Here is a 109,367-nt window from a genome sequence, read left to right as displayed (position 1 = left end):
TCCGGCGGGATCTTCTCGTCGAGTTTCTCGGCGACGAGCGCGCAGATCTCCCCGTCCTGTTTGGTGTCGTAGATGGGGTCCATCACCCCGCTGTCCATCTGCAGGAAGGGGTTCTCCGGGCCGACGGTGATGTCGGGGTAGTCGCACTCCAGCCACGACGGCACCGGCAACACGATGTCGGCGTGCCGGGCGGAGTACGTCATGTGCATGTCCGAGACGATGAACAGTTCGTTGCCGGTGTCGGGGTGTTTGACGAAGTTCTCGACGACGTGCTCCTGGTGTTTCGTCTGGTTCAGGAGGTTGCAGTTCATCGTCCACAGCACCGCCGGCCGCGACATCGTGTAGGAGTCGGCGTCCTCGGGCATCACCGGTTCGTCGGCGTCGCCCTGCGGCACGAGGTCGAGTTCGCGGTCGAAGTCGCCGCGGACGTCGTGGGGGTCGAGCGTCTCCCCGCCGAAGAACGCGAACGCGTACCCCGGGTACATCCCGTGGGCGGCGTTGCCGTCGGGGTTGACGTACGCCGGGTAGCCGTCGAGCAGTTCGATCTTGTACTGCCCGGAGTAGTTGTAGTAGCCGGCGCCGCGCTTGCCGATGTTGCCCAGCATCGACTGGACGAAGAAGACGGTGCGCTGGAGGGCGTCGTTGGAGTGGAACCAGTGGTTTATCCCTTCGCCGGTGAACCACTGCCCCTTCTCGGCGGCGGCGAACTCCCGAGCCGTCTTCCGAAGCGCGTCCGCCGGGATCGTGGTGATGTCCTCGACGGTCTCGGGGTCGTAGCTGTCCATGATGTTGTCGCGCTGTCGCGCGAAGTCCGAGCGGACCGCGACCGTCGAGCCGTCCGCGAGCGTCACCTCGCGGTCGACGTCGATGCGGGCCTCGTCGGGCGTCTCGGTGCCCACCTCCTCGCGGGTGACCGCGCGCAACTGCCCGTCGCCGTCGACGACGACGAAGTCGCCCCAGTCGTCGCCGCCGCCGTGGTGGGCGAGTCCCGCCTCGCCCTCGGTGCCCCCCCTCGGGCGGCTCGTGGTCGTCGAACACCTCGTGGGCGCGGAGGTACTTCCCGGTGTCCTCGCGGACGAGCAACGGCAGGCTGGTGAACTGCCGCATGAAGTCGGGGTCGTACAGCCCTCCTCGATGATGACGTACGCCATGCCCAGCGCGAACGCCGCGTCGCTCCCGGGGCGAACCGGGAGCCAGCGGTCGCACTTCTGGACCGTCGGCGAGTAGTCGGGGTAGACGCCGACCATCTGCCCGCCGCGCTCGCGGGTCTCCTGGAGCCAGTGGTTGTCCGCGAGCTTGTTGTGAATGAGGTTCTTCCCCTGCATGATGGTGTAGTCGGCATCACGCCAGGCGGAGGCGTCCGAGTCAGACGTCTGATACCCCGTCGTGATGACGTGGCCCGGCGGCAGGTCGGCGTACCAGTCGTACTCGGTCCACTCACACCCGCCGAAGATCGAGGCGAGACGGCGACCGGCGCCGTGGCGGGTGATCAGGCCGTCGGCCTTGATGGCGTTGAACACGTGGAAGCGCTTCTCGTCGTCCAGGTTCGCCATCTTCTCGGCGATGAGGTCGATGGCTTCCTCCCAGGAGACGCGCTCGAACTCGTCCTCGCCGCGACCCTCCGGGCTGGGGTCCTCGGGGTCCCACCCCTTGCGGACCATCGGGTACTTGATCCGGCTGGGCTCGAAGGTGCGCCGGTGGAGGGTCAGCCCCTTCATGCATCCGCGTGGGTTCCAGTGGCGGCTGACGTTCGCCTCCTCGTAGCCGCCGGGCGACCCCGGGCCGGGACTCCCCTCCTCCTCGTGGTAGATCTGTTCGGCGCGGATCGGCACGCCGTTTTTCATGTAGAAGTTCAGCGCACACGACTGCGTGCAGTTGGGGTGACAGACCGTCCAGTCGACCTCGTCGTACGCGTAGATGTCGTGGTACACCTGCTCCCAGTCGCGGTTCGGGTACGACTTGAGCGGGTTCTCGACCGCCGTGACGGGGTCGACCGTCTGTGTCGCCCCCCAGGTACTGCTGGCGAGGCCCGCGACGGTCCCCGCGCCGGCGGCCTTGATGAAGTCGCGTCGCGAGACGGTCACGGGACACCACCCCCACCACACGGGTCGCGCGAACGCAATGGTCGCGACTGCATACCCGACCGGAACGGCTGAATCCGGTTCAACGGATCAGGGATTCTCAGCGGGCAGGACGCCCGTCGAATATATTCACACGCGGATAAAAACGAGTCGCGCCGCTCGCCCGCCGGGCGTGTCGACGGCTCTCAGAACTCGTCGATCACCGGGATGCCCTCGGTCTCGAAGTGCGTCATCGCCTCGAGTTTGTCGTTCACGTCGTCCAGCGTCACCGTCTCGCTGACGACGGCGCTGGGGTCGAGTTTGCCGCGCGACACCATCCGGAAGATCTCGTCGTACCGCGTCGGCGGCAGGCCCAGCGAGCCGACGAACTCGATCTCTTTCATCGTCATCACGTCCGTCGGGAGTTCGACCATGCCGCGCTCCTCGGCGGTGGTGAGGCCGATCTGGACGTGGGTGCCGCGCGTCCCGAGGCTGAGCACGGAGTTGCGGCACGTCTCGGCGATGCCGAGCGCGTCGACGGAGACGTGACAGCCGCCGCCCGCGAGCGCCTGCACCGCCGCGGGCACGTCGTCGGCGTCGGCGGCGTTGACCGTCTCGGCGGCGCCCAACTGCTCGGCCCGCTCCAGTTTCGCGTCGTCGAGGTCGACCGCGACCACGTTCGCGCCGAGCGCGTCGGCGATGTGCACCGCCGACAGCCCGACCCCGCCGACGCCGTGGACGGCGACCCAGTCGCCGGCCGCGACGGGGGCGCGGTGGGCCAGCCCGTGGAACGCCGTCATGAACCGGCAGCCGAGGCCGGCCATGTCGACGGAGCTGACGCCGTCGGGGAGGTGGACGAGGTTGTGGTCGGCCGCGGGTACGTGCACCTGCTCGGCGAACGCGCCGGGGACCGGCTCGACGAACCCCAGCGGCATCGGGTTCTCGCAGGTGTTCCCGTGGCCGGTGCGACACTGCATGCACGTCCCGTCCCCGAGGTTGAACGGGATCGCGACGTGGTCCCCCTCAGCGAAGTTCGTCACGTCGTCGCCGACGGCCAGCACGTGCCCCGCCGGCTCGTGGCCGAGGATCTGTCCCGGCTGTGGCTGGATCCCCAGCCAGTCCCAGTCGCCCTGCCAGCCGTGCCAGTCCGAGCGACAGATGCCGCACGCCTCCACTCCGACGACGACGCCCTTCGGGTCGGGCGTGAGGTCGTCGACCTCGGTGATGTCGAGCGGTTCGCCGTGTGCACGCAGGACTGCTGCTCGCATGACACTTGTCGGTTGTCAACGTATGACATAACAGTTCCTCCGGCTCCAGCCCCGCCGGGACGGTCCGGGCGGCGGCGGCTCGGCTAACCCGAGTTAAGCCGCTTAATCCGGCTCAGCGGCGTCGGCCACTCTTTACCCGCCCGCCCGCAGCGTCGGCTGGAATGAACGCACCCCGACTGCTCGCGGCCGGGCTGGTCGTCCTGCTAGGTGCCGGCGGCGTCGTCGCCGCCGGAACGGGACCGGCCGTGCCCGGACACGCCGACGCGACCGTGTCGACAGCCGCGGACGCCGCGGCCGCGTCCGACGTGGACGCCTCCGCGACGTACGACGACGACACCGTGACGGTGGCGCTCGCCGCCGACGGCGAGCCGCTGGAGAACGTGACCGTCTCCGTCGACGGCGAGCGCGTCGGGACGACCGACGCCGGCGGCACCGTCTCGGTCGAACGCGGCGACTGGGAGACCGCGGACGTCGACGAGATCGAGATCGAGTTCGAGGGCCACGGCGTCGAGGGCGAACTCGAGTACGAGCACGAGGACGGGTCCCTCGTGCTCGTCGAGGAGACGTACGAGTACGACCACGACGCGGACGACGGGGACGAAGACGAGGAGGAACGGGAAGCGGACGACGACGAGGACGACGAGGGTGACGAAGCCGAGGAGGAACGGGAAGCGGACGACGACGAGGACGACGAGGGTGACGAAGCCGAGGAGGGATCGGACGACTGATGCCGCCCGCTCGACCCTCGGCGAGTCGACGGACTCCTCGCTTTCGGACGATTCGACGCTGGCGGGCCGACGTTCTCCGGTTTGATAATTTATACCGGAGAATTATGTATCGCTGGCTGCGAGAGATGACAATGACCGTACCGGTTCCGTGGGGGACACGATGAGCGACGGGGGCCCCGCCACCGTGCTGTTGGTGGACGACGAGGAGCCGCTGGTCCGCCTGTACGAGAACTACCTCGAGGAGCGCTACCGTGTCGTGACGGCGACGAGCGGCGAGGCGGCGCTCTCGGTCGCCGACGAAAGCGTCGACGTCGCCCTCCTCGACCGGCGGATGCCGGGGATGCACGGACGGGAGGTACTCCGGGGCCTCCGGGAGGCCGACGTCGACTGTCGGGTGGCGATGCTCACCGCCGTCGAGCCCACCGCGGCCATCGTCGACATGCCGTTCGACGACTACTGTATCAAACCGGTCGACCAGGCCGAGCTGGAAGCCCTCGTGGAGCTGCTGCTCGAACGCGCGACGTACGACGAACAGAGCCAGCGGTTCTTCGCGTTGGCCTCGAAGAAGGCGACCTTGGAGGTCGCCGGCGAACGATCCACCCCCGAGTACGAGGAGCTGTGTGCGGAACTGGCGGAGGTCCGCCGCGAGATCGACGCGACGCTCGACGCGGTCGGCGCCGAGGCGGCGTTCACCGACCTCGCCTGACCGCGCGCCGACGCTCCCTCCCGCCGGTCGGAGCGTCCGCCCCGACCGTTACACAGAAAGAGTTGATACGACTCGTGTCGTTCTGGTCACATGGACGAGTCACCCGAGTTCTTCCTCCCCGAGTCTGCCGACGGCGAGCGCGTCGTGGCCGCGGCCCGCACCGGCCTCGGTGACGACCTCCGGAGCGTCGTGGCGTTCACGCCCGGGTCGTTCGAGGTGTTGTACACGCGCGCGGACCTGTACGACCCCGAGGTCGACGTCGACGCGGTCAAGCGACCGCTCGTCGAGTTGGAGCGCGTCGGCTTCGCCGAGGCGCCCGTCCGCACCTCGCTGTCGGTCGGCGAGCCGAGCACCGACATCGGCCCGTACGGCTTCACCGTGCGGTTCCACGACCACGGCTTCGTCGTGCGCGTGATCGAGGGCGACCGCGGCGTGTTGCTCACGACCGACACGATGGACTCGCGGGCGTTCCGGGAGGCGGCGACGGCGATCCGCACGGTGCTCCGCCCGGAGTGAGTCCAGACCGTCGGCGCCGGACGACGCGACACGCGGCGGGCATCGTCACCCGCCCGTCGCCGAGGCGACCCTCCGCGCGGCCGTATCGGTCCGTGTCCACGGCCGTCCCGGCCGATACGCCGCACCGACGACCGGGCTCCGCCCGTGTGAGGGTGCCGTCCCGCCCGTCACTCGTGGCCGTCACCCGCGTTCGAGCGCACCGAGGCGGTCGCGGGCGACCGCGTGGCGCGAGGGCGCGAGCACCAGCCGGCCGGCGCCCGCGGAGACCCGCTCCAGCAGCCACCGGACGGTGCGCCGCGCCAGCGGACCGCCGTCCGCGAGCGCGACGGCGCAGTGCCACGCCCAGTCGCGCCCCTCCGCGAGCGTGAGGTACGCCGCGCGCTCGTCGAGACGCCCGCCGGCGGCGTCCATCTCCGCGATCCCGGGCGCGTAGCGCCGCGCGAGCAACGCCTGTTCCACGTCGACCAACTCCGCCAGCACCGCGTTCACGGCGTCGTGGTCGGCCCTGCGCGCCGGCTTCGGGTCGACGCCGACGTCGACGAGCGCGAGCGCGAGGTCGTGGACGACGTGGGCGTTGATGCCGAGCAGCGCGTCCTGCGTGACGAGCGTGTCGCCGGCGAGCGCCGCGTCGAACGCGAGCCGCCACGCCCGCGGCACCCGGTCGCGCTCGCCGCGCTCGTACGCCGCCAGCGCCGTCCGGTAGCGGTTCGCGAACGCCGTCAGGTACGCGCCGACCCACTCGGGGTCGGCGAAGCGCTCCCGGTCAACTCGCGACGGACCCGGCTCGTCACGGCGCCGTACACGGTGAGGAACACCGCCCGCCGGTCGCCCGCGGCGAACAGCCGGCGCTCGGCGCGCGCGAGCCGGTACTCGGCGTCGTGGGGGTCGGCGTACGGGTCGGCCAACAGGTCGGCGAGGTCGACGCGCCCCGACCCGGCCCGCGGCGCGTCGCGTCCGAAGGAGGCGGCGGCCGCCTGGAGCGTCCGGCGGGTGAGCGGACGCGACGCGGCGTGCATGGCGTCCGGGGGCGGTCGGAGCACATAAAGGATGTCGCCGGGGACGACCGGATCCGCCGCGGGTCGCTCCGGGGTGTGGGCGTCGTCGACCCGCCGGAGCCGGTCGCTCGACCCGGGCGACCGGTCCGAGGAACGACAAGAACTATGTGGGCCGTTCCGCTCGGGGGGAACGATGGTCGATCCGACAATACTCCAGAGCGACGGATCAGGCGGGGCGGCGGCCGTGGTGTTGGTGATCCAGTTGGCGATCCTCGTTGCGTTCGTCGCCGGCTTGGCGAAGGTGTTCGCCAAGGCGGGCGAACCGGCGTGGGGGGCGATCGTCCCGATCTACAACACGTACCTGATGATCAAGATCGGCGGGAACCCGTGGTGGTACCTGCTGTTGCTGCTGATCCCGCTGGTGAACCTGCTCGTGCTGGCGAAGATCTCCGTCGACATCGCCGCGGCGTTCGGGAAAGGGCTCGGCTACGGCCTCGGGCTCTGGCTCCTCCAGCCGGTGTTCTACCCCCTCCTCGGCTTCGGCGACGCGTCGTACCGCGGTCCCGGGGTGTAGTCCGGCGACGACCGGGGGCCGGCGCCTACCCGTCGAGAGGCACGAACGGGAGCGTCGCCCGGTCGCCCGCCGCGTACGCCAGCGCGTCCGACTGGGCGACGCCGTCGGGCGTCACCGCGTCGATCACCCGCGGCGCGTCGTCGACCGCGTCGGGGTCGGCGCCGCCGAAGACGAACCCGCCGGCCGTCGGCTGCACCGCCCGCAGCGAGCCGAAGTCCTCCGAGCCGACGGCCGCGACCACCTCGAGGTCCGCGATCCGGGTGTCGCCGAAGGCGTCGCTCGGGAGGCTCAACGTCACGGTGCCGGCGTCGGTGTCGACGCTGTCGCGCACGGACACCGCCGCGCCGTCGTCGTTCGTGACCGCCGCGCCGGTCGCGTCGACGACGCTCTTCGTGAAGCCGCTCACCTCCAGCCGGTAGTGCCACGCGTCCGCGAACTCGACGCGGGCGCCGAGGTCGTCGAGGCTCGTCGTCGCGCCGCCGTCCTTGCTCGGGTCGCGCACCCAACAGACGAACAGCTGGGGCGAGAAGCCGCGCGAACTGCCGAAGGCGTTGTACAGCGTCTCCACCTCGAAGGTGAACTGCGCGACGCTGGGGGTGCGCGAGACCGCCACCGAGCGCAGGTCGAACGCGCCGTCCCTGAACGCCCCGTCCGTCGGGTACGTGTACCCGCCGGGGCCGTCGTCGTCGCCCGCGGGGTCGGCGATGTCGCGCACCGTCGCCGGCGGCTTCACCGTCACCGTCTCGCTCGCGAGCCGCTCCCCCTCGGGCGTGCGCACGACCACGTCGTACGTGCCGGGGTCGTCGAGGTCGAGCGCCAGCGTCCGCTCGTTCCCCGTCGAGTTCGGCGGGAACCGCACGTTCGCCGTGCGGACGAGGTCGCCGTCGACCAGCACCTCGACCGTGGTGCCGCCGACGTAGTCGCCGTCGTTCGACCCGGTGGCGGTGACGAACGGCTCCTGCACGAACACCTCGTCGGCGACCGAGACCGACACGTCCTGCTCGGGACGCTCGTAGCGGGGCAACTCGGCGATCTCGCGCCCCTCCGCGGGGCGGAAGCGGACCGCGGTCCCGCCGCTCCCGACCATCGACGCGAGCAGGGTGGTGCCGGGCGTGACGACCGCCTCGTCGACCCGCACGTCCGTGAGGTTCCCGTCGAACGCCGCGTCGACGCCGTCGGCGTAGATCTCGGCGACGTACTTCGGGCCGTTGGGCGCGGTGTCGCTCGCGCCGCCGTTCCCGTTGCCATTGCCGTTGCCGTTCCCGTTCCCGTTACCCCCGTTTCCGTCGCCCTCGCCGGCGTTCCCGCGGCCGCCGGCGCGGTCGTCGGCGGGGTGCAGGAAGCCGAGGTCGACGTCGAGCGCGCGCCCGCCCTCGTCGGTCATGACGCCGAGGAACCACTCGTCGTCCGACCGTCTGGCCGTCGCCATGTAGTCGCCGATCGCGGCGTCGACGACGCGCGTGTCGTCCCAGCCGGCGGCCGGGACGTCCTCGACGAAGTCGAACGCGGGGACGGTCGGCCCGCGGATCGGCGCCGTCTCCGGCTCGGGCATCTCGCCGGCCCCGTCGGTGACGGCGACGGCGTCGACGTTGACCCCGCCGGTGTCGCCCGCGGTCAGCGCGAGGCTCACCTCGTTGTCGCCGGCGTCGAGGTCGACCGCGACGGCGACGCTGTCCCACACGTCCCAGTACGTCGTCGGCTCGAACGCCACCTGCGTGTCGCCGGCGGGCGTCGACACGGTCGCCGTCCGCGGCCGGTCGGCGGGCACGGCGTTGTTCTCGGCGTCGCTCGCGTAGCGGACGTGCAGGGTGTACGTGCCGGCCGCGGGCACGTCCGTCACCGTCCACGACAGCGACGCGCCCGACTCGACGGTGTTCGGGTCGACCGGGACGTACCGCTCGCCCTGCGCGTTCGCCCACCGTGCCCGGCGGGTGAAGCCGTCCAGGTCACAGAACTCGGCCTGTTGGACCTCGCCGAGGCCCGACTCGGCCGGCTGCTCCGCGAGGTACGAACTCGGCAGGTCCGCGGCCATCTGGAGGCCGCTGAAGTACGTCGGGTACATCGCCAACTGCTTGGCGCGGGTGGTCTCGATGCCGCCGGAGCCGGAGTCCATGTCGAAGACGCCGGGGGTGAACTCGACGGGCCCGCCGAGCATCCGCGTGAACGGGAACGTGACGTGGTGCTCGGGCGTGATCTCGCCGAAGGAGTCGTACTCCTGCCCCTTCACGCCCTCGCGGGTCATGATGTTCGGGTACGTGCGCCGGCGCCCCGTCGGGTGGATCGGCTCGTGGATGTCCAGTTTCTGCTTGTTCGCGGCGGCCGACTCCGCGACGAGCGTCTGGTGGTTGACGAGCACCTGGTTGTGGTGGTTGAACCCCTCGCCCGCGAGGTTCCCGCTGTCGGCGACGTACCCCGTCTTGATCGCGTCGATGCCCAGCGACTCGTAGAAGTCGTGTGCCCCGGGCAACTGCGACTCGTAGTTGCGGAAGTCGCCGGCGGTCTCGTTGTGCATCACCATCTGCGTCGGCGGGTCGAGGCTGGCGCCGAACTCGGTCACCTCCTGCAGGTCGAAGTCGGGGTAGGAGGTGGTGAAGTCGAAGGCGCTCCCGTCGCCGGGGTAGCTCGCCCACCCTTCGTTCCACCCCTCGATGAGGACGCCCGGGATGCCGTGCTCGCTGGCGAACTCCATGTACTGCTTCGCGCGGCCGGTCTGGGCGCCGTGGTTCCCCGACTCGGTCCCGGTGAACTCCCAGTCGGCGCGCCCGGTGATCATCAGCCACCAGATGCCGACGAACGTCTCCGGTTCGATCCAGTCGACGCCCTCGGTGAACACGTCGGGGTCGTAGTCGTCGTTGAGGTTGACGATCAGGTTCGACTCGACGAGCGCCCCCGGCCGGTCGGCCACCTGGATCGTCCGCCACGGCGTGACGTGCGGCGCCGTGCCGGTCACCTTCGTCCCGTCCGGCAGCGGCGCGAGCGTCGACTCGAACGTCGTCGCCGGCGCGTCGGCGGTCGTGTCGGGCGTCAGCGCCAGCGACGCGTAGTCGGTGAGGTCCGCCTCGTGGACGCTCACGTACAGGTCGTCGCCGCCGCGCATCGTGATCGGCGTGTGGACGCCGTCGAACGCGCCGCCGCCGACCTCGTCGAGCCGCCCCGCCACCTCGCTGAGGGCGGTGCGCTCGTACTCCACCTCGAAGTTGTCGTAGTCGTTCGGGATCCACCACGACTCGTAGTCGTCGGCGAACGCGTACTCGGTGCGCTCGTTCGCCAGCGCGAACTGCCCGAAGCCGTCGCCGAGGACGACCCGGAGGCCGATCCCGTCGTCGAACGCGCGGACCGCGAGCGTCGCGTACCGCCCCGGCGCGGCGGTCTCCTCCAGCCCGATCCGCAGTTCCTCGTAGCGCTCGTCGATCTCGTCGTACCGGTCCCACACCGGCGTCCACGACTCGTCGACGGACGCCCGCGCGCTCCCCGTCACGCGCAGGCCGTCGCCGAACGACGGCTGGGTGGCGAAGTCGAACCCGAGCCCCGACTCCCCGACGACCGCCGTGCCGTCGCGCTCCAGCCGGTACGTCGCCGACCCGTCGCTCACGTCGACCGTCGCCGTCAGCGACCCGTCCGGCGAGCTCACCGTCTGGGTCGCGCTCGCGTCGCCGTCGTCGACGCGCGCGGCGGTCTCCCCGAGACCGGCCGCGAGAACGCCGCCGCCGCCAACAGTCCCCCGATCCCCCCGAGGACCGATCGTCGTCCGTACTGTCGTGAGGTGTGTTGTGATCTTTCACCCATCGTTCTGTACGGTGTCGTCGTGGCAGTTACAAAAAACTTGCCTGTACGTTCACCAAGGTTGCCCCGTGGCGACCACACCGTGCCGGAGGGTCCCGCTCGCGGCGCTCGGCGCCGATCGCACGACCGCGGGAACCGTCGCCGGGAGCCATACCGGTCGGGCGCGTCCGCGCGAGCATGTACGACCGGATCCTCGTCCCGACCGACGGGAGCGACGCCGTCGACCCGGCGGTCGACCGCGCGCTCGACCTCGCGGCGACGTACGACGCGACGCTGCACGCGCTGGCGGTCGTGGAGCCGATCTACACCGTCAACGAGGGCCTCGGATCGATCTTCGACACGCTGGAGTCGGACGCCCGGGCGGCCGTCGCGGCGGTCGCCGAGCGCGGCGAGGCGGCCGACGTCACGGTGGTCACGGCGACGCGAACCGGCGTCCCGCACGGCGAGATCCTCGACTACGCCGACGAGGAGGGGGTCGACCTGATCGTGATGGGGACCCACGGCCGCACCGGCTTGGACCGGTATCTGCTCGGGAGCGTCACCGAGAAGGTGGTCCGCCTGTCCGAGGTGCCGGTGTTGACGGTTCGCCGCGACCCGGACGGGGTCGCCGACGAGTGAGCGCCGAGGCGGCCGGCGCCGCGCCGGGCGCCGACGCCCGGGCCAGCAGTTATACCCCCGAAGCCTTGGTACCGAAAGTGACAGACAGAAGCGCCGAGGGGCTCGGCGACCGCCGGCCGCACTCGGTCCGGAGCGACCCCACAGCCGCGCCGACGGGGCGGCGCTGACCGTGTCCGGTCGGACCGTCTACTTCACCGGGCCCGGCGAGGTCGAGGTGCGCGAGACGACCCGTTCGGACCCCGGGGCGGGCGAGATCGCCGTCGAGGCGACGGTGTCGGCGATCAGCCCCGGCACGGAGCTGCTCCTCTACCGCGGGGAGATGAACCCCGAGACGGCGGCCGACGAGACGCTCCCGTCGCTCGACGGCTCGCTCACGTACCCGTTCCCGTACGGGTACGCGACCGTCGGCGAGGTGACCGCGGTCGGGCCCGGGGTGGACCCCGCGTGGTACGGCGAGACGGTGTTGGCGTTCCACCCGCACGCCAGCGACTTCGTCGTCGACGTCGACGCCGTGAGCCGCGTACCCGACGGCATCCCGCCCGAGCGGGCGGTGTTCCTCCCGAACGTCGAGACGGCGGTGACCCTGACGATGGACGGCGAGCCGGCGATCGGCGAGCGCGCCGTCGTGTTCGGTCAGGGCGTCGTCGGCCTGTTGACGACGGCGCTGCTGTCGACGTTCCCGCTCGAGCGTCTCGTCACGCTCGACTGCCACGGGAGCCGGCGCGAGGCCGCGACCGCGTTCGGCGCCGACCGCAGCGTGGCGCCCGACGACTGCGACCCCGCGGCGCTGTGCGCGCCGACCGGAACGGGGACGGGCTCCCCGAACGCGGGCGGCGACGGGGACGCGCCCGACCGCGCGGACCTGACGTACGAGCTGTCGGGCAACCCGGCCGCGCTGGACGACGCCATCGCCGCGACGGGGTACGGCGGCCGCGTCGTCGTCGGGTCGTGGTACGGCGCCAAGCCCGCCGCGCTGACGCTCGACGGTCGATTTCACCGGAGCCGGATCGAACTGCGCGCGAGTCAGGTCAGCACGCTCGCCCCCGAGCGCCGGGGGCGGTGGACGACCGAGCGCCGGCTCGCGACGGCGTGGCGGCGGCTCCGCGACGTCGACACCGAGCGCCTCGTCACCCACCGCCTCCCGGTGGCGGAGGCGCCCGAGGCGTACCGGCTGCTCGACGAGGAGCCGGAACGCGCGCTGCAGGTGCTGTTGACGTACTGAGTCGGCGTCCCCGCCGCGACTCCGCGGCGTCGCCGGCGGGTCACTCCTCGCGCTCGGGAGCCGTGTGGAACTCCACGCGAGCGCCGCCGCCGTCGGCGGTCGTGGCGCGGACGCGCCAGCCGTGCGCCTCGGCCACGTCGCGGACGATGGCCAGCCCCAGCCCGGTCGCCTCGGCGTCGGCGGTCGCGCCGTACTCGAACAGGCGGTCGGGGTCGGCGGCGTCGAAGCCGGGGCCGTCGTCGGCGACGTAGAACCCCGCCCGGTCGTCGAGCGCGCCGACGGTGATCGTCACCCCCTCGTCGGCGTGGGCGACGGCGTTGCCCAACAGGTTCTCGAAGATGGTCCGCAGGCGATCGAGGTCGGCCTCGACGGTGACGCGGTCCGGGCAGCGGAGCGCGGCGGCGGTGACCGCCTCGGCCTCGTACACCTCGCGGACGGCCGCGTCCACGGCCACCGGCTCGGTCGTCCCGGCGGCGGAGCCCTCCCGGACCATGTCGAGCAGGCTGTCGATGAGGCGGTCCATCCGCGACACCGCCCGCCGGGTCGCAGACAGGTGGGGCTCGTCGTCCGCGGCGCCGTCGACGTACTCCAGGTGGCCCGCGGCGATGGTGACGGGGTTGCGGAACTCGTGGGCGACGACGCCGGCGAAGCGGTCGAGGCGCTCGGACTTGCGTTCGAGTTGGCGCTCGCGCTCGGCGCGCTCCAGCGCCGCCTCGGTGTTCGCCGCCAGCACCTCCGCGAGCGCCACCGCCTCGTCGTCGATGGCGTCGGCCGCGAGCGTCCCCAAGGCGAGCACGCCGCGGTCGCCCAGCGGACACACGAGCATGCTGCCCTCGCCGGAGAGGTCGGCGGCCCGCTCCTCGGGGATCTCGCTCACGCGCCGGTACAGGCGGGACTCGCCGGCGTCGAGCGCCTCCCAGTGGACGCTCTCGCCGCGCCGGTACGGCGTCCGTTCGCCGGCGACGTCGACGACGGCGTCGGCGTAGGCGACGGGGACGAGCCGCGGCGGCCCGGACTCGTACAGCCGGATGCTGTTGAGGTCGAGCCCGAGGACGGCCTCGGCCGCCTCGGCGGCGACGCGGGCGACCGCCGTCGCCGACTCGGCGTTCATCATCCGCCGGGTCGCCGCGTGGAGGTGCCGGAGCGACGCCGCTCGGTCGCCGTCCCCCCCGACGGTGGGCCCGCGCAGCCGTCCCCGTGTGCCCTCCGACATGTAGTCGTTCGGCGCTGTGGAGTCGCGCGGTTTGAGAGTAACGATACCCGTCCTCGACGCGACACGTCGGCTGCGGGCCACGCGAGCGCGTGTGCGGCCGTCGCGGACCCCCCGCGGGTCGCTCCCGTCCGCCGGGTCCCCGCCGTCGAAAGCTTTGAACCCGGTCCCGCGTTACCGACGCACATCGTGGACCGACGGACGGTGGCCACCGCGGCGCTGGCCCTCCTCGCGGTGCTCGCCCTCGGCGTCGCCGCCGCCACCCTCGACTCGGCGACGACGACGACCAGCGGCGGCCTCGGGTCCGGCAGCACGTCGAACCAGGAGGGGCTCGGGAGCGACCAGCGCGGCGGCATCGGCTTCGGCGCCGACAGCGCCGGCGAGACGAACTTCGCCGTGAACGTCTGTGTCGAGTTCCTCACACTCCCGGCCGTTCAGGCGGTCCTCGTCGGCGTCGTGGGGGTGTTCCTCGCGTCGATGTACCGGACGACGGGCTCGTGGCTCATCAGCGGGCTGTTCGTGGTGTCGGCGCTGGCGCCGTTCGGGGTCCTGTACCTCGCGCTGATCTCGTGTGGGGCGACCCCGACGGAGACGGCGCTGTCGCTCGGGTCGAGCGCGGCGCCCAACGGGTCGGTGTTGTCGGCCGGCGGCGGCTCCGCCGGCGCCGACGGCGCCGACGAGGCGGTGTCGGCGCCGACGGCCATCGTCAGCCTCCTGCTGCTCGTCGCCATCGCCGGGAGCGTGCTCCTGCTGTTCGTCTCCACCGGCGACGACGAGGAGGAGCTGGCCGAGGCCGACCCGGAGCCGCCGGCGCCCGAGCGCCGGGCGGAGGTGGGCGCCCGCGCGGGCGCGGCCGCCGACCGGCTGGAGGCCGACGCCGACCTGGAGAACGAGGTGTACCGCGCGTGGCGCGAGATGACCGCCGCGCTCGCCGTCGACGCGCCCCGGTCGACGACGCCCGCGGAGTTCGCCGACGCCGCCGTCGAGGCGGGGATGGCCCGCGAGGACGTGACCGCCCTGACCGAGGCGTTCGAGGCGGTGCGGTACGGCGGCGAGCCGGCCACCCCCGAACGGGAGGCGGCCGCGGTCGCGGCGCTGCGGCGGATCGAGGAGGCGTACGGCGACGGCGCGGCCGCGCCGAGCGGGGACGCCTCGGGCGACGCCGCGGACCCGGCAGACGACGGGGGTGACGCCCGGTGAGGGCGTCGGCGGTCGTCGGCGTCGCGGCGGTGGCGTTCGGGCTGGTGGTCGTCGCCCAGCGCGGGCTCGCGGGCCTGTTCGACCTGACGTACGTGTTCGTCACCGGCGCGGGCGTGCTCGCGCTCGTGCAGGGGCTCCGCTACGCGAACGAGGCGCGGTCGGTCGACCGCCGCGCCGTCGAGACCGGCGACCCCGAGGAGCGCTACGCCGTGCCGGTCCCGGGCGACGACATCGACGCGCTGGTGTCGACGCGGGGGTTCGGCCGGGCGACGATCAAGCGCCGGCGGGAGTTCCGGGGCCGCCTGCACACGGTCGCCGTCGAGACGCTCCGCGCCCGCGGCGACTACGCCGAGGCGTCCGTCGAGGCGGCCGTCGACGAGGGGACGTGGACCGACGACCCCGTCGCGGCGTGGTTCGTCGGCGCGGACGTCCCCTCCCCCGGCCGCCCGCCTGCGGCGACTGCTCGGCTCCGACGTGGAGTTCCGCTTCGGCGTCGCCCGGACCGTCGACGCGCTCGTGGCCGCCCGCACCGGGGACGACCCGGCCGAGCCGGCGGTCGTCGAGTCGCGCTCGCTCCGCCTCGCCGACCGCGCGCGCCGGGTCGGCCGCCGTCGGCTCGGCGCCGCCCGCGACGCGCTCCGGGAGGTGCGCCGGTGAGCGACCGCGGGGGCCGTGAGGGCCCGCGGGCGACGAACGGGCGCAACCTCGTCGCCGCCGACCGGATCCGCGCGAAGGGCGTGCTCCCGACCGGGCGCTGGACCGGGATGGCGGCGCTCGCGCTGGTGCCCGTCGGGCTGGGCGTGCTGTTGCGCCACCCGCCGCTGGTGCTCGTGGGCGCGCTGGGCGTCGCGTTCGCCGCCTTCGCCCGCGGCGACACCGCGCCCGAGATCGACGTGGCGCTGGAGCGCGAGCTGTCGGACCCGACGCCGGACCCGGGCGACACGGTGACCGTGACCCTGCGCGTCCGCAACGAGGGCGACGGCGTCCTCCCCGACCTGCGGGTCGTCGACGGGGTGCCGGCGGCGCTGGCCGCGGAGGGGCCGGCCCGGCTCGGCACCGCCCTCCGGCCGGGGCGCACCGCGACCCTCCGGTACGAGGTGACGGCCGTGCGGGGCGCCCACGAGTGGGACCCCGTCCACGTGCTCGCGCGCAACCCCAGCGGCTCCCGCGAGCGCGACGCCCGTCTCGAGGCCACGGGCACGACGACGCTGCGGTGTACGCCGGAACTGGAGGCGTCGTCGTCGCTCCCGCTGCGCGGGCTCACGACCGTCTACTCGGGCCGGGTGCCGACCGACGTCGGCGGCTCGGGGCTGGAGTTCCACTCGACGCGGGAGTACCGCCACGGCGACCCCGCGAAGCGGGTGAACTGGGCGCGCTACGCCCGGACGGGCGAGCTCTCGACGCTGGAGTTCCGCGAGGAGCGCGCGGCGACGGTCGTCGTCTGCATCGACGCCCGCGAGGAGGCGTACCTCGCCCCCGACGCGGAGTCGGCCAACGCCGTCGAGCGGAGCGTCGAGGCGGCCTCGCAGGCGGTGCCGGCGCTGCTCGACAGCGGCGACCGCGTCGGCGTCGCCGCGTTCGGCCCGGGCGACTGCTGGCTCGACCCCGGCGTCGGCGACGACCACGCGGTCCGCGCCCGCGAACTGTTGGCGACCCACCCCGCGCTGGCGCCCACACCCGCCGGCGAGCGCTTCCTCCCGACGACGTGGGTGCGGCGCTTCCGGCGGTGGCTCCCCGCGGACGCGCAGGTGCTGTTCTGCACCCCGCTGCCGGACGACTACGCCGTCACGGTCGCGCGCCGGCTGGACGCGTACGGCCACGCGGTGACGGTGGTGTCCCCGGACCCGACCGCCGACGACACCCCGGGCCACCGGCTCTCGCGGGTCGAGCGGGCCAACCGCGTCTCCCGGCTCCGGTCGGCCGGGATCCGGGTGCTCGACTGGGGCGACGAGCCGCTGGCGACGGAACTGGAGCGCGCCTCCGCGCGGTGGTCGCGGTGACGGTCACCCGCGCGCCGCCGCGGCTGGGCGCCGCGCTCGCGTCGCTCGCGGCGGCGGTCGCCGCGGCCGCGGTCGGTGTCGTCTCCCCTCGGGCGGGGGTCGCGGCCGTCGGCCTGCTGCTCGTCGCCGTCGGCACGCTCGTCGGCTCGCGGCGCGCGCTCGGGGCGGGGAGCGTCGCGCTCGTCGGGGCGCTCCTCCTCGCGGGCGGCGTCGACGGCGCCGGCCCGGGGCCGCTGTTGCTGTGTGGGCTCGGCGCCGTGTTGTCGTGGGATCTGGGCGAACACGCCATCGGGCTCGGCGAACAGTTGGGCCGCGAGACGGACGTGCGCCGGAACCTCGCGACCCACACGGCCGCCTCGGGCGCCGTCGGCGCCGTCGGTGCCGCCGTCGCCTTCGGCGTGTACACGAGCGCCGCCGGCGGCCAGCCGGTCGTCGCGCTCGTGTTCCTGTTGATCGGGGCGACCGCGCTGGTCAGCGCGGTGCGGTAGCGCGGGCGCCGTCGGGCGGCGCGTCGCTCACTCGGCCGGCTCGGCCTCGACGTCCTGTACGGTGGGGACCTCGACGCGGTCGAGCACCGCGCCCAGCACGTCGGCCTTCGCCACGTCGTCCACCTTCGCGTCCGGCGTGAGCACGAGGCGGTGGGCGAGCACGGGCGCGGCGACGCGCTTCACGTCGTCCGGGGTGACGAACTCCCGGCCCGCCAGCGTCGCCGCCGAGCGGGTCGCCTCGAACAGCCGCTGGGTGCCGCGCGGGGAGACGCCGACCTCGACCCGGCGGTCCTGGCGCGTCGCGCGGGTGATCCGCGCCATGTAGTCCAGCAGGTCGTCGTGGACCCGCACCGACTCGGGCGCCTCGCGGGCGCCAACCACCCGCGACTCGTCGAGCACGGTCTCGACGGTGGGGTCCTGTTCGACCCGGCCGGCCCGCCGCCGGAGCAGCTCCACCTCGCCGTCCAGATCCGGGTACCCCATCGAGGTCTTCACCGAGAACCGGTCGAGCTGCGCCTCCGGCAGCGGGAAGTTGCCGGCCTGTTCGACGGGGTTCTGCGTCGCGATGAGGAAGAACGGGTCGGGGAGTTCGTACGTCGTGCCGTCCACCGTCACCTGCTCTTCCTCCATCGCCTCCAGCAGCGCCGCCTGCGTCTTCGGCGGCGCGCGGTTGATCTCGTCGGCGAGGACGACGTTCGCGAAGATCGGGCCCTGCGAGAACTCGAACTCGCCGGTGCCCTCGTCGTACACGGTCGTGCCGGTCACGTCGGAGGGGAGGAGGTCGGGGGTGAACTGCACGCGCGAGAACGACAGGCCCAGCGCCGTCGCCATCGAGCGGGCGGTGAGCGTCTTGCCGGTGCCGGGCACGTCCTCGATGAGCACGTGGCCCCGGGAGAGCAGGCCGAGGAGGATGTCCTCGAAGAAGGCGTCTTCGGCGACGATCGCGGCGCGGAGGGTGTCGAGCACGTCCGCACAGGCCGCGCTCGCGTCGGGAACGTCCATAGCGAAGGCCACACCCGACGCGGAATAAGTCTCCGGGTTCCCACACGGGATGGGTTCGCACACGGTCGCTCGAACCGAAACGGTTTACAGGCTCACCGCCGGACGTAGAGGTGAGCCGAGGTAGCCTAGCCTGGCCAAGGCGGCAGATTCGAAATCTGCTGTCCATTCGGACTCGGGAGTTCAAATCTCTCCCTCGGCGCTTTTCGGACGAACCAACCCGCGAGAGCCCTCCGTGTGGTGACCGTCCGCCCGACGCGACGAACCCGACGAGTCAGCTATCCACGGCCACGACCACTTCGACGACCGCTCGCCCCACCGTGTACGCCACGGCCGCGAGCGCGGTCGCCACCAACACGCCGCCGACCCCCGTGTACACGAACCCGACGAGCGAGAGGCGCTGGTCGCCGCCCCCGAGCGTGAACGGGAGGTTCCACGCGAACCCGAGCGCCGGCCCGAGCGCGCCGATCCAGCTGTCGATAAACCTCCAGCCGCGATACGAAAACACGCTAGCGGCCGCGACGATCACGCCCGCGCCCGTCCACACGACGGCGGACTGGACGGCCGTCGGGAGGCCGACGGCGAACACCCGGTGAGCGGTCAGCCCGCCGAACACGAAGAGGAACGCCACGAGAGACGAGAATCCGGCGGATCGCGTCTCTGGCCGGAACACGTCGGCCACTCGCCGGCGTCAGAAAAGTGTCTTGTGTCCGGGTCCGCCGGACGCTCGGCCGCCTACGCCGACGCGGCCGCCTCGATCAGCTCCTCGTAGTCGGGTTCGTTCGTCGGGTCGTCGGCGACCCAGTCGTACACGACCTGCCCGTCCGAGTCGATCACGAACGCCGCGCGGTTGGCGACGTCGTACAGCCCGAGGTCGGAGATGTCCATCGTGAGGCCGTACGCGTCGATGGCGTCGCCGGCCATGTCGCTGACGAGGTCGAACTCGAGACCGTACTCGTCGGCGAACGCCCCCAGCGAGAACGTCGAGTCGGCGCTCACGCCGAACAGCGTCGCTCCGGCGTCGGCGAAGCGGTCGTGGTGCTCCTGCAACGCGACCATCTCGTTGGAGCACGGCGGCGTGAACGCCCCCGGGAAGAAGGCGAGCACGACCGGGCCGGCGCCGAGGTGCTCGGCGAGGTCGAACGGCTCGTGGTCGCTGCCTCTGTACGTCGCGGTGAACGTCGGCGCGTCGTCGCCCGTGGCTACCATGACGGCCGGACGTTACAGCGGTTCGATAGTAAGGCCTCCCCGGTTGTGCACGCCGTGGGAACCCGACCGCGAAACCGTTATGCCGGGCGGGGCGGCCGCGGTCGGCGGCGGGCGGTCACTCCCCGCCGTCGGTGTACGCGCCGAGCGTCCCCGGCTCGCCGCCGCCGGTGCCGCGGAGCCGGCGACGGCGCTTGTCGTACGCGCCGTCCAGGTTCAGCAGTTGGCGCTGTCGCGAGACGAGGTACGCGTCGGCGTCGCTGCGGTCGGCGGGGTGGGCGGCGTGGATCCAGACGGGGCGGTCGGCGCCCGTCGACAGCCCCTCCGCCCACGCCTCCGCCGCCGAGCGGTCGCCGAACTCGCGGCGCACCCCCTCGTGGAGCACGGCGTGGCCGACCGCGGCGTTGGCCTTGCGCGCGGACGGCTTCACCTCGACGACGTAGCTCACGAGGGGTCGTACGGCCGCATCCGATAAATACTCCCGGAGATCCGGCGCCGCCGAACCGGGGTCGCCGCCTCGGTCGGCTACAACAGGTGCGAGAAGTTCCACAGCCCGATCAGCCCGAACCACGCCGCACAGCCGAGGTACACCGTCGCGCGCAGCCCCGGCGCGTACCACTCCGGCGTCTCCCCGCCGACGAGGCGGTCGATGAGGACGCCCGACTCGGCGAGCAGGCCCACGACGACCACGGTGATCGCGGTGAGCAGCGCCATCCCGCCGACCGGGCCGAGCCACGCCATCAGCGCCCGCGACAGCGGCACCGACTCCCGGACGGAGTCGGACAGGCGGAGCACGACGACCGTGGAGACGGCGTCGAGTCCCTTCCCGGCGAGGAGCGCGCCCGCGAGGGTGGCCCGGCGCATGGGTCGTGCGTACGGATCGACACGACATAACGCTACCCGCCGCGGCGACCGACGAGGGTCGGGTCGGGCGGGCGGCGGCTACTCGACCAGTTCCACGCTGTCGCCCGGTTCGACGCCGTCGGCCGCGCCCGCGGGCAACTCGACCACGGTGTCGGCGGTGCCCCAGCCGAGGCCAACCCACGGTCGGAGACGTTTCACCTTCGTCACCTCGCCCTCGACGAGCCACACCGCGTCGATGGCGAACGGCACGAACAGCATGTGGAGGCTGCGCGAGTCCGCCGTCTCGAAGCGGAACACGAGCGCGTAGTCGTCCGGCACCGATCGCCGGAACATCAGGCCCCGGGTCCGGGAGAGCAGCGAGTCCGCCACGTCGACGTCGTCGGCGAGCACGTGTTCGCGGGGGGCCGTCGGATCGCCCGCCTCGGGGTCGATGGCCGCCGAGCGGTGGATCAGTCGCACGCGGGGTCGTGGACCGGGCAGGGGCATGAACGTACCCCTTCGGCCGGCCGTCGTGGAGCGCGGGGCGCTCGCGCCGGCACCGCGGCCTACTCGGTCTCCAGTCCGACGCGCGCCGTCAACGCGAGCAGCGCCACGAACAGGAGCAGCAGCGCCACGACCGCCCTGGCGGGCGTGACCGACACCGGCGGCCCGAGGTACGCCACGGCCGACAGCGCGAGCACCGCGAGGAGGCCGACGGCGACGAGGCCGACGACGCGGGCGTACTCCACGGCCGCGGTGTCGGCCCCGCGGCCCGGCTGCGCGCCGAGGCCGGCCGCCCGCTCGCCGGCGCCCCACGCGACGAGCGCCAGCGCGACGCCCGCGAACACGGCCGGCGGCGCCGCGTCGCCGACGCCGGCGGCGACCGCGCCCCCGAGGGTCGCGGCGGCCGCGAGCGCGAAGCCGGCGCCGCGGTCGGGGAGCACCCCTCGAACGCCGGGTCGCCGGTGAGCGTCGCGGCGACGCGCATCAGCGAGAACAGCCCGACGGGCGCGGCGACGACCAACAGCCACGAACTGTACGCGAGGGACGCGCCGACGCCCGGGACGACCGGGCCGGGCACCCCGGCGGCCGCGACGGCCGCGGACACGACGAGCACGGCGACCCCGAGGGCCGCCGGCGCGACGGCGCCCAGCGCGGCCCCGGGGTCCTCGCCCGCGAGGTCGACGACGACGCGCTGTGTCCGCCCGGCGGCGACGACCGCCGCCAGCCCGAGCGCGACGAGCAGCCCCGCCCCCGCGAGGAGGCCGCCGTCGAGCAGGAGCCGGACGGCGTCGCCCACGACGGGGACGCGGTACAGCGTGCCCCCGAGCGGGTCGCCGAGGCCGGGGACGACGACCACCTGCACCAGGAGCGCGACCCAGTACCACCGCGGCACGTCGCGGACCCGGAGCGCGGCGGCCTCGGCCACCGGCGGGGCTCGGTACCGGTCCGGGCCGAGCAGCCGCCGGAGCGCCCGGATCGCCGGGGCCAACAGCAGCGCGGCCGCGAGCCCGACGACCTGGAGCGCGAGCAGCGCCACCAACGCCGACCCCCGAGCAGCCGTGGGAGCGTCTCGACGACCCCGTCGACCACCGGGCCGCCGAGCGACACCGCGGGGGCGATCACGACGAGCGCGGCGACGGGCGCGGCGGCCGCGACCGCCAGCGGCGTCGTGAGCGCCGCCGCCGCCCGCTCGAGTCCGAGGGCGCCCTCGGCCGCCACGAGCGCGAGGCCGACGGCGGTACACGACACGACGGCGAACCCGACGGCGCCGCCGCCGGCGACGGCGGCGACGGCGGGAGCCGCCGCCAGCGCGTAGGCGGCGACGCCGACACCCAGCCCGCCGCCGGCCGCGGCGACGCCGCCCCGCGGGACGCGCGCGACCGACCGCCACAGCAGTCCGCCGCCGGCCGCGGCCGCGAGGACGCCCGCGACGACCGGGAGGCCCAGCGAGGCGCCAGCGAGCAGGCCGGCGAGCGTCACCGCCGCGAAGGCGACGCCGCTGCCCGTCGACGACGGTGCGGTCGACGGCGTGGAGACGAGGTCGGTCATCGCCACCGCGCCCCCGCGCGTTCGACCGCGCCCGCGAGCGGTTCGTCTGGCGACCAGTCGGCCACCCGGGCGCCGAACCCGCGCAGCTCGCGCGCCCGCCGCCGCCGGTCCAGCGCCGCGACCCGGCCGCCGTGGGTGTCGCCCGCCGGGTCCGGCGAGACGACCGTCACCGGGTGGCCGTTCGCGATCCACCCCTCGGCCGCCTCGACCGGGCGGTCGTCCGCCAGCGGCGTACAGCAGACGATCTGCGCGGTCGGCGGCAGGTGTTCGCTCAGCGTTTCCGGCTGCCACAGCCCGCGCAGGCGGAGGTCGAGGTCGTCGGGGGCGTGCGACGGCTCCGCGAGGAGCCGTTCGACGCTCCGGGCGGCGACGTCGCGGTCGCGGCTCGGCGGGAGGTACCCCCTTCGGCGCCCCACACCGCGACGCCGACGGCGTCGTTGCGCGAGAGCAGTTCCCCGCCAACTCGACGGCGGCGTCGCGGCTCAGGCGGCCGGTGTCGGACTCGCCGGGCGCGCGCACCCGGCGGCTGTCCTCGCGGACGTCGACCACGAGCACGACCGTCGCGGCGCGCTCCTCGCGGTACTGGACCGTCGACAGCTCGCCGGTCCGGGCGAAGCGGCGCCAGTCGACGCGCTTGACCGGGTCGCCGTGTCGGTACGCCCGCACGGAGTGGAACGCCACGCCCTCGCCGGCGTCGTCCGTCTCGACGCGCCCGACGGCCGACTCCGTCTGCTCGCGCAGCGCCGGCGCGTCGCCGCCCGAGCGCACGTCGAGGCCGTCGTCGCCGCCGGCGGTCGCGCGCACCTCGCCGGCGCCGGTGAGGGTTCTGGCGACGGCGACGGCCTCGCCGAACGCGTGGCTGCCGCGTCGCGCGCGGAGGTCGTACTCGGCGACGAGCGACTCCCCCGGGGCGAGCGTCCCGCCGGCCCGCGGCGACCCGTCGACGACGGCGACGCCCGCCGGCGTGTCGTCGACGACGCGCACGTCCGGGAGGTGCGCGCCGCCGACGTTGGACGCCTCGACGGTGACGGTCACGTCCTCGCCCGGCCGCGGCGCGGGTCGCTCACCTCGCGCTCCACGACGAGCGCGTCCGGCGACGGCTCGCCCGCGACGGCGCCGAACGCCACGTACGCGAGCCCGACGCCCGAGGCGAGGAACACCACCGGGTCGCCGAACACGACGCCCCCGAAGGCACACGCGAGCGCCGCCAACAGCCCCGGCAGCCAGCGCGCCCGGGTGCGGACGCTCACCGCGCCACCTCCCCGGACACTTCGCTAGCGGGCTTCGGGTACACCCGTTCCCGTTCGGTCGGCGCCTCCCCGTCCGGGTCGTCCGCGTCGCCCTCGCGCTCGGCCCGGATCGACCGGCGCGGCCGGTCGGCGGCGCGCTCGGCCCCGGCCCGGGTCCGTCGGCCGAGTCGCTCCAGTTCCCGGACCGTCGCCCGGACGCTCCGGGCCGTCCGCTCGCCGGCGAGCCAGTCGCGCAGCCGCGTGACCGGCGGCACCGACGGGGTCGGCCCGTCCGAGAGGTACGCCGCCGCGCGGACGTCGTCGGTCCACTCGCCGGCGTCGACCCGACGGCGGGCCGTCCGCTCGGAGACGCCCTCGGCGTCGGCCAGTTCCCTCGCGACCGCCGCCGCGAGCCGCCGCTGGGCCCGCGACCGGGCGACGGTCGGCGGCGGCCCGTGTTCGGCCGCCAGCCGGTCGTCGTCGCGGGCGGCGAGCGTGATCGCCGCCCCGAGCGGCCGTTCGTCGCCGAGTTCGATCGCCTCGGGCTCGTCGGCGACGAGCGGGGCGTCCCACGTCCGCCGGGGGTCGCCGTCGACGCGCGACCCGTGGCGCGCCGGCGGCACGATCACGTCGCGGACGAGCCACCCGGCCACGCAGACGGCCGCGACGCCGAACAGCCACAGCACCGGCTGGACGCCCACGCCGCCGAACAGGTGGTCGACCGGGAGCCCCGCCAACACGGCGACGGCGCCGAGCCCGGCCACGGCGGCGACGGTCGCGAGCGCGTCGCGCGCCCCGGGCGTCGGCGTCCGCATCAGTCGTCACCCCCGCGGCCGTCGGCGCCGTCGCTCCCGTCGTCGCGGTCGAGCGCACGGCGGACCCGTTCGTAGGCGTCGAGCGCCCGGTCGCGCCGCCCGTCGGTCGCCGGACGGCCGCCGTAGCGGACGCCCCGGAACGCCTCCGTCAGCGCGTCGACGGCGTCGCGCGGGTACCCCCGGTCGGCCGCCCGCCGCGCGAGGTCGCCCGGGGTCCACGACTCCTTCCCGCGGCCGGGCACGGACGCGCGGAAGCGGCGCCACGCCTCGCGGACGGTCGTCGGGGGTCGGGGTCGGACGCCCCGCTCGGCGGCGTCGACTCGGGGCCGCCGCCGGTCTTCGAGCGGCCGCTCGGCCGTCGGCCCGAACTCCCGGGCGGCGACCCGACGCCGGAGAACAGCCCCGACAGCGACAGCGAGGGGAGCGAGAGGCTCGCGAGCGCCGTCGGCATGGCCGCGAGCGCACGGCCGACGCCGCCCAGCGCCGTCCCCGCGCCGCCGGCGAGACCGCCGCCGACCGCGCCCAGCGCCGACCCGAGGGTGCTCGTCGCCGTCGCGAGGGTCGACCCCGTGCCGACCAACACCGCCATCGTGGCCTGCGGCACCGCGCGGACGGCGAGGCGGACCCGCGGGAGCCGGCCGTCGGGGAGGCGCCCTGTTCGGCGGCCGTCCGTCCGGCGACGACGAGGACGCCGCCGACGCCGGCGACGATGCCGGCGGCGACGAGCACGACCAGTCCCTCGACGAACCCGAACGCGATCCCGCCGCCGCCGGGGTTCGTCGACCCGGCGGGCCGGGGGTCGGCGTCGCCGTCGGCGTGGGCGTCGCCGTCGGCGTCGCGGTGGCGGTGTCGCCGCCGTCCCGCGACGCGGGGGTCGAGCTGTCGGTCGGTGTGGACGCCGATGCTGGCGGTGTGCCGCCGCCACCGCCACCGCCGCCGCCGGGCGCGACGAGTCCGCCGGACCGGTCCGCCGCCGGGTACGAGCCGAGGCCGGCGGCCGGGAACAGCGACGTCGAGAGGACCACGACGCCGACGGCGAGGAGGGCGAGGGCGACACGAGCGGGGTCGTATCCCATTCGTACGTCTGCGTCTCGTTCCCGGAAGTATATGTTTCCTCGGGGAGCAGTCCGGGACGAACATGGTCGACCGCTCGCTCGCCCTCCACACCGCCGCGACCGGGGTCGCCACCCTGGCGTTCACCGCCGCGTTCGCCCTCGGCGCGGCGGCGCTGCTCGCGCCGTGGCTCTCCGTTTCGCCGTTCCTGCTGGCGATCCCGATCGTGGCGCTCGCCCTCGCGGCGCAGGTTCGCTACGTCCGCACCGACCTCCTCGCCGGCACCGGCGCCCGCGTCGTCGACCGGGAGTCGTACCCCGAACTCCACGGCCGCCTCGAACGCCTTGCGCGGGGCTCGACGCCGCGACGCCGCGGCTGGCCGTCGTCGACGGCGAGACGCCGAACAGCTGCTCGGTCGCCGGCGCGGGCCGCGGGACGGTCGTCGTCTCGACGGGCCTGCTCGACGCCTGCGACGACGCCGAACTCGACGCCGTCCTCGCCCACGAGCTCGCGCACCTGCGCAACCGCGACGCCGCGGTGCTCACCGCCGCCGCGTTCCTCCCGTCGCTGGTCAACGGCGACTACTCGCTGTGGCGCGACCTCGGCCTCGACGACGCGCCGGCCGCGCGCCTGCTCGTCGGGGTCGTCGGCGGCGCCGTCGTCTACGCGCTCGCGGCGCCGTCGCTCCCCGGCGCGCCGCTGTCGCCGGCGTCGCTCGGGTCGTTCCTCGCGGCCGCCGTCGCGGTGGTGCTCCTCGGCGGCGTCGCCCTCGGCGTCCTCGCGACGCCGGTGGTGTTCCTCGCGCGCTCGCTGTCGCGCACGCGGGAGTTCGCGGCCGACCGCGCGGCCGCCCGCCTCACCGGCTCGCCGGCGACGCTCGCGAGCCTCCTCGAACGGCTCGGCGACGCCGAGACCGCGCCCGAGCGCGACGCCCGCGCGACCGCCGGCCCGGCCCGCCGCCGCGGCGACCCCACGGGACTCCACGGGCTCTGCTTCCTCCCGGGCGGCTTCGGCGACGACGGGGCGACCGCCGACGACGCCGGGGACGACGGGTTCGCCGTCCGCGTCGAGACGCGCTCGCACCCCGCCGCCGCCGACCGCGTCGCCCGCCTGCGCGACCTCGCCGCCTCGATGGAGCGCGGCGACGCCTGAGCGGATCGCCGGACTGCGCCGCGGATCGGAGACTCCGTCGGCGCACCGACGACGTTAATATCGTGCGACACGTTAGCACGGATATGCGCCCGGACCCGTACGACACCGGCACGGTGCGCGTCTTCGAGTGCCGGGACTGCTCGGCGCGCACGGAGGCGGAGCACAGCCCGGGCTCGTGCCCGAACTGCGGCGGCGACCTGCAGGACATCAGCGTCCCGCGGGAGTGAGCCTTTTTCAGCGAGCGGGACCCCACGACCGACATGGAGCGAACGCCCGACGGTACCCCCGTCGGCGTCGACGACCCGTACGAGTACGCCGGCCGGTGTGACCACCTGACCGACGACGGCCGGTGCCGCTTCGCGCTCGACCGCGCGGGCGACGACCCCGGGTTCGCGGCCGCGCGCCGCCGCGACGACTACGCGTGCGCCGTCGCCGACGAGGACGTCGACTGGGCCGACTGCCCCCACTACCGCTCGACGAGCGCCGCCAAGGAGTGCGTCCGCTGCGGCCTGACGGAGGTCCGCGTCGCCCACGACGAGCGCCGGCCGCTCATCGAGGAGCACCACCTGTCGTACGGCGACGGCGGGGGCCGGTCGGCGCCCGGGTCCGCGACGGGGCGCGAACCGACGGACGGCGGCGCCGATCGGAGCCTCACGCACGAGATCACGGTCGGCCTCTGTCGGTGGTGTCACACGAAGGTCCACAAGTCGTTCGCGCGCATCGACGACGACGCGAGCCCCGACCCGGAGGCGGTCGCCGAGCGCGAGGGGCGCCGCACCGACGAACTCGGGGAACTGGGCTTCTCCACCGCGAACGACCGGTACGGCGACGACGCCGGCGACTGAGCCGCGGGCCGGCGGCGGCGGCCCCGCTCGGTTCCGGCCGCGGCAGCCGATGTGGGCACGTCCGTGCATCCCCGGCGGCGAAGCGGGTCGCTTTTCACCACGTCCGCGCAACCCACGGTATGAGCGAGCCGCGCATCGTGGTCATCGACAACCACGGACAGTTCACGCACTTGGAGGGTCGCGCGCTCCGCGACGTGGGCGTCGACACCGAGATCCTCGACAACGACACCGACCCCGCCGACATCGACGCCGACGGCATCGTCCTCTCGGGCGGGCCGAGCATGGAGCGGGTCGGCCGCTGTGCGGAGTACCTCGACCTCGACGTGCCGGTCCTCGGCATCTGTCTGGGGCTGCAGTTCATCGCCACGGAGCTGGGCGGTCGCGTCGAGTCGGGCGACTACGGCGGGTACGCCGACGTCGACGTCCGGATCACCGACGACGAGGACCCCCTCGTGGGCTCGCTCGCCCCGGAGACGCGCACGTGGGCGAGCCACGCCGACGAGGTCGTCGAGGTGCCCGAAGGGTTCCACGTCACCGCCGACAGCGACGTCTGCGGCGTCGAGGCGATGAGCGACCCCGAGCGCGACCTCTACGGCGTCCAGTGGCACCCCGAGGTGAGCCACACCGAACGCGGCGAGGAGGTCTTCGAGAACTTCGTCGCGATCTGCGAGTAGCCCGACGCGCGTTCTCCGATCCGAGTCCGCGTCCGGCGGTTTTGCGAGCGCCGTATCCAGAGTCACGACCCGGATACGTGACTGCCGACCGGACACTCCCGGGTCGACCGCGGACCCGACCGCGTCGCGCGACGAGGTCGCCCCCTTTTTAGGGGCGGCCCGCGTTCGACACCGGCAACGCGTATGACTGCGACCCAGAGCAACCTCGCCGGGCTGTCGCGGTTCATCTTCCGCGCCCCGTCGTGGTACACGTCGGTCGCGTTCGCCCTCCTCCTCGCGGCCGTCGCCGGGGTGGGGGCCTTCGAGCGCCCGGAGACCACGCAGGTGTGGCGCGGGATCCTGTTCGTCGGGCGCGACGCCTGGGAGGGCGTGTTCTTCATCGGCATCCCGACCGTCGTCGCGGGCCTCGGCACCGCGTGGGTCGACGCCCGCGTCGGCGGGAAGCTGACGCCGAACCGCTCCTCGCTGCTGGCGCTCGTGTGTGAGGTCGTCCTCGTGGCGTTCCTCACCCTCGGCGCGCTCGTCGCCTACCTCACGCCGCTCGGGCAGCGGTTCGTCTTCGACGTGCTCGTGATCGGGCTGGCGTCGGTGTTCGCCATCCGGCTGCTCGTCATCATGGCCGTCTCCCAGTCGTCGATCCTCCCGGCCGCGGTGCCCGCGAGCCTCCAGAGCGCGACGGCGGCGGTGCTGCTGTTCGTGTACAGCGGGACGCTGCGCGTGCTGGAGGTGGGCGGCCCGCTGCTGGACACGTTCCTCATGCCGTACCTCGCGCGGCCCGCCGAGGCGCCGCCGGAGCTGTCGGCGATCAGCCCCGACCACTTCCTCGTGCTCGGTCTCACCAGCGTGCTGTACGCCGCCGGCGTCTGGACGTTCCTCTACGTCGTCGATCGCCCGTGGCGCAACACGCTCGGCGTGTCGGTGCTCGACTTCCTCCGCGGCTTCATCGGCCACATCGCCGAGGGGAGCCGCGAGCTGGAGGACTTCTTCGAGCAGTTGGGCGAGGAGGCGGTCGTCCCGGTCACCGTCCTCGCGTTCCGGACGGCCGACGGCGACGAGAAGGCGCGGTGGGTGCTGCCGATGATCCACCCCGGGCCGATGGGAGAGATCGGCGGCGGGAACCTCCCCGTCCGGGTCGCCGACGCCACCGAGGGGCTGGCGTTCCCGCCGCACGCGACCGCCGGCCACGACTTCAACCTCGTCACCGAGCGCGAGGTCGACACGGTGATCGACGCGGCCGACCGCGCGTACGACCGGCTCACCTACTCCGCGGCGGCGACCGAGAGCGTCCGCACGACCGCGGGCGAGGCGTCGCTGCTCGGGCAGGCGTTCGACGACGACGGCCTGCTCGTGTCGACGTTCGCGCCGGGGTTCGCCGACGACGTGGAGTACGCCGTCGGGCTGTCGACGGCGGCGGAGGCGCGCACCAGCGGCCTCGACGAGGTGCTGCTGGCCGACGCGCACAACTCCAACAACGGGCTCGAGGGCCCCGACCTCGGGCACGTCACGCCCGGGTCGCGGCGCTCGTTCGACATGATGCGCGCGGCCGGCGACGCCGGCGACCGGCTGGCGGTCGCGCCGCGCGGCGACCTCTCGGTCGGCGTCGCGTGGGAGCGCACGACGTGGCGACCCGAGGAGGGGATCGGACCGCTGGGGATCCGCGCGATGGTGGCCGCCGTCGACGCGGACCCGGCGGGGGACGCCGCGAGCAACGACGCGGCCCCGCAGACGACCGCGTACGTCCTCGTCGACGGGAACAACATGGAGCCGGGCCTGCGCGACCGCCTCGTCGACGCCGTCGTCGAGCGCGTCGGGGTCGACGAGGCCGAAGTGCTCACCACCGACACGCACGTCGTCAACACCGTGGAGGCGGACAACCAGGTGGGCGCAGTCGTCGACCACGACGACTTAGTCGAGACGGTCGTGGACGTCGTCGACGCGGCGAGCGCGGACACCGAACCCGTGGAGGCGGGGATGGCGACCGAACACGCCGAGGTGACGGTGTTCGGCAACGACCGCACGGAGTCGCTCGCCAGCCACGCCAACGCCGCCGTCTCGATGGGCGGCGCGCTCGCGGCGGCGGTCGTGCTCGCGTCGCTCGCCATCTCGGTGCTGCTGTTCTTCGTCACCGGGACCTGACCTGCGCCGCGGCGACGCCGTCAGTCGCGTCGGAGGGCGTCGTCCACGTCGCCGAGCGTCTCCACGAAGCGTCCGCCCACGGCGGTGACGCCGCCGTCGACCGCGGGGTCGCTCCCGACGTGTGTCAGGCCGTCCGCGGGCACGCCGAGCGCGTCGGCGACGTGCTCGAACGAGCGGGGGTCCGGCTTGCGCCACCCCGAGGCGACGCTCGACACGACGGCGTCGAAGTCGTCGCGCGCGAGCGCCGACCGGACGAGCGTCCGCCCGACCAACTCCGGCACCGCACAGTTCGCCAGCAGGCCGACCGGGCCGCGCTCGCGGGCGGCGGCCACCGCCTCGACGGCGCCCTCGCGGGTCCGCACGTCCGGGTCGAACGCGGCGACGACGGCCCGCCGTGCCGCGTTGGCCGGCGCGTCGACGCCCCGCGACGCCAGCGCCCGGCTCACGTGTGCCGGGAGCGGGACTTCCGCGCCCGCGGGGGCGTCGACGTGCGTCTCCCGGTAGGCGTCGGCCCAGTCGGCGGGCACCGCGGCGTCGCGGTCGCGCAACGCCGCGCCGACGGCGTCGGCGGGGTCCGCGGGCGGGTCGGCCTCGACGAGCGTGTCGAACAACGCGAACGAGACGGCGGGCATCGTCGGCGACTCGTGCCCCGGCAGGCAAGAACGCTCCGGGCCGCCGGCGACCGGCCGGGTGCACCGGCCGATCGCGCATTTCGTATCGCGGCATACGATTTACGACACCGTTCGCCCCGTCTCGGGAGTGGCCGCGAACCCGCGCCAGTCAGGCCGCAGGCTATCGAATCCGGCGAGAGGGGAGAAGCGAGCGGGTTCGAGGCGCCGATCGGCCGCCGCGGGCGAGGCTGTCGCGGTTACCGGATGACGTTCGACTCCAGATCGCGCGGGAAGAAGGTCAGCCACTCGGTGCCGGTCTCGGTGATCGCGATGGTGTCGGAGTGGCGGTAGCCGAACTCGTCGGTGTAGATCCCGGGTTCGATGGTGTAGATCTGGCCGGGCGCCATCAAGTCGTCGCCCTCGTCGACGTGGTCGTAGTCGTCCCAGCCGCGGTCGATGTACGGCGGCTCGTGGCCCCCGAGCCCGATGTTGTGGCCGACGTGGTGTTGTGCGGTGTCCTCGATCCCCTGTTCGCGGAAGTAGTCGTGGACGGCCTCGTCGACGCCGGCGATGGACTGCCCGGGGCCGAGCGCGTCGATGGCGACGTCCTGTGCCTCGACCATCAGCTCGAAGTAGTGGCGCTGTTCGTCGCTCGGCTCGCCGACGAACATCGTCCGCTCCAGCTCCGAGTGGTAGCCGTCGACGTTCGCCGACGCGCCGGTCACGAGCACGTCGCCCGCCGACAGGCGCTCGTTGGGGGTGTGGCCGTGGGGGAGCGCGGTCTCGGAGCCGGAGATGTAGCCGGCGTGGACCGGCCCCGACCCCCGAGTTCGGACGGCGTAGCGGTCGCCGAGCGTGTCCAACATCGCGCGCGAGGCGTCGGTGGTCGCGCGCTGGCTCACGGTGACCGGGTGGGCGCCCACCTCGGTGTAGTCCGCGAGGTAGCGGTGCGCGAGGTTCGCCCACTTGGCCGACTCGCGCACGAGGTCGACCTCGGCGTCGGTCTTCTCCCAGCGCATGCGGTCGACCCACGACTGGCTGTCGACCGCCACGAACTCCGAGAGTGCGGGGCCCTCGTACCCCATCACGCCCGGGGCGCCGTCGGCGTCGGAGACGACCGACTCGACGCCCATCCCCTCCAGCATCCCGACGGCGGTTTCCAGCGGCGCGCCCTGCGGGTAGTCGAAGTAGTGGTGGACCGCGTCGATCCGGGGGTTCGGATCCACGCGCTCGACCTCCAGCCGGGGCACGGTGATCTCCATCGCCTCCTGGGTGACCGCGAGGACGACCGGGCGCTCGGTCTGGATGTGGTGGAAGCCGGAGAGGTACTCGATGCTCGTCGCGCCGAAGAACGTCGCCGCGTCCGCGTCGGTGTCCGCGAGCCGCCCGCGCACTTCCGCGAGCCGCGCGTCGAACTCCGATTCGGGGAGTCTCGTCGCCATGGCGTGCGAATCCGCCGCTCGCGGGATAAGCCTCCGGGAAGCGGCGCGGGGCGTGGCGCGTCGGCCGGGTCCACGTCATGAATCGGCTGCCGCGATACGAAATCCGTCGTCGCGGGCTCAGTCGGAGGCCGTGGCCGCGTCGTCCTCGGCGTCGATGCCGCCCAACTCGGGGGCGTCGTCGTCGCCGCGGGCCTCGCGGAGCTTGCCGGCGACGACCGCCAGCGCGTAGATGGCGACCGCGACGAGGACGATGACGCCCCCGGCGGTCGCCTCGCCGTAGTAGGCGGCGCCGATGCCGAGCAGGACGGCCAGTTCCGCGAGCACCACGGAGACGAGCAGCGACTCGCCGAAACTGCGCGACACCTGCGACGCCCCGGCGACCGGGACGACGAGCATCGCGGCGACGAGGATGACGCCCATGATCTGCATCGCGCCGACGACGACCAGCGCGGTGAGCATCACCATCACGCGGTTGTACCAGTTCACGGGGATGCCCGACACCTCGGCGGCCGTCTCGTCGAAGGTGACGTACAGCAGTTGGTTGCGCGTGAGCGCGACCGTGCCGACGATGACGGCGAACAGCACCAGCAGGATCGCGGCGTTCTCCGCCGACACCGTCGAGAGGTTGCCGAACAGGTACTGGTTGATGCCGACCGCGAGGCCGCCGGCGTTCAGGCTGATGAGCACCGTCCCGAGGGCGAACCCCGTCGAGAGGACGATCGCCATCGACACGTCGTTGTAGGCGTCGGTCACCTCCGAGATCACCTCGATGAGCAGCGCCGCGAGCACCGCGACGACGACGGCCGTGAGGTACGGCGAGACGCCGAGGCTCAAGACGCCGTTGAGGAACAGGCCGACGGCGACGCCGGCGAACGCGGTGTGCGCGAGCGCGTCGCCGATGAGCGCCAGTTGGCGGTGGACGAGGAAGGTCCCGATGAGCGGCGCCATCACGCCGATACACAGGCCGACGAGGATCGCACGATGCATGAAGCCGTACTGGAGCAGTTCCAGTCCGGTCGCGTCCCCGAGCGCCGTCATCAGCAGCGACCACAGGTCGAGCAGGTAGTAGATCGGTGCGAGCACCGGGTCGAGCGCGCTTCCCGACTGGAGCGGCGCGGGCGGGGAGGCGGCGACCGCCCCCAGCACGGCCGCGGCGCCAGCCGGGAGCGTCATTCCCCGCCCCCGCGCCCGAGGAAGCCGACGGCGGTGCCGAACGCCCGCGCGAGCGCGTCGCTCTCGACGAACTCCGCGGTGGGGCCGTCGAAGTACACCTCGCGGTTCATGCAGACGACGCGCTCGGCGTGGTCGGCGACGGCGCCGAGGTCGTGCTCGATGAGGAGCACGGTGATGCCGTCGGCGTTGAGCGACGCGAGCAGGTCGTAGAACGCGTCGACGGACTCGGCGTCGACGCCGACGGTCGGCTCGTCGAGGACGAGCAGGTCCGCCTCGCCCGCGAGCGCACGCGCGATGAACGCCCGTTGGCGCTGGCCCCCGGACAGCTTCGTGATCCGTCGGTCGGCGAAGTCGCTCATGCCGACGGTCGCGAGCGCCTCGTCGACGATCCGGTCGTCCTCGGCGTCGAGGCGGCCGAAGCCGACGTGTGGGAACCGGCCCATGCGGACGACCTCGCGGACGGTGATCGGCATCTCCTTGGCCGCGCTGGCGTGTTGGGAGACGTAGCCGATCCGCTGGCCGTCGTCGAAGCGGTGGGCCGGCTCGCCGAACAGGCGCGCCTCGCCCTCGTCCGGGCGGAGGAGGCCGAGCATCAGCTGCAGCAGCGTCGACTTGCCCGACCCGTTCGGCCCGACGACGGCGACGTACTCGCCGGCGCGGACGTCGAGACTCACGTCCTCGACGACGGGGGCGGCGGTGTAGCCGAACGTCACGTCAGACAGCCGGATCACGCGCTCGCCGCTCGCGCGGGCCGCGCCGTTGTCGGCGGCCTCGCCGGCGGCGAGCGTCGCCTCGGTCGAGTCGGCCCGGCTCATTCGAAGTTCCTCCACTCGGCGTTCCAGCCGTCGTAGCCGGCCTCGTCGGGCGACTTGGTGCCGAGCACGACCTCGAAGGTGGGCATGTTGATGTTGTCCGCGATCTCCTCGTACCCCCACTCGTTCTCCACCCAGTCCTCGCGCACGCCCGCGTACGGGGTAACGGGGTAGTACGCCTCCACGTCGGTCTCGGCGATGAGCTGCTCGGCGGGGCGGCGCGTCTCGAACACGCCGGCGCCGATGTAGCGGATGTCGTTCTCGTCGATGACGCGCTTGGCCTCGGTGATGTCCGACGGCTTCACGTCGCCGCTGGCGGCGAGGTTGACGACGAGCGGGCGCATCTGCACCCCGTACCGGTCCGCGATGTACTGGAACGCGTTGTGGGCGGCCAACTGGACCACGTCGCGCTCGGCGGCCTCGAAGATCGCCGCGTAGTCGGCGTCGATGCGGTCGAGCACGTCCGTCTTGTACGCCTCGGCGTTCGCACGGAACGTGTCCTCGTGGTCGGGCGCGAGCTCGACGAACCCCGCGGTGATGTTGTCGACGGCGGTCTTCGCACGTCGGGGGTCGAGCCAGAAGTGGGGATCCAGCCCGCGTCCCTCGCCGACGCCCTCCTCGTCGCGGTCGAGGCTCTCGGCCAGCGGGACGAGCTCGACGCCCTCACGGACGTTGATCAACTGCGTGTCGACGTCGTCGTCCTTCAGCGTCTGGATGGCGCGGTCGGCCCACGGCTGGAAGTCCTCGCCGACGTGGACGAACGCGTCCGCGTCGACGATGCGCCGCGTGATGCTGGCGTTGGGCTCCCAGCCGTGGCCGTGCAGCCCCGTCGGGACGAGGTTCTCGACGGTCACCGGCGTGTCCGCCGCGACCTCCCGCCCGAAGTCGTAGAAACTGAAGAACGAGGCGACGACCGTCGGGCCGTCGCTGTTGCCGGCGTCGGTGCCGCTCCCGGCCGCGCCGCCCAGACAGCCGGCGAGCCCCGCCGCGGCGAGCCCCCGCGCCGGCGAGGTACCGGCGTCTGGTCGTCCCCGGCGAACCCGCCGGGTCGCGTGTGTCGGTCATACTCACTCGGAGAAGGACGCTCGAAGGGTATAGTTATTCCGACCGAAGAGAGAGTTTAGACCACTCTAATTCTCACCACCGTCGGTGGACGTGTTCGGCGACGTGGTCCTCGTACACGTCGCGGACGAGGCCGTGGAGGCGGTGGGGGAGCGGCTCCAAGTCGGCGGCCGCGGCGTTGCTCTCGACGTGAGCCGGGTCGGTCGACCCCGGAATGACGGTCGAGACGGCGTCGAAGTCGAGGATCCACCGGAGGGTGAACTGCGCGAGCGACAGCTCCTCGGGGACGTGCGGTTCCAGCGCCTCGACCGCGTCGACGCCCGCGTCGAGCGGGACGCCCGCGAACGTCTCGCCGACGTCGAACGCCTCGCCGTGGCGGTTGAAGTTGCGGTGGTCGTTCTCGGGGAACGTCGCGTCCCGGCCGACGTTCCCCGTGAGGAGGCCCGAGGCGAGCGGGACGCGGACGATGACGCCGACGTCGCGCCGGGCGGCCTCCTCGAAGAACAGGTCGGCGGGGCGCTGGCGGAACGGGTTGAAGACGATCTGGACCGTCTCCACGCCGGGGTACTCGATGGCCTTCAGCGCCTCCTCGACGCGCTCGACGCTGACGCCGTAGCTCGCTACTTTCCCGCGTGCGCGCAGGTCCGCGAGGGCGTCGAACACCTCGGGCCGGTAGTACACGTCCGTCGGCGGGCAGTGCAGTTGGAGCAGGTCGAGGGTGTCCTCGCCGAGGGTCTCCCGGGAGCGGTCGACGAACCGCTCGAGGTTCTCGGCGGTGTAGCCGTCCGCCGTGTGGGGGTCGAGCCGTCGCCCCGCCTTGGTCGCGACCGTCACCTCGTCGTGGGCGTCGCGCTCGTCGAGGACGTGCCGGATGTGGCGTTCGCTGCGGCCGTCGCCGTACACGTCGGCCGTGTCGAGGAAGTCGACGCCGGCGTCGAGCGCGGCGCGGACCGCCTCGCGGCCGGCCTCGTCGGACACGTCGCCCCAGTCGCCGCCGATGTTCCACGTGCCGAGACCGACCGCCGTCACCGATCCGACGTCGCCGAGTTCGCGGTGATGCACACCGTCGGCGTCGCTCGCGTCGTGGAAGACGGCTGGGGTTCCGGCACCGGCGCCGACGACCGACGGGCGGTGTAAGACACCCCGGGGGCCGACGGGCGTCTGACGCTGGGATAGTTTGATATGGACCGTGTACACAGGTGGTGGGTATGAGCAAGATTACCTTCCGCGCCGACGCGGACCTCGTCGACCGCCTCGAGGGGCTCGAGGGGTCGAAGAGCGAGGTGATGCGGGAGGCGCTCCGGTCGCATCTCGACGAGGCGGAGCGAGCGGACGCGACGGGCCCCGACGCGGCCGCCGGCGCGTCGGGAGGCGGCGACGACTCGCTGGACGACGCGCTCGCCGCGCGCGTGGACGAACTCGTCACGGCCCGGCTCGACGCGGAGTTCGGCGAGCGGCCGGCGGCGCGCGCGACCCCGCGCCCGTTCGGCGTGCCGAGCGACACGCCCCCGGTGAACCTCACCGTAAACGTCGACGGGGCGGGCGTCGACGCGACCGCGTCGGACCCCGACGCCGACCGGTCGAGCGAACCGGCCGTCGGTGCGTCGGAGGACACCGCGCCCGACGCCGACGCGGAGGCGGCAGCCGGTTCGGCGTGCGGCCGCTGCGGGGAGTCGGTGTCGGACGACCACGTGTACTGCCCGAACTGCGGCGAGAAGGCGAGCCGCCGGGCGTTCTGCGAGTGCGGCGACGAGGTCCGCTCCGACTGGGCGTTCTGTCCCGGGTGCGGGCGTCGGACGGCCGCCGCCGACGTCCTCGACCGACAGTAAGACACGCCGGCTCGTCGGACACGGGGCGGCGTCCGACGTAAGACAACCGGGCGATACTGACAGACAATCGGCGATAAAGTTATATGCAAACGGTATATTGGTAGTGATGCGTAAGACGGCTCGTCTTACAGGTCGCGACCGGAGCGGGGAAACTCCGGCCGTCGGTCCGTGAGAGCACGCGTGTGCGTGTTGTCGTCTTACCGGGGGAATGCAACAATGGAACGTGTGACACTACGGATCCCGAAACAGCAGATCGAGGAGGTCGAACAGATGGTCGAGACGGGCGAGTTCCCGAATCGCAGCGAGGCGATTCGATCCGCCGTTCGCGACATGTTGAACGAACAAGCCGACACCTCCGGCGAGCGCGCGCGCGGCGAGCGCAGCAAGCGCAGCTGGGCCAAGGTGTAACATGCAGGACATCGTTCAGGACGCACTCGAGAACGCGGAGGCGGAGCAGCGGAGCATGGCCGAGATGGACGACGACGACGAGTTCGGGGAGCCCCGGATCGTCATCATCGGCTGCGGCGGTGCCGGCAACAACACCATCAACCGGCTGTACAACATCGGCGTCGACGGCGCCGAGACGGTGGCGATCAACACCGACAAGCAGCACCTCAAGATGATCGAGGCCGACACGAAGATCCTCGTCGGCAAGTCGCTCACCCAGGGCCTCGGCGCCGGCGGCGACCCCAGCATGGGGTCGCGCGCCACCGAGATGGCCCAGGGGACGATCAAGGACGTGCTCGGCGACGCGGACCTCGTGTTCGTCACCGCCGGCATGGGCGGCGGCACGGGCACCGGCGCGGCGCCGGTCGTCTCGAAGATCGCCAAAGAGCAGGGCGCCATCGTCGTCGGCATGGTGTCGACGCCGTTCAACGTCGAGCGCGCCCGCACGGTGAAGGCCGAGGAGGGCCTCGAGAACCTCCGCAACGAGGCCGACTCGATCATCGTCCTCGACAACAACCGCCTCCTCGACTACGTCCCGAACCTGCCGATCGGCAAGGCGTTCTCGGTGATGGACCAGATCATCGCCGAGACGGTGAAGGGCATCTCCGAGACCATCACCCAGCCGTCCCTCATCAACCTGGACTACGCGGACATGTCCACGATCATGAACCAGGGCGGCGTCGCGGTGATGCTCGTCGGCGAGACCCAGGACAAGAACAAGACCCAGGAGGTCGTCAACGACGCGATGAACCACCCGCTGCTGGACGTGGACTACCGCGGCGCGTCGGGCGGACTCGTCCACATCACCGGCGGCCCGGACCTCACGCTGAAGGAGGCCGAGGGCATCGCCGACAACATCACCGAGCGCCTCGAGGCGAGCGCGAACGTGATCTGGGGCGCCCGCATCCAGGAGGAGTACAAGGGCAAGGTGCGCGTCATGGCGATCATGACCGGCGTCCAGAGCGCGCAGGTGCTCGGCCCGAGCACCCAGAAGCAGGCCGACAAGTCGCGCGCGTCCATCGAGGGCGGCCCCGCCGAGGACGTCGACTTCGACGCGAAGTCGAACGCGCAGAACGGGCAGGGCCAGCAGGCCGCCTGGCAGTCCGACGGCGGGCGCGAGCAGTCGAGCGAGCGCTCCAACGGGCTCGACGTCATCCGCTGACCGGCCACCGGCCCTCGCAGCACCCACACTGAACGGGACGGCGCCCTCCGTTTTCACTTTCGTCGTTCACCGCCGACGAGCGGCCGCTCCGGACACGGACGCGTCCACGGCCGACGACGGGCTCACGCCTCGTCGATCGCCGCGACGAGGTCGCACTTGCGACAGACGTCGCGGGCGGTCTTCGACCCGCAGTTCGCACACGGCGACAGGTCGGGGCCGGCACCGTCGTCGTCGCGGTACTCGCCGGCGAGCACGCCCGCCAGCTCCTCGTACCCGGCCATGACCGAGTGGCGGACGCCGGGGTGGCGTTCCTCCAGTTCCAGCAACAGCGACTGGATCTCGCCGCGGTACGCCTCGCTGGCGTGCGGGCACTCGGCCATGTGCGACGGGAGGTCCCGCAGGTGGCAGTACAGCGCCACCTCCTTCTCGGGCACGTCGCGCAGCGGCTTCGCGCGCGGCACGAAGTGCTCGCTCTCGCGGCGCTCGGGGAACGGGCCGATGGAGGCGTCGAAGTGCTTCGCCATCTGGGCGGTGTCGCCCTCGAGGAAGTTCATCAGGGCGGTCTGGGCCTCGTCGTCGAGGTTGTGGCCGGTGAGCAGTTTGTCCGCGTCGAGGTCCTCGGCGTACGTCTCCAGCAGGTCGCGCCGGAACACGCCGCAGTAGGCGCAGGCGGCCATGTTCTCGGGGTCGTCCTCGACGACGTCGTCCATGCGGACGCCCAACTCCTCCTCGTAGCTCACCACCTCGTGGCGCATGTCGAGGTCGGCGGCCAGCTCCTCGCAGGCGTCGAGCGAGGCGTCGCGGTACCCCTCGATGCCCTCGTGGATCGAGAGCGCGACCAGCTCGACCCGCGGGTCCGCGGCGAACGTCTCGTCGAGTACGGTGGCGAGCACGACGCTGTCTTTCCCGCCCGACAGGCCGATCACCCAGCGCTCGGGCTCCTCGGGCGTCGCGTCGTCCGGGAGGAGGTCGTCCTCGCGGACGCGGCGACGGACGCGCCGCTCGACCGACTCCCGGAAGTGCGACTCACAGAGGTGTGCCCCGGAGTAGGCGGCGTGCATCACGGCGTCGGCGCCGCACCTGTCGCAGTCCATTGGCGACCGGTAGCGGCGGCGCGGCCATACCCGTTTCGCACGGGGGCCGCTCCGCGCCGGCGGCGGGCACCGTCGACGGACAGCCTCAACAGGGTCCACCGCGGACGCCGGTGTATGACACGACGCGACCGGCTCCGGGCGTGGCTGTTTCGCCTCGCCTTCTCGTACTACCCGTCGTTCTGGATGACCGGCGCGAGCCTCACGGACCTGGCACCGGACTTCTCGGCGGCCCGGGTCGAACTCCCGCTCACGTGGCGCACGCGGAACGGGATGGGCACCCTGTTCGGCGGGAGCATGTACGCCGCCGTCGACCCCGTGTACGTCGTGCTCCTCCAGCGACGCCTCGGCGACGCGTTCACCGTCTGGGACAGAGCCGCCGAGATCCGCTTCGAGAAGCCGGGGCGGTCGACGCTCCACGCGGACTTCGCCGTGCCCGACGCGGAGGTGCGCGACATCCGCGAGTCGCTCGACCCGGGGGAGTCGTGCGACCGCGTGTACGAGGTGGCCTTGGTCGACGACGACGGCGTCCTCCACGCCGAGGTCGAGAAGACCGTGTACGTCCGCCGCGAGGCGTGAGCGACGCCCGGCCGCCCGGCCGGGGACGGACGCGTAAGACGCTTGCCGCTCGCCGACCAGTCGGGACCATGGAGCGCGAGGCGGCCCTCGACCGGGTGGAGGCGATCATCGACGCCGTCGACGAGGGGCCGATGCCCGTCCCCGTCCGAGAGGTGTGGGTGTACGGCGACGTGGCGCTGGGGCTCGACCCGATCGACCGGCTCGACGTGTACGTGACGAAGGACCTGCTCATGCGCAGCGACGACGCCGACGCCGCCGCCGAGTTCGAGCGGTCACACGGCGTGAAGGGGGTCGGCAAGTCCGTCTCCGCCGAGTGGGCGCGCCAGTTCCCCGAGCACATCCGCGCGAACGACAACGGCTACGCCGCCCCGGAGAAGTGCCTCGCCGCGCACCTCCTCCCCGACGACGAGCCGATCCACTTGGAGGTGTGTAACGCCCCCTTCGACCGGAACGTGAAACAGCGGCTCAAGGGGGCCTTGGACCGCGGCGCCTACGAACAGGTGCTCGACCCGCGCGGCGTTCAGTTGTACGGGGAGGGCCGGCGGGCGACCGAGACGATGGCGAAACTGCGCGGCGGCGACCTGCCGTTCCCGACGCTGTCGGGCGCGCTGGAGATGCTCGGCGTCGACGACGGGGAGGCGGCCGCCATCGCCGACGCGGTGCGCGACTACCGCGACCGGCAGGAGGGGGCGACGGTCCGGGGCGACGTGGTCTGAGTCGGCGGGCCCGCGGCCGGCGGTCACACCCGGCCGACGGTCACGTCGAACGGCACGCGCTCGACGCGCTCGTAGTCGCCGTCCTGCGCCTGCGCGGCGGCCGCGCGGCCCATCTCGCGCCACTCCCGCCGGAGGCGGTCGTAGTCGCCGGCGGCGAGCTCGCGGCGCAGTTCCGTCTCGTGGTCCGCGATGCCCGCGCCGCTGGCCTTGCGGGCGACGCCGCGGAGGTCCGCCTCGGAGTACGGCGGCTCGACCCGTTTCTCGTGGCGGTAGCGGTGGGTGTCGACGACCGTCAGTCCCGCGTCGGCGAACAGGTCGCGGGCGCGCTCGCCCATCGCCACGTCGGTGTCGACGCCCGCGATGTACGCCGCCCGCACCTCGGCTTCCAGCCGGGCCTCCGCGTCGACGGTGGAACTCACCGCCACGTCCGCGTTGTCGGGTTCGACGGCGGCGACCAGGTCCGTCGAGACGCGGGCGAACTCCCGGACGGCCGCGGCCGGGTCGGGGAGGTTGATCAACAGCGCCTGACAGGCCACGAGGTCGAACGCGTCGTCGGGGAACGGGAGCCGCGTGGCGTCGCCCGCGGCGTACCCGGTGCGGGCGGCGACGCCGGTCCCCTCTGTCGCGTCCCGCGCGCTCGCCAACAGCCCCGTGTCGGCGTCGACGCCGACCACCTCGGCGGCGGGCGCCTCCTCGGCGAGCACGCGCGTGAGTTCGCCGGTGCCACAGCCGACGTCGAGGACCCGCGAGCGGCTGTCGAGCGCCAGCGGGGCGAGCGCCTCGCGCGACTCCCACATCCCGCGGCGCGTGCGTTCGAGGTAGTCGGCGGTGAAGCGGCGCATCTGCGTTCGTTCGACGACTGGCGCTCGCGGCGTGATAAGGTGGGGGATCGCTGTCGGCCGGCCGCGCGGGTCGGGGGCGACGGCCGGGGCGACGTTGATGTGTCGACCCCGCGTACCCTCACGAATGGACCACGACACCCAGCGCGAGCGCGCCGAGACGCTCCGGGCGCTCCACACCGCCGGCGACGGCCCGCTCGTCCTCCCGAACGCGTGGGACGCCGGCAGCGCGGTGATCTTCGCGGACGCGGGGTTCGACGCGATCGGCACCACCAGCGCCGGCATCGCCGCCGCGCAGGGGGTGCCGGACGGCGAACACCTCTCGCGCGAGGCGATGCTGGCGGTCGTCGAGCGGATCGCGAACGCGGTGTCGGTCCCCGTCACGGCCGACATCGAGGCGGGGTACGGCGACACGCCGGCCGAGGTGGCCGACACCGTCCGAGCGACCGTCGACGCGGGCGCGGTCGGCGTCAACCTCGAGGACGGCACCGGCGATCCCGACCGGCCGCTGGCTGACACCGCCGCCCACGCCGCCGTGATCCGGGCCGCCCGCGCGGCGGCCGACGCGGCCGACGTGCCGGTCGTCGTCAACGGGCGGACGGACGTGTTCTGGCTCGGCGTCGGCGACGAGGCGACCCGACTGGAGCGCGCCGTCGAGCGGGCGAACGCGTACGCCGAGGCGGGCGCGGACTGCCTGTTCGTCCCGGGCGTGACGGACACGGAGACGATCGGCGCGCTCGTCGACCGGCTGGACGCGCCGTTGAACGTGCTGGGCGGCCCCGGCGCGCCGCCGGTCGACGCGCTCGCGGCGGCCGGCGTGGCGCGCGTCTCCGTCGGCTCGGGGCCCATGCGCGCGACGCTGGGGCTGCTCCGGGAGATCGCGGGCGAGCTGCACGACGAGGGGACGTACGGGGCGATGGCGGGCGGCATCCCGTACGGCGACCTGAAGGAACTGCTGGCGGCGGCTGCGGAACGGCGAGACGCGTAGGCGCGAAAAGCGGAGCCGGTTCAGCGGGTCGGGCGTGGCGGTCGATCCGCGCCGCCGCTCAGACGGTCGCCTCGAGGTCGTACAGGTCGCCGTACTTCGTGCGGACGTAGTCGACGAAGTAGTCGGCGGTGAAGTCCTCGCCGGTCGCCTCGCGCACCAACTCGTTCGTCTCGTAGCGCGCGCCGTGCTCGTGGACGTGCTCGCGGAGCCACGTCTGGAGCTCCTCGAAGTCGCCCTCGCGGACCTTCCCGTAGATGTTCCCGATGTCGTCCTCGGCGGCGTTGAACAGCTGGCTCGCCATCACGGAGCCCAGCGAGTACGTCGGGAAGTAGCCGAAGTTGCCGTGGCTCCAGTGGATGTCCTGCAGGCAGCCCTCGCTGTCGGTGTCCGGGCGGATGCCGAGGTACTCCTCGTACTTGTCGTTCCACACCTCGGGGACGTCCTCGACGTCGAGCTCGCCCGCGATGAGCGCCCGCTCGATCTCGAAGCGGATGACGATGTGGAGGTGGTAGGTGAGTTCGTCCGCCTCGACGCGGATGAGGTTGTCCTCGTACACCTGGTTGGCGGACTCGAACGCCTCGCGCGCCGTCGCGTCGGAGTCGAAGTACTCCGCGAACTTCGGCGTCACCAACTCCCAGAAGGCGGGCGAGCGGCCGACGTGGTTCTCCCACAGGCGCGACTGCGACTCGTGGACCGAGAGGTCGCGCGACTCGCCCAGCGGCGTGCCGAAGTGCTCCTCGGGGAGCCCGAGGTTGTAGAACGCGTGGCCGAACTCGTGGACCGTCGCCATCAGGCCGCCCAGCGGGTCCGTCTCGTCGTAGCGCGTCGTGACGCGGCAGTCGTACACGTTGCCCGAGGTGAACGGGTGCGTCGAGGGGTCGAGCCGGCCGCGGTCCCAGTCGTAGCCGAGCGTCGTGAGCACGTCCCGGGAGAGCGCCTCCTGCCCGTCCTCGGGGAACTCGCCCGAGAAGGCGTCGGTCGTCACGTCGGCGTCGCTCGCGCGGATCTCGTCGATCATCGGCACGAGCGTCTCCTTCAGCGTGTCGAGGATCTCCTCGGCGCGCTCGAGCGACAGGCACGGCTCGTAGTCCTCGAACAGCACCTCGTAGGCGTCGCGGTCGGGGTCGATGTGCTCGGCGTACTCGCGCTTCAGCTGGACCAGCTTCTCGAGGTACGGCGCGAACTGTTCGAAGTCGTCCTCGGCACGTGCCTGCTCCCACGCGCCCAGCGCCTCGGTCGAGGTCTCGGAGATCTCCTCGACCAGCTCCGTCGGCACGGCGTCGGCGCGCTCGAACTCGCGGCGCATCTCCCGGAGCTGTGCGGTCTGCTCGTCGTCGAGGTCGAGGTCCTCGCAGGCGTCGAGCAGCTCGGCGGTCTCGTCGGCCGTGAGCAGCTCGTGGCTCAGCGAGGAGAGCACCGACAGCTGCTTCGAGCGGGCGGGGGTGCCGCCCTCGGGCATCATCACCTGCTGGTCCCAGCCGAGGACGCCCGCGGCGCCCTGCACGCCGTTGATCCGTTCGAAGCGCTCCACGAGTTCCGTGTAGGCGTCGGCGGTCCCCGCGGACTCGCCGGTCGCGTCGGTAGCCATCGGGCAAGGATTGCCGCCCGGCGCCCTTCAAACGTGCGTTACGCGAACGCGCTCGCCCCCTCGGCGACCGCGCGGTAGATCCGGTAACAGCGGTCGAGCACCTCGTAGGAGACGCTCTCGGTGTCGGTGTGCGCCTCGCCGGACTCGGCGGCGCCGCAGATCACGCAGGCGGTGCCGGCGTTCGCGAGCCACCCGGCGTCGGTCGCGTGCGGCTTCACGACGTGTTCGGGCGTTCCCGTCTGCACCCCGCGGGCGGCGTCGAGCGCCGCGTCGGCGAACGCGTCGTCCGAGCACGCCATCGGCGGGAGGTCCTGCTCGACGGTCCACTCGACGCCTTCGACCGCCTCGGCGTCCGCCAACGGCGCGCGCTCGCCCGGCACCGTCCGCTCGTCCACGGTCACTTCACAGCGGTCCGGGACGACGTTCCACGCGCTGCCGCCGTCGATCTCGGTGACCGCGACGCTCCCGCGGACCGACTCGCCCATGACCGTGGTCTCCGGGAACGCCATCTCCCGGACCACGTCGACGGCGTCGCAGGCGCGGTACACCGCGTTGACGCCCTCCTCGGGGATGCTCGCGTGGGTGCTCTCGCCGCGGGCGACGAGCGTGCTCGCGCGCCGGCCCTTGTGGGCGACGACCACGTCCGTGACGCCCTCGCCGGAGTAGTTCGTCGACCCCTCGCCGACGACGGCGAACGCGGGGGCGAACCCGTCGTCGATCGCCGCGCGGGCGCCGACGCCGCCCACCTCCTCGCCGACGAAGGAGGCGAAACACAGCTCCACGCCGTCGGGGTCGGCGTCGCGCACGGCGGACATCGCGGCCGCGACGGCGCCTTTCATGTCGGCGCTCCCGCGCCCGTACAGGCGGCCGTCGCGCTCCTCGAGGACGTACCGCTCCCCGCCGTCGCCGTCTGTCTCGACCTGCGGGTCGCCCGGCGGGACGACGTCGTGGTGGCCGACGAGCGCGAGCGTGGGCGCCGCCGGGTCGCCGACGCGCCCGAAGACGTTGCCGTGGTCGTCGCGTTCGACCGTCGCGTCGGTCTCCGCCCGGAGCCACGCCTCGATGGCGTCGCCCGCGGCGGTCGGGTCGTCGTGGCTCGGCGTCGACACGAGGTCGCGCGTCAGCTCCCGCAGTCCCGGCGTCTCGACGTGGTCGGTGTCCATACTCGGGGTGGCGCCGTCGCCGGAGATAATTCCACCGTCGTGACGGGCGGCCGTACAGATCGGTTATGCGTGCCGTGCCCCTGCATGACACGATGGTCGACGGATCGCGCGACGGCTCCGCCGGAGCCGCGCTCCGCGAGTCGCTGCTGTTCGTGTTGGCGGACGCCGACTCGTTCGCCGACGCCGTCGAACGGACGCTGGCCGCGATCTGTCGGGCCGGCGAGTGGGAGTACGGGGAGGCGTGGGTCCCCGAGCCGGCGGCGGACGGCATCGACGACCCGACCGCCGAGGGCGGCGACGGGGGCACGGAACGGCTCGCGCTGGCGGCGACGTGGGCCGAGCCGGGGTACGAGGCGTTCCTCGAGGCGACGACCGCGGTGTCGTTCGGCCGCGACGAGGGGCTCGTCGGCCGCGTGTGGGCCGGCGGCGACCCCGAGTGGGTGTCCGACCTCGGTGCCGCGGACGCGCGGTTCGTCCGCGCGGACGCCGCCGCGGCCGTCGGGCTCGTGTCGGGGGTCGCGGTTCCGCTCCCGCACGCGGGCGGCGCGGAGGTGTCGGAGCTCGACCCGCTGGCGGTCCTCTGTTTCCTCACCGCGACCCCGCGGGAGGCGGACCCGACGTTCGCCTCCGCGGTCGTCGACGCCGTCGCCGAGACGGCCCGGCTGTTCGGCAAGCGCCGGGCGGCCGACGCCGCCGCCGAGGAGCGCCGGCTGCTCGACGGCGTCCTCGACGTGACGCCGTTCCCCGTCGTCGTGTACGACGCGGCCGGCGCGGTCGAGCGCGCGAACGAGGCGGCCCGCGCCGCCGTCGGACTCGACGCGGCGGGGTTGCGCGAGCGGGACCGCTTCGACGACCGCTGGGAGCTCGCCACGCCGGACGGCGAACCCCTCGGCGAGGCCGACCGCCCCGTCTCCTCGGCCCTCAGGACCGGCGAGCCGGCGGCGGCACGGCTCCGGGCGACGCTGCCGACGGGCGAGCGCCGCACGTTCGACCTCCGGGCGTCGCCGGTCGTCGGCGACGACGGCGCCGTCGAACACGTCGTCGCGGCGTTCTCCGACGTGACGGAGTCGGTCGCCCACGAGCGCGACCTGGAGGCGCGCAACGACGCGCTCGGCGAGTTCGCCTCCGTCGTCAGCCACGACCTCCGCAACCCGCTGGCGGTCGTGCGGGGGTACGTCGACCTCGCCCGCGAGACCGGCGAGGTCGGCCACCTCGGGCCGGCGAGCGAGGCGGTCGACCGGATGGACGACCTGATCCGGTCGCTGTTGCTGCTCGCGCGCAGCGGTCGCGCGGTCGGCGAGTCGCGTCCCGTCGCCCTCGCCGACGCGGTCGCCGAGGCGTGGGCGACCGTCGACTCGGGCGCGGCCACGCTCGTCGTCGCCGACGACCTCCCGACGGTCGAGGCGGACCCGGTCCGGTTCGGGCAACTGCTGGAGAACCTCCTCGCGAACGCCGTCTCCCACGCCGGGCGCGCCCCCGCCGTCCGCGTCGAGGCGCTGGCCGACGGGGCGGGGTTCGCCGTCGCCGACGACGGGCCGGGTATCGACCCCGACCGCCGGGAGGCGGTGTTCGACCCCGGCCACAGCACCGGCGGCGACGGGGCGGGATTGGGGCTGACCCTCGTCCGCACGGTCGCCGAGGCGCACGGCTGGCACGTCGCCGCCACGGGCGGGGTCGCGGGCGGCGCGCGCTTCGAGGTCCGCACGGACCGGTCCGAGACCGCCTGACGACCCGCCGCCGCGAGCCGCCGACCGCAGGCAAGCAGTCTTAAACGGCTCCCGGTCGGAAGGCGGGTATGAACGTCGTGCCGGACACGAGCGCGGTCATCGACGGCCGCGTGTCGGAGCGCGTCGCAGACGGCGACTACCAGGGGGCGACCGTCTACGTCCCCGAGGCGGTCGTCGGCGAGTTGGAGGCGCAGGCGAACGCCGGCCGCGACACCGGCTGGGACGGGATCGGCGAACTCCAGCGGATCGCGGAACTGGCCGACGAGGGCGCGATCACCGCCGAGTTCGTCGGTCGCCGCCCCACCGTCGCCGAACAGGAGGGCGCCGGCGAGGGCGACATCGACGCGCTGATCCGCGACCTGGCGGTCGAGCACGACGCCGTGCTCCTCACCTCGGACTTCGTGCAGGCGGAGGCCGGCAAGGCGACCGGGCTGGAGGTCGCGTACGTCGAGCCGGTCCCCCGCGACGTCGCCGAGGACGACGGCCTCGACATCGAGCGGTTCTTCACCGACGACACGATGTCCGTCCACCTCAAGACGGGCACCCACCCGAAGGCGAAGCGGGGCGACATCACGGACCTGCGGTACGTCCGCATCGACGAGGTCGACGGGCCGAGCGACGAGGCGCAGATGGCCGCGTGGGCCGACGAGATCGAGGCGACCGCCCGCGCGTCGAACCAGGGGTTCATCGAGCTGTCCGAGCCGGGAATGACGATCGTCCAGTACCGGAACTACCGGATCGCGGTCGCCCGGCCGCCGTTCGCGGACGCCATCGAGATCACGGCGGTGCGGCCGATCGCGAAGACCACGCTCGACGACTACGAGTTCGCCGACGAGTTGCGCGACCGCTTCACGGAACGCCAGCGCGGCGTCCTCATCGCGGGGGCGCCCGGCGCCGGGAAGTCGACGTTCGCGCAGGCGGTCGCGGAGTTCCTCAACGACAACGACTACGCGGTGAAGACGATGGAGAAGCCGCGCGACCTGCAGGTCAGCGACGAGATCACCCAGTACACGGCGCTGGGCGGCGACATGGCGAACACCGCCGACTCGCTGCTGCTCGTCCGGCCGGACTACACCATCTACGACGAGGTGCGCAAGACCCACGACTTCGAGGTGTTCGCGGACATGCGCCTCGCGGGCGTCGGCATGGTCGGCGTCACCCACGCGACCCGCGCGATCGACGCGCTCCAGCGGCTCGTCGGCCGCGTCGAACTCGGCATGATCCCGCAGGTCGTCGACACCGTCGTGTTCATCGAGGCCGGCGCGGTCGACACCGTGTACGACGTGACGACGCAGGTGAAGGTGCCCGAGGGCCTGACCGCCGAGGACCTCTCGCGGCCCGTGATCCAGGTCGTCGACTTCGAGACCGGCACGCCCGAGTACGAGATCTACACCTTCAACAACCAGGTGGTGACGGTGCCGCTCGACGGCGCCGACGGCGGCAGCGGCGACACCGGCATCGGTCGGATCGCCAAACAGGAGATCGAACGGGAGATCCGCTCGGTCGCCCGCGGCCACGTCGACGTCGAACTGCAGGGACAGAACGACGCCGTCGTCTACGTCGAGGAGGACGACATCAGCTACGTGATCGGGAAGGGCGGCGGCCGGATCACCGACATCGAGAACCGCCTCGGCATCGACATCGACGTGCGCACCCACGCCGACCGGTCCGGCGGGGCGGGCGGTACGGGCGCCGCGGGCGGTGGCTCCGCCGGCGCCGGCGCGGCGTCGACGCCGAAGCCGCAGGGGGAGGTCGTCCAGCCCGAGATCACCAGTCGCCACGTCGTGATCCGGATGGACGAGCACGTCGGCGAGACCGTCGAGGTCCGCGCCAACGACGAGTACCTGTTCACGGCGACCGTCGGTCGCGGCGGCGACATCCAGGTGTCACGGGGGAGCGCCATCGCCGAGGAACTGGAGGACGCCATCGACCGCAAGCAGACGATCACCGTCGTCCCCGCGTAGGCGTCGCTTGCGGGTGGAGTCGTGAGGCGAACACCGGGTCCCGGCCACGCACGCGCCGCCGGGACCCGGACGTTCGCGGGACGGCGCGCGGTCGTCGTCACCGCACGAGCCGTGTGCCCGCGCTATCGGTGTTCAACGTTCGCAGCCGTCGCTCCGGGATGGGAACACGGAGAGACGCGTCGCAGGACCGTCCGGCTACCGGGTCACTCGGCGCAGGTCGCTTCCCGGCCGCCGTCGACCTCGGCGTTCTGGGGGCCCGTGAGCTGGTAGAGGTTCTGTCGGGCGTCGGCGAAGTAGACGTCCTCGTCGACGATCCCGATGTTCTCGAGCCGTTCGAGCGCGTACCGCACCGTCCGCGCGGAGAGCATCGACTCCTCGACGATCCCCTTCTGGGTCAGCGGGCCGTTGTACTCCAGTACCTTGAACACGAGTTTGGCGCTGGGCGGCAGGTCGTCGAGGGAGTCCTCGTCGTCGGTTCCGGCCATCGTTACGAATCGAAACATCCCACCGTGATAAAGATTCACGGAACACTGTTCGGGTCGCGCCTCGCATCGGCCAAGCGAACCCCTTTTGTCGCCGGCTGGCGGAGCAACGGCCATGGCTACGGAAACAGCTTCGGGGCTCTCCGACCACCTCCGCGGGGTGACCGTCACCACCGTGGCGTGTCTCTCGGGGATCGCCGCGGCGCTCGTCTCCGCGTACCTCCCGTTCCTCGGGACGACGCCCGCGGCGGCGACCGACCGGCTCGCGCTGCTGGTCGTCGCGGCGTTCGTCTTCCTACAGATCCCCCTGCTGAAACTGCTCGGGGTCAAGGTCGAGGAGTTCGGGATCAAGGACAACCTCTACGTGGCGTTCATGACATTCACGCTGTGGTTCATCGCCTACGGCGTCATCCTCTCGGCGAACCTCGCGTAAGATGGCGGACGACAGCATCGCGGTCGTCGACCTCGATCGGTGTTCGCCCGACCGGTGCAACTACGAGTGTGCGAACTTCTGTCCCCCCAACCGAACGGGGAAGGACTGCATCGTCGAGCGCGGCGACCACTACGCGGAGGACGAACCGTACGACGGCGGCCCGGACCAGGTGTGGATCTCCGAGGAGATCTGTCTCGGCGAGACGTGCGGCATCTGCGTCGAGAAGTGCCCGTTCGACGCCATCGAGATCATCAACCTCCCCTCGGAACTGGAGAACGCGCCCGTCCACCGCTACGGCGACAACGCCTTCGCGCTGTACGGCCTCCCGGTGCCGGAGCCGGGCAACGTGACCGGCATCCTCGGCCCCAACGGGATCGGGAAGTCGACGGCGGTGAAGATGCTCTCCGGGGAGTTGACGCCGAACCTCGGCGCACACGCCGACGAGGCGAACTGGGACGCCGTGCTGGAGCGGTTCAAGGGGACCGAACTCCAGAACTACGTCGAGCGCGTCATCGGGGGCGACGTCGAGGTGGCCCGCAAGCCGCAGTACGTCGACCAGATCCCCAAGCAGTTCGACGGCAACACCCGCGAGTTGCTGGAGCGCACCGACGAGCGGGGCGTCCTCGACGACCTCGTCGAGCGGCTCTCCATCGGCCCGGTGATGGACCAGGACATCGACTCCATCTCCGGCGGGGAGCTCCAGCGGGTCGCGCTGGCGGCGACGCTCGCGCGCGACGCGGACTTCTACTTCCTCGACGAGATCACGCCGTACCTCGACATCGGCCAGCGGATGACCGCCGCGCGGCTCATCCGCGACCTCGCCGACGACGGCGAGCGCTCGATGATGGTCGTCGAGCACGACCTCGCGATCCTCGATCTGCTGGCGGACACGCTCCACGTCACGTACGGCGAGCCCGGGGCGTACGGTGTCGTCACGGACCCCAAGTCCACCCGCAACGGCATCAACGAGTACCTGAAGGGGTACCTCGACAACGAGAACATGCGGATCCGCCCGAACGCCATCACCTTCGACGAGCACGCGCCCCGCGAGGCGACGCGCTCGCAGGTGCTGTTCGAGTACCCGGATCTGGTGAAGTCGTACGGCGACGGCGAGTTCTCCCTGCGGGTCGAGGGCGGCGCCGTCCACGAGTCGGAGGTCCTCGGCATCGTCGGCCCGAACGGGATCGGGAAGTCGACGATGGCGAAGCTGTTCGCCGGGCAGTTGGAGCCCGACGAGGGCGAACTTGACGTGAAGCTGGACATCGCGTACAAGCCGCAGTACATCGAGATCGACCAGCCGATGCGCGTCGACGCGTTCCTCTCGTCGATCACCGACGACTTCGGCTCCTCCTACTGGGACACCGAGGTGGCGCGGCCGCTCCAGCTCAACCGGATCATGGAGCAGAACCTCACCGACCTCTCGGGCGGTGAGCGCCAGCGCGTCGCCGTCGCGGCGTGTCTCTCGAAGGACGCCGACCTCTACCTGCTCGACGAGCCGTCGGCCCACCTCGACGTCGAACAGCGCGTGCAGGCGACGACCGCCATCCGGCGGTACGCCGAGAACCACGACGCGACGGTGATGGTCATCGACCACGACATCTACATGATCGACCTGCTGGCCGACCGCCTGATGGTGTTCGACGGCGAGCCCGCCGTCGAGGGGCACGCCACCCAGCCGCAGGCGATGCGCGCCGGGATGAACGACTTCCTCGGCGACCTCGACATCACGTTCCGGCGCGACGAGCGGACGGGGCGCCCGCGCATCAACAAGCCCGGCTCGCAGCTGGACCGCCAGCAGAAGTCCGACGGCGAGTACTACTACACCGGGTAGCTCGCTGCGCCGCCGCCGCGGCGGCGCCTCCGAGTGTCCCGCGTTCGTCCGACCGCGAACCCGCTCGGGACCCGGTTCGGCCCGACCGGGCTCCCTCGACGACCCGGTGGGTGGGTGTCGCGGGTCGGGCGGCGAGAGAACGAAGCCGGACGGTCGCGGCGACCGACGCGACTCAGTCGCGCTTGTACTCCTTGCGGTACCCCTTGAACTCCGTGCGGTGGGCCTCCTCGTCGGCGAGGATCGTCACCGCGAGGTCCTCCGTCACGGGGTCGTCGGCCTCCTCGGCGGCGTTGATGATCGCACGGTACGTCGAGATGGCGTCCTCCTCGGCGTCGATGACCCCGTCGATCACCGACAGCACGTCCGTGGAGTCCTCCGGCGGCTGGAGCGAGTGTTGGCTCGCGGTGAACTCCTCGGAGCCCGGCGGGCGCGCGTCGAGCTGTTTCAGTCGGTTGCCGAGCTGTTCGGCGTGGGTCAGTTCCTCCTGGATGTCGGCCTGGAGGCTCTCTTTGATCTCTTCGGCGCGGACGCCGTCGAGGACGATCGCGTTCGTCTGGTAGTTCATCACCGTCTCCATCTCGTCGGCGTACGCCTTGCGCAGCAGGTCGACGACTTCCTCGGACATAACGAGTCTGTGTCGTCGCCGCGCGAACATATACCTGTCCGCCGGAGCGAGGTCGCGAGAAGGAACCGGATCGACGGCCGCCGACGCGCCGCGGTCGGCCTTACAGGTACTGCCGGGCGCAGGTGCCACAGAGGTGTTCCTCCTTCACGTCCACCTCGCGGACGGTCGGGGAGAACGACATCACGCACTTGCTGTTGTCGCAGTGTTCGAGGCCGAGGGTGTGCCCGATCTCGTGGACGATCTCCTTGCGGACGCGGTCGGCGAACACTTCGGTGGAGGGCTTCGTGGAGACGCCGCCGTCGGAGGAGGTCTGCAGCCGGTAGGTGGAGACGACAGAGCCGTTGCCGTTGAGGTACGCGAGGCCGAACACGTAGTTGCGCCGCCGGTAGTAGAGGTCCTGCGGGGTGATCCCGATGTTCTTCTCGCCGCTGCCGACCCGGGACACCAGCTCGATGAACTGTTCCGCCCGGTACTGGTTTCGGCTGCGGTCGTACGCGCCCTCGGGGATCGACTGCTCGTCGTGGACCGTCACGTCGCAGTCGTACACCGAGCGGAGCCCGGCCGACGCCTCCCGCTTCACCTGCGCGGAGACGTCCCCGATGGGCACGATGTCGACAAGCATGGACGTGCTTATGACGGGTGCCACCATAAGTTACCCGCCCGTGTCTGACGCCCGACGCGCCGCTATCGCCCGGAAACTCGGCGGATTCGCCCGGCTGTGCGAGGTCGGAATCGGCCGGCGATCCGAGGTGGCCGCGGCGCTCGCGACGGCGGGTCGCGACGTGACCGCGACCGACGTGGTCGCCCGCGACGTCCCGGCGGGGGTGGGGTTCGTCCGCGACGACCTCGTCGCGGCGGCCGCCCGCGAGGACCCCGGCGACGCCTACCGTGCCGACTGCGTGTACGCGCTGAACGTCCCCCCGGAACTCCACCGGCCCCTCGCGACCGTCGCGCGCCGCGTCGACGCCGCCTGCTGTTTCACGACGCTCGGGAGCGACCCGCCCGCGGTCGACGCCACGCCGCTTGCGCTCGACGGCGGCGACACGCTGTACGTGGTTCGCGACCCCGGCGGCGCGGTGGTCGACCGCTGACCCGTCCGTGCCCGGCGCCCGCCGTCGACCCGGAGTCGCAACGCCCATACGCCGCCCCCGCCCCTCCCCATCCATGCGAGTCGACACGGTCGTGTTGGACGTGGACGGTGTGCTCGTCGACGTGGCCGATTCCTACCGACGGGCGGTCGTCGAGAGCGTCGAGCGTCGCCACGGCGACACCCTCGCGCGCGGGGACCTCCAGGCGTTCAAGGACGCCGGCGGCTTCAACAACGACTGGGAACTGTCGGACGCGGTCGCGCTGTACGTCCTCGCCAGCGAGCGCGGCCTCGACGCCGACGTCGCGGCGTTCACCGACGCCATCGCCGCCCACGGCACGGGGCTCGACGGCGCCCGCGCGGCGATCCGCGACGCCCTCGGCGACGAGGCCGCCGCCGCGGTCGAGGCCGCGTGGGACCCCGCCGCCCTGCGCGAGACGTTCCAGGCGCTGTACCTCGGGAGCGACCTGTACCGCGACATCGAGGGGGGCGACCCGCCGTTCGAGGCGCCCGGCTTCATCCACGACGAGCCGACGATCCTGACCGCGGAGACGGCCGCGGCGCTGACCGACCGCTACCCGGTGTGCGTCCTCACGGGCCGCCCGTCCGCGGAGGCGGACATCGCCTTGGAGCGGGTCGGCCTCGACGTCGCCGCCGACCGTCGGTTCACGATGGACGACTGGGCGCACGGCAAGCCCCACCCGCAGGCGCTGGTGACGCTGGCCGAACGCACCGACGCCGACACGGTCGCGTTCGTCGGCGACACCCTCGACGACGTGCGCACCGCCGTCAACGCCGACGAGGCCGACGACGGGACCGCCTACTACGGGGTCGGCGTCCTCACGGGCGGGCTCACCGGCGACGAGGGGCGCGCGAAGTACGCCGAGGCGGGCGCGAGCGCGGTCGTCGACAGCGTGAACGACCTGCCGGCCCTGCTGGAGTGAGCCGATGAGCGACGCGGGTGACACGGGCGAGCCCGGCGGGCCGGCGACCGACCGCCGGGCGAAACTCGCTCGGGTCGTCCAGTTCCTCACGTTCGTCGCGCTGCTCGACCTGCTGGCGCTCGCGCTGGCGACGGAGTTCGTGCCGCCGGACCGCCTCACGCTGGCGATCACGGTCGGGCCGATGCTGTTGACCTCGCCGGTGCTGGCGTACTGGTTCGTGTACAAGCGGGCGGGCGCGTAGCCCCCGCCGCGTCCCCGCGAGGACGACGGCATGTGCGGCCGGTCACACAACGCTTACCGCCGGCCCGCCCGCAGTCGCGTCCGTGCGAATCGCGCTACTGGGCGGCACCGGCGACATCGGCGAGGGGCTCGCCGTGCGCTGGGGCCGCGACACGGACCACGAACTGCTCGTCGGCTCCCGGGACCCCGAGAAGGCCCGCGCGGCCGCGGACGACTACACGGCGACGGTCGCCGACGCCGGCGGCGACGCGACGATCAAGGGCTTCGACAACGCCATGGCCGCCGACCGCGCCGACGTGGTCGTGCTCGCGGTCCCCCCGTACCACGTCGCCGACACGGTCGCGGCGGTCGCCGACAACCTCGCCGCCGACGACGTGGTCGTCACGCCGGCCGCGGGGATGAAACGCGACGAGGACGGCTTCCACTACAACCCGCCCGGCGTCGGGAGCGTGACGGCGCTCGTGCGCGACGCGGTGCCCGACGCGGTGCCGGTCGTCGGCGCGTTCCACAACCTCGCGGCGGGGCGGCTCGCGGACCTCTCGCGGGACCTCGGCATCGACACGCTCGTCGTCGCCGACGACGACGACGCGGCGGCGACCGTCTCGCGGCTGGCCGAGGAGATCGAGGGGCTCCGCGCGCTGTCGGCCGGCGGCCTCGCCAACGCCGCGGAGGTGGAGTCGTTGACCCCGCTGTTGGTCAACGTGGCGTGGCACAACGACGACCTCCACGACCTGGGCGTCAGGTTCGAGTAGCCTCCGGGGGTCGGCGAGCCGTGCCGACCGCCGGCGGCCGGGACGGCCGCGAGCGCGCCGGGGGCCGCGGGCCGATATGAACCGTGTGTTGGTTCCCCCGCCGTGGGGGTCGGCCATCAGATTCAAGATGGATTTTCGTGTCCTCTCGAGCGACGCAATGTCAACCAGAACGACACTCAACACGGAACTGTTCGGCCGACAAGTGGAGTTCGGCTACTCCGAGACGTGGGTCGGCTACGCGCTGTTCATCCTGCGCGTGGTGATGGGGTGGACCCTGTTCCAGGGCGGCGTGACGAAGCTCGTGACGTACCTCGACGCCGACCCGTCGAACGACTGGACCGCGGCGGGGTTCCTCGCGAACGCCATCCCGCCCGGGAACCCGTTCGCGGACGTGTTCGCCGCGATGGCCGGGAACCCCGTCATCGACATGCTCAACATGTGGGGGCTGACGCTCACGGGGTTGGCGTTGATCCTCGGCGCGTTCGTCCGCTGGAGCGCCTTCTGGGGCGCCGTGATGATGCTGTTCTACTGGGCGGCGTCGCTCACGGGCGGACTGCTCGCGGGGCTGCCGGTGGCCCACGGCTGGGTCGTCGACGACCACCTCGTGTACGCCGCGCTGCTGTTCGGCCTCGGCGCGTTCGGCGCGGGCCGGATCCTCGGGCTCGACGCCTACCTCGAGAACATGGAGTTCGTCAAGCAGAACCGCTGGCTGTCGTACGTCCTCGGGTAGCGACGACGGTCGCGTCCCGGCCGGTCGTTTCGGACTCACTCCGCGGACCGATCCAGAGAGCCGTTGATCGCGAGCGGCAGGAGGACGCCGACGCCGACGACGATCGCCCCGCCGACCCACGCCGGTTGGGGGGCGACCTCGGCGGTCACGAACAGGAGGACGACCGCGGCCGCGATGCAGACGGCGATGACGCTGTTCTCGCGGGAGACCATCGCCCGAACCTGTCGTCCACGCGAACAAAACCGCTTCGGGGGGCGACGACCGAACCGTTCGCGGCTACTCGCTCGGCTCCGCGACCTTCACGACCTGCTTCCCGACGTTGTCGCCCTCGAACAGCCCGAGGAACGCCTCCGGCGCCTGCGCGAGCCCCTCGGTGACGGTCTCGCGGTACTGGAGGTCGCCGCCGGCGACGAGCGAGCCGAGGTGCTGGGTCGCTTCGGCGAACCGCGGCGCGAAGTCGCGCACGAGCAGGCCCTGCACGGTGGCGCGCGTCTGGATGAGCGTCCCGAGCTTCCGGGGGCCCATCGGGAGTTCCTCGTCGTTGTACAGCGCGATCTGCCCGCAGACGGCGACGCGGGCGTCGACGTTCAGGCGCCCCCAGACGGCGTCCGTGACGGGCCCGCCGACGTTGTCGAAGTACACGTCGACGCCGTCGGCGACCGCGTCGAGGCGCGCGCCCACGTCCTCGTCCTTGTAGTTGATCGCGGCGGTGAAGCCCAGATCCTCGGTGAGCCACTCGCACTTCTCGTCGGAGCCGGCGATGCCGACGACGTTCGCGCCCTGCAGCTCGCCGAGTTGCCCGACGACGGAGCCGACCGCGCCCGCGGCGCCGGAGACGACCATCCAGTCGTCGGCGCGGGGTTCGGCGACCTCGCGGGTGCCGAAGTACGCCGTGCGGCCGGGCATCCCGAGCACGCCCAGCGCCGTCGACACGGGGAGCGCGCCGGTGTCGACGGGCGTCAGGTCCGACCCGTCGGCGGTGGCGTACTCGGCCCACGGCAGCTCCGCGACGACGGTCTGCCCCGGCTCGACCCCGGCGCCGTTGGACTCGACGACCTCGGCGACGACGCCGCCCATGAGGGGGTCGCCCACCTCCCACGGCTCGGCGTACGACTCGCCGGCGCGCATCCGGTCGCGCATGTACGGGTCGACCGAGAGGTACAGCGTGCGGACGAGCGCCTCGCCCGGGGCGGGGTCGGGGCGGTCGACCTCGCGGAGGTCGAACGTCTCCTCGTCGGGCACGCCCTCGGGTCGCTGTGCGAGATGGAAACGGCGGTTGTCGGCCATCGGCGGGACGAGGGTCGCCCGCCGCATGACGCTTCGGGAACGGGCGACGACGCGCCGGCGGTTTCCGGCGTCGCCCGGCCCCGACCGACCTACCGGTCGACCTCGCCCATGATCGTGTCGAGACTCCCGAGCGTGGCGATGAGGTCGGGCACGTGCTCGCCCTCGGCCATCTCCGGGAGCGCCTGCAGGTTCGAGAACGACGGGCCGCGGATCTTGAACCGCGCCGGCGTGTCGGTGCCGTCCGCGCGGACGTAGATGCCGAGTTCGCCCTTCGCAGCCTCGACGGCGGTGTACACCTCGGTGTCGTCGTCGGGTTTGATCGTCCGCGGGACGTTCGACTGCACCGTCCGGTCGTCCGCGGGCCACTCCTCCAGCAAGTCGACGCACTGCTCGACGATCCGGGCGGACTCCTCCAGCTCCCGGAGCCGGACCTGCAGTCGCGCGAAGTTGTCGCCCGCCGACGCGGTGACGACGCTCCAGTCGAGCTCGTCGTAGTAGCCGTACGGGTCGTCGCGACGCAGGTCGTAGTCGACGCCGGAGCCGCGGGCGACCGGCCCGGTGCAGCCGTAGTCTCTCGCGACCTCCGGCGCCAGCACGCCGGTGTCGACCGTCCGCAGTTGGATGATCTCGTTGCCCGTGAGCAGGTCGTGGAACTCCGCGAGCCGACGCGGGAAGCCGTCGAGGAAGTCGCGGGTTTTCTCGAAGAACTCCTCGCGCGGTTCGGGCAGGTCCCACGCGACGCCGCCGAGGCGGAAGTAGTTGAACATCAGCCGCTGGCCCGTCAGGTCCTCCAAGAGGTTCTGGACCGTCTCGCGCTCGGTGATGGCGTACATGAACGTCGCGGTGAAGTCGCCGGCGACGTCGAGCGCGTACGCGCCGACCGCCAGCAGGTGCGAGAGGATCCGCGACAGCTCCGCGCTCATCGTCCGGACGACCTGCGCGTACTCGGGCACGTCGATGTCGGCCAGCGTCTCGGCGACGCGGGCGTACGCCCACTCGTTCAGGATGCCGCCGCCGCCCCAGTCCCAGCGGTCGGGGTACGGCATGATCTGGTGGCGGTACGTGCCGTTCTGACACATCTGTTCCTCGCAGCGGTGGATGTACCCGATGTCGGGGTCCACGTCCGCGACCCGCTCGCCGTCCAGCGTCGCCTCCAGATGCATCACGCCGTGGGTCGCGGGGTGGTGGGGGCCGATGTTGAGCATCATCGTGTCCGTCCCCCCCTCGTGCCTCGTGTCCGGTTCCAACGGGTTGGCGTGCTCGCGCAGCGTGACCACCTGCGGGCGGTCCTGCTCGTAGTCGAGCGAGAGCGGGTGGCCCTGCCACGTCTCGGGCAGGAGGATCCGACGCAGGTCCGGGTGGTCGTCGTACTCGATGCCGATCAGGTCGTACGCCTCCCGTTCGTGCCAACCGGCGGTGCTGAACACGGGTGCGCCCGATTCGCTGACCGGGGCGTCCGTGTCGGCGGGGACGACGACGCTCACCTCGTCGGTGGGGTCGTCGTACGTCTTCAGGTGGTAGATCGACTCGTAGCGCCCCTCGTACTCCTGGGCGGTGACACACGAGAGGTGGTCGTAGCCGGCCTCCTCTTTCAGCGCGGAGAGCACGTCCTGCACGGCGTCGGGGCGGACGACGAAGCCGGGCGCGTTCAGGTGCTCCTCGCGGCCGATCGCGCGGTCGCCGAGCAGGCTCGCGAGGTCGGTCGCGCGGTCCGGCTGGTCCTCGTCGTCGTGTCGGTCCGTCGGCGTCTGTGTACTCATGGTGGGGGAACCGACCGGCCGCGTCGTCGGAGCGGCCGCCGGGGGCGCGTCGCGGCGGCGAGCCGCGAGCGAGCGTCGGCGGGGAGCGAGCGTCGCGACCGCGGTCGGCACGACCGGTCGGGCGTGTTCGGAGGTGCGGCCAGGTGCTCCGAGGTCGTTTCGCCGCACATCTGGGACGCTTTTTGTTGGGGGGGCGGACACGTACGCACGTGAAGACGCTCGCGCTCCGCCTCGACCCCGACGAGGAGACGACGCACCCGATGCACAGGTTCGTCGCCGAGCACCCGGCGTTCGGGCCGACGCGGCTGCTCCAGTGGAACCCGCGCGTCGGCGAGACGAACGTGCTGTTGTTCCACGTCGACGGGCCACCCGAGCCGTTCCTGCCGGCGCTCGACGGCGTGGACACCGCGGAGGTGGTCGCCAGCGACGCGGACGGCGACGCCGAGGACGGCTTCTACCTCTACGTCCGCGAGCGCCTGACCGACCGCGACCGCGGACTGGTGGCGGCGTTCGCGGGCGAGAACGTCGTCGTCGTTCCGCCGGTCGTGTACGACACCGACGGGTCGATGCGGTTCTCGCTCGTCGGCACGGCGGCCGCGATCCGACGGTCCCTCGACGGCGTCCCCGACGGCGTCGACGCCTCGGTCCGCCGGATCCGCAGCGGCGCGGGCGGCGCCGTCCGACCGGACGCGAGGCTCACCGACCGCCAACGGGAGGTGCTCGCCGCCGCCGCCGACCTCGGCTACTACGAGGAGCCGCGCGGGGCGACGGTCGCGGACGTGGCCGACCGGGTCGGGTGTGCGCCCAGTACCGCCGCCGAGCACGTCCGCCGCGCGGAGGCGGCGCTGGTCCGCGACGCACTGGACGGCGCCGGCGAGGCCGCCGCCGACGGGGACCGGTAGCGCACGGCGGCAGGGCGCTTATACGGACACACTGGGTAGGCTGGAGTATGACCGGACTCTCGCTCGACGCGACCCAACTCGACCGCTACTCCCGGCACATCATCCTGGAGGAGGTCGGGCCCGCGGGCCAGCAGGCGCTGCTCGAGGGGTCGGCGCTCGTCGTCGGCGCGGGCGGCCTCGGCTCGCCGGCGATCCAGTACCTCGCCGCGGCGGGCGTCGGCCGCATCGGCGTCGCCGACGACGACGCCGTGGAGCGCTCGAACCTCCAGCGACAGATCATCCACGCCGACGCCGACGTGGGCAAGCCGAAGGCCGTCTCCGCCGCCGAGTACGTCGAGCGCCTCAACCCGGACGTGGACGTGGACGTCCACGAGACGCGCGTCGAACCGCACAACGCCGAGGCGCTGATCGCCGACTACGACGTGGTCGTCGACGCCTCCGACAACTTCGGCACCCGGTACCTCGTCAACGACGTGGCCCGGCTGACGGACACGCCGGTCGCGCACGGCTCCATCTACAAGTTCGAGGGGCAGGCGACGACGCTCGTCCCGGGCGGGCCCTGCTACCGCTGTCTGTTCCCCGAGGCGCCCGAACCGGGCGAGGTCCCCGACTGTGCGACGACGGGCGTGCTCGGCGTCCTCCCCGGGACGGTCGGGTGCGTGCAGGCGACCGAGGCGGTGAAGCTCCTGCTCGAGGCCGGCGAGGTGCTCGACGGGCGGCTCCTCTTCTACGACGCGATGGACATGACGTTCGAGACGGTGCCGTACCGACAGAACCCGGACTGTCCGGTGTGCGGCGACGACCCGATCGAGTCGATCGAGGGGATCGACTACGCCGCCGGCTGCGGCATCTCCGCCGACTGAGTCGGCGGGGGCGACGCCGCCCCGGCGCCCGCCCGCGACGGGTCGGTCCGCTTTTGGACTCCGGTCGTGACCCACCGGTATGCACGCGTACGTCCGAGTCGACGGCGGGGTGGCGCGGTGAGCGTCGCCGACCTGCTCAACGGGATGCCGTTCGCCGACCACATGGGACTGGAGGTCGTCGAGGCGGCCGAGGGCCGCGCGGTCGTGGAACTCCCCATGCGCGACGAGCTGTCGTCGGTGCCGGGGCGGTCCATCGCCCACGGGGGCGTCACGTACGCGCTTGCCGACACCGCGGCCGGCGCGGCGGTCATCTCGCTGCACTTCAAGCCGACCCCGACCGTCGACATGCGGATGGACTACCTCGCGCCCGCGACGACCGACCTGCGGGCGGAGGCGGAGGTCGTCCGCGACGGCGCCAGCGTCGCGAGCGCCGAGGTGCGCATCGAGGACGCCGACGGCACGCACGTGGCCGACGCCCGCGGGACGTTCAAGACCGGCGGCGGCGACGACGGCGGCGCGTGGGGCGTCACGCCGGGCGACGGCTCGCTGACCGAGTAGCCGGCGACGGCGCCCCACGCGCCGCCACGGGACCCGCGGTATCGACCGTCCCGGGGTTCTTCCCGAAAGATAACGCTTTTCGGCGGTCCCTCGGAACCTCGGGGTATGTCCGACGAACTCAAGCGGGGACTGGAGGGCGTCCTCGTCGCCGAGTCCGACCTCAGTTTCATCGACGGTGACGAGGGGAAACTCGTCTACCGCGGCTACGCCATCGAGGACCTCGCCGAGCACGCCTCCTACGAGGAGACGCTGTACCTCCTGTGGAACGGCGAACTGCCGACCGAGGCCGAACTGGCCGAGTTCGAGGACGCGATGGCCGCCGAGCGCGCGCTCGACGACGGCACGCTCGAGACGATGCGTCGCCTCGCCGAGGCCGACGAGGAGCCGATGGCGGCGATGCGCACGGCCGCCTCCGCCCTCTCGGCGTCCGACCCCGACACGGACGCCGACCCGACCGACGCCGAGGCGAACGTCCGCAAGGCGCGCCGCATCACGGCGAAACTGCCGACGGCGCTGGCGGCGTTCGCCCGCGTCCGCGACGGCGAGGAGCCGGTCGCCCCGCGCGAGGACCTCGACCACGCCGCGAACTTCCTCTACATGCTCAACGGCGAGGTGCCCGACGAGGTCACCGCCGACGTGTTCGACCAGGCGCTCGTGCTCCACGCCGACCACGGCCTCAACGCCTCCACGTTCTCGGCGACGGTCACCGCCTCCACGCTCGCGGACATCCACTCGGCGGTCACCTCCGCGGTCGGCACCCTCTCGGGGAGCCTCCACGGCGGCGCCAACGCCAACGTGATGCGGATGCTCCAGGAGGTCGACGAGGCCGATCAGGACCCCGTCGACTGGGTGAAGGAGGCGCTCGCCGAGGGTCGCCGCGTCGCCGGCTTCGGCCACCGCGTGTACAACGTGAAGGACCCCCGCGCGAAGATCCTCGGCGACCGCTCGGAGGCGCTGGGCGAGGCCGCCGGCGACCTGAAGTGGTACGAGATGAGCGTCGCCATCGAGGAGTTCATGGCCGAGGAGAAGGGCCTCGCGCCGAACGTCGACTTCTACTCGGCGTCGACGTACTACCAGATGGGCATCCCGATCGACGTCTACACGCCCATCTTCGCCATCTCGCGCGTCGGCGGCTGGACCGCGCACGTGATGGAGCAGTACGAGGACAACCGCCTCATCCGCCCGCGCGCCCGCTACGTGGGCGAGACGGACGCCGAGTGGGTGCCGATCGAGGAGCGATAGCGACCCGATAGCGGCCGACCGCTTTCGTTCGCGTTCGTTCACCGTTTCGGCTACTTACACCACGGATACGTGCTGACATACTGCCGAGCAACGGTTATCTCCTCGGAGCGTGTACAGCGGGTATGGATCTCAAGATCAAAACCCCCCGAAGCGACGACTACACGGAGTACGCCGAGAAGGTCCGGTCGGGCACCTCCGAGGCGCGGTCGCGAGCCGGCGAGCGCGGCGAACTGGTCCGCCACGAGGTCGGCGAGCGCATGTTCGACCTCATGATGGAGTACTTCCCCCAGGAGTACCAGGAGCGTCGCCGCGACGAGCTGGTCCGGGCGTTCGGCGCCGGCATCGCCGTCGGCTTCCTCGGCCGCGAGATCGTCCGCTACGCGCGCCGCTGACCGACTCCACCCGACCCGCTCGCTCCCGGCTCCCGGGGCTCGACCCCACACGGGCCGCCGTTTTTCCGTCGCCGCCGTCGACCCGCCAGCGACGGCGTCGCGTCGTCAGCTCCCCTCGGGGCCGTCCGCGCCCGTCCCGCGCTCGGCCATCATCTCGGCCGCCCGCGACGCCCACCCGGTGGCGCGGAAGCCCCAGAGGACGACCAGCGCCATGCAGACGTACTGGAGGCCCACGCCGAGGTACGCGCCCGCCGGCCCGTAGCCGAGGACGACGCCCACGAGGTAGGTGGTCCCGAGGAGGAACCCGAACGTCCCCACGAGGCGCGCGCCCAGCGGGATCCGGGTCTCGCTGGCCCCCTGGAGCGCCCCCGACAGGACCGTGTAGGCGACGAGGAACGCCGCCGTCGCTCCGTACACGCGGGCGAACGCGACCGCGTGCGGGACGGTCGCCGGGTCGGGCGTGAACACCGAGACGAACGCGGGCGCGGCCACGACGAGCGCGAGCCCGACGACGCCGACGGTGGCGAGGCCGAGCCCCGTCACCGCGTAGCCGTCGTAGCGGGCGGCGTCGGGGTCGCCGTCGCCGAGCGACTGGCCGACGAGGACGCTGGCGGCGACGTTGTAGCCGCGCGACAGCGGCCCCGTCACCTGCTGGTACATCCGGCGGCCGATCTGGAAGCCGGCGTTGACCGGCGTGCCGAAGCCGAGGAGGAGGGCGTTGAACGGGAACTCGGCGATCGTCGCGGAGAACCCCTCGAGCACGCGCGGGACGGACACGCGGACGAGCTGCCGGGCGATCGTGGTGTCGCGCGGGCGGACCAGACTCGCGTCGGCCCACGACGTCGCCATCGCGAGGACGAGCAGTCCCGCCGTCAGCACGTTCGCGGCCGCGGTGGCGACGCCGACGCCGAGGATCTCCAGGCGCGGGGCGCCGAACAGCCCGAGGCCGAGCACGAGCGACCCGGAGATGTTGAGCGTGTTCGCGAGCACGTTCACGTACATCGGCGTGCGGGTGTCGCCGGTGCCCTGGAGCGAGCGCGCGCCGACGAGCGCCACGTGGCGGGCGGGCGCGGTGGCGAACACGAGCGCGAGGTACTGCCCGCCGAGCGCCGCCGTCCGGGCGTCGGCCCCCAGCAGGGCGACGATCGGTTCGCCGAACAGCAGTCCCACGAGGACGAACGGGATCCCGGCGAGCACGCCCATCAGGAGCGCCTGCGTCACCGCCTCGTCGCGGTTGGCGGCGGCGGCGGCGCCGGTGTCCTGACTGGACAGGGCGATGGCGCCGCCGCCGAGGCCGAGCCCGATCCGGAGGGGGAAGCGGGCGTACAGGTCCGCCAGCCCGATGGCGACGACCGCGGCGGGGGAGAACTGCGCGGTGACGATGATGTCCGTCGTCCGCATGGCGGTGCGGAACGTCTGCTCGGCCATCACCGGCCACGCCAGCGAGAGCACGCGCCGCCACACGCCGCGCAGACGCTCGCCGATCACGTGCCACGTTCCGAGGGGGGTCGGTTTGGCGCTTCCGGAACCGGCACCCGGCCGGCAGCCGCCCGAACGGTCATGCCGCTCGGGCGGTTGTGGGGGACATGGACGTCTTCGTGTACGGCACGCTCACCGAACCCGAGCGCGTCGGCGAACTCCTCGAGTCGTTCGCGTTCGTCGGGCCCGCCCGACTGGAGGGTCTGCGCGTCGTCGAGGGGCGGTACCCGACGCTGGCGCTCCCGGTCGCCGACGGCGGCGACGCCGGGGTCCGGAGCGACGAGCGCCGGCCCGGCGGCGACGCGGACGCGACCTCGGGCCGCCGGTCGGCCGAGGTCGACGCGACGGTCGGGGGCGACTCCTCCGGACCGACGAGATCGCGGCGCTCGACGCGTACGAGGGGGTCGCCGAAGGCCTCTACACCCGAGTCTCGGTCCCCCTGATCGGCCCCGACGGCGGCCGCCGCGGGGAGGCCGCGGTGTACGTCGGCGACCCCGACCGCCTCGACGCGGAGGCGACGTGGCCGGGGACGGGGGCGTTCGCCGACCGGGTGCGCGACGCGCTGGCCGACCGTCCTGTCAGGGTGTACGAACAGCCGGAACGTTGATACGCCGGACGGTGAGCCGACGGGCGTCTGACGGGCGTCTGAAGGCGTCGCCCTCCTGCGGTTTCACTTCCGCTCCGCGTGACTCACTTTTTTATACTCAGGGTTCCTGAATTCGACTGCACGTCACACGCGTGCATTCCCCCTCTTTCCCCACTTTCGCCCGGCGAGCCGCCGGCCCGTTCGGTGCGGCGGCGTCGCGGCCGGCGGGGTCGGCCGCGGGACCACAACCGATACGGCGGGGAGCGGCGAAGCCGGGGTATGCTCGACTACGAGGACGTGCTCGCCGCCCGCGAGCGCGTCGAGACGGTCGCGGTCCGCACGCCGCTGAACCGTTCGCACAGTTTCTCGGAGATGACCGGCGCCGACGTCCACCTGAAACTGGAGAACACCCAGCGGACGGGGGCGTTCAAGATCCGCGGCGCGATGAACCGGATCGCGGCGCTGACCGACGCGGAGCGCGAGCGGGGCGTCGTCACCGCCAGCGCCGGCAACCACGCGCAGGGCGTCGCGCTCGCGGCGACGCGGGCGGGCGTCGACTCGACCATCGTGATGCCGAAGTACGCGCCCGTCTCGAAGGTGGAGGCGACGCGCCGCTACGGCGGCGACGTCGTGCTCCACGGCATCGACTACGACGAGGCGCAGGCGCACGCCCACGAGATCGAACGCGAGCAGAACCGGCTGTACCTCCACGCGTTCGAGGACGAACTCGTGATGGCCGGACAGGGGACGATCGGGCTGGAGATCGCCGAACAGTGCCCCGAGGTCGACACCGTGGTCGTCCCCGTCGGCGGGGGCGGCCTCATCTCCGGCGTCGCGACGGCGCTGAAGGGCGCGCTCGACGACGTCCGCGTCGTCGGCGTGCAGGCGGCCGGCGCCGACTCGGCGGCCCGCTCGATGCGGGAGGGGCACCGCGTCGAGTTGGGCGGCGTCGACACCGTCGCCGACGGCATCGCCGTCCGGGAGGTCGGCGAGCACACGTTCCCGTACATCCGCGAGCGCGTCGACGAGGTCGTCACCGTCGACGACGAGGAGATCGCCGAGGCGCTCACGCTGCTGCTCGAACGCTCGAAGACCGTCGTGGAGGGCGCGGGAGCCGTGGCGCTCGCGGCGGTGCTGGAGGAGAAGTTCGACTACGAGGAGGGGGAGACGATCGTCCCGGCGCTGTGCGGCGGGAACATCGACATGAACACGCTGATCACGGTGATCCTCCGGGGGCTCGTCCGGATGGGTCGCTACCTCAAGATCTCGCTTGAGCTGAAGGACCGCCCCGGCGAACTGGAGCGCGTCGCGAGCGTCATCGCCCGCGAGGACGCCAACGTGTACGCCCTGAGCCACGACCGCACCTCCCGCGACATCGCGGTCGACGCCGCGGACCTGGAGATCGAGTTGGAGACGCACGGCCACGAGCACGCCGCCGAGGTCGTCGCCGCGCTCGAGGCGGTCGGCTACGAGGTCGAGGTGCTGGCGTAGGCCGGCCGGCGTCGCCCCCGCGGCGTCGCCGGCGGGCGCGAACGCCCGATTTATGCCGCGCCCCGCCGGAGTCGCGGGCATGAAGGAGATCGTCTCGACGGACGAGGCACCGGCGGCGGTCGGCGCGTACAGTCAGGCGACGACGAACGGCGACCTGCTGTTCACCGCGGGGCAGATCCCGCTGACCCCCGACGGCGACCTGCGGGACGACGCCCCGATCGCCGAGCAGACGGAGCTCGCGCTCGACAACCTCCTCGCCATCGTCGAGGAGGCCGGCGCGTCGGCCGAAGACGTGCTCAAGACGACGGTGTTCCTCGCGGACATCGACGACTTCGAGGCGATGAACGAGACGTACGCGACGTACTTCGACGAGTCGCCGCCGGCGCGCTCGGCGGTGCAGGCGGGGGCGCTCCCGAAGGGCGTCGGCGTCGAGATCGAGGCGGTCGTCTCGCTGGAGTAACCGGTGCCGTCGCGGAGACGGTCCGCGCTCCTGTGGGGCGCGGTCGGCCTGTTCGTCGTGCTCGTCGGCGGGCAGGCGCTCGTGTTGCTCGGGGAGGGACTGCCGTTCGGCTTCGCCGGCCTGTTCGGCGTGGCGCTGGTCGTCGGGGCGGTGGTGGCCGCCGCCGCCTATCGGTTCGAGCACCGACTCGCGCGGAAAGGACAGGCTTAAACTCGACAGGGAGGTACGATCCGGTGCGAGCCAGGATGGCCGAGTGGTAAGGCGCACGCCTGGAAAGCGTGTTCCCCTTGGGATCCAGGGTTCAAATCCCTGTCCTGGCGTCCTTCTTCCGCCGACTCGCGTCGACAGCGCCCGGCGTCGCGGCTCAGTCCGCCGACGGCGCCGGCGCGTCCGCCAGCAGCGACTCGGCGTACCCCTCCAGCATGGTCTCGACGTACTTCGCGACGACGTCCACCTCGAGGTGAACCGGGTCCCCCGCCTGCTTCCCCGAGAGGTTCGTCAGGTCGTACGTCGTCGGGACGATCGCGACGTCGAACTCGTCGCCGCGTTTCTCGGCGACGGTCAGCGAGATGCCGTCGAGCGCCACCGACCCCTTGTCGACCACGTACTTCCCGAACCCCTCCGGGACCGAGAAGGTGAACCGCCAGTCCTCGCCGACCCGTTTCACCGCACGGACCTCGGCGGTCGTGTCGACGTGCCCCTGCACGACGTGGCCGTCGAACCGGCCGTCGGCGGCGAGCGCCCGCTCGATGTTGACCGCGTCGCCCTCGCGCACCTCGTCGAGGTACGTCTTCGCGACCGTCTCGGCGGCGAGGAACACGGAGAACCACGAGCGGTCGCCCGCTCCCTCGACCGCGCCGAACTCCTCGACGGTGAGACAGACGCCGCTCACGGCGATCGACTGGCCGTGGTGGAGGTCGTCGAGGCCGTCGGCGGCGACGCGCAGGCGGAGCCCCTCCGGCGTCTCCTCGCGCGCGACGACCTCGCCGGCGGTCTCCACGATTCCGGTGAACATACCCGGAACGAAGGCCCCACAATTGGAAAGCGTTCCGACATCGTGACGGCCGGTCCGGCGCATGGACTTATGTCGGGCCGCCCGCGTCGGTCGGTATGGACACCTTCGCCCGGCTCCGGTCCAGTTTCGTCGCGGGGCTGTTCCTCGTGCTCCCCCTCGCCGTGACGCTGTTCGTGCTCGACTTCGCGGTGAACCGCCTCACGGTCACGCTCGCGCCGGTGGTGAGCGGCACCGGTCTCGCGGAGTTGGTCGGCAACGGGGCGCTGGCGACGGCGCTTGCGGTCGTGACCATCGCCGTCGGCGTCACCCTGCTGGGGTTCGTCGCCTCGAACGAGGCCGGCCGGCGCCTGTTCGGCGGCTTCGAGCGCGGCGTGCGCCTGCTCCCGGTCGTACGCGCCGTTTACTTCGGCGTCCGGCAGGTGAGCGAGTCGCTGGCGGCGCCGGGCGACGGCTTCGACCGGGTCGTCGTCGCGGAGTTCCCGCGCGACGACACGTGGGCCATCGGCTTCGTCACCAACCCCGCGCCGCGGGGGGGGTGCGCCGCGTCGCCGGCGAGGGCTGATGACCGTCTTCTTCCCGCACAGCCCCAACCCGACCGCGGGGAAGCTGGCGATGATGCACCCCGACGACTACACCGAGATCGACATGAGCGTCGCCCGCGGCATCCGCCTGCTCGTCACGACGGGGCTGTCCGTCGACGACCCGGACAAGCTCCCGTCGGTCGTCGCGCCCGACGGGGACGTCGTCGTCGCCGACGGCGAGTGAGCGGGCGTACGGAGGCGACAGCCTTTCGACGGGACGCACGGTACGACGGGTGTGGCACTCGGCATCCTCGAACAACTCGGCCTCGCGGCGACGCTGATCTTCGCGCTCCCGGTCGCCGTCTACGGGGTCCAGCGCGTCGTCGACGGCCAGACCGCCCTCGGCGTCGGGATCCTCGTCGTCGCCGTCCTGATGGTCCTGCTCCCGCGGCGACTCACGAGCCCCGACGACGTCCCCGGGAAGGTCGCGGAGAAGGCCGTCGGCTCCGTGGTGAAGGAGCCCACGGAGTCGCCGGACGACGAGTAGTCCCGCCGGGCACCGCCCCGACCGCCCGTCGCCTCACACCCGCTCGCGCGGCACCAGCGAGAACGGGTACTCGCCGAGGAACTCGAAGCCGTCCTCGGCGACGACGACGAGGTCCTCCAAGCGCACGCCGCCCTCCGCGGGGTCGTACACCCCCGGCTCGACGGTGAGCACGTTCCCCGCCTCCAGCGGCTCGTCGGCCGTCAGCGACGGCCCCTCGTGGAGCGAGACGCCGACGCCGTGGCCCGTCGAGTGGGTGAACCCCACCTCGTCGGAGTCGACGCGGAAGCCGTGGGCGGCCAGTTCGGCGGCCGCCTCCTCGTGGACCGTCGACGCCGGCACGCCGGCGGCGACCGCCTCCAGCGCGGCCTCGCGGGCGGCCTCGACCGCGAGGTACGCCCGGCGCTCCCAGCCGCCGTCGGGGTCGACCGCGAACGTCCGCGTCACGTCGCCGTAGTAGCCGTCGGGCCCGCGCGGCGACACGTCGAGCAGGACGGTCTCCCCGGGCCGGATCACGTCGGTGCCGGTGTAGTGGAGGTCAGCCGCGGTCGCGCCCGCGCCGACCACGGTGTTGCCCGCGTCGCGGACGCCGTGGGCGGCGAGCACCTCGTTCACCTGTCGGCGGAGGCGCTCGGTCGAGAGGACGCCGCCGTTCCAGCGGACCTCGTCGGCGTCGGCGTCGACGGTCGCCTCGGCCAGCACCGTCTCGGCGCGGCGGATCCCGCGGATCGCGGCGCGCTGGACGCGCCGGAGTCGGTCGAGTTCGGCGTCGGTCTTCGTCTCGCGGGCGCGGGCGACGGCGTCCGTCGAGGTCACCTCGTAGCCGGCGTCTTCGAGGTAGACGGCGGCGTCGTGGGGGATGCCCTGCGGCACGAGCACGGTCCCCGAGTCGTGGCCGGCGTCCGCGAGCGCGGCGGCCGCGCGGACGCCCGCGGGGTCGCCCTGCCGGTCGGTGCGCACCTCGTCGCCGGGGAACTCGCGGCGCGCCTGCTCGTCGAACAGCGCCGGGGCACACAGCGCCGTGTGGGGGTCGTCGCTCCCCGCGACGGCGCCGGCCACGAACGCGTAGTCGCGGTCGGGGCCGGAGAAGCGCGTCAGGTACCGCAGGTCGTCGTCGAAGCGGTCGCCGACGGCGACGACCCCGACGGCGTCGCGGTCGGCGAGGGCGGCCGCGAGGGGGCCGTAGTCGGTCCCGAGCCGGTCGGCGCCGTCCGCTCCGGGCATCTACGCTTCGGGTTCGGGGGCGTCGGCCGCCTCGACGACGTCGTCGACGATCGCCTGCGGGTCGCCCTCGCGGACCTCGTTGTGGAGCACCACGGAGATGGGGAGGGTGGGCGCGCCGGTGACGAGGTTCTCCATGAGGACGAGGCGCTCGCGCGCACGGGACATCCCGACGTAGAACACGCGGCGCTCGTTGTCCGTCAGCACCGGCACCGGGCTGGTCGACTTGGTGAACTCCTCGCCGTCGACGCCCGTCACGTCGAGCCCCTGCTGTTGGGCCTGGGCGGCCATCTGCTCGACGACCTTCTCGGTGAGGTCGGTGTTGACGAACACGTGGTCGGCCTCGCGACCCTTCGCGGAGTGGATCGTGCCGAGGCGGACGCGGCTGGCGTCCTCGCCCTCGTAGTCGCCCTTGAAGTACGCCTTCAGCGACTTCCGCTGGAAGCTGGTGATCTTGCGGGCCATGTCGGCGGCGGCGGCGCCGTCGGGCATGAACGGCACGAAGTCGGTGACGTCCTCCGGCGACAGCGGGATCTCCGCGAGGTCGTCCTCGTCGGCGGTCTCCTCCACGTCGTCGAGGAAGTCGTACAGCGCGTCGCGGTCGTTGCTCCCGAACGCCGAGTCCTGCAGGATGTCCGCGAGGCGACGGGCCTCCAGCGCGGTGAGCGCCTCGCCCCTGTCGACGGCCTCGACGGCGCGGACGTAGTCGGCGAGGCGGTCGGTCCACATCCGCTGGTCGGTGAGACACGAGAACGGGATCCCCTCCTCGATGAACTCGTCGATGAAGTCGAACATCTGGTAGCGCGCCCGGAACAGCACCATCACGGTCTCGTCGTCGGTCGACCGGATCGTGTGGCGGACGTTGCGCACGAGTTCGAGCATCGTCGGCGAGTCGACCGCCTCGACGACGCCGCCCTCCTTGCGGGGCTTGAGGTCCTTCTCCTGGCGCTTGTCGATGTGGCGGATCTCCGTGTTGACGACGTCGAGGATGTCCGAGGGGAGCCGGTAGGAGTTCGGCAGGATCTCGTCGTTGTCGACGGGCGTGTCGAGCAGCAGCGCGGGGTCGGCCCCCTGCCACGCGTACACGACCTGGTCGTCGTCGCCGGCGATGAGGCACGACTCCATGTGGGGCTTCCACTCCTCGAACACGTCGTACTGGAGGGTCGTGATGTCCTGGAACTCGTCGATGACGAGGTGGTCGACGCTCGGGAGCAGCGAGCGCTGTTTCACGCGCTCGAGCATGTCGGCGAAGCCAACGAGCCCGTTGTCGCCCTTGTAGGCGCGCCACGCCCGGATCGCCTCCGGCACGTCGAGGCGGTCGTCGTCGCCGGGCCACGTCGGGGTGTACTTGTTCCCCTCCTGTGCGTTCGGGTCGATCTCGGGCGGGAGGCGCACCTCCTCGACGTCCCACTGGAAGGGGACGTCGTACCAGTCGGCCACGTCGCGCTTCGTGCGCTGGAGCCACTGGGAGGTGGCGATCACCTTGTTGCCCAGCGTCGTCGACCGCGCGGTGCGGCGGCCGCCGCCGGAGTACTCGTCCTCGTACTCGACGCCGTAGTCGTCACAGAACTCCTCTTTGTCGTCCTCGCCGACCACGTCGCCGCGCGAGAGGTTCAACAGTTCGTACGACTTCGCGTGCATCGTCGCCACGTTCCCCTGGAGGTGACGGGGCGTGGTGTCGAGCCGCTCGGCGAGTCGCTCGCGGATCTCCGCGGCGGCCGCCCGCGTGTACGAGACGACGAGGACGTCCCGCATCTCCGCGCCCTCGTCGATGAGCTCCTCGACGCTGTCGAGGAGCGCGGTGGTCTTCCCGCTGCCGGGCCCACCGAACAGCCGGGTCACTTCCGGGTCGCTCATTACCGTGTCCTCTCGGCCACGACTCATAAACGACGTGGCTCGCGCTCGTCGCCCGTCGTGTCCGGGTCGCAGAAGTTCGATGCGGGCCGCGCGTGCTCACGGGCACGCGCGGCCGGAGCCGGTCGCCGCGTGTCGTGCCGCCTCAGCGACCGGCCTCGGGTCGCCAGCCGCACACCGAGCACTCCGCAGCGTCGCCGTCGTGGAGGCCGCCACAGTCGGGACACTGTTTCTTGTTATACGACTCCTCCCATCGGGCTGTCTCCGTGTCGTGGCCGCGACTGGTCAGAAACTCGTCGAACAGGTCGTCGTTCGGGCTCGGTGCCGACGCCATACGTGGTACGCTATACCATGGCAGCACAAATAGCTTCTGGCGAGTCCCCCGGATCCGGAACCGCCGGAAGGCGATTGTTTCCCCGGGCGCTAGTTCGGGGGACGCTGTGCTCGCGGTTCCCCCGAAGCGGCCTCACAGGTCGTACAGGTCGCCGAACTTCGTCTCCACGTAGTCGAGGAAGTACTCGGCGGTGAGCGGCTCGCCGGTCGCCTCCGCCACCAGCTCGTCGGTCGGGTAGCGGCGGCCGTGCCTGTGGACGTTCTCGGTCATCCACGCCCACAGCGGGTCGAAATCGCCCTCGCGGATCAGGTCGTCGACGCGGTCGTCGCCCAGATCCGCCCGCATCGCGTGGTCCAACTGCGCCGCCAGCACCGAGCCGATGGTGTACCCCTGGAAGGCGGCGAAGCGGCTGCTCCAGTGGATGTCCTGCAGGCAGCCGTCGGTGTCGGTGTCCGGGACGACGCCGAGGTAGTCGGCCATCTTCTCGTTCCACAGCGCGGGGATCTCCGAGACGCCGACGTCCCCCTCGACGAACGCGCGGTCGATCTCACACCGGAGGATAATGTGGAGGTGGTACGTCAGTTCGTCCGCCTCGACGCGGACGAGGTTGTCCGGGTAGATCTGGTTGACGGCGGCGTACGCCTCCCGCGCCGTCGCGTCGGTGCCGAGGTGGTCGTTCGCCTCCCCGACGAACCCCTCCCAGAACGGCTCGGTGCGGGCGACGTGGTTCTCCCAGAAGCGCGACTGCGACTCGTGGACGCCGGAGGACAGCGAGGCGCCCAGCGGCTCGCCGAAGCGGGCGTCCGGCAGGCCGAGTTCGTAGCTCGCGTGGCCGAACTCGTGGACGGTCGCGGTGAACGCGTCCATCGGGTCGTCGGGCTTGAACCGGGTGGTGATCCGGGCGTCGAACTGGTTACCCGAGGTGAACGGGTGCGCGGAGACGTCGAGGCGACCGCGGTCCTCGGGGTAGTCGAGCACGTCGAGCACGGCCTCCGAGAGGCCGCGCTGGGTCGCGTCGTCGTACGGGCCCGCCGCGACGAACGGCGAGGGGAGGTCGACGCCGGACGCCTCGATCGCCTCGATGAGCGGGACGAGCCCCGCCTTCAGCTCCTCGAAGACCTCCTCGAGCCGTTCCAGCGGGAGGTACGGCTCGCCGTCCTCGTACATGACCTCGTAGGCGGGGCGGTCCGGGGCGATCGCCTCCGCGCGCTCGACGTGGAGGTCCCGCAGCGTCTCCAGCGTCGGCGCGAACCGGTCGAAGTCGTCCTCGGCCTTCGCCTCCCGCCACACCCGCTGGCTCGCCGACTGCTGTTCGGTCAACTCCTCGACCACCTCCTCCGGCAGGCTCCGATTGCGCTCGTGGCGGCGTCGGATCTCGCGGACGTTCGCGGCGCGCTCGTCGTCGAGGGCGATCCCCTCGCAGGCGTCGAGCGCGTCGGCCATCGCGTCGTTCGTCAGCTTCTCGTGGGTCGTCGCCGACAGCGCGGCGAGCTGTTTGCCGCGGGCGGGCGCGCCGCCCTCGGGCATCGTCACCTGCTGGTCCCAGTAGAGGACGCCCGCGCCGCTCTCCAGGTTCGCGACGCGCGCGTAGCGGCCCAGCAGGTCGCGGTAGGCGTCGGGGGCGTCGTCGTCGACTGTCGAGTCGAGGTCCGTCCGTGGTGCTGCCATGCGAGTGGGTGTGCAGGGGCCGGTATCAACCTCCGGGTGCCCCGTGTGGACGGCCGATTCCCGGCCGCCCGCGTCGGTCGCGCTCTCACTCGCAATACCGCCGGAGTTAGTATTATGACGGCGAGGATCGACGTTCCCGCAGATGCCGACCGCGACCGCCGACGACGGGACGACGCCGGCCGGGCCGGAGGGAGCGCCGGCGGCGTCGCCGGGCGCGTGGCGGCGGCTCCCGACGGTAGTGACCGTCTACGGTGTCGTCCTCACCGCGAGCCTCGTCGATCGATGGCTCCTAGGCGACGGGCTCGGGGCGCCGGCGGGGGGGACGGTGGCCGCCGTGACGACGGTCGCCATCGCGCTCCCGTTCACGCTCGGGTTCGTGTACGGCGGGGTCCGCCTCGCCCGGGGGACGCTTCCCGCGGCCCGCTTCCCGCGCATCGCGCGCTGGTGGCTCGGGGCGTCGGGCGCGTTCCTCGTGATCAACCTCCTCATGATGACCGTCTGGGGAACGTCGACGGTGGCGGTCGCGATCGGGTGGCTACGGTTCAGCCTCGTGTTCGGCGGCGCCGGCGGCTTGCTCGTCGGGATCGTCGAGGCGGGCTCCATCGAGCGGGCGCGGGCGGCCGAGCGGGCCCGGGTCCGCGCCGAGCGCGTGGCCGACACCCGCGAGTGGCTGCGCTACCTGAACGACATCCTCCGACACGAGGTGTTGAACGCCTCGAACGTCGCCGCGGGGAACGCCTCGTTGCTGCTCGACGACGACTCGCTCGACGAGGCGACCCGCGACCGACTCGCCGTCATCGAGCGCGCCTGCGAGGACCTCGACGACGTGATCCGCGAGGTCCGCCTGCTCGTCGCGTCCGACCACGGCGACCTCGATCCCCGGCGGGTCGACCTCCGGCCGGTGCTCGACACGGAGACGGACGCCGTCGCCGAGGCGTACGACGGCGCGACCGTCGAGACGGACCTGCCGGAGAGCCTCCCCGTCCTCGCCGACGAGTCCGTCGGACGGGTGTTCTCCAACCTCGTCGCCAACGCGGTCGAACACAACGACGGGCCGGACGCGACCGTGCGCGTCTCCGGGGAGATGGACGCCGACGAGGCGGTCGTCCGGGTCAGCGACGACGGGCCCGGCGTCCCGCCCGACGAGCGCGAGACGCTGTTCGAACCGGCGAACGACAGCACGAGCGACCACGGGCTCGGGCTCCACATCGTCCGGACGCTCGTCGACCGGTACGGGGGAGCCGTCGAGCTGTCCGACACCGGTCCCGACGGGAGCACCTTCACCGTCCGGCTCCCGCGAGCGACCGACGCGCGGGACGTGTTCGACGCGAACCGCGAGACGGCCGCCGCCGGCACGTAACGGACGGCGTGTCGTCGCCGCGTCAGCCGTGTCGACGGCGAGGTCCTTGGACTCCGCCGACGGCGGCGGCGGCGCTACCGCGGCCCGTCGAACGTCGCGGCGCCGTCCTCGACGACGACGCCCCGGCGGACGACGCCGTCGACGAGCCAGCCGAGCGTGTACGCGAACGTCACGAAGACGGCGTAGCCGCCCGCGAGCGACACCGCCCCGTTCACGGTCGTCACGCGGGCGCCGAACGCCGTCGCCGACAGCAGGGTGAGCAGCAGCGTCCCCACGAGCACGCCGACGACGCCGCGCCCGTACACCGTGAGCCCGGAGGCGACGAGGCCGCCCGCGGCGACGCAGCCGGCCACGAGGACGGCGTCGGCGAGCGCGGCGGGGGCGAACACGCCCGCGGGGTCGCCCCAAGAGACGCCGAGGAGGAGTTGGACGGCGACGGCCGCGGCGGTCCAGAGGGCGAACTGGAGGCCGACCGAGCGGGGGGTGCGGTCCATCGGCGGTCGGCGGGGGCGGCTCAGCGCTCCCGCAGTTCCTTGACGCGCTGGATGTTCCAGGCGAACCCCTTGCCGTCCTCGGTGGGCGTCTCCAGCACGAACGGCACGTCGCGCAGGGCCTCGTGGTTGACGAACGCGCGCATCCCGTCCTCGCCGATGTGCCCCTCGCCGATGAGGGCGTGCTCGTCTTTGTTCGTCCCGCACGCGTGTTTCGAGTCGTTGAGGTGGACACACTCCAGGTGCTCAAGCCCGACGACCGCGTCGAGTTCGGCGACCGTCTCCTCGACGGCCTCCGGCGTCGAGAGGTCGTAGCCGGCGGCGAACGCGTGGGCGGTGTCGAGACAGATGTCCAGATCCTGCTCGGAGCGCTCCAGCACGGCCGCGAGGTGCTCGAAGTCGCCGCCGAGCTTCGTGCCGGAGCCGGCGTCGGACTCGACGAGCACGGTGACGCCGTCGGGAACGTCGAGCTCGTCGAGGGCGCCGGCGGCGTTGTCGAGCCCCTGATCGACGCCCGCGCCGGTGTGGGCGCCCAGGTGGACGTTCACGTACGGGATGTCGAGTTTGGCGGCGGCGTCGACCTCCTTCTGCATCGAGTCGATCGACTTCTCGCGGAGGCCGTCCTTCGGCGTGCAGAGGTTCACGAGGTACGACGAGTGGATCACCCACGGCCCGACGCCGTGTTCGTCGCTCAGGGCGCGGAACCGTTCGGCCTCCTCGTCGTCGATGTTCGGGTCCTGCCACACCTGCGGGGAGTGGGTGAAGATCTGGCCGCAGTTGCCGCCGTCCTCGACCAGCGCGTCGACGGCGTTGAACGTGCCGCCGGCGATGGACTCGTGGGCCCCGACGCGGAGGGTCGGGTCGCTGTCTGCGCTCATGGCAGTCGGTGACGGGGCGGGGGAGAAAGCGGCTTCGGAAGCGGACGGCGGGCGGGGCTCCCGGTCGGCCGGCCGTCGCGGAGCCGTCGCGTTCTCACACGCGAAAGACGGACGCGCAGCCTTATATCGGTCGTCCGTGTCGACCCGGCAGATGTCACGCTCGGACGCGCCACAGCCCCCGAGCGAGCCACTCGACGTCGGCGATCGCGCGCCGTCGTTCACGGCGACGTTAGTGACGCCGGAGGGGGACACCCGGGAGGAACAGTTCGCGGACCTGCTCGACAAGCCGGTCCTGCTGAGTTTCTACACCGTCGACTTCAGCCCCGACTGCGTCCAGGAGTGGTGCGCGTTCCGGGACTTCGACTGGTTCGCCTCCGGCGAGGACGTGAACGTCGTCGGCGTCTCGAAGTCCGGGCCGCGCCTCCACCGGCAGTTCATCGACCGGCTCGATCTGGGCTTCCCGCTGTACGCCGACACCGACCTCTCGGTGTCCAAGCAGTTCGGCGTCGCCTACCGGACGTTCGGCCTGTTCCGGCGGTCGCGCCGCTCGTGTTTCCTCGTCGACGAGGACGGCGAGATACGCTACCGGTGGCTCGGCGAGCACTGGCTCGACCCGACGCGGGACACGCCGCCGGTCGCCGAACTCCACGAGGCGGTGCGCGAGGAGATCGGCGACGAACCGGAGACGTTCGGGTTCTAGGCGGTTCGCTGTCGGTCGCTCGCGGGGCTATCGACCGCCGGGGCGCTCGTGCACCCAGTCGTCGCTGCGGTACTTCTCGTCGGCAATCTCTTCGGCGCGGGCGAGTTCCGCGTCGGTCCACGCGCCCTCGTCGGCGCCGGCCCACGTCGCCAGCGCGTCCTCGAACGCGGCGACCGCGTCGGCGCGACTCGCGTCCGCGTAGTCGGCGATCCCGCCGACGCGCTCGGCGAAGGCGGCCTCGCTCACGCCGTGGTCGCGGAAGACGGCGAGGTGCTCGCGCGGCTTCGCCTCGAACGTGACCGAGCCGTGCTGGATGACGCTCGCCTCGCGGCGGTACTGCGCGTTCCCCGAGAGCTTCCGTCCGGCGCCGCCGTCGGCACACACGTCGTGAGCCGGGTGGAGCGCCCGGAGGTAGCAGGCGGGGTGGTAGATCGCGGGACGCTCCGACTCGGTGTAGTCGGCGTCGACGCCGAGCGCGTGAAACGCCGCCAGCACCGGCTCACACAGCAGGTGGTAGGCGTCGAGGAGGTTCCCCGGGAGCTCGTCCGCGGGCGCGGTGATCGAGTAGGAGACGTCGCCGTCGTGGTCGTGGTAGATGCCGCCGCCGCCGGTCTGGCGGCGCGTCACGTCGACGCCGGCGTCGGCGCAGCGGGCCCAGTCGACCGTCTCGGGATCCTGCGTGTATCCCATCGAGAGACACGACGGGTCCCAGCGGTACACGCGGACCGTCCGGGGACCGCCGTCGGCCGCGGTCTCGGCGGCGACCTCGTCGAGGGCCATGTTCAGCGGGCCGGGGCGGGCCTCCTCGCGGATCAGTCGCCACTCGCGGTCGGCGAGCGGGCCCGCCGAGACGGCTGCGCCGGCGGACTCGGGGACCTGCTCGACGTCCGAATCGCTCATACCCGGACTGCGTCACGGCGGGGCAAAGAGCCGCCGGTCGGCCACGAACGCCTTTTCACCTCCGGGCGACCAACAGTCGGTAATGGTCGGGAACGTCGCGGAGACGATGGCGGAGCTCGAGCCCGAGGACTTCTATCTCCTCTCGGGCGTCGAGCAGGGGATGCGCTTCTCCGAGTGGGTGAACGCCGAGAAGATCCCCGAGTACGCGAACCTCTCCGAGGAGAACGCCGAGTACCGGATCGACCGCTGTGCCGACCGCGACCTGATCCGGCGCAAGACGATCCAGTACGAGGGGTACCAGCTCACCTTCGAGGGGTACGACGCGCTCGCCCTCCGCACCTTCGCCGAGCGCGAGACCGTCACCGGGATGGGCGCGCCGCTGGGCGTCGGCAAGGAGAGCGACGTGTACGAGGTGGAGACGTACCGCCCGATGGCGCTGAAGTTCCACCGCGAGGGGTACACCAACTTCCGCGAGGTGAACAAGGAGCGCGACTACACCAGCGACAACCACCACGTCTCGTGGCAGTACACCGCCCGCAAGGCCGCCGAGCGCGAGTACGGCGCCTTGGAGGACCTGTACCCGAACGTCTCCGTCCCGCGTCCCGTCGACCACAACCGCCACGCCATCGTGATGGAGAAGCTCCCGGGCCCCGAACTCGCGAAGGCGAAGCTCCGCTCCGAGCAGGTCGTCGGCGTGCTCGATCTGGTCCTCCGGGAGATGGATCTCGCCTACCGCGCGGGCTACGTCCACGCCGACATCTCCGAGTACAACGTCGCCGTCAGCGACGACGGCGTCGTGATCTTCGACTGGCCCCAGTCGGTCGAGACGGACCACGAGAACGCCGACGAACTCCTCCTCCGGGACGTCGACAACATCCTGAGCTACTTCGCCCGGAAGTACCCCGGCGAGATGCCCGCGGTGGAGCCGGGGGCGGTGACGGACGCCATCCTCGACGGCGAGTTCGAGTCGGTGCGCGCGTTCGCCGGGTCGGAGGCGTGAGTGGGGGCCCCGGTCGACGACGCGAAACGTAGCCCTTAACAGCGCCAGCACGGAAGTGGGTACAACTCGCTGGCAGGTGGGCCGCCAGTGGGCACCCGGTACGCCGGGACGAAATGTGGTCGCGCGGGGTGTCCCGCCGCGACCGAATCGCAAGCGCCCGCGGAGACCACCAATGGCACGAAGCTTCTACTCCCACATCAAGGAAGCCTGGCGGAACCAGGACGAGGGCAAGCTCGCGGAACTGCAGTGGCAGCGCAAGCAGCAGTGGCGCGAGGAGGGCGCGATCGTCCGGATCGACCGCCCGACCCGGCTCGACAAGGCGCGCGAACTCGGCTACAAGGCCAAGCAGGGCGTCGTGATGGCGCGCGTCTCCGTCCGCAAGGGCGGCGCGCGCAAGCAGCGCTTCAAGGCGGGCCGCCGCTCGAAGCGCCAGGGCGTCAACCGCATCGGCCGCCGGAAGTCGATCCAGCGCATCGGCGAGGAGCGCGTCTCGCGGAAGTTCCCGAACCTCCGCGTGCTCGCCTCCTACTCGGTGGGCCAGGACGGCTCCCAGAAGTGGTTCGAGGCGATCCTCGTTGACCCCGAGCACCCCGCGATCCAGAACGACGACGAGCTCAACTGGATCTGCGACGACTCCCAGAAGGGGCGCGCGTTCCGCGGCCTCACGAACGCCGGCGCCTCGAACCGCGGCCTGAACCAGCGCGGCAAGGGGACCGAGAAGACCCGCCCGTCCGTGTCGAGCGGCAACCGCCACGGCAAGTAACCGCGCTCGCGGCCGCCGTTCTCCCGTATTTCCTCCCCCGACAGCGACGGCGCCGGCGTCCGGCCGGCACGTCGGGGCGCCGGCGCGAGCAAGTGCTAAGGGGCGCACGCCCGGAGTCGGGCCCATGCAGACGGACGGCGTTCCCGAGTCCGCCGACGACTGGAACGCGTTCGTCTCGCGGCTCCTCGCCCAGTACCGGGCGGCACACACCAGCACCACGCTCGCGCTGGTCGCGCTCACGACGGCCGTGTTCGCGGTCCAGCTCGTCGGGGTCGCGCTCACGCCCGCCGACTCGGTGCGGCAGCTGACCGCGTTCCTCTACCTGCGGGGCGGGGACGCGGTGTACCTGCTGTCGCTGTTCCTCCACCGCGGGCCGCTGCACTTCCTGTCGAACGTGCTCGTGCTCGTCGTCCTCGCGCCCCAAGAACGGCACTTCTCGCCCGGCGGCTACTGGGCCTTCGTGGCGACGGCGGCGGTCGCCTCGCTGGGGGCGGGCTACGCCGTGTTGCTGGCGTACAGCCCCGAGCCGAACGTCGCGTTCTACGGGATCAGCGGGCTCGGCTACGCGCTCGCGGGGTTCGCGCTGGTCCGCGGGATCCGGGTTCGCCGGCGGCTCGCGGAACTGGACGTCGTGGCCGCGGTGCTGGGCGTCTCCTCGGTCGTCGAGGTGGCGGTGAACCTCCTCACGAGCCTGCCGGCGACGCCCGTCGCCGTCAACGGCGGCCACCTCGCGGGCCTGCTCGTCGGCGTCGTGTTCGGGGGCTGTGGCGGCCCGGCCGAAGCCGGTCGGCGGGGAGCGAGACCGCCGCCGTCGACGCGGACGCCGACGGCCCTCAGTAGTCGCCGAGGCTGGACTGGCCGCCCGCGCCCCCGTCGGCCAGCCCGGCCAACTCCGCCGCCCGCGCGACGGTCTCGTCGAACGCGTCGGCCTGGCTCCGGTCGTACAGCGTCGCCGCGGGGTGGAGACACACGAGCAGGCGGACGGCCGTGTCGCCGACGCGGGCGTCGAACACCTCGCCGTTCTCCGTCGTCACCGCGACCGACCGATCCAGCAGGTGCTGGGAGGGCACTTTCCCGAGCGTGACGACGAGTTCGGGGTCGACGCGGGCGAGCTCCTCCGCGAGGTAGCCGCGGCAGTTCGCCAACTCGTCGGTCGTCGGGTCACGGTTGTCCGGCGGCCGACAGCGCACGCAGTTGGTGATCCGCACGTCGGCGCGGGCGAGGCCGGCGTCGCGCAGCGCGTCGTCGAGCACCGTCCCCGAGCGGCCGACGAACGGCTCGCCCTCCGCGTCCTCGTTCGCGCCCGGCGCCTCGCCGACGAACACGAGGTCGGCGTCCGCCGGGCCGACGCCGTTGACGATCCGCGAGCGCGACTCCACGAGCGCCGGGCAGCGCTCGCAGTCGGTCGCACACAGGTCCGCGTCCAGCGACTGCTCGCTCATACCCGAACGCGGCCCGCCGCGGCCGTAAACCTACCCGTCCCGGCCGCCGCCCTCGGGGTGCCCCGCCCCGGTGGCTCCGGGTCGTCGAGGTACGACCGCCCGGCGCGGGCGGCCACCTTCGCCACGCGGAGCGGCTCGGGCCTGCGGCGACCCGCGGGCGTGTGGGCGCGGACGAGCCGGCGCGCCTCGGCGCCGTCGACGCCGACGGCACGGACCCACAGGTCCGGTTCGTCGTCGCCGGCTCCGTCGGTGGCGTCGGCGTCCGCGGCGTCGTCGAGCCGGACCGGCAGTCGGTCGGGGAGCGATCGGTACGCCGCGAGCCGGCGGTCGAGCGCCTCGCCGGCGAAGTGTTCGCGGAGGTGCGGCTCCAGCCCCGCGCTCGCCTCGAAGGAGACCGCCAGCACCGGGCGGCCGACGGCCGCGCGGACGGCCGCGAGGTCGACGACGTTGAACCACGCGGGAGCGACGCCCGCCACGAGGAGGTAACGGACGTCCTCGCGGTCGAGGCGCCGCCAGCAGTCGACGACGGCGTCGGTCGCGTCGGTGCCGCCGACCGTACACGTCGAGAACGAGAGCCCGTCGACCGCGCGGTCGCGGCGGACGACCGCCCCCGCGACCGTCGCGTGCTCCGGGGCGCCGGCGCCGTCACTCGCGGAGACGGCCACCCCGAGCGCACGCGTACCGGGGGTCACCACGGGGGGACGGACGTCGCCCGGGCGCTCAGTCCTTCATCTCCTCGAGCTTGTCGAGGAGCTCGTCGTTCGAGGCCTCGAACTCGAACTCCACGTCGCCGTCGTGTTCGGCGTCGCCGCCGTCGACGGTCGCCGAGTCGAGGTCCGAGTCGACCTGCTGGTTCTCCTGTTCGGACTCGTCGTAGCTCCCGAAACCCATGCTCGTCCGAGGCTAGCCGGTTCCGACGGAAATATCTGAGGGTCGTCTCGGATCCGTGACACGCGGCTGCCGCGGCAGGTCGGCTTTTACGCCTCCGTACCGACGGCCGGGACATGGACGCGGTCAACGTCACGGCCGACGCCGAGGACTTCACCTGTAACGCCTACTTCGTCGACGGCGCGGTGCCGACGCTCGTCGACGCGGGCACCATGCCGGGCGTCGCGGACGTGATCGCCGAGCACACCGCCGACCTCGACCGGGTGGTCCTCACGCACCAACACCACGACCACGTGGGCGAACTCGACGCCGTGCTCGACGCGTTCGACGCCGAGCTGTACGCCCACGGCGAGCACCCCCGACGGGACCACCCCTTGGAGGACGGCGACGAGGTGGCGGTCGGCGACGAGACCGCCGAGGTCGTGTACACGCCGGGCCACGCCGCCGACCACGTGTCGCTGGTCGCCGAGACGGCGGTGTTCTCCGGCGACGTGGTCGTGTACGACGACGGCGCCTTCGACGACGGGTCGTTCGGCCGGACGGACATGCCGGGCCAGTCGCGCGAGCGACTCATCGAGAGCCTCGGCGACCTGCTCGACCGCCTCCCGGACTCGGTGGTGTCGCTGTACGCGGGCCACGGCGGCGCGTTCCACGCCGACCCCGCCGGCGACTCGGTGCGCGACGTGATCGAGCGGGCGCTGTCGCGGGCGGAGCGACGCGAGCCGAAGTACCCGGCGGAGTGAGCCGCGGGCCGGGCGTCCCCGTCGCCGAGGGGTCGGCAGGGGCGGCGACGAGGCGAGGTCCCGGCGCGGCCGCTGGTGGGCGGGGTGTCGCGAGAAGCGTGTCGCCGGACGCGGGGTCCGGCGGACGGCGTTAGGCGGTGCGGGGCTCCTTCGCCTTGGGGCGCAGGCGGCTGTAGCCGCACTTGCGACAGTGCTTCGCGCGCTTCGGGTTCCGCGCGTTACATCGCATGCAGATGAGCTTGTCGAGGATGCGAGCCTCGGCCGCCTCGAATTTCGCCATACGTGTGTGAAGCGGCGCCGTCCGTGTTAACGGTTGCGAGTCGGACTCCGGTCGCGGCGTTACGCGCCGGCGCTCGCGAGCGCCTCCTCGAGGTCCTCGCGCTGGGTGACGCCGACGAACCGGTCGACGACGCCGTCGTCGTTCTCGACGATGAGGGTGGGGAGCGAGCGCACGGAGTACTGGTTCGCGATCTCCTGTTCCTCCTCGACGTCGACCTTCTCGAAGCTCACGTCGGGGTAGTCCTCGGCCAGTTCGTCGAGGATCGGGTCCTGGGTCTTACAGGGGCCACACCAGTCCGCGTAGAAGTCCTTGAGTCGAACGCTCATACCGCTCGGTGGTTGCGACGGCCCGCACATAACGGTTTCTCACCCGGACCGCGATCGGTCGCCCGCGCCGCCGTCGCGGCGCCACCGCGCCGTCGATCGCGGGTCGAAAGGCTTAGGCGGCCGACTCTCATGGGTGCGCGTATGAGCAGCGGCCAGAACAGCGGCGGCCTGATGTCCAGCGCGGGGCTCGTCCGCTACTTCGACGCGGAGGACCGCAACGCGATCCGGATCGACCCGAGAACCGTCGTCGCCTTCGGCCTCCTGTTCGGCCTCCTCGTGTTGATCCTCGGGTTCGCCTTCTGAGTCCGGGTCCCGAGCCGACCGACCGACCGACACGTTTTCACCCGCCGCGCGTCGACTCCGTCCCATGAAAGCGGGCGTGATCGCCGTGCAAGGCGACGTCTCCGAACACGCCGACGCGGTGCGCCGCGCGGCCGCGAGCCACGGCGTCGACGCGGAGGTCGTCGAGATCCGCGACGCCGGCGTCGTCCCGGACTGCGACGTCCTCCTGATGCCGGGCGGGGAGTCGACGACCATCTCGCGACTCCTACACGACGAGGGGATCGCCGAGGAGATCGTCGCCCACGTCGCCGCGGACAAACCCCTGCTGGCCACCTGTGCGGGCCTGATCGTCGCCGCCCGCGACGCGAAGGACGACCGCGTGGCGACGCTGGGGCTGCTCGACGTCAGCGTCGACCGCAACGCGTTCGGCCGGCAGGCGGACTCCTTCGAGGCCCCGCTCGACGTGACGGGGCTCGACGAGCCGTTCCCCGCGGTGTTCATCCGCGCGCCGGTCATCGACGCGGTCGGCGACGACGTCGCGGTGCTCGCGTCGTGGGACGGCGACCCCGTCGCCGTGCAACAGGGGTCGGTGATCGCGACCTCGTTCCACCCGGAGCTGACGCCCGACTCGCGGATCCACGACCTCGCGTTCTTCGGGCAGGACCACGCCGCGTCGCCCGCGGACGCGGACACCGACGCGGGGGCGGACGCGTGAGCGAGGAGTCGGGCGTCGGCGACGGCGCGGGCGACGGCGAGTCGGGTGCCGTCCCCGACGAGGCGGTGTTGGACGCGCTGTTCGCCACCATCGAGGACCGCAGGGAGCGGCTCCCGGAGGGCTCGTACACCGCGTCGCTGTTCACCCACGAGAAGGGGGAGAACGCCGTGTTGGAGAAGATCGGCGAGGAGGCGACCGAGACGATCCTCGCGGCGAAAGACGACGACGACGAGGAACTGCGCGCCGAGGCGGCCGACCTCGTGTACCACCTGCTCGTGCTGTTCGCGCGCAAGGAGATGGACCTCGGCGACCTCCGCGGCGAGCTGCGCGAGCGGTTCTGACGGCGCGGTCGCCCTCGGCGCGACGCAGTACTGCCACACCCGGTGTCCTTATCGGGCGGGCCGGCGGACGGCGGGGTATGCAGGCAGTCACGCTCGGTCCCGCGGGGACGTACTCCCACCGGGCCGCCCGAGCCGTCGCCGACGATGTCGCGTTCCGCGAGTCGGTCACCGCGATCGTCGAGGCCGTCGCCGACGGCTCGTTCGACCGCGGCGTCGTCCCCGTGGAGAACAGCATCGAGGGGAGCGTCACCGAGAGCCTCGACGCGCTCACCGAGGCGGACGTGGCGGTCGTCCGCGAGATCGTCACGCCGATCCGGCACGCGCTGCTCGCGCAGGCCGAGACGTTCGACGTGGTCGCCTCCCACTCGCAAGCCCTCGCACAGTGTCGCGACTACCTCGAGCGGGAGTACCCGGACGTCCGCCGGGAGGCGGTCGCCTCGACCGCGCGCGGCGTCGAGCGCGCCCGCGAGGACCCGGCGGTCGCGGGGATCGGCCACCCGGCGAACGCCGCGGCCGACGACGGCGGCGTCGACCTCCGGGTGCTGGCCGAGGACATCCAGGACAAGTCGTCGAACGCGACGCGGTTCCTCGTCATCGCGCGCGAGGACGAGCGCACGGACGCCGGCGGGAAGACCTCCGTCGTCGTCTACCCCGGCGCCAACTACCCCGGGCTGTTGCTGGAGCTGTTGGAGGCGTTCGCCGACCGCGACGTGAACCTCTCGCGCATCGAGTCGCGCCCGAGCGGCGAGCGCCTCGGCGACTACCTGTTCCACATCGACTTCGAGGCCGGCCTCTACGAGGAGCGCGCACAGGCGGCGCTGGACGACGTGAGGGGACTCGTCGGCAACGGGTGGGTCCGCGTGCTCGGATCGTACGACACCGAACACGTGGTGTACTGACCGCCGACGGCCGCGGCCGGACACCCCGTCGGTCGGACGCCCGTGTAGTCACGAACAGGTGACGCCGCCGCCGTCGCCCCCGGCGCCGGCGTCACACACCCGCTGTGCGCCGAGGGGTCGCTGTCACCGCACGCCGGCCGTGGTCCCGTGTTCGGCCTTCGACGCTCGGGGGATTACGACCCGTTCTCGGCGACAGGTACAAGCACGACAACGGTCTATCGGTTGATATGACGCGACGAAGCCCGTTCGACGACGTGACGGACCTGTTCGACCAGTTGGGCGAGGAACTCGACGAGGTCGGGTCGAGCCTCGAGGGGCGCGTCCGCACCGACGTGCGGGTGGACGTGCTCGAACGCGACGGGGCGTACGTGGTCAGCGCCGACCTCCCCGGGTTCGACGCCGACGACATCGAGTTGACGGTGTCGGGGCGGGATCTGACGCTCCGGGCCGACGCCGAGACGGACGCGGAGGCGGACGCAGAGACGCCGACGGGCCGGTACCACCGGCGCGAGCGACGGGCCCGCTCGCTCGCTCGACGGCTCCGGCTCCCGGGCGAGGTGGTCGAGGAGGAGGCGACGGCGTCGTACGAGGACGGCGTGTTGCGGGTGACGCTGCCGAAGGCCGCCGTCGAGAAGGGCGGAACCCGGATCGACGTGGCGTAAGACGGAGCGGAGAACGGGACGAACGCGGCGGGCGTCAGTCGGCGGTCGCGATCTCGCCGGCGTGGTACGCCTCGGCGTAGTCGACGAAGTTGCGCAGGATGCGCAGCCCCGTCTCGCCGCTCTTCTCGGGGTGGAACTGCGTCCCCATGACGTTGCCCGCCTCGTTGGCGGCGATGGCGGCGAACCGGCGGCCGTACTCGCAGGAGGCGATGGTCCGGTCGGTCACGCCCGCGCAGTAGGAGTGGACGAAGTACGCGTAGTCGCCCGCGTCGATCCCGTCGACGAGCGGGTGGTCGCGCTCGGGCGTCAGTTCGTTCCACCCCATGTGCGGCACCTTCACCGAGTCGGGGAGCCGTTCGACGCGCCCCTCGATGAGGCCGAGCCCCGCGACGGTGTCGCCCTCGGGGGCGCCCTCGGTGCTCTCGTCGTACATGAGCTGGAGGCCGACACAGACCCCCAACACCGGGGTGTCCGCGGCCTTCTCGACGAGCACGTCGTGGAACGGCTCGGAGTTGGCGACGCACTCGCGGAACGCGCCCACGCCCGGCAACACGAGCGCCTCCGCGTCGCGGATCGCGTCGGGGTCGTCCGAGACCGACACGTCGGCGCCGGCGCGTTCGAGCCCCCGGCGCAGGCTCCGGAGGTTCCCCACGCCGTAGTCGATGATCGTGACGTCCATACCCGACCTGCGAGGCGGCCGGTGAAAACGGTTACCCGTCCGTCGGCGGCCGCCCGGCCGCGGGGGCGCACGGCCCCGTCGATTTCGCCGGGACGAAACGCCCGAATTCCGGCTCGTGACGCGGGCTATCACGCGTCCAGCGGTGCTTAATACCTGAGCGCGCCTCCGTAGGGGTGGAGACACACCATGAGCAACATCACCCCCTTCGACGAGATGAACCGCGTGTTCGACCGCATGTCCCGCGACTTCGGCCGCATGGACCTGAGCGAACGTCGGCCGCATGAACTGGGGCGACGTCGAGTCGATGCGACGATCCGGCATCGACATCGACCTCGCCGAGTACGACGACGAGATCGTCGTCGTGGCCGACCTCCCCGGGTTCGACCGCGAGCACATCGACCTGACCGTCCGCGACGACGTGCTCACCATCGCCGCCGAGCGCGTGCTCGAGTCCGACGACGCCGACGAGTCCGGCTCGTACCTCCGCCGCGAGCGCCGCGCCGAGTCGCTGCGCCGCTCCGTCGGCCTCCCCGCCGAGGTCCGCGAGGACGACGCGAGCGCGACGTACTCCAACGGCGTGCTCACCGTCACCCTCCCCAAGACGACCGTCGAGGAGGGCTCGGACAGCCACCGCATCGACGTCAACTGATCGATCCGACCCGGCGACCGATCGGGGTTCTGTCCCCCGATAGCCGACTGCAAGCGGCACCGTCGCCTTCGGTCCCCCGTCCCCGCGTCCCTCCGCGCTCCAGCCCGCCCTCCGACCGACCAGACGTCGTGCCGAACCCGACGACGCCCGTTCTCCCGCCGTCCCCTGCCCGACACAGCCTTGTTCGTGCTCCCCCTGACGTGACCCGTGTCCAGTGATCGCCGTCCGGGAACCGCCCGCGACCGCGCCGTCGCCGGCGCGGCGTGGGCGCTCGTCGCCGTCCACCTCGGCGTCTCGCTCGCCGGCGTCGCCGCCTTCCTGTCCGTGCCGGGCTGGGGCGGCGGCTTCTCCGGGCCGGGCGACGGCGCCGTCATCCTCTCGGTCGTCGCGCTCGCGGCCGCCGTCGGCGCGTGGCGCGGCGGCCTCCCGGCGACCGCGACCGAGCGCGCCCGCCGTCTCGAACTCGCCGGCGGCCTCGTCGTGTTCCCGGGCGCGTGGGTCGCGCTGTTGGTCGCGTTCGTCCCCTGCTCGACGCTGGTCGGCGTTCCGGTGGACCTGCTCCCGCTGGCCGCCAACGCCCTGCCGGCGCTGGCGGTGCTCGTCGTCGTGTACGGCTTCGGGCCGTTCGCCGCCGGCGAGGACGCCGGCCGCGACGTGGACTTGAACTGGAACGAACGGAACTGAGTCGGGAGCGCCGCCGGTCGGTCGGGCTACTCCGCGATGTCGATCGCGGGTCGCCCCGGCTCGGCCTTCTTCGTGACGTGGTCGTCGGCCTCGTCGGCCGTGAGCACGCGGACCGGCGCCTCGAACTCCCGTTCGATCAGCCACGCCGCCGCCTCCAGCGCCTCGCGTTCGCGTTCGGGCGCCAGCGCGGGCCGGAGCGCCTCGCGCTCGGCCTGCAGGTCCTTCGCGTAGTCCGCGGCCGCCGAGCCGTGGCGCTGGATGTCGGGGTTCTCCATCAGTTCGCCCACCAGGTTCGGCGCGTCGCTGGCGATGGCGATGTCCAGCGCCTCGTGTTTCCACGCGGGCGCCACGACCACGTCGATGCGCTCGGGGTCGTCGATGCCCGCGACCTCGACGATGTTGCGGACGTCCTCGCGGGTGTTCTCGACCAGCTGGCGGCGCCGCTCGGCCGCCTCGGTGTCGACGTCCGCGGCCGGCCAGTCGGCCTCGACCAGCATGCCCTCGTCCTCGCCGGTCAACTCCGCGTACAGCTCCTCGGTCAGGTGGGGCGCGACCGGCGCCAGCAGCTTCAGCGCCGCGCGGACGCCGCGCTCGAACGTCGGCGCGTGCACCTCGTCGACGTACGCGCGGTAGCTGCGCAGCGTCCCGACCAGCTGTTGGGCCTCGCGGGTCGCCAGGTCGAAGCCCAGGTCGTCGAAGTTCTCGGTGGCGACGGCGACCGCGGCGTCGACCTCCGAGCGGACGTACCGCGCGGCGGCCGTGTCGTCGCCGTCGGCGTCGGCGGCCGCGAACGACCGCACGGTGTCGGCCAGCCGCGCCAGGAACCGGTGGGTGGACTTGACGCCCTCCTCGGACCAGTCGAACGCCGTGTCGGGCCGCGCGGCCTGCATCATGAACAGGCGGGCGGTGTCGGCGCCGTACTCGTCGACGATGCGCTGGGGGGAGACGGTGTTGCCCTTCGACTTGGACATCTTCTCGCCGTCCAACTGGACCATCCCCTGGCCCAGCAGGTTCGTGAACGGCTCGCGGTGGGCCAGCATGTCCATGTCCGCGATGGCTTTCGTGGCGAACCGCGCGTACAGCAGGTGCATCACGGCGTGCTCCAGCCCGCCGACGTACTGGTCGACGGGCATCCACTCGTCGGCGCGCTCGGCGTCGAACGGCGCGTCCGTCAGGTCCGGCGAGACGTAGCGCAGGAAGTACCACGAGGAGTCGACGAACGTGTCCATCGTGTCCGTCTCGCGCACCGCCTCGCCGCCGCAGTCGGGGCAGGTCGTGTGTTTCCACTCCTCGGCGGCGTCCAGCGGGTTGCCGGTCGTGTTGACGAACTCCGGCAGTTCCACCGGCAGGTCCTCCTCGGGCACCATCACGGGCCCACACTCGTCGCAGTGGATCACCGGGATCGGCGTTCCCCAGTAGCGCTGGCGGGAGATCAGCCAGTCGCGCAGGCGGTACTGCGTGTGGAACGCCGCCGAGTCGATGTCGGCGGTCAGTTCCTCGCGGGCGGCGGCGCTCGGCAGGCCGTCGTACGCGCCGCTGTTGACGAGCACGCCGTCGTCGGTGTAGGCGCCGTCGCTCACGTCGGGCGCCTCGGCCTCGGCGCCGTCGTCGGGGTCGGGCGCGACGACGGGGACGATGCCGACGCCCATGCGCTCGGCGAACGCGTGGTCGCGCTCGTCGTGGCCGGGGACGCCCATCAGCGCGCCCGTCCCCACGTCAGAGAGGACGAAGTCGGCGACGAAGACGGGCACCTCCTCGCCCGTCGCGGGGTTCGTCGCGGTCAGCCCCGTCTCGACGCCGTTCGGTTCGTCGCCGTCGGGATCGGCCACTTCCTCGACGAAGTGGGCCACGTCGTCGTCCGCGGCGGCCAGCTCCTCGGCGATCGGGTGGTCGGGTGCCAGCGCGAAGAACGTCGCCCCGTAGATCGTGTCCAGTCGGGTCGTGAACGCCTCGACCGGCCCGTGGCCCTCGACGTCGAACTCGACGCGCGAGCCCTCCTGCTTGCCGATCCAGTTGCGCTGCATCTCGCGGACGCTGTCGGGCCACCCCTCCAGGTCGTCGATGGCGGCCAGCAGTTCGTCGGCGTACTCGGTGATGCCCAGCGTCCACTGGTCCAACTCGCGCTGTTCGACCAGGGTGTCGCAGCGCCAGCAGTGTTCGTCCTCGCCCTCGACCTGCTCGTCGGCCAGCACCGTCTCGCAGGAGGGACACCAGTTCACCTCGGCGGCGCGGCGCTCGACGAGCCCCTCGTCGTGGAACCGCTGGAACAGCCACTGGTTCCACTTGTAGTACTCCGGCTCGCAGGTGGTGACCTCGCGGTCCCAGTCGTAGCCGAAGCCCATCGACTCCATCTGCCCGCGCATGGTGTCGATGCAGTCCATCGTCCACTCGCGGGGGTTCGTGTCGCGCTCCTTGGCGGCGTTCTCGGCGGGCAGGCCGAACGAGTCCCACCCCATCGGGTGGAGGACGTCGTCGCCGCGCATCCGCCGGTAGCGGGCGTACGCGTCGGTGATCGTGTAGTTGCGGACGTGCCCCATGTGCAGTTTCCCGGACGGGTACGGGAACATCCCCAGCACGTACGTCGGGTCGTCGGCGTCGTCCGGCGTCCGGTAGACGTCGGCCTCCGCCCACGCCTCCTGCCAGCGTCGTTCGACCGCCGTGTGGTCGTAGCCCTCCTCGGACATTTCTTACTTCCACGTTCGACCGCTTCTACCCCTATACCTTTCCATCGAACACAGCGATAGTTGCCACCACACCGCACGGCGACGTGCGGGCCATCCGGTCCCCTCGCCGGTGTCGATCCGGCGCAAGGGGTATGGTGTCAGCGGGCCTACGTCGACCACATGAGTACGGAGATCGAGACGGCCGACGGGAGCGACGACGCCGGACTGTTGCGCACGGCGTACCGGACGGTCACGCCGGGGTACGACTCACACGAGGACGACGAGATGAACGCCATCGGCTGGGCGATCTTCCTCGGCGTCGTCGCCATCATGCTGCCGCTGCTCCCGTTCGTCGCGATCGTCTGGGGGATCAGCAAGGTCGTCGAGGCGATCACCGGCGACGACGACGCCGAGGAGTAGCCGCCGCGCCGCGTGCGGGACGGGCGCCGCCTCAGTCGGCCAGCCCGAGCAGGTCGAACGCGTAGCCGTTGTCGCGCTCGTCGGCGTGTTCGTACACGACGTGGGCGGCGGCGACGTCCTGGATCGCGAGGCCCGTGGAGTCGAACACCGTGACGCCGTCGTCGGCCGTGCGGCCCGCCTTCTCGCCGACGACGATCTCGCCGATCTGCCCGTAGATGTCGTCGTCGCCGAGGACGCCCGCGTTGTACGGGACGTTGATCTCCCCGGAGTGGGTGGTCTGCTCGTAGTCGTCGATCACGAGCTTGGCGTCGAGCAGCACCTCGTCGGCGAGTTCGTGTTTCCCCTCCGCGTCGGCGCCCATCGCGTTGATGTGCGTGTGGTCGCCGACGGCGTCGCGCGGGACGATGGGCTCCTCGACGGGGGTGACCGTCGAGAGCACGTCACAGCTCGCCGCCTCCGCGATGGAGCCGGCCCGGACGTCGAAGCGCCCCTCGAAGGCGTCGATGAAGCGGGCGACGCGCTCCTCGCTGAGGTCCGAGACGACGACCTCCTCGATGTCGCGCACCGTCGAGATGGCCTCCAACTGCGTGTACGACTGGACGCCCGCGCCGACGATCCCCAGCGAGGCGGCGTCGGCGACGGCGAGGTGGTCGGTCGCGACCGCGGCGGCGGCGCCCGTGCGCTTCATCGTCAGCTCCGTCCCGTCGAGGATGGCGAGGGGGAACGCGTTCTTCGGGTCCGAGTAGATCATCGTCCCCATCACCGTCGGGAGGTCGTAGTCGGCCTCGTTGTCCGTGTGGACGTTCACCCACTTCACGCCCGCGGCGTCCCAGTCGCCGGCGTCGAGGTACGCGGGCATCGAGCGGAAGTCGCCGTTGTACTGGGGGAGGTCGATGTAGCTCTTGGGCGGCATCTGGGCGTCGCCGCGCTGGTAGGCGGCGAACGCCTCCTCGACGGCCGGGACCAACTCGGCCATCTCGGCGTTGTCGTGGACGTCGTCGCTGTTGAGCAGGAGCGTCTTCATGCGCGCAATTCTTGCGTCGCCCGATTAGAAGGCTCCGGTACGACCGCTCGTCCGCGAGCCGGCCGCCCGCTCGGGAGGCGACCGTCCCGTGTCGGCGAGCGGCCGTCCCGACTCGGCCGGTGGTCGCCCCCGATCGACTCGATTAACTCGACTTAATCGGGGTTATCGGGCGCTCGAACGCCCGAATCCGGCTTCCGGGTCTCCACCCCTCTTTACGGCGGCGCCCACAGGGTCGGGTGCAGCATGACACGCACGAAGCTGTTCGCGATCGGACTCGCGGCACTGCTCGCGGTGACCGGCGTCGCGGCCGCGACCCCGGGGAACGCCCCCGCGGACGCGGGCGCCGGCGACGACGCACGGGCCGGCCCGCCCACCACCCTGCCCGAACAGGTGCCCGACTTCGTGGGCGACATCCACGACGAGATCCGGTCGTTCGTCGACGGGAACGTGGAGGCCCTCGGCGAGGCCGTCTCCGACGTCGCGGGCGGTGACGGCGCCGAGAACGGCGACGAGTCCGGCGACGCGACCGACGACGGATCGACGACGACCACCGCGTCCGCCGCGTGACGCGGCCCGGACGCCCCGCCGACGCAGGCCCTCCCGCGGACCGACGCCGTCTCCGGGACCGACCGATCCCCGACCGGCTCGACGTCCCCGACAGAAGACACTTGTAACGACGTCGAGCGATCACTGCCGTGCCGCCCTCCCGCCTCACCGTCATCACGGTGTTCCTCGTCGCGGTCGTCCTCGCCGGAGGGTGCCTCGGGACCCCCGGACAGGCGACCACGGCGTCGGCGTCGACGACCGCACAGCCGACCGAGACGCACGCCGGGACCGAGTACGCCGCACACCGGCCGGCCCCGAGCCAGTCCGTGACGCTGGAGAACCGGTGGGACCGGTCCGTCTCGATCCGTGTGACGGTCGTCCGCGTCGCCACGGGCGAGACGGTGCTGGACGAGACGTTCGCGGTCGACCCCGGCAGCGAGGTCGCGGCGTACGACACCGTCGAGGCCGACCCCCAGGGGGTCGAGCGGTTCACGATCACGGCGACGGCGCTGAACGCGACGGAGTCCGTCTCGATCGAGACCTCGCGGTGCTACGGCGGCGCCTACGTCTCGATCACCGAGGACGGCGAGCTGTTCGCGACGTACGCGATCTGTTGAGCGACGGCGCGGCCGCTCGTCGTCGCGGCGTCGAAAGAAGTGGTGTGGTCGATCGAGCGCGGTGCGGTGGTCGGGTGGGGGAGTGAATCAGGTCGTGCCCTGCTTCACATCGCGCCGCCCATGCCGCCCATACCGCCCATGCCGCCCATGCCGCCGCCGGGCGCGCCGCCCTCCTCGTCGTCGTTGCCGCCGGTAGACAGGTCGCCCGCGGCGATGATGTCGTCGATCTTGAGGACGAGGTTCGCGGCCTCGGTGGCGCTGGACAGCGCCTGCTCCTTCGCGTGGGCCGTCTCGACGACGCCCGCCTCGAAGGTGTCCTCGATCTCGCCGGAGAACACGTTCAGGCCGGCGCGCTCCTCGCCGCTCTCGTGGGCGGCGCGGAGGTCGACCAGCGTGTCGATGGAGTCGAGGCCGGCGTTCTCCGCGAGGACGCGCGGCACGAGTTCGAGCGCGTCGGCGAACGCCTCGACGGCGAGCTGCTCGCGGCCCTCGACGGAGTCGGCGTAGTCGCGGAGGCGCGAGGCGAGTTCGACCTCGATGGCGCCGCCGCCGGCGACGATGCGGCCGTCGGACACCGCGGTGGAGACGACGTCGAGGGCGTCCTGGACGCCGCGCTCCAGCTCGTCGACGACGTGGTCGGTCGAGCCGCGCAGCAGCAGCGTGACGCCGTGGGCGTCGTCGCCGCCCTCGACGTAGAACAGCTCGTCGGCGTCGTCACGCGACACCGAGCCGTGCCCGAGGTCGGCGGCGGTCGCCGACTCGACGTCGGAGACGATGTTCGCGCCGAGGATGTTCTTGAGGAAGCTCAGGTCGGACTTCTTCACGCGGCGGGCCGCGAGGATGCCCTCCTTCGCGAGGTAGTGCTGGGCGAGGTCGTCGACGCCCTTCTGGCAGAAGACGACGTTCGCGCCCGTCTCCTTGATCGCCTCGACCTTCGCCTTGAGCTGCTCCTCCTCCTGGTCGAGGAACTGCTGGAGCTGGTCGGGCGAGTCGATGGACACCTGCGTGTCCACGTCGGCCTCCTCGACCTCGATGGGGTCGTTGAGCAGGAGGATCTTCGCGTCCTCGACCGTCGAGGGCATGTCGTCGTGGAGCGGGTCCTTGTCGACGACCGCGCCCTGCAGGAGCTCGGACTCGCCGGCCGAGCGGCCGGTCTGCGTCTCCATCGCGACGTTCTCCAGGTCGACGACGTGGCTGCCGTCGTCGGCCTCGACGGTGACCTGCTTGACCGCGCGGTAGATGAGGTCGGCGAGGACCTCCTTCTCCAGCTCCGCGCCCTTGCCGGTCATGGAGGTCTCGGCGACCTTCCGGATCAGCTCCTCGTCGTCGGGGTCGACGGACTCGGCGACCTCGTCGACCTCGGCGCGGGCCTGCTCGCTGGCGAGGTGGAAGCCCTTGATGATCGCCGTCGGGTGGATCTCCTGCTCGAGGAGGTCCTCGGCGTTCTTGAGGAGCTCGCCCGCGATGGCGACGGCCGTCGTCGTGCCGTCGCCCGCCTCGTCCTCCTGCGTCTCGGCGACCTCGACGATCATCTCGGCCGTCGGGTTGTCGATGTCCATCGTCTGGAGGATGGTGACCCCGTCGTTCGTGATGGTTACGTCGCCCATCGAGTCGACGAGCATCTTGTCCATCCCCTTCGGGCCGAGCGTCGAGCGCACGGCCTCGGCGACGGCACGCGCCGCGGAGATGTTGTATTCCTGCGCGTCCTTGTCCTTCACCCGCTGGGAGTCCTCACCCATGATGATCATGGGCTGACCCTGCATTCGTCGCTGGCTCATGTACGGTCCCAAGTGAGGTTGTGATTCTACATAAAACCTCGGGTTCGATGGGGTAGCGGTCCGTCCGGGTCGCGGACCGACGGACACCGAAAACCGCAAGACTGCGGTCCGTTGCAGGGTGACAATCGGTGACAAACTACACGACCACCGTGTCCTCGGAGTTCGAACAGAATGCCGTGTTTATATGCTACTCCTCGACGGGATCCTTCGCCGCGAACCCGCCCGCGGGCTCCTTCCAGTGGACGCGGACGGTGCCGATCGCGAACGCGTCGTCGGTGTCGGTGTCGCGAGCGACCGCGAGGGTGTTCGTCCCCTCCACGAGTTCGGTGCCGGAGACGGTGTCGGTCCACAGCTGCCAGCCGTCGTTCGGGGGGATGTCGAAGCCGGTGAGCGGCTCGTCGTTCACGAGGATCTGGTGGCCGTACTCGGCGACGTCGAACGCCTGGATCTCGAGGTACGCCTCCCGGGCGTCGGCGGTCGACACCTCGAACTCGTGTCCGTCGGTGCGGTCGCCGACGTCGTCGGCCCACTCGAGGTCTAACGTCGCGCCGTCGGGCGCCAGCTGTGCGCCGACGTAGACGGTCGCGTACGTCGCACGTTCGGTCATCGTCGGCCGGTTTGCTCCGGGCCGGCAAAAAGACGGCTCTTCGCGCCGCTGTGCGTTACTCGGCCTCTTGCGGCGGCGCGGACAGGAGGTCGGACCCCGTGTCGTCGGGCGGATACTCCGGGAGTGTGTCGTCGTCGAGCGTCTCGATCTCCCGTTCGGCGAGTTCGGTCTCCAGTTGCTCGCGCTTCTTCCGGCCCTGACGTTCACGTCCGCGCTTCGTGTCTGCCATTGACACCCGTGACAAACACCCCCATGATTATGAATCTTTCCGAGCGGGCCACACCTGAGCACTTATGCGACGCGCCTCCCGTCGTCGGCTGTGACCGAACGTTCAGGCGATCTCACGCGACGGGCGCTGCTCGCGGCGGTCGGCGGCGGGGCGCTCGCCGGCGGCGCCCTCGGGCCGGTCCGTGGCTACCTCTCCGCGTTCGCGCCGCTGTCTGGCGGGGCGTGGGACGCCGCGGCCGACGACCCGCCGGTACGGGTGCCCAGCGAGCACGGCGCGGCGACCCTCCGGTACGACGACGCGGGCGTGCCCCGGGTCGAGAGCGACGACGAGGCCGCGCTGTGTTTCGCGGTGGGGTACGCACACGGCGCCGACCGGCTGTTCCAGATGGACCTGCAGCGCCGCCAGATGCGCGGCGAACTCTCGGCGGTCGTCGGGACTGCGACGCTCGACTCCGACCGCTTCCACGTCGGCATGGACTTCGCCGGCGCGGCCGACGCGACGTGGGACCTCGTCGCCGACACGGAGGCGGCGCCGCTCGTGGAGGCGTACTGCGAGGGCGTGAACCGTGCCCGCGACGACCTCCCGCTCCCGGTCGAGTTCGAACTGCTCGACTACGAGCCCGCGCCGTGGACGCCGGCCGACGTGATGCTCGCCGAGAAACAGATCGCGTGGGCGCTCACCGGGAGTTTCCGAACGCTCCGCAAGGAGACCCTCCGCGCGGAACTGGGTGCGGAGGCGGCGGCGACGCTCCTGCCGGACCGCCTCGACCACGACGCGGCGATCCTCGGCCACACCGACGCGACCGACGACTGGGCCGTCCCCTCGGGGGCGGCCGCCCGGCCGCCGGCGGACGGGGGCGACGGCTCCTCGCGCGCGGCGCTGGCGACCGACCCGTCGCTGGACGGCTGGCTCGCCGGCAACGAGCCGCCGGCGTGGGTCGGGTCGAACTCCTGGGCCGTCGCCGGCGACCACACCGACAGCGGCGACCCGATGATGGCGAACGACCCGCACCTGACGCTGATGGCCCCGCCGGTGTGGTACGAGGAGGTGTTGCGCCACCCCGACTACCGGGTTCGGGGGGTCACCTTCCCGGGCGTCCCGTTCGTCGTCATCGGGGAGAACGACCGCGGCGCGTGGGGGTTCACCAACGCCGGCTGCGACGTGATCGACTTCTACGAGTACGAGACGCGCGCCGACGGGACCGAGTACCGCTACGGCGACCGCTGGCGCTCGTTCGACGTCGAACCGCACACCATCGAGGTGGCGGACGCGCCCGACGAGGAGGTGACGGTGAAGAAGTCCGCCCACGGCGCGGTGTTGCGCGCGGGGGCGGGCGGCGACGAGTTCCGCTCCGAACTCGGCGTCGCGTGGACCGGCCTGTCGGCGACGCGGACGACGAACGCCATCCTCGCGTTGAACCGCTCGCGCGGCGGCGACGACGTGGACGAGGCGCTCCGCGACTTCGACGAGCCGACGCAGTGTTTCGTGTACGCCGGGCGCGACGGCTCGGTCCGGTATCGCGTCACGGGGAGGGTGCCGATCCGCCGGACGGACGGCGAAGCGGTGCCCGGGACGCGCGTGTTCGACGGCTCCGCCCGCGAGGGCGAGTGGGCCGGCTACACGCCGTTCGGCGAGTCGTCGTGGGAGGGGTTCATCCCGTACGCGGAGATGCCCCACGACGACGACCCGGCGTTCGTCGGCACCGCGAACCAACGGGTCGTCGACGACGCCGACTACCCGTACTACCTCGCGGAGGACTACAGCGAGCCGTTCCGCGGGATCCGGCTGTGGGACCGCCTCGACGCGCTCGTCGACCGCGGCGACGTGACGGCGGCGGACCTGCGCGACCTCCAGCGCGACGTGCACGACGGGCGGCTGGCGCGCTTCCGGCCGGTGCTGGAGGCGGCGCGGTCGGGCTGTCCGGCGACGCCCGCGACGACCTCGACACCGTCCTCGACTGGGACGGCGAAGCCGAGCGCGGCGCCCGCGCGCCGCTGCTGTTCGTCCACTTCCTCGACGCCTACGAGGCCCGGTTCGTCGCGGACGCGCTCGGCGCGCTCGACGACCGGCGCGACCCGGCGGACTACGCGCCCACGCAGTGGGTGCTGGCGACGCTCGGCGACGAGTGGTTCGAGGGCGGCCGCGCCGTCGCCGCGGCGGACGCCTTCCAGAACGCCCGCGAGCGGATCGACGCCGAGGGGTGGGAGCTGTACCGCGACTACAACCGGACGCGGATCGACCACCCGTTCGACCAGTCGTTCCTCAACTACCCGCGCTACCCGACCGACGGCTCGGCGGCGACGCTGTTCAACGTCCGCGTCGATGACGGCGCCGGGAGTAGCTGGCGACAGGTCTGTCCGCAGGACGGGTCGACCTCGCGGTGCATCCTCCCCGGCGGCAACGACGGCAACCCCTACGCCGAGTCGTACGACGACCAGCTGGCGGCGTGGGCGAACGGGGAGTTCAAGCCGATGGACCGGGCGATGCGCGGCGACCTCGCGGTGCGGTTCGCCGGAGGTGACGGCGAGTGACCCGGAGCGACCGCGTCACGCGCTGGAGCGCGACGGCGCTGGCGGCGCTCGCGGGGCTCGGGATCGCGTCGGTCCACTGGCTCGGCCTCGTCGCGGGCGCGGCGCTCGTCGCGCTCCCCCAACGGACGACGGGCCGGGGCTCGCCGCCGGCGTGGCCTTCGGGGCCCTCGCGCTCGTGGTCGCCGCGGGGGCTCCTCCTGACCGGTCCCGACGCCCTCCCGGTCGCGCTGGAGATGACGCAGCCGCTCGGCGTCGCCGTCGGCGTCGCGCTCGTCGGCGGCGCGGTCGGCGGCCTCGTCCGCGGCGTGGTGGGCTGACAGGCGGTCGTCGCGTCCGGTCGCTGTGGTTCGCCGGGGGTCGACCGCACGCCCGCGCAGGCCCCCGACGGTCGCATTCAGGTCACGCGCCGGTTGGTCTCGCCTCGGTACTTGAACCCTCGCGAGCGGCGCGTGGGTCCGATGACGCGCCCGTTAAGTGGCTCCGAACCTTGGCACGTCACAATGACTGGAGGAGCCGTGCGTCACCGAGTAGTCGCCCCCGAACGGGGTGACGCGTAGTGCCCAAGGAGTTCATCGAGGTCCGCGGCGCCGAGGAGAACAACCTCAAGGACCTCGACGTGGAGATCCCCCGCGAGCAGTTCAACGTCGTCACCGGCCTGTCGGGGTCGGGGAAGTCGTCGCTGGCGTTCGACACCGTGTACGCCGAGGGCCAACGCCGCTACATCGAGTCGCTGTCGGCGTACGCCCGGAACTTCCTCGGGCAGATGGACAAGCCGCAGGTCGAGAGCGTCGAGGGGCTGTCGCCGGCCATCTCCATCGACCAGAAGAACGCCGCCAACAACCCGCGCTCGACGGTGGGGACCGTCACGGAGCTCCACGACTACCTGCGCCTGCTGTACGCCCGCGTCGGCCACCCGCACTGCCCGGAGTGCGGTCGCGAGGTCGGCGAGCAGTCCGCCCAGCAGATGGTCCGCCGCGTGTTCGAGTTGCCCGAGGGCACCCGCGCGATGATCGCCGCGCCCGTCGTCCGCGACCAGAAGGGCGCCTTCGAGGACCTGTTCGACGAACTCGTCGCCGACGGCTACTCGCGCGTCGAGGTCGACGGCGAGCAGTACGACCTCTCGCTGGAGCGCCCCGAGTTGGACGAGAACTACGACCACACCATCGACGTCATCGTCGACCGCGTGACGGTCCGCGAGGCGGATCGCTCGCGCATCACCGACTCCGTCGAGACGGCGCTCGACGAGGCGGAGGGCGTCCTGAAGGTGATCCTCCCGGACCCGCCGGAGGACACGGATCTGGGCGGCAACCGCTCGCGCTCGACGGGTGACCTCGCCGGCGAGGGCGACGACCGACTGGTCGTCGAGTTCTCCGAGGACCTGGCGTGCAACCACTGCGGGATCGACTTCTCGGAGATCGAGACGCGGTCGTTCTCGTTCAACTCCCCCCACGGCGCCTGCCCCGAGTGTGAGGGGATCGGCTCGACGAAGGAGGTCGACGAGGACCTCGTCGTCACGGACCCCTCACAGCCGATCAAGCACGTGTTCGAGCCGTGGAGCTACAACCGCTCGTACTACCGCACCCGACTCGACAACGTCGCCGAGCACTTCGGCGTCGACGTGGAGACGCCGTTCGAGGAGCTGACGGAGTCACAGCAGCGCCAGTTCCTCTACGGCACCGACGACGTGGTGAACTTCGAGCAGCAGACGCGCAACGGCGTCCGCCGCAAGACCCAGCGCTTCGAGGGCGTCATCCCGAACCTCGAGCGCCGGCACGTCGAGACGGACTCCGACCGCACGCGCGAGCACATCGAGGAGTTCATGGCCGTCACCACCTGCCCCGAGTGCGAGGGGACGCGTCTGAAGCCCCAGTCGCGGTCGGTGTACGTCGACGGCACCGCCATCACCGAGGTGAACCGGCTGTCGATCGGCGACGCGCTCGCCCACTTCGAGGGGATGGAGGAGACGCTCACCGAGCGCGAGCGCACCATCGCCACGGAGATCCTCAAGGAGATCCGCGCGCGCCTCGGCTTCATGGAGGAGGTCGGGCTGGAGTACCTCACGCTCGACCGCGAGGCCTCCACCCTCTCGGGCGGCGAGAGCCAGCGCATCCGCCTCGCCACGCAGGTCGGCTCCGGCCTCGTCGGCGTGCTGTACGTGCTCGACGAGCCGTCGATCGGCCTCCACCAGCGGGACAACGACCGCCTGCTCGACACGCTCGAAGGCCTGCGCGACCTGGGCAACACCCTGCTGGTCGTCGAGCACGACGAGGCGACGATGCGGCGCGCGGACAACATCATCGACATCGGGCCCGGGCCGGGCAAGCGCGGCGGCGAGATCGTCGCGCAGGGCGACTTCGACGACATCGTGAACACCGACGCGTCGGTGACGGGCGACTTCCTCGCGGGTCGCGAGGTCGTCGCGGTGCCGGAGACGCGCCGCGGCAGCGACGCCGCGCTTACCGTCGAGGGCGCGCGCCAGCACAACCTGAAGGACGTCGACGTGGACATCCCGGTCGGACAGTTCACCGCCATCACGGGCGTCTCCGGGTCGGGCAAGTCGACGCTGATGCACGACGTCCTCTACAAGGGGCTCGCCCGCGAGATGAACGACAACACGGAGGTCGACCCCGGCGACCACGACCGCATCACGGGGATGGACAACATCGAGGGGGTGCGCCTCATCGACCAGTCGCCCATCGGGCGGACGCCGCGCTCGAACCCCGCGACGTACACCGACGTGTTCGACTACATCCGCGAACTGTTCGCGGAGACGAAGCTGGCGAACCAGCGCGGCTACGACAAGGGCCGCTTCTCGTTCAACGTGAAGGGCGGGCGCTGTGAGGAGTGCGGCGGGCAGGGGACCGTCAAGATCGAGATGAACTTCCTGTCGGACGTCCACGTCCCCTGCGAGGAGTGCGGCGGCGCCCGCTACAACGACGAGACGCTCGACGTGACGTACAAGGGCGCTACCATCGCCGACGTGCTCGACATGAGCGTCGACGAGGCGTACGACTTCTTCGAGTCCCACTCCGGCCTCGAACGCCGGCTCGGCCTCCTGAAGGACGTCGGGCTCGGCTACATGCAGTTGGGCCAGCCGTCGACCACGCTGTCGGGCGGGGAGGCCCAGCGCGTGAAGCTCGCGGAGGAGCTGGGGAAGAAGGACGCCGGCGACACGCTGTACCTGCTCGACGAGCCGACGACGGGCCTCCACAAGGCCGACGAGCGGAAGCTGATCGACGTGCTCCACCGGCTCACCGACAAGGGGAACACGGTCGTCGTCATCGAGCACGAACTCGACCTCGTGAAGAACGCCGACCACGTCCTCGATCTGGGCCCCGAGGGCGGCGAGGGCGGCGGCGAGGTCGTCGCCGCGGGCACCCCCGAGGAGGTCGCCGCGAACGACGACTCCCACACCGGCCGCTACCTCCGCGACTACCTCCCGAAGGTCGACGCCGAGGGGCCGCGCTCGGACCGCCGGATGCCCGCGCTCGCCGCCGAGGAGAGCGAGGGCGACGACGACGGCGACGCGGTCGAAGTGCCCGCGACGGACGACTGACGCGGCGGCGACGCGCTCGGCGCACGCACCCGACTTTTGACAGTTCGGCGCGAACGGAAGGCTATGACCACCGTGTACGCCGCGATGCGGGACCACTTCGTCGTCGTCGACGCCGACGGTGCCGAAACGACCGCGGCGGCGTCGCTCGACGGTCGCTCGCTGGAGTGTGTCGCCGTCCACCCCGAGGCGTCCGACCGCGTGTTCGTCGGCACGTTCGGGTCGGGGCTGTGGCGGTCGACCGACGGCGGCGCGTCGTTCGAGCGCGCCGGCGCGCAGGCGATCGAGCAGGACGCGGTGACGGCCGTGCGCGTCGCTCCGAACGCCCCGGACCGGATCTGGGCCGGGACAGAGCCGTCACGCGTCTACCGGTCGGACGACGGCGGCGAGACGTGGACCCACTGCGACGGCCTGAACGACCTCCCCTCCAGCGACGGGTGGGCGTTCCCGCCCCGTCCGCACACCCACCACGTCCGGTGGATCGAACCCGACCCGGCGGATCCGGACCACCTGTACGTCGCCGTCGAGGCGGGGGCGCTCGTCTCCACCCGCGACGCCGGCACGACGTGGGAAGATCGCGTGCCCGACTCCCGGCGCGACACCCACGCGATGGCGACGCACCCGGACGCCCCCGACCGTGCGTGGTGTGCCGCAGGGGACGGCTACGCCGAGACGAACGACGGCGGCGAGACGTGGACCCACCCGCAAGCGGGGCTCGATCGCACGTACTGCTGGAGCGTCGCCGTCGACGCCGGCGACCCGGAGACCGTGCTGGTGTCGGCCGCACGGGGTGCGTTCGAAGCCCACACCGCCGAGCGGGCCGAGACGTACGTGTACCGGCGCACCGGCGACGACGACTGGGAGCGGCTCGACGACCGGGGGCTCCCGCTGGGCGAGGGGGTGACGCGGCCGGTGCTCGCGGCCGGTGCGGCCGGAGCGTTCTACGCCCTGTCGAACCGGGGGCTGTTCCGGACGGGCGACGCGGGCGACTCGTGGACCGAGGTGTCGGTGGCGTGGCCCGACCGCGCCCGCGAACAGACCGCGCGTGGGCTCGTCGTCCTCCCGTAAGCTCATCACGCAAGCCGGGACCAGACGCCCCGTGACGTAGCCAGCTACCGCGCGGCGTCCCGCGGGTGTGTGGCCGCCCGCCGCGTGCCGGATTCGGCCACCTGTCAGCCCGCGACGACCCACGAGATATATCTCCGTCCGCACGAACCAGCGGGTATGTACGACTTCGTCGTGGTCGGCGTCGGTCCGGCGGGCGCGCGCTTCGCCCGGCGGGCCGCCGAGGCCCACTACGACGTGCTCGCGCTGGAGAAAGGCGAGGTCGGCGAGCCCCTCGCCTGCTCGGGGCACGTCTCGACGGACGTCTGGGAGTACGTCCCCGCGGACGCGAAGGAGCGCCTCCTCCAGAACCGCGTGTACGGCGCGGACTTCCACGTCGGCGGCGCCGCCTCCCCGTCGCGGCGCTTCTACAAGCGCGAGGAGATCTCCAACGTTATCGACCGCGTCGAGTTGGACCGCACGCTCGCGACCGCCGCCCGCGACGCCGGCGCCGACGTGCGCGAGGGCCACACCGTCACCGCGGTCGAGGAGCGACCGGGCTACGTCGAGGTGACCGCCAGCGTCGGCGGCGACGAGGAGACGTTCGAGGCGCGGATGGTCGCCGGCGCCGACGGGCCGGTCTCGCGCGTCCGGCGGCAACTCGACCTCCCCGAACCGGCCGAGAAACTGCACGGCGTGCTCGCGTTCGACGACGAGGCCGACCACGGCGACTACGTCGACGTCCACCTCACCGCCCCCCGCTTCTTCGCGTGGCGCATCCCGCGCGGCGACGCCGGCGTCGAGTACGGGCTCGCGGCGCCGCCGGGGCACGAGGTGAACGACCTGTTCGACCGCCTCACCGACGAGTACGACGTGGAGACGGACCGCTTCTGCTCGGGCGCCATCCCGATCGGCCCGCCCGAGCGGACGACCGCGACGCGGGGGTTCCTGCTCGGCGACGCCGCGGCACAGACGAAGCCGTTCACCGGCGGCGGCATCCTCTACGGGATGCGCGCGGCCGACGTCGCCGCCGACGTGATCGACCCGCAGGACCCGAACACCCTCCCGCGCTACGAGGAGGGGTGGCGCGAGGAGTTGAGCCGCGAGATCCGGTTCGGCCACTGGATCCGGCGGGCGTACTCGCTCCCGGAGCCGGTGCAGCGCGCGGGGCTGTGGGCGCTCTCGGGCGAGATCGGTGTCCACATGGACGAGCCGAGTTCGTTCTTCTCCCGGGAGCACCTGAAGAAGCTGTTCTCGTAATCGGCCGTCGACGCGTTCGACCTCGTCGGTTCCGCGTCGATCACCGCTACCGTGACAACGACCGCGGAAGCCCCCGCCGGCGTCGACTCGGTGCGGGCGGCGCGCTCCTCGACTCGTTCGCTTCGCTCACTCGTCTGCGGTGCTCACCGCTCCGCGCCGTCGTCGACAACGGCGGCCCCTTCCAGTCCCACCCAACGGGAGGTCCGTCGAGCGTCGCGGCCGGACGCCCGCCTGTACCGTCGGGAGGAGTCGGGGGCCGTCGCGTGCGGATTTCCCGTGTTACGCCTGTTCGGCGGCCTCGGGGTACGTCGGCAGCCGAAGCGACCGCGCGCTCCCGTCGACGAACGGCAGGTCGGCGCGCTCGGCGGCGACCTCGTCGCCGTCGACGCGAACCGTCAGGTCGCTACCGTCGGCGTCGAAGTCGAGGTACGCGAGCGCGATGGGGCCGCCGACGCTCGGGGAGTCGACGGCTCGGGTCACCTCGCCCACGGACGCGTCGCCGTCGAACACCGCCGCGCCCGGGCCGGGGAGCGCGTCGGGCCGGAGGCCGACGAGCCGCTTGCTCGGGCGCCCGCGGTTCTCCACCTTCGAGACGACCTCCTGGCCGACGAAACAGCCCTTCTCGAAGTCGACCGCGGAGCGAACCCCCGCGACGTTGGGGAGGCGCCCCCGGAGTTCGGCGTCGAACTGCGGCGTCCCCGCCTCGGCGGTGAGCGTGTCCCACGTCGCGTAGCCGAACGGGGCCGCGTTCAGCCCGCGGGTGAGGAGCGTGTCGAACACGTGCGCGGCCTCCTCGGCCGCGCAGACGACCTCGTACCCCTCCTCGCCGGTGGGGTTGTCGCTCGCGATCACGGTGACGCCGACGTCGTCCATCCGGCCGCGGACGAAGCTGAGTTCCGGTTCCGGGGAGCCCGCCCCGTTGAGCACGGACGCGATCTTCTCGGTCGAGGTCGGCCCGTGGACGCCGAACACGCCGAAGTCGGCGCTGGCGTCCCGAAGCTCCACGTCGTCGATGAAGACCTTGTCCTCCCAGTCGTCGACGAGCGGCCCGGCGCGGTCCGGCGGCGTGAACAGCAGGAGACGCTCGCCGGCGTTGTACACGAACAGCTCCGTCTCGATCGCTCCTTGGGGGTCGAGCAGGAGGGCGTAACACCCCTCGCCGTCGGCGCTCGGCACGCGGTTGGAGACGGCGTTGTCGACGAACTCGACGCGGTCGTCGCCCGCGACGACGACGACGCCGTACCCCATCTCGATCACGCCGACGCCGTTGCGGACGGCGCGGGCGGCGGCGTCGGGGCGGCCGTAGTCGGCGACGACCTCGCGGCCGCCGCGGTCGGTGAACGTCGCGCCGTGGTCGGCGTGGACGTCGGCGACGAGACTCATACCTTCACGCAGGCCCGCGGGCGGCAAAAGGGGACCGGAAGGGACGGCACCCCCGCGACGAGGCCCGCTACAGTCCCAGCCTCCGGCGGATGACGTCCAACAGTCCCGGGTCGTCGTCGAACGCCTCGCCGTGCTCCGGGACGACGCGCTCGTCGGGGTAGATGCGGACCCGGCCGTTCGCCTCCTCCACGTCGATGAGTCCGGCGGCCTTCAGCGCGGACAGCGCCGACTCCACCTCGTCGATGGTCGCGTCGACCCCGGCGCGCAGCTCCAGCACCGTCATCCCGTCGTCGGCGCGCGCCACGAGCGCGTCGAGAACCGCCACCTCGGTGTCGTCCCGGTCGCGGAACTCCGGCGGCACCCTCATGTATCGGCGCTCGCCCGGCGACGGCTTACGTGTACCGGCGCCGACGCGTGCCAGGCGTCGGACGCGAGCGAACGCTTTTATGGCCTACGCCGATTCGTAGGCACAATGGGACTCAGATGTCTCCTCGGCCACGACTTCACCGAGCCGAGGACCGAACGGGACCGAGAGGAGCGGGGGGACGAGGTCGTGGTCACGATCACGGAGGTGAAGGAGTGCCGTCGCTGCGGGGAGACGCGGGTCGTCTCCGAGAACAAGGAGGTGACCGCGGTCGAGAGCCGAGTCGCGGCTCCCGACGACACGCCGACCGAGCCGACCGAAACGGCCGGGACCGGAGTCGACGTGGGCGCCGATCCCGGTCCGACGGAGACCGGGGCGGCGGACACGGCCGTCGCCGCCGACGCAGACGCCGACGGCGCCGTCGCCGGGGACGACGACTTCGACCACCCCGCCGCGGACGTCCCCGAGGAGGGGCGGTCGCCGGCGTCGAGGAGGACGCCGAGATCATCGGCGGGGCGGACGCGACCGCCGAGGGGGATCCCCGAGGCGACCGCGGCGGACGCCGACGCCGACGCCGGCGGCCGGGGCCACGGCGAGTGGCCCGACGCGGACGCGAACCGCAAGGGTGACGAGTCGGCAGCGGCCGCCGAGCCCGGCCCGTGGCCCGACGACGGGACGGCGTCCGCCGCGGACGCGGACACGGACGCGGACGCGGCCCACAGCCCCGCCGAGGGCGAGGCCGAGGACGTCGAGTTCATCGGCGACGACGACCCGAGCCCGGAGGACCGGGCGGCCAACGAGGCCCGCACCGACGTGGTACCGGACGCCGACCGCGCCGACGAGGCGGGCGCGGCCGGCGGCGACGACGCCGAGTTCATCGACGGCGAGGGCCCGGGTGCGTGGCCCGAACAGCGCGGCGACGACGAGGGGTACGACGCCGAGGTCGGCGGCGACGACGGGTCGGTCTCGGTCGACGGCAACCTCACCCCGCGCGTCGACGGCGACGCCGCCGCGGACGAGGGCGACGGCGTCGAGTTCATCGAGGCGGACCCGTCGGCCGGCCGGCCGGCGCCGGCCGCCGACAACGGGTCGACCGCCGAGCCGGCGGGCGAGGCGGACGGGGCGAGCCGTCCGCAGGTGGAGTTGACGACGACCGCCGACCGGATCGAGACCGTGTACGTCTGTCCCGACTGCGGCAACCGCGAGCCCGTCGGCGCCTCCTCGATGCGCGCGGGCGACATCTGTCCCGACTGCAAGCGCGGCTACATCGAGGAGCGCGAACTGCAGTAGCGGGACGCGAGCCGTCCCGCGTTTGGACGCGGGTCGCGGTCGCCGCCGTCGGGGCGAGCGCTCCCCTTTCGCTCGTGTCCGGTCCCGAGACACGTCACAGCGCCGTCTGACGAAACGTGTTTACCGTCCCCGAGCAAACGGCGGGGTATGAAGGAGTACAAGATGCGTCGCGGCGAGCACTTGGAGGACCGGATGCCCGACCTGAAAGCCGAGATCGAGGAACGGTTCGGTCCCGTCAGCGGCACCGAGGAGTTCAACGGCCACGACCTGTACGTCGTCGACGAACCCGACAACCCCGTCTTCGAGCGCATCGTCGCCGGCCCGGCGAAGTACTCGGGCAAGAAGGACAAACTCGCCGTCCACTTCGAGGAGCGCGACCCCACCGAGTTGAGTCCCGACGAACTCGAGGCCGCCGGCGAGGCGGTGGACAAGAAGAACCAGTTCCTCCTCGACGCCACCGGCCGCGACGCCAAGTCCCGCCGCGACTCGCTCAAACGGGAAGTCGAGGAC

General features: G+C 72.3%; 114 protein-coding genes, 2 tRNA genes and 7 pseudogenes (2 of these 123 running past the window's edge). 66 read left to right on the top strand and 57 right to left on the bottom strand.

Features of this window, described 5'->3' with window-relative positions; genetic code table 11:
• Positions 1-2,084 carry the 5' portion of a molybdopterin-dependent oxidoreductase gene (locus P0R35_RS09970; protein WP_284012336.1) on the bottom strand. The gene continues 1,108 nt to the left of window position 1, outside the view, so only the first 2,084 of its 3,192 coding nucleotides appear in the window; the start codon lies at positions 2,082-2,084; its stop codon lies beyond the left edge, outside the window.
• 182 nt (positions 2,085-2,266) lie between these two features.
• Positions 2,267-3,328 carry a zinc-dependent alcohol dehydrogenase family protein gene (locus P0R35_RS09965; RefSeq protein WP_284012335.1) on the bottom strand — a complete coding sequence of 354 codons (1,062 nt, stop codon included), beginning with the start codon at positions 3,326-3,328 and terminating at the stop codon, positions 2,267-2,269.
• 161 nt (positions 3,329-3,489) lie between these two features.
• Here P0R35_RS09965 and P0R35_RS09960 point away from each other — a divergent pair, with 161 nt between their 5' ends.
• The 3 genes from P0R35_RS09960 to P0R35_RS09950 all read left to right on the top strand — a co-directional run bounded on the left by P0R35_RS09960 (position 3,490) and on the right by P0R35_RS09950 (position 5,278).
• A complete protein-coding gene (locus P0R35_RS09960) occupies positions 3,490-4,056 on the top strand; it encodes a hypothetical protein (RefSeq protein WP_284012334.1) in 567 nt (188 codons plus the stop codon).
• 160 nt (positions 4,057-4,216) lie between these two features.
• Positions 4,217-4,762, top strand: a complete 546-nt coding sequence (locus P0R35_RS09955) for a response regulator (protein ID WP_284012333.1) — start codon at positions 4,217-4,219, stop codon at positions 4,760-4,762.
• 90 nt (positions 4,763-4,852) lie between these two features.
• Positions 4,853-5,278, top strand: a complete 426-nt coding sequence (locus P0R35_RS09950; RefSeq protein WP_284012332.1) for a DUF7522 family protein — start codon at positions 4,853-4,855, stop codon at positions 5,276-5,278.
• A gap of 180 nt (positions 5,279-5,458) precedes the next feature.
• On the opposite strand, the gene P0R35_RS09945 is transcribed toward P0R35_RS09950, so the two are convergent.
• Together P0R35_RS09945 and P0R35_RS09940 are read right to left on the bottom strand one after the other, a co-directional pair.
• Positions 5,459-6,001 (bottom strand): DUF5995 family protein, encoded by a 543-nt coding sequence (locus P0R35_RS09945; RefSeq protein WP_284014599.1) that lies wholly within the window; start codon positions 5,999-6,001, stop codon positions 5,459-5,461.
• Positions 5,998-6,294 (bottom strand): hypothetical protein, encoded by a 297-nt coding sequence (locus P0R35_RS09940; RefSeq protein ID WP_284014699.1) that lies wholly within the window; start codon positions 6,292-6,294, stop codon positions 5,998-6,000. Before P0R35_RS09940 ends, P0R35_RS09945 begins: the two co-directional genes overlap by 4 nt.
• Before the next feature lie 172 nt (positions 6,295-6,466).
• On the opposite strand from P0R35_RS09940, the gene P0R35_RS09935 reads away from it, so the two are divergent.
• Positions 6,467-6,847 (top strand): DUF5684 domain-containing protein, encoded by a 381-nt coding sequence (locus P0R35_RS09935; protein WP_284012331.1) that lies wholly within the window; start codon positions 6,467-6,469, stop codon positions 6,845-6,847.
• Positions 6,848-6,872: 25 nt separating this feature from the next.
• Here P0R35_RS09935 and P0R35_RS09930 read toward each other — a convergent pair whose 3' ends face one another.
• Positions 6,873-10,478 carry a glycoside hydrolase family 97 N-terminal domain-containing protein gene (locus P0R35_RS09930; protein ID WP_321170420.1) on the bottom strand — a complete coding sequence of 1,202 codons (3,606 nt, stop codon included), beginning with the start codon at positions 10,476-10,478 and terminating at the stop codon, positions 6,873-6,875.
• A gap of 329 nt (positions 10,479-10,807) precedes the next feature.
• Here P0R35_RS09930 and P0R35_RS09925 point away from each other — a divergent pair, with 329 nt between their 5' ends.
• Complete coding sequence (locus P0R35_RS09925) at positions 10,808-11,248, top strand: universal stress protein (RefSeq protein WP_284012330.1); 441 nt, start codon at positions 10,808-10,810, stop codon at positions 11,246-11,248.
• Positions 11,249-11,417: 169 nt separating this feature from the next.
• Positions 11,418-12,470 (top strand): zinc-dependent alcohol dehydrogenase, encoded by a 1,053-nt coding sequence (locus P0R35_RS09920; protein ID WP_284012329.1) that lies wholly within the window; start codon positions 11,418-11,420, stop codon positions 12,468-12,470.
• A gap of 40 nt (positions 12,471-12,510) precedes the next feature.
• Here P0R35_RS09920 and P0R35_RS09915 read toward each other — a convergent pair whose 3' ends face one another.
• Entirely contained in the window at positions 12,511-13,683 is a 1,173-nt protein-coding gene (locus P0R35_RS09915; RefSeq protein WP_284012328.1) for a sensor histidine kinase, read from the bottom strand.
• Between the two features lie 186 nt (positions 13,684-13,869).
• Between P0R35_RS09915 and P0R35_RS09910 the strand changes: the two genes are divergently transcribed.
• The 4 genes and pseudogenes from P0R35_RS09910 to P0R35_RS09900 all read left to right on the top strand — a co-directional run bounded on the left by P0R35_RS09910 (position 13,870) and on the right by P0R35_RS09900 (position 17,368).
• The gene (locus tag P0R35_RS09910; protein WP_284012327.1) at positions 13,870-14,880 is read left to right on the top strand and encodes a DUF4129 domain-containing protein; all 1,011 of its coding nucleotides are present in this window, start codon (positions 13,870-13,872) and stop codon (positions 14,878-14,880) included.
• Positions 14,877-15,338: pseudogene (locus P0R35_RS16675) on the top strand (DUF7269 family protein); the annotation flags it as partial. The gene P0R35_RS09910 and the pseudogene P0R35_RS16675, both read left to right, overlap by 4 nt.
• A 306-nt stretch (positions 15,339-15,644) precedes the next feature.
• Positions 15,645-16,880 (top strand): DUF58 domain-containing protein, encoded by a 1,236-nt coding sequence (locus tag P0R35_RS09905; RefSeq protein ID WP_284014598.1) that lies wholly within the window; start codon positions 15,645-15,647, stop codon positions 16,878-16,880.
• Complete coding sequence (locus P0R35_RS09900; RefSeq protein ID WP_284012326.1) at positions 16,877-17,368, top strand: DUF7519 family protein; 492 nt, start codon at positions 16,877-16,879, stop codon at positions 17,366-17,368. The genes P0R35_RS09905 and P0R35_RS09900 overlap by 4 nt, the downstream gene beginning before the upstream one ends.
• 27 nt (positions 17,369-17,395) lie before the next feature.
• On the opposite strand, the gene P0R35_RS09895 is transcribed toward P0R35_RS09900, so the two are convergent.
• A complete protein-coding gene (locus P0R35_RS09895) occupies positions 17,396-18,370 on the bottom strand; it encodes an AAA family ATPase (RefSeq protein WP_284012325.1) in 975 nt (324 codons plus the stop codon).
• Between the two features lie 114 nt (positions 18,371-18,484).
• Between P0R35_RS09895 and P0R35_RS09890 the strand changes: the two genes are divergently transcribed.
• Positions 18,485-18,569: transfer RNA gene (locus P0R35_RS09890), tRNA-Ser, on the top strand.
• Between the two features lie 72 nt (positions 18,570-18,641).
• Here the strand turns inward: P0R35_RS09890 and P0R35_RS09885 are convergent.
• From P0R35_RS09885 to P0R35_RS09835, 12 genes and pseudogenes are all read right to left on the bottom strand, one after another.
• Positions 18,642-18,998 carry a hypothetical protein gene (locus tag P0R35_RS09885; RefSeq protein ID WP_284012324.1) on the bottom strand — a complete coding sequence of 119 codons (357 nt, stop codon included), beginning with the start codon at positions 18,996-18,998 and terminating at the stop codon, positions 18,642-18,644.
• 104 nt (positions 18,999-19,102) lie between these two features.
• On the bottom strand, positions 19,103-19,576 hold the full coding sequence (locus tag P0R35_RS09880) for a redoxin domain-containing protein (RefSeq protein ID WP_284012323.1): 474 nt from the start codon (positions 19,574-19,576) through the stop codon (positions 19,103-19,105).
• Positions 19,577-19,691: 115 nt separating this feature from the next.
• Positions 19,692-20,021, bottom strand: coding sequence for a DUF8081 domain-containing protein (locus P0R35_RS09875; protein ID WP_284012322.1), 330 nt, complete (start codon positions 20,019-20,021; stop codon positions 19,692-19,694).
• A gap of 77 nt (positions 20,022-20,098) precedes the next feature.
• On the bottom strand, positions 20,099-20,437 hold the full coding sequence (locus tag P0R35_RS09870; protein WP_284012321.1) for a hypothetical protein: 339 nt from the start codon (positions 20,435-20,437) through the stop codon (positions 20,099-20,101).
• Between the two features lie 78 nt (positions 20,438-20,515).
• Positions 20,516-20,896, bottom strand: coding sequence for a DUF192 domain-containing protein (locus tag P0R35_RS09865; RefSeq protein WP_284012320.1), 381 nt, complete (start codon positions 20,894-20,896; stop codon positions 20,516-20,518).
• 86 nt (positions 20,897-20,982) lie between these two features.
• The gene (locus P0R35_RS16670) at positions 20,983-21,360 is read right to left on the bottom strand and encodes a DUF7519 family protein (RefSeq protein WP_432765002.1); all 378 of its coding nucleotides are present in this window, start codon (positions 21,358-21,360) and stop codon (positions 20,983-20,985) included.
• A gap of 1,104 nt (positions 21,361-22,464) precedes the next feature.
• Entirely contained in the window at positions 22,465-22,884 is a 420-nt protein-coding gene (locus tag P0R35_RS09855) for a hypothetical protein (protein ID WP_284012318.1), read from the bottom strand.
• A 175-nt stretch (positions 22,885-23,059) separates the two neighbouring features.
• Positions 23,060-23,503 (bottom strand): annotated as a pseudogene (locus tag P0R35_RS16665) (DUF58 domain-containing protein); the annotation flags it as partial.
• A complete protein-coding gene (locus P0R35_RS09850) occupies positions 23,500-23,718 on the bottom strand; it encodes a hypothetical protein (RefSeq protein ID WP_284012317.1) in 219 nt (72 codons plus the stop codon). The pseudogene P0R35_RS16665 and the gene P0R35_RS09850, both read right to left, overlap by 4 nt.
• Complete coding sequence (locus tag P0R35_RS09845) at positions 23,715-24,512, bottom strand: DUF7269 family protein (RefSeq protein ID WP_284012316.1); 798 nt, start codon at positions 24,510-24,512, stop codon at positions 23,715-23,717. Before P0R35_RS09845 ends, P0R35_RS09850 begins: the two co-directional genes overlap by 4 nt.
• Positions 24,512-24,754, bottom strand: coding sequence for a DUF4129 domain-containing protein (locus P0R35_RS09840; protein WP_284012315.1), 243 nt, complete (start codon positions 24,752-24,754; stop codon positions 24,512-24,514). Before P0R35_RS09840 ends, P0R35_RS09845 begins: the two co-directional genes overlap by 1 nt.
• Before the next feature lie 1,066 nt (positions 24,755-25,820).
• Positions 25,821-26,081 (bottom strand): hypothetical protein, encoded by a 261-nt coding sequence (locus P0R35_RS09835; protein WP_284014698.1) that lies wholly within the window; start codon positions 26,079-26,081, stop codon positions 25,821-25,823.
• On the opposite strand from P0R35_RS09835, the gene P0R35_RS09830 reads away from it, so the two are divergent.
• The 5 genes from P0R35_RS09830 to P0R35_RS09810 all read left to right on the top strand — a co-directional run bounded on the left by P0R35_RS09830 (position 26,022) and on the right by P0R35_RS09810 (position 30,372).
• Entirely contained in the window at positions 26,022-26,717 is a 696-nt protein-coding gene (locus tag P0R35_RS09830) for a M48 family metallopeptidase (protein ID WP_284014597.1), read from the top strand. The genes P0R35_RS09835 and P0R35_RS09830 overlap by 60 nt on opposite strands.
• A gap of 83 nt (positions 26,718-26,800) precedes the next feature.
• Positions 26,801-26,944 (top strand): rubrerythrin-like domain-containing protein, encoded by a 144-nt coding sequence (locus P0R35_RS09825; protein ID WP_284012314.1) that lies wholly within the window; start codon positions 26,801-26,803, stop codon positions 26,942-26,944.
• A 33-nt stretch (positions 26,945-26,977) separates the two neighbouring features.
• Entirely contained in the window at positions 26,978-27,562 is a 585-nt protein-coding gene (locus tag P0R35_RS09820; RefSeq protein ID WP_284012313.1) for a DUF7097 family protein, read from the top strand.
• A gap of 119 nt (positions 27,563-27,681) precedes the next feature.
• A complete protein-coding gene (locus P0R35_RS09815) occupies positions 27,682-28,236 on the top strand; it encodes a GMP synthase subunit A (RefSeq protein WP_284012312.1) in 555 nt (184 codons plus the stop codon).
• Positions 28,237-28,419: 183 nt separating this feature from the next.
• The gene (locus tag P0R35_RS09810) at positions 28,420-30,372 is read left to right on the top strand and encodes a DUF2070 family protein (protein ID WP_284012311.1); all 1,953 of its coding nucleotides are present in this window, start codon (positions 28,420-28,422) and stop codon (positions 30,370-30,372) included.
• A gap of 20 nt (positions 30,373-30,392) precedes the next feature.
• On the opposite strand, the gene P0R35_RS09805 is transcribed toward P0R35_RS09810, so the two are convergent.
• The 6 genes and pseudogenes from P0R35_RS09805 to P0R35_RS09780 form a co-directional block, all read right to left on the bottom strand.
• A complete protein-coding gene (locus P0R35_RS09805) occupies positions 30,393-31,004 on the bottom strand; it encodes an HAD family hydrolase (RefSeq protein WP_284012310.1) in 612 nt (203 codons plus the stop codon).
• A gap of 236 nt (positions 31,005-31,240) precedes the next feature.
• A complete protein-coding gene (locus tag P0R35_RS09800; protein WP_284012309.1) occupies positions 31,241-32,425 on the bottom strand; it encodes a M24 family metallopeptidase in 1,185 nt (394 codons plus the stop codon).
• Positions 32,426-32,542: 117 nt separating this feature from the next.
• Positions 32,543-33,598, bottom strand: coding sequence for a metal ABC transporter permease (locus tag P0R35_RS09795; protein ID WP_284012308.1), 1,056 nt, complete (start codon positions 33,596-33,598; stop codon positions 32,543-32,545).
• Positions 33,595-34,413 (bottom strand): metal ABC transporter ATP-binding protein, encoded by an 819-nt coding sequence (locus P0R35_RS09790; RefSeq protein ID WP_432765001.1) that lies wholly within the window; start codon positions 34,411-34,413, stop codon positions 33,595-33,597. Before P0R35_RS09790 ends, P0R35_RS09795 begins: the two co-directional genes overlap by 4 nt.
• Positions 34,410-35,475: pseudogene (locus P0R35_RS09785) on the bottom strand (metal ABC transporter substrate-binding protein). Before P0R35_RS09785 ends, P0R35_RS09790 begins: the two are co-directional and overlap by 4 nt.
• A gap of 72 nt (positions 35,476-35,547) precedes the next feature.
• Positions 35,548-36,534, bottom strand: a complete 987-nt coding sequence (locus P0R35_RS09780; protein WP_284012306.1) for an aldo/keto reductase — start codon at positions 36,532-36,534, stop codon at positions 35,548-35,550.
• Between the two features lie 146 nt (positions 36,535-36,680).
• On the opposite strand from P0R35_RS09780, the gene P0R35_RS09775 reads away from it, so the two are divergent.
• The 3 genes from P0R35_RS09775 (at position 36,681) to ftsZ (ending at position 38,910) form a co-directional block, all read left to right on the top strand.
• Positions 36,681-37,301, top strand: coding sequence for a double zinc ribbon domain-containing protein (locus P0R35_RS09775; RefSeq protein WP_284012305.1), 621 nt, complete (start codon positions 36,681-36,683; stop codon positions 37,299-37,301).
• 216 nt (positions 37,302-37,517) lie between these two features.
• Complete coding sequence (gene cdrS, locus P0R35_RS09770) at positions 37,518-37,709, top strand: transcriptional regulator CdrS (RefSeq protein WP_276237763.1); 192 nt, start codon at positions 37,518-37,520, stop codon at positions 37,707-37,709.
• A gap of 1 nt (position 37,710) precedes the next feature.
• Complete coding sequence (gene ftsZ, locus P0R35_RS09765; protein WP_284012304.1) at positions 37,711-38,910, top strand: cell division protein FtsZ; 1,200 nt, start codon at positions 37,711-37,713, stop codon at positions 38,908-38,910.
• A gap of 122 nt (positions 38,911-39,032) precedes the next feature.
• Here ftsZ and ncsA read toward each other — a convergent pair whose 3' ends face one another.
• A complete protein-coding gene (gene ncsA, locus P0R35_RS09760) occupies positions 39,033-40,004 on the bottom strand; it encodes a tRNA 2-thiolation protein NcsA (RefSeq protein ID WP_284012303.1) in 972 nt (323 codons plus the stop codon).
• 114 nt (positions 40,005-40,118) lie between these two features.
• On the opposite strand from ncsA, the gene P0R35_RS09755 reads away from it, so the two are divergent.
• Both P0R35_RS09755 and P0R35_RS09750 read left to right on the top strand, forming a co-directional pair.
• Positions 40,119-40,580: a DUF4442 domain-containing protein gene (locus P0R35_RS09755; protein WP_284012302.1), complete on the top strand. Its 462-nt coding sequence runs from the start codon at positions 40,119-40,121 to the stop codon at positions 40,578-40,580.
• A 68-nt stretch (positions 40,581-40,648) separates the two neighbouring features.
• Positions 40,649-41,296 (top strand): DUF7095 family protein, encoded by a 648-nt coding sequence (locus tag P0R35_RS09750; protein WP_284012301.1) that lies wholly within the window; start codon positions 40,649-40,651, stop codon positions 41,294-41,296.
• Positions 41,297-41,319: 23 nt separating this feature from the next.
• Here the strand turns inward: P0R35_RS09750 and P0R35_RS09745 are convergent, their stop codons facing one another.
• On the bottom strand, positions 41,320-42,138 hold the full coding sequence (locus tag P0R35_RS09745) for a class I SAM-dependent methyltransferase (protein WP_284012300.1): 819 nt from the start codon (positions 42,136-42,138) through the stop codon (positions 41,320-41,322).
• 124 nt (positions 42,139-42,262) lie between these two features.
• Between P0R35_RS09745 and P0R35_RS09740 the strand changes: the two genes are divergently transcribed.
• The gene (locus P0R35_RS09740) at positions 42,263-43,123 is read left to right on the top strand and encodes an isocitrate lyase/PEP mutase family protein (RefSeq protein WP_284012299.1); all 861 of its coding nucleotides are present in this window, start codon (positions 42,263-42,265) and stop codon (positions 43,121-43,123) included.
• Positions 43,124-43,181: 58 nt separating this feature from the next.
• Here the strand turns inward: P0R35_RS09740 and P0R35_RS09735 are convergent, their stop codons facing one another.
• Positions 43,182-44,711 (bottom strand): carboxypeptidase M32, encoded by a 1,530-nt coding sequence (locus tag P0R35_RS09735; RefSeq protein WP_284012298.1) that lies wholly within the window; start codon positions 44,709-44,711, stop codon positions 43,182-43,184.
• 38 nt (positions 44,712-44,749) lie between these two features.
• Positions 44,750-45,874: a M20 family metallopeptidase gene (locus P0R35_RS09730; RefSeq protein ID WP_284012297.1), complete on the bottom strand. Its 1,125-nt coding sequence runs from the start codon at positions 45,872-45,874 to the stop codon at positions 44,750-44,752.
• Between the two features lie 92 nt (positions 45,875-45,966).
• On the opposite strand from P0R35_RS09730, the gene P0R35_RS09725 reads away from it, so the two are divergent.
• Positions 45,967-47,601 carry a GAF domain-containing sensor histidine kinase gene (locus P0R35_RS09725; protein ID WP_284012296.1) on the top strand — a complete coding sequence of 545 codons (1,635 nt, stop codon included), beginning with the start codon at positions 45,967-45,969 and terminating at the stop codon, positions 47,599-47,601.
• Positions 47,602-47,669: 68 nt separating this feature from the next.
• Positions 47,670-49,565, top strand: a complete 1,896-nt coding sequence (locus tag P0R35_RS09720; protein WP_284012295.1) for a PINc/VapC family ATPase — start codon at positions 47,670-47,672, stop codon at positions 49,563-49,565.
• 203 nt (positions 49,566-49,768) lie between these two features.
• Here P0R35_RS09720 and P0R35_RS09715 read toward each other — a convergent pair whose 3' ends face one another.
• On the bottom strand, positions 49,769-50,050 hold the full coding sequence (locus P0R35_RS09715) for a winged helix-turn-helix transcriptional regulator (RefSeq protein ID WP_284012294.1): 282 nt from the start codon (positions 50,048-50,050) through the stop codon (positions 49,769-49,771).
• A gap of 112 nt (positions 50,051-50,162) precedes the next feature.
• Between P0R35_RS09715 and P0R35_RS09710 the strand changes: the two genes are divergently transcribed.
• Both P0R35_RS09710 and P0R35_RS09705 read left to right on the top strand, forming a co-directional pair.
• A complete protein-coding gene (locus P0R35_RS09710) occupies positions 50,163-50,480 on the top strand; it encodes an EMC6-like membrane protein (protein WP_284012293.1) in 318 nt (105 codons plus the stop codon).
• 1 nt (position 50,481) lies between these two features.
• Positions 50,482-52,311 (top strand): ribosome biogenesis/translation initiation ATPase RLI, encoded by a 1,830-nt coding sequence (locus P0R35_RS09705; protein WP_284012292.1) that lies wholly within the window; start codon positions 50,482-50,484, stop codon positions 52,309-52,311.
• Between the two features lie 172 nt (positions 52,312-52,483).
• Here the strand turns inward: P0R35_RS09705 and P0R35_RS09700 are convergent, their stop codons facing one another.
• Positions 52,484-52,936 carry a ferritin-like domain-containing protein gene (locus P0R35_RS09700; RefSeq protein ID WP_284012291.1) on the bottom strand — a complete coding sequence of 151 codons (453 nt, stop codon included), beginning with the start codon at positions 52,934-52,936 and terminating at the stop codon, positions 52,484-52,486.
• A gap of 100 nt (positions 52,937-53,036) precedes the next feature.
• Entirely contained in the window at positions 53,037-53,558 is a 522-nt protein-coding gene (locus P0R35_RS09695) for an archaemetzincin family Zn-dependent metalloprotease (RefSeq protein WP_284012290.1), read from the bottom strand.
• Between the two features lie 127 nt (positions 53,559-53,685).
• Between P0R35_RS09695 and P0R35_RS09690 the strand changes: the two genes are divergently transcribed.
• From P0R35_RS09690 to P0R35_RS09670, 5 genes are all read left to right on the top strand, one after another.
• Positions 53,686-54,027: a UPF0146 family protein gene (locus P0R35_RS09690; protein ID WP_284012289.1), complete on the top strand. Its 342-nt coding sequence runs from the start codon at positions 53,686-53,688 to the stop codon at positions 54,025-54,027.
• A 73-nt stretch (positions 54,028-54,100) separates the two neighbouring features.
• Positions 54,101-54,967, top strand: a complete 867-nt coding sequence (locus tag P0R35_RS09685; RefSeq protein WP_284012288.1) for a TIGR01548 family HAD-type hydrolase — start codon at positions 54,101-54,103, stop codon at positions 54,965-54,967.
• Positions 54,968-54,971: 4 nt separating this feature from the next.
• Positions 54,972-55,208 carry a DUF7534 family protein gene (locus P0R35_RS09680; RefSeq protein ID WP_284012287.1) on the top strand — a complete coding sequence of 79 codons (237 nt, stop codon included), beginning with the start codon at positions 54,972-54,974 and terminating at the stop codon, positions 55,206-55,208.
• Positions 55,209-55,290: 82 nt separating this feature from the next.
• On the top strand, positions 55,291-55,959 hold the full coding sequence (gene npdG, locus P0R35_RS09675; protein WP_284012286.1) for an NADPH-dependent F420 reductase: 669 nt from the start codon (positions 55,291-55,293) through the stop codon (positions 55,957-55,959).
• A gap of 157 nt (positions 55,960-56,116) precedes the next feature.
• Positions 56,117-56,689, top strand: coding sequence for a DoxX family protein (locus tag P0R35_RS09670; protein WP_284012285.1), 573 nt, complete (start codon positions 56,117-56,119; stop codon positions 56,687-56,689).
• 35 nt (positions 56,690-56,724) lie between these two features.
• Here P0R35_RS09670 and P0R35_RS09665 read toward each other — a convergent pair whose 3' ends face one another.
• The 3 genes from P0R35_RS09665 to P0R35_RS09655 all read right to left on the bottom strand — a co-directional run bounded on the left by P0R35_RS09665 (position 56,725) and on the right by P0R35_RS09655 (position 59,736).
• Positions 56,725-56,901, bottom strand: a complete 177-nt coding sequence (locus P0R35_RS09665; RefSeq protein ID WP_284012284.1) for a DUF7987 family protein — start codon at positions 56,899-56,901, stop codon at positions 56,725-56,727.
• Between the two features lie 64 nt (positions 56,902-56,965).
• A complete protein-coding gene (locus P0R35_RS09660; protein WP_284012283.1) occupies positions 56,966-57,976 on the bottom strand; it encodes an NADP-dependent oxidoreductase in 1,011 nt (336 codons plus the stop codon).
• 89 nt (positions 57,977-58,065) lie between these two features.
• Entirely contained in the window at positions 58,066-59,736 is a 1,671-nt protein-coding gene (locus P0R35_RS09655) for an NADH-quinone oxidoreductase subunit D (protein ID WP_284012282.1), read from the bottom strand.
• 209 nt (positions 59,737-59,945) lie between these two features.
• Here P0R35_RS09655 and P0R35_RS09650 point away from each other — a divergent pair, with 209 nt between their 5' ends.
• From P0R35_RS09650 to P0R35_RS09630, 5 genes are all read left to right on the top strand, one after another.
• Complete coding sequence (locus P0R35_RS09650; protein WP_284012281.1) at positions 59,946-60,638, top strand: helix-turn-helix domain-containing protein; 693 nt, start codon at positions 59,946-59,948, stop codon at positions 60,636-60,638.
• Between the two features lie 47 nt (positions 60,639-60,685).
• The gene (gene ubaA, locus P0R35_RS09645) at positions 60,686-61,501 is read left to right on the top strand and encodes an SAMP-activating enzyme E1 (protein WP_284012280.1); all 816 of its coding nucleotides are present in this window, start codon (positions 60,686-60,688) and stop codon (positions 61,499-61,501) included.
• Between the two features lie 117 nt (positions 61,502-61,618).
• The gene (locus P0R35_RS09640) at positions 61,619-62,059 is read left to right on the top strand and encodes a PaaI family thioesterase (RefSeq protein ID WP_284012279.1); all 441 of its coding nucleotides are present in this window, start codon (positions 61,619-61,621) and stop codon (positions 62,057-62,059) included.
• A gap of 105 nt (positions 62,060-62,164) precedes the next feature.
• Positions 62,165-63,301 (top strand): citrate synthase, encoded by a 1,137-nt coding sequence (citZ, locus tag P0R35_RS09635; protein ID WP_284012278.1) that lies wholly within the window; start codon positions 62,165-62,167, stop codon positions 63,299-63,301.
• 122 nt (positions 63,302-63,423) lie between these two features.
• Complete coding sequence (locus tag P0R35_RS09630; protein ID WP_284012277.1) at positions 63,424-63,693, top strand: hypothetical protein; 270 nt, start codon at positions 63,424-63,426, stop codon at positions 63,691-63,693.
• Between the two features lie 105 nt (positions 63,694-63,798).
• Here P0R35_RS09630 and P0R35_RS09625 read toward each other — a convergent pair whose 3' ends face one another.
• The gene (locus P0R35_RS09625) at positions 63,799-65,121 is read right to left on the bottom strand and encodes an MATE family efflux transporter (protein ID WP_432765045.1); all 1,323 of its coding nucleotides are present in this window, start codon (positions 65,119-65,121) and stop codon (positions 63,799-63,801) included.
• A gap of 158 nt (positions 65,122-65,279) precedes the next feature.
• Between P0R35_RS09625 and P0R35_RS09620 the strand changes: the two are divergent.
• The 5 genes and pseudogenes from P0R35_RS09620 (at position 65,280) to P0R35_RS09600 (ending at position 68,029) form a co-directional block, all read left to right on the top strand.
• Positions 65,280-65,779: pseudogene (locus P0R35_RS09620) on the top strand (gamma-glutamylcyclotransferase family protein).
• Between the two features lie 258 nt (positions 65,780-66,037).
• Positions 66,038-67,249: a threonine ammonia-lyase gene (ilvA, locus tag P0R35_RS09615; RefSeq protein WP_284012275.1), complete on the top strand. Its 1,212-nt coding sequence runs from the start codon at positions 66,038-66,040 to the stop codon at positions 67,247-67,249.
• 79 nt (positions 67,250-67,328) lie between these two features.
• Positions 67,329-67,709: a Rid family detoxifying hydrolase gene (locus tag P0R35_RS09610; protein ID WP_284012274.1), complete on the top strand. Its 381-nt coding sequence runs from the start codon at positions 67,329-67,331 to the stop codon at positions 67,707-67,709.
• A 3-nt stretch (positions 67,710-67,712) separates the two neighbouring features.
• Positions 67,713-67,919 (top strand): DUF7981 family protein, encoded by a 207-nt coding sequence (locus P0R35_RS09605; protein ID WP_284012273.1) that lies wholly within the window; start codon positions 67,713-67,715, stop codon positions 67,917-67,919.
• A 29-nt stretch (positions 67,920-67,948) separates the two neighbouring features.
• A tRNA-Ser gene (locus P0R35_RS09600) sits at positions 67,949-68,029 on the top strand.
• Between the two features lie 44 nt (positions 68,030-68,073).
• Here the strand turns inward: P0R35_RS09600 and P0R35_RS09595 are convergent.
• Positions 68,074-68,724 carry a riboflavin synthase gene (locus P0R35_RS09595; protein ID WP_284012272.1) on the bottom strand — a complete coding sequence of 217 codons (651 nt, stop codon included), beginning with the start codon at positions 68,722-68,724 and terminating at the stop codon, positions 68,074-68,076.
• A 95-nt stretch (positions 68,725-68,819) separates the two neighbouring features.
• Here P0R35_RS09595 and P0R35_RS16660 point away from each other — a divergent pair.
• Both P0R35_RS16660 and P0R35_RS09580 read left to right on the top strand, forming a co-directional pair.
• Positions 68,820-69,489 (top strand): annotated as a pseudogene (locus P0R35_RS16660) (DUF502 domain-containing protein).
• A 51-nt stretch (positions 69,490-69,540) separates the two neighbouring features.
• Positions 69,541-69,792, top strand: coding sequence for a DUF7533 family protein (locus P0R35_RS09580; protein ID WP_284012270.1), 252 nt, complete (start codon positions 69,541-69,543; stop codon positions 69,790-69,792).
• A 33-nt stretch (positions 69,793-69,825) separates the two neighbouring features.
• On the opposite strand, the gene P0R35_RS09575 is transcribed toward P0R35_RS09580, so the two are convergent.
• From P0R35_RS09575 to P0R35_RS09560, 4 genes are all read right to left on the bottom strand, one after another.
• Positions 69,826-71,013 (bottom strand): M24 family metallopeptidase, encoded by a 1,188-nt coding sequence (locus P0R35_RS09575; RefSeq protein ID WP_284012269.1) that lies wholly within the window; start codon positions 71,011-71,013, stop codon positions 69,826-69,828.
• A complete protein-coding gene (locus P0R35_RS09570; protein WP_284012268.1) occupies positions 71,014-72,867 on the bottom strand; it encodes a UvrD-helicase domain-containing protein in 1,854 nt (617 codons plus the stop codon).
• Between the two features lie 142 nt (positions 72,868-73,009).
• Positions 73,010-73,198: an HVO_0416 family zinc finger protein gene (locus P0R35_RS09565; protein WP_284012267.1), complete on the bottom strand. Its 189-nt coding sequence runs from the start codon at positions 73,196-73,198 to the stop codon at positions 73,010-73,012.
• Between the two features lie 132 nt (positions 73,199-73,330).
• Positions 73,331-74,866, bottom strand: a complete 1,536-nt coding sequence (locus tag P0R35_RS09560; protein WP_284012266.1) for a carboxypeptidase M32 — start codon at positions 74,864-74,866, stop codon at positions 73,331-73,333.
• A gap of 142 nt (positions 74,867-75,008) precedes the next feature.
• On the opposite strand from P0R35_RS09560, the gene P0R35_RS09555 reads away from it, so the two are divergent.
• Positions 75,009-76,226, top strand: a complete 1,218-nt coding sequence (locus P0R35_RS09555) for a sensor histidine kinase (RefSeq protein ID WP_284012265.1) — start codon at positions 75,009-75,011, stop codon at positions 76,224-76,226.
• A 74-nt stretch (positions 76,227-76,300) separates the two neighbouring features.
• On the opposite strand, the gene P0R35_RS09550 is transcribed toward P0R35_RS09555, so the two are convergent.
• A complete protein-coding gene (locus tag P0R35_RS09550; RefSeq protein WP_284012264.1) occupies positions 76,301-76,720 on the bottom strand; it encodes a hypothetical protein in 420 nt (139 codons plus the stop codon).
• Between the two features lie 20 nt (positions 76,721-76,740).
• Complete coding sequence (locus P0R35_RS09545) at positions 76,741-77,595, bottom strand: deoxyribonuclease IV (RefSeq protein ID WP_284012263.1); 855 nt, start codon at positions 77,593-77,595, stop codon at positions 76,741-76,743.
• 151 nt (positions 77,596-77,746) lie between these two features.
• Between P0R35_RS09545 and P0R35_RS09540 the strand changes: the two genes are divergently transcribed.
• Positions 77,747-78,295, top strand: a complete 549-nt coding sequence (locus P0R35_RS09540) for a peroxiredoxin family protein (RefSeq protein ID WP_284012262.1) — start codon at positions 77,747-77,749, stop codon at positions 78,293-78,295.
• A gap of 27 nt (positions 78,296-78,322) precedes the next feature.
• On the opposite strand, the gene P0R35_RS09535 is transcribed toward P0R35_RS09540, so the two are convergent.
• Positions 78,323-79,195, bottom strand: coding sequence for a lipoate--protein ligase family protein (locus P0R35_RS09535; RefSeq protein ID WP_284012261.1), 873 nt, complete (start codon positions 79,193-79,195; stop codon positions 78,323-78,325).
• Positions 79,196-79,277: 82 nt separating this feature from the next.
• Here P0R35_RS09535 and P0R35_RS09530 point away from each other — a divergent pair, with 82 nt between their 5' ends.
• The 3 genes and pseudogenes from P0R35_RS09530 to P0R35_RS16655 form a co-directional block, all read left to right on the top strand.
• The gene (locus P0R35_RS09530; protein WP_284012260.1) at positions 79,278-80,195 is read left to right on the top strand and encodes a serine/threonine-protein kinase RIO2; all 918 of its coding nucleotides are present in this window, start codon (positions 79,278-79,280) and stop codon (positions 80,193-80,195) included.
• A 172-nt stretch (positions 80,196-80,367) separates the two neighbouring features.
• Positions 80,368-80,958 (top strand): 50S ribosomal protein L15e, encoded by a 591-nt coding sequence (locus P0R35_RS09525; RefSeq protein WP_284012259.1) that lies wholly within the window; start codon positions 80,368-80,370, stop codon positions 80,956-80,958.
• Positions 80,959-81,082: 124 nt separating this feature from the next.
• Positions 81,083-81,658 (top strand): annotated as a pseudogene (locus P0R35_RS16655) (rhomboid family intramembrane serine protease); the annotation flags it as partial.
• A gap of 133 nt (positions 81,659-81,791) precedes the next feature.
• On the opposite strand, the gene P0R35_RS09520 reads toward P0R35_RS16655, so the two are convergent.
• Genes P0R35_RS09520 through P0R35_RS09510 form a run of 3 tightly spaced genes read right to left on the bottom strand, consistent with a single transcriptional unit; the run spans position 81,792 to position 83,291 of the window.
• Positions 81,792-82,400: a uracil-DNA glycosylase gene (locus P0R35_RS09520; protein ID WP_284012258.1), complete on the bottom strand. Its 609-nt coding sequence runs from the start codon at positions 82,398-82,400 to the stop codon at positions 81,792-81,794.
• Positions 82,397-83,092, bottom strand: coding sequence for an endonuclease dU (locus P0R35_RS09515; RefSeq protein ID WP_345782743.1), 696 nt, complete (start codon positions 83,090-83,092; stop codon positions 82,397-82,399). Before P0R35_RS09515 ends, P0R35_RS09520 begins: the two co-directional genes overlap by 4 nt.
• A 28-nt stretch (positions 83,093-83,120) precedes the next feature.
• Positions 83,121-83,291, bottom strand: a complete 171-nt coding sequence (locus P0R35_RS09510; RefSeq protein ID WP_284012257.1) for a DUF5786 family protein — start codon at positions 83,289-83,291, stop codon at positions 83,121-83,123.
• 113 nt (positions 83,292-83,404) lie between these two features.
• Between P0R35_RS09510 and P0R35_RS09505 the strand changes: the two genes are divergently transcribed.
• The gene (locus P0R35_RS09505) at positions 83,405-84,031 is read left to right on the top strand and encodes an MBL fold metallo-hydrolase (RefSeq protein ID WP_284012256.1); all 627 of its coding nucleotides are present in this window, start codon (positions 83,405-83,407) and stop codon (positions 84,029-84,031) included.
• Between the two features lie 130 nt (positions 84,032-84,161).
• On the opposite strand, the gene P0R35_RS09500 is transcribed toward P0R35_RS09505, so the two are convergent.
• A complete protein-coding gene (locus P0R35_RS09500) occupies positions 84,162-84,311 on the bottom strand; it encodes a 50S ribosomal protein L40e (RefSeq protein ID WP_284012255.1) in 150 nt (49 codons plus the stop codon).
• Positions 84,312-84,370: 59 nt separating this feature from the next.
• Positions 84,371-84,637 (bottom strand): thioredoxin family protein, encoded by a 267-nt coding sequence (locus tag P0R35_RS09495; RefSeq protein ID WP_284012254.1) that lies wholly within the window; start codon positions 84,635-84,637, stop codon positions 84,371-84,373.
• A gap of 141 nt (positions 84,638-84,778) precedes the next feature.
• Between P0R35_RS09495 and P0R35_RS09490 the strand changes: the two genes are divergently transcribed.
• The 5 genes from P0R35_RS09490 to P0R35_RS09470 all read left to right on the top strand — a co-directional run bounded on the left by P0R35_RS09490 (position 84,779) and on the right by P0R35_RS09470 (position 87,536).
• Positions 84,779-84,940, top strand: a complete 162-nt coding sequence (locus tag P0R35_RS09490) for a preprotein translocase subunit Sec61beta (protein ID WP_284012253.1) — start codon at positions 84,779-84,781, stop codon at positions 84,938-84,940.
• A 64-nt stretch (positions 84,941-85,004) separates the two neighbouring features.
• A complete protein-coding gene (pdxT, locus tag P0R35_RS09485) occupies positions 85,005-85,634 on the top strand; it encodes a pyridoxal 5'-phosphate synthase glutaminase subunit PdxT (RefSeq protein ID WP_284012252.1) in 630 nt (209 codons plus the stop codon).
• A complete protein-coding gene (gene hisE, locus P0R35_RS09480; RefSeq protein WP_284012251.1) occupies positions 85,631-85,975 on the top strand; it encodes a phosphoribosyl-ATP diphosphatase in 345 nt (114 codons plus the stop codon). Before pdxT ends, hisE begins: the two co-directional genes overlap by 4 nt.
• Before the next feature lie 77 nt (positions 85,976-86,052).
• On the top strand, positions 86,053-86,874 hold the full coding sequence (pheA, locus tag P0R35_RS09475) for a prephenate dehydratase (RefSeq protein ID WP_284012250.1): 822 nt from the start codon (positions 86,053-86,055) through the stop codon (positions 86,872-86,874).
• 227 nt (positions 86,875-87,101) lie between these two features.
• Positions 87,102-87,536, top strand: a complete 435-nt coding sequence (locus P0R35_RS09470; protein WP_284012249.1) for an Hsp20/alpha crystallin family protein — start codon at positions 87,102-87,104, stop codon at positions 87,534-87,536.
• 34 nt (positions 87,537-87,570) lie between these two features.
• Here the strand turns inward: P0R35_RS09470 and hisH are convergent, their stop codons facing one another.
• Positions 87,571-88,215 carry an imidazole glycerol phosphate synthase subunit HisH gene (gene hisH / locus P0R35_RS09465; RefSeq protein WP_284012248.1) on the bottom strand — a complete coding sequence of 215 codons (645 nt, stop codon included), beginning with the start codon at positions 88,213-88,215 and terminating at the stop codon, positions 87,571-87,573.
• A 280-nt stretch (positions 88,216-88,495) separates the two neighbouring features.
• Between hisH and P0R35_RS09460 the strand changes: the two genes are divergently transcribed.
• Positions 88,496-88,864 (top strand): Hsp20/alpha crystallin family protein, encoded by a 369-nt coding sequence (locus P0R35_RS09460; RefSeq protein WP_321170418.1) that lies wholly within the window; start codon positions 88,496-88,498, stop codon positions 88,862-88,864.
• A 207-nt stretch (positions 88,865-89,071) separates the two neighbouring features.
• Complete coding sequence (locus P0R35_RS09455; protein WP_284012247.1) at positions 89,072-89,548, top strand: hypothetical protein; 477 nt, start codon at positions 89,072-89,074, stop codon at positions 89,546-89,548.
• Positions 89,549-89,574: 26 nt separating this feature from the next.
• Here P0R35_RS09455 and leuS read toward each other — a convergent pair whose 3' ends face one another.
• Positions 89,575-92,232, bottom strand: coding sequence for a leucine--tRNA ligase (leuS, locus tag P0R35_RS09450; RefSeq protein WP_284012246.1), 2,658 nt, complete (start codon positions 92,230-92,232; stop codon positions 89,575-89,577).
• 159 nt (positions 92,233-92,391) lie between these two features.
• On the opposite strand from leuS, the gene P0R35_RS09445 reads away from it, so the two are divergent.
• Complete coding sequence (locus tag P0R35_RS09445; protein ID WP_284012245.1) at positions 92,392-92,631, top strand: DUF7535 family protein; 240 nt, start codon at positions 92,392-92,394, stop codon at positions 92,629-92,631.
• Between the two features lie 31 nt (positions 92,632-92,662).
• Here the strand turns inward: P0R35_RS09445 and P0R35_RS09440 are convergent, their stop codons facing one another.
• The gene (locus P0R35_RS09440) at positions 92,663-93,655 is read right to left on the bottom strand and encodes an ornithine cyclodeaminase family protein (protein ID WP_284012244.1); all 993 of its coding nucleotides are present in this window, start codon (positions 93,653-93,655) and stop codon (positions 92,663-92,665) included.
• A 243-nt stretch (positions 93,656-93,898) separates the two neighbouring features.
• Here P0R35_RS09440 and P0R35_RS09435 point away from each other — a divergent pair, with 243 nt between their 5' ends.
• The gene (locus tag P0R35_RS09435) at positions 93,899-94,222 is read left to right on the top strand and encodes a hypothetical protein (protein WP_284012243.1); all 324 of its coding nucleotides are present in this window, start codon (positions 93,899-93,901) and stop codon (positions 94,220-94,222) included.
• Positions 94,223-94,350: 128 nt separating this feature from the next.
• Positions 94,351-94,818 carry a hypothetical protein gene (locus tag P0R35_RS09430; protein WP_284012242.1) on the top strand — a complete coding sequence of 156 codons (468 nt, stop codon included), beginning with the start codon at positions 94,351-94,353 and terminating at the stop codon, positions 94,816-94,818.
• A gap of 104 nt (positions 94,819-94,922) precedes the next feature.
• On the opposite strand, the gene thsB is transcribed toward P0R35_RS09430, so the two are convergent.
• The 3 genes from thsB to P0R35_RS09415 form a co-directional block, all read right to left on the bottom strand.
• Positions 94,923-96,566, bottom strand: coding sequence for a thermosome subunit beta (thsB, locus tag P0R35_RS09425; RefSeq protein WP_284014593.1), 1,644 nt, complete (start codon positions 96,564-96,566; stop codon positions 94,923-94,925).
• A gap of 217 nt (positions 96,567-96,783) precedes the next feature.
• Positions 96,784-97,203 (bottom strand): DUF7383 domain-containing protein, encoded by a 420-nt coding sequence (locus P0R35_RS09420; RefSeq protein WP_284012241.1) that lies wholly within the window; start codon positions 97,201-97,203, stop codon positions 96,784-96,786.
• Between the two features lie 55 nt (positions 97,204-97,258).
• Positions 97,259-97,432, bottom strand: a complete 174-nt coding sequence (locus P0R35_RS09415) for a hypothetical protein (RefSeq protein ID WP_284012240.1) — start codon at positions 97,430-97,432, stop codon at positions 97,259-97,261.
• Between the two features lie 90 nt (positions 97,433-97,522).
• Here P0R35_RS09415 and P0R35_RS16650 point away from each other — a divergent pair.
• The 5 genes and pseudogenes from P0R35_RS16650 to P0R35_RS09385 all read left to right on the top strand — a co-directional run bounded on the left by P0R35_RS16650 (position 97,523) and on the right by P0R35_RS09385 (position 105,820).
• Positions 97,523-99,963, top strand: a pseudogene (locus P0R35_RS16650) (penicillin acylase family protein).
• Positions 99,960-100,280: a hypothetical protein gene (locus P0R35_RS09400; protein WP_284012238.1), complete on the top strand. Its 321-nt coding sequence runs from the start codon at positions 99,960-99,962 to the stop codon at positions 100,278-100,280. The pseudogene P0R35_RS16650 and the gene P0R35_RS09400 overlap by 4 nt, the downstream one beginning before the upstream one ends.
• A gap of 239 nt (positions 100,281-100,519) precedes the next feature.
• On the top strand, positions 100,520-103,519 hold the full coding sequence (gene uvrA, locus P0R35_RS09395; RefSeq protein ID WP_284012237.1) for an excinuclease ABC subunit UvrA: 3,000 nt from the start codon (positions 100,520-100,522) through the stop codon (positions 103,517-103,519).
• Between the two features lie 63 nt (positions 103,520-103,582).
• A complete protein-coding gene (locus P0R35_RS09390; RefSeq protein ID WP_284012236.1) occupies positions 103,583-104,584 on the top strand; it encodes a WD40/YVTN/BNR-like repeat-containing protein in 1,002 nt (333 codons plus the stop codon).
• Positions 104,585-104,740: 156 nt separating this feature from the next.
• On the top strand, positions 104,741-105,820 hold the full coding sequence (locus tag P0R35_RS09385) for a geranylgeranyl reductase family protein (RefSeq protein WP_284012235.1): 1,080 nt from the start codon (positions 104,741-104,743) through the stop codon (positions 105,818-105,820).
• A 279-nt stretch (positions 105,821-106,099) separates the two neighbouring features.
• Here P0R35_RS09385 and ygfZ read toward each other — a convergent pair whose 3' ends face one another.
• Together ygfZ and P0R35_RS09375 are read right to left on the bottom strand one after the other, a co-directional pair.
• Entirely contained in the window at positions 106,100-107,203 is a 1,104-nt protein-coding gene (gene ygfZ, locus P0R35_RS09380) for a CAF17-like 4Fe-4S cluster assembly/insertion protein YgfZ (protein ID WP_284012234.1), read from the bottom strand.
• Between the two features lie 67 nt (positions 107,204-107,270).
• Positions 107,271-107,570, bottom strand: coding sequence for a DUF6432 family protein (locus P0R35_RS09375; protein ID WP_284012233.1), 300 nt, complete (start codon positions 107,568-107,570; stop codon positions 107,271-107,273).
• A gap of 105 nt (positions 107,571-107,675) precedes the next feature.
• On the opposite strand from P0R35_RS09375, the gene P0R35_RS09370 reads away from it, so the two are divergent.
• Both P0R35_RS09370 and P0R35_RS09365 read left to right on the top strand, forming a co-directional pair.
• Positions 107,676-108,857, top strand: coding sequence for a DUF7093 family protein (locus P0R35_RS09370; RefSeq protein ID WP_284012232.1), 1,182 nt, complete (start codon positions 107,676-107,678; stop codon positions 108,855-108,857).
• Between the two features lie 147 nt (positions 108,858-109,004).
• On the top strand, positions 109,005-109,367 hold the 5' portion of the coding sequence (locus tag P0R35_RS09365) for a DUF5611 family protein (protein WP_284012231.1). 18 nt of this gene lie beyond the right edge of the window; only the first 363 of its 381 coding nucleotides appear in the window; its start codon is at positions 109,005-109,007; its stop codon lies beyond the right edge, outside the window.

Source organism: Halobaculum litoreum (genome assembly GCF_030127125.1).
Lineage (GTDB): Archaea > Halobacteriota > Halobacteria > Halobacteriales > Haloferacaceae > Halobaculum > Halobaculum litoreum.
The sequence above is the reverse complement of the archived record's forward strand: the minus strand, read 5'-3'. Positions and strand labels throughout refer to the sequence as shown.

Excerpts from the sequence above, each read along its gene's own strand:
- P0R35_RS09810 (WP_284012311.1), top strand. The coding sequence starts at position 28,420 with ATGACTGCGACCCAGAGCAACCTCGCCGGGCTGTCGCGGTTCATCTTC.
- P0R35_RS09935 (WP_284012331.1), top strand. The coding sequence starts at position 6,467 with ATGGTCGATCCGACAATACTCCAGAGCGACGGATCAGGCGGGGCGGCG.
- P0R35_RS09705 (WP_284012292.1), top strand. The coding sequence starts at position 50,482 with ATGGCGGACGACAGCATCGCGGTCGTCGACCTCGATCGGTGTTCGCCC.
- P0R35_RS09415 (WP_284012240.1), bottom strand. The coding sequence starts at position 97,432 with ATGGCAGACACGAAGCGCGGACGTGAACGTCAGGGCCGGAAGAAGCGC.
- hisH (WP_284012248.1), bottom strand. The coding sequence starts at position 88,215 with ATGGACGTCACGATCATCGACTACGGCGTGGGGAACCTCCGGAGCCTG.
- P0R35_RS09435 (WP_284012243.1), top strand. The coding sequence starts at position 93,899 with ATGACACGCACGAAGCTGTTCGCGATCGGACTCGCGGCACTGCTCGCG.
- P0R35_RS09390 (WP_284012236.1), top strand. The coding sequence starts at position 103,583 with ATGACCACCGTGTACGCCGCGATGCGGGACCACTTCGTCGTCGTCGAC.
- P0R35_RS09750 (WP_284012301.1), top strand. The coding sequence starts at position 40,649 with ATGGAGCGCGAGGCGGCCCTCGACCGGGTGGAGGCGATCATCGACGCC.
- P0R35_RS09915 (WP_284012328.1), bottom strand. The coding sequence starts at position 13,683 with ATGTCGGAGGGCACACGGGGACGGCTGCGCGGGCCCACCGTCGGGGGG.
- P0R35_RS09730 (WP_284012297.1), bottom strand. The coding sequence starts at position 45,874 with ATGGACACCGACCACGTCGAGACGCCGGGACTGCGGGAGCTGACGCGC.
- P0R35_RS09845 (WP_284012316.1), bottom strand. The coding sequence starts at position 24,512 with ATGCGGACGCCGACGCCCGGGGCGCGCGACGCGCTCGCGACCGTCGCC.
- ubaA (WP_284012280.1), top strand. The coding sequence starts at position 60,686 with ATGACCGGACTCTCGCTCGACGCGACCCAACTCGACCGCTACTCCCGG.
- P0R35_RS09825 (WP_284012314.1), top strand. The coding sequence starts at position 26,801 with ATGCGCCCGGACCCGTACGACACCGGCACGGTGCGCGTCTTCGAGTGC.
- ilvA (WP_284012275.1), top strand. The coding sequence starts at position 66,038 with ATGCTCGACTACGAGGACGTGCTCGCCGCCCGCGAGCGCGTCGAGACG.
- P0R35_RS09495 (WP_284012254.1), bottom strand. The coding sequence starts at position 84,637 with ATGAGCGTTCGACTCAAGGACTTCTACGCGGACTGGTGTGGCCCCTGT.
- P0R35_RS09960 (WP_284012334.1), top strand. The coding sequence starts at position 3,490 with ATGAACGCACCCCGACTGCTCGCGGCCGGGCTGGTCGTCCTGCTAGGT.
- P0R35_RS09695 (WP_284012290.1), bottom strand. The coding sequence starts at position 53,558 with ATGCTTGTCGACATCGTGCCCATCGGGGACGTCTCCGCGCAGGTGAAG.
- P0R35_RS09805 (WP_284012310.1), bottom strand. The coding sequence starts at position 31,004 with ATGCCCGCCGTCTCGTTCGCGTTGTTCGACACGCTCGTCGAGGCCGAC.
- P0R35_RS09555 (WP_284012265.1), top strand. The coding sequence starts at position 75,009 with ATGCCGACCGCGACCGCCGACGACGGGACGACGCCGGCCGGGCCGGAG.
- P0R35_RS09375 (WP_284012233.1), bottom strand. The coding sequence starts at position 107,570 with ATGAGGGTGCCGCCGGAGTTCCGCGACCGGGACGACACCGAGGTGGCG.
- P0R35_RS09740 (WP_284012299.1), top strand. The coding sequence starts at position 42,263 with ATGGACCACGACACCCAGCGCGAGCGCGCCGAGACGCTCCGGGCGCTC.
- P0R35_RS09535 (WP_284012261.1), bottom strand. The coding sequence starts at position 79,195 with ATGAGCGATTCGGACGTCGAGCAGGTCCCCGAGTCCGCCGGCGCAGCC.
- P0R35_RS09660 (WP_284012283.1), bottom strand. The coding sequence starts at position 57,976 with ATGGCCGACAACCGCCGTTTCCATCTCGCACAGCGACCCGAGGGCGTG.
- P0R35_RS09700 (WP_284012291.1), bottom strand. The coding sequence starts at position 52,936 with ATGTCCGAGGAAGTCGTCGACCTGCTGCGCAAGGCGTACGCCGACGAG.
- pheA (WP_284012250.1), top strand. The coding sequence starts at position 86,053 with ATGCAGGCAGTCACGCTCGGTCCCGCGGGGACGTACTCCCACCGGGCC.
- P0R35_RS09720 (WP_284012295.1), top strand. The coding sequence starts at position 47,670 with ATGAACGTCGTGCCGGACACGAGCGCGGTCATCGACGGCCGCGTGTCG.
- cdrS (WP_276237763.1), top strand. The coding sequence starts at position 37,518 with ATGGAACGTGTGACACTACGGATCCCGAAACAGCAGATCGAGGAGGTC.
- P0R35_RS09670 (WP_284012285.1), top strand. The coding sequence starts at position 56,117 with ATGTCAACCAGAACGACACTCAACACGGAACTGTTCGGCCGACAAGTG.
- P0R35_RS09565 (WP_284012267.1), bottom strand. The coding sequence starts at position 73,198 with ATGGCGTCGGCACCGAGCCCGAACGACGACCTGTTCGACGAGTTTCTG.
- P0R35_RS09665 (WP_284012284.1), bottom strand. The coding sequence starts at position 56,901 with ATGGTCTCCCGCGAGAACAGCGTCATCGCCGTCTGCATCGCGGCCGCG.
- P0R35_RS09710 (WP_284012293.1), top strand. The coding sequence starts at position 50,163 with ATGGCTACGGAAACAGCTTCGGGGCTCTCCGACCACCTCCGCGGGGTG.
- P0R35_RS09965 (WP_284012335.1), bottom strand. The coding sequence starts at position 3,328 with ATGCGAGCAGCAGTCCTGCGTGCACACGGCGAACCGCTCGACATCACC.
- P0R35_RS09445 (WP_284012245.1), top strand. The coding sequence starts at position 92,392 with ATGAGTACGGAGATCGAGACGGCCGACGGGAGCGACGACGCCGGACTG.
- P0R35_RS09505 (WP_284012256.1), top strand. The coding sequence starts at position 83,405 with ATGGACGCGGTCAACGTCACGGCCGACGCCGAGGACTTCACCTGTAAC.
- P0R35_RS09370 (WP_284012232.1), top strand. The coding sequence starts at position 107,676 with ATGGGACTCAGATGTCTCCTCGGCCACGACTTCACCGAGCCGAGGACC.
- P0R35_RS09775 (WP_284012305.1), top strand. The coding sequence starts at position 36,681 with ATGAGCAAGATTACCTTCCGCGCCGACGCGGACCTCGTCGACCGCCTC.
- P0R35_RS09940 (WP_284014699.1), bottom strand. The coding sequence starts at position 6,294 with ATGCACGCCGCGTCGCGTCCGCTCACCCGCCGGACGCTCCAGGCGGCC.
- P0R35_RS09800 (WP_284012309.1), bottom strand. The coding sequence starts at position 32,425 with ATGGCGACGAGACTCCCCGAATCGGAGTTCGACGCGCGGCTCGCGGAA.
- P0R35_RS09625 (WP_432765045.1), bottom strand. The coding sequence starts at position 65,121 with ATGGCCGAGCAGACGTTCCGCACCGCCATGCGGACGACGGACATCATC.
- ncsA (WP_284012303.1), bottom strand. The coding sequence starts at position 40,004 with ATGGACTGCGACAGGTGCGGCGCCGACGCCGTGATGCACGCCGCCTAC.
- P0R35_RS09545 (WP_284012263.1), bottom strand. The coding sequence starts at position 77,595 with ATGAGCGCAGACAGCGACCCGACCCTCCGCGTCGGGGCCCACGAGTCC.
- P0R35_RS09570 (WP_284012268.1), bottom strand. The coding sequence starts at position 72,867 with ATGAGCGACCCGGAAGTGACCCGGCTGTTCGGTGGGCCCGGCAGCGGG.
- P0R35_RS09950 (WP_284012332.1), top strand. The coding sequence starts at position 4,853 with ATGGACGAGTCACCCGAGTTCTTCCTCCCCGAGTCTGCCGACGGCGAG.
- P0R35_RS09385 (WP_284012235.1), top strand. The coding sequence starts at position 104,741 with ATGTACGACTTCGTCGTGGTCGGCGTCGGTCCGGCGGGCGCGCGCTTC.
- thsB (WP_284014593.1), bottom strand. The coding sequence starts at position 96,566 with ATGATCATCATGGGTGAGGACTCCCAGCGGGTGAAGGACAAGGACGCG.
- P0R35_RS09540 (WP_284012262.1), top strand. The coding sequence starts at position 77,747 with ATGTCACGCTCGGACGCGCCACAGCCCCCGAGCGAGCCACTCGACGTC.
- P0R35_RS09685 (WP_284012288.1), top strand. The coding sequence starts at position 54,101 with ATGCGAGTCGACACGGTCGTGTTGGACGTGGACGGTGTGCTCGTCGAC.
- P0R35_RS09550 (WP_284012264.1), bottom strand. The coding sequence starts at position 76,720 with ATGGACCGCACCCCCCGCTCGGTCGGCCTCCAGTTCGCCCTCTGGACC.
- P0R35_RS09895 (WP_284012325.1), bottom strand. The coding sequence starts at position 18,370 with ATGGACGTTCCCGACGCGAGCGCGGCCTGTGCGGACGTGCTCGACACC.
- P0R35_RS09795 (WP_284012308.1), bottom strand. The coding sequence starts at position 33,598 with ATGACGCTCCCGGCTGGCGCCGCGGCCGTGCTGGGGGCGGTCGCCGCC.
- P0R35_RS09820 (WP_284012313.1), top strand. The coding sequence starts at position 26,978 with ATGGAGCGAACGCCCGACGGTACCCCCGTCGGCGTCGACGACCCGTAC.
- P0R35_RS09905 (WP_284014598.1), top strand. The coding sequence starts at position 15,645 with ATGGCGGCGCTCGCGCTGGTGCCCGTCGGGCTGGGCGTGCTGTTGCGC.
- P0R35_RS09560 (WP_284012266.1), bottom strand. The coding sequence starts at position 74,866 with ATGGCAGCACCACGGACGGACCTCGACTCGACAGTCGACGACGACGCC.
- pdxT (WP_284012252.1), top strand. The coding sequence starts at position 85,005 with ATGAAAGCGGGCGTGATCGCCGTGCAAGGCGACGTCTCCGAACACGCC.
- P0R35_RS09440 (WP_284012244.1), bottom strand. The coding sequence starts at position 93,655 with ATGAAGACGCTCCTGCTCAACAGCGACGACGTCCACGACAACGCCGAG.
- P0R35_RS09460 (WP_321170418.1), top strand. The coding sequence starts at position 88,496 with ATGAACTGGGGCGACGTCGAGTCGATGCGACGATCCGGCATCGACATC.
- P0R35_RS09680 (WP_284012287.1), top strand. The coding sequence starts at position 54,972 with ATGAGCGACGCGGGTGACACGGGCGAGCCCGGCGGGCCGGCGACCGAC.
- ftsZ (WP_284012304.1), top strand. The coding sequence starts at position 37,711 with ATGCAGGACATCGTTCAGGACGCACTCGAGAACGCGGAGGCGGAGCAG.
- P0R35_RS09470 (WP_284012249.1), top strand. The coding sequence starts at position 87,102 with ATGACGCGACGAAGCCCGTTCGACGACGTGACGGACCTGTTCGACCAG.
- P0R35_RS09655 (WP_284012282.1), bottom strand. The coding sequence starts at position 59,736 with ATGAGTACACAGACGCCGACGGACCGACACGACGACGAGGACCAGCCG.
- P0R35_RS09745 (WP_284012300.1), bottom strand. The coding sequence starts at position 42,138 with ATGCGCCGCTTCACCGCCGACTACCTCGAACGCACGCGCCGCGGGATG.
- leuS (WP_284012246.1), bottom strand. The coding sequence starts at position 92,232 with ATGTCCGAGGAGGGCTACGACCACACGGCGGTCGAACGACGCTGGCAG.
- P0R35_RS09790 (WP_432765001.1), bottom strand. The coding sequence starts at position 34,413 with ATGAGCCGGGCCGACTCGACCGAGGCGACGCTCGCCGCCGGCGAGGCC.
- P0R35_RS09925 (WP_284012330.1), top strand. The coding sequence starts at position 10,808 with ATGTACGACCGGATCCTCGTCCCGACCGACGGGAGCGACGCCGTCGAC.
- P0R35_RS09955 (WP_284012333.1), top strand. The coding sequence starts at position 4,217 with ATGAGCGACGGGGGCCCCGCCACCGTGCTGTTGGTGGACGACGAGGAG.
- citZ (WP_284012278.1), top strand. The coding sequence starts at position 62,165 with ATGTCCGACGAACTCAAGCGGGGACTGGAGGGCGTCCTCGTCGCCGAG.
- P0R35_RS09510 (WP_284012257.1), bottom strand. The coding sequence starts at position 83,291 with ATGGGTTTCGGGAGCTACGACGAGTCCGAACAGGAGAACCAGCAGGTC.
- P0R35_RS09490 (WP_284012253.1), top strand. The coding sequence starts at position 84,779 with ATGAGCAGCGGCCAGAACAGCGGCGGCCTGATGTCCAGCGCGGGGCTC.
- P0R35_RS09500 (WP_284012255.1), bottom strand. The coding sequence starts at position 84,311 with ATGGCGAAATTCGAGGCGGCCGAGGCTCGCATCCTCGACAAGCTCATC.
- P0R35_RS09755 (WP_284012302.1), top strand. The coding sequence starts at position 40,119 with ATGACACGACGCGACCGGCTCCGGGCGTGGCTGTTTCGCCTCGCCTTC.
- P0R35_RS09575 (WP_284012269.1), bottom strand. The coding sequence starts at position 71,013 with ATGCCCGGAGCGGACGGCGCCGACCGGCTCGGGACCGACTACGGCCCC.
- P0R35_RS09630 (WP_284012277.1), top strand. The coding sequence starts at position 63,424 with ATGGATCTCAAGATCAAAACCCCCCGAAGCGACGACTACACGGAGTAC.
- P0R35_RS09725 (WP_284012296.1), top strand. The coding sequence starts at position 45,967 with ATGGTCGACGGATCGCGCGACGGCTCCGCCGGAGCCGCGCTCCGCGAG.
- P0R35_RS09715 (WP_284012294.1), bottom strand. The coding sequence starts at position 50,050 with ATGGCCGGAACCGACGACGAGGACTCCCTCGACGACCTGCCGCCCAGC.
- P0R35_RS09525 (WP_284012259.1), top strand. The coding sequence starts at position 80,368 with ATGGCACGAAGCTTCTACTCCCACATCAAGGAAGCCTGGCGGAACCAG.
- P0R35_RS09815 (WP_284012312.1), top strand. The coding sequence starts at position 27,682 with ATGAGCGAGCCGCGCATCGTGGTCATCGACAACCACGGACAGTTCACG.
- P0R35_RS09880 (WP_284012323.1), bottom strand. The coding sequence starts at position 19,576 with ATGGTAGCCACGGGCGACGACGCGCCGACGTTCACCGCGACGTACAGA.
- P0R35_RS09530 (WP_284012260.1), top strand. The coding sequence starts at position 79,278 with ATGGTCGGGAACGTCGCGGAGACGATGGCGGAGCTCGAGCCCGAGGAC.
- P0R35_RS09870 (WP_284012321.1), bottom strand. The coding sequence starts at position 20,437 with ATGCGCCGGGCCACCCTCGCGGGCGCGCTCCTCGCCGGGAAGGGACTC.
- P0R35_RS09520 (WP_284012258.1), bottom strand. The coding sequence starts at position 82,400 with ATGAGCGAGCAGTCGCTGGACGCGGACCTGTGTGCGACCGACTGCGAG.
- P0R35_RS09735 (WP_284012298.1), bottom strand. The coding sequence starts at position 44,711 with ATGGCTACCGACGCGACCGGCGAGTCCGCGGGGACCGCCGACGCCTAC.
- ygfZ (WP_284012234.1), bottom strand. The coding sequence starts at position 107,203 with ATGAGTCTCGTCGCCGACGTCCACGCCGACCACGGCGCGACGTTCACC.
- P0R35_RS09610 (WP_284012274.1), top strand. The coding sequence starts at position 67,329 with ATGAAGGAGATCGTCTCGACGGACGAGGCACCGGCGGCGGTCGGCGCG.
- P0R35_RS09420 (WP_284012241.1), bottom strand. The coding sequence starts at position 97,203 with ATGACCGAACGTGCGACGTACGCGACCGTCTACGTCGGCGCACAGCTG.
- P0R35_RS09595 (WP_284012272.1), bottom strand. The coding sequence starts at position 68,724 with ATGTTCACCGGAATCGTGGAGACCGCCGGCGAGGTCGTCGCGCGCGAG.